79 protein-coding genes and 1 pseudogene are annotated in these 101,141 nt (G+C 69.3%); 23 read left to right on the top strand and 57 right to left on the bottom strand.

What is annotated here, in order from left to right; translation table 11 throughout:
- Nucleotides 1-44: 44 nt before the first annotated feature.
- Both ACT89H_RS27080 and ACT89H_RS27085 read right to left on the bottom strand, forming a co-directional pair.
- Nucleotides 45-353 (bottom strand): hypothetical protein, encoded by a 309-nt coding sequence (locus tag ACT89H_RS27080; RefSeq protein ID WP_445111494.1) that lies wholly within the window; start codon nt 351-353, stop codon nt 45-47.
- Entirely contained in the window at nt 350-592 is a 243-nt protein-coding gene (locus ACT89H_RS27085; RefSeq protein WP_445111495.1) for a hypothetical protein, read from the bottom strand. Before ACT89H_RS27085 ends, ACT89H_RS27080 begins: the two co-directional genes overlap by 4 nt.
- Nucleotides 593-703: 111 nt before the next feature.
- On the opposite strand from ACT89H_RS27085, the gene ligD reads away from it, so the two are divergent.
- The 3 genes from ligD to ACT89H_RS27100 all read left to right on the top strand — a co-directional run bounded on the left by ligD (nt 704) and on the right by ACT89H_RS27100 (nt 3,985).
- On the top strand, nt 704-1,672 hold the full coding sequence (gene ligD, locus ACT89H_RS27090) for a non-homologous end-joining DNA ligase (protein WP_445111496.1): 969 nt from the start codon (nt 704-706) through the stop codon (nt 1,670-1,672).
- A gap of 78 nt (nt 1,673-1,750) precedes the next feature.
- Nucleotides 1,751-2,701, top strand: coding sequence for a D-isomer specific 2-hydroxyacid dehydrogenase family protein (locus tag ACT89H_RS27095; RefSeq protein ID WP_445111497.1), 951 nt, complete (start codon nt 1,751-1,753; stop codon nt 2,699-2,701).
- A gap of 189 nt (nt 2,702-2,890) precedes the next feature.
- Complete coding sequence (locus tag ACT89H_RS27100) at nt 2,891-3,985, top strand: methyltransferase (protein WP_445111498.1); 1,095 nt, start codon at nt 2,891-2,893, stop codon at nt 3,983-3,985.
- A 54-nt stretch (nt 3,986-4,039) separates the two neighbouring features.
- Here the strand turns inward: ACT89H_RS27100 and ACT89H_RS27105 are convergent, their stop codons facing one another.
- Entirely contained in the window at nt 4,040-4,390 is a 351-nt protein-coding gene (locus ACT89H_RS27105) for a hypothetical protein (RefSeq protein ID WP_445111499.1), read from the bottom strand.
- A gap of 244 nt (nt 4,391-4,634) precedes the next feature.
- On the opposite strand from ACT89H_RS27105, the gene ACT89H_RS27110 reads away from it, so the two are divergent.
- The 3 genes from ACT89H_RS27110 (at nt 4,635) to ACT89H_RS27120 (ending at nt 7,051) form a co-directional block, all read left to right on the top strand.
- Entirely contained in the window at nt 4,635-5,339 is a 705-nt protein-coding gene (locus tag ACT89H_RS27110; RefSeq protein ID WP_445111500.1) for an ESX secretion-associated protein EspG, read from the top strand.
- 93 nt (nt 5,340-5,432) lie between these two features.
- Nucleotides 5,433-5,807 carry a hypothetical protein gene (locus ACT89H_RS27115; RefSeq protein WP_445111501.1) on the top strand — a complete coding sequence of 125 codons (375 nt, stop codon included), beginning with the start codon at nt 5,433-5,435 and terminating at the stop codon, nt 5,805-5,807.
- Nucleotides 5,804-7,051 carry a hypothetical protein gene (locus ACT89H_RS27120; protein ID WP_445111502.1) on the top strand — a complete coding sequence of 416 codons (1,248 nt, stop codon included), beginning with the start codon at nt 5,804-5,806 and terminating at the stop codon, nt 7,049-7,051. The genes ACT89H_RS27115 and ACT89H_RS27120 overlap by 4 nt, the downstream gene beginning before the upstream one ends.
- 199 nt (nt 7,052-7,250) lie before the next feature.
- Here ACT89H_RS27120 and proB read toward each other — a convergent pair whose 3' ends face one another.
- From proB to ACT89H_RS27170, 10 genes are all read right to left on the bottom strand, one after another.
- Nucleotides 7,251-8,393, bottom strand: coding sequence for a glutamate 5-kinase (proB, locus tag ACT89H_RS27125; protein WP_445111503.1), 1,143 nt, complete (start codon nt 8,391-8,393; stop codon nt 7,251-7,253).
- A 140-nt stretch (nt 8,394-8,533) separates the two neighbouring features.
- On the bottom strand, nt 8,534-9,988 hold the full coding sequence (gene obgE / locus ACT89H_RS27130; RefSeq protein ID WP_445111504.1) for a GTPase ObgE: 1,455 nt from the start codon (nt 9,986-9,988) through the stop codon (nt 8,534-8,536).
- Nucleotides 9,989-10,109: 121 nt separating this feature from the next.
- Entirely contained in the window at nt 10,110-10,376 is a 267-nt protein-coding gene (gene rpmA / locus ACT89H_RS27135) for a 50S ribosomal protein L27 (RefSeq protein ID WP_445111505.1), read from the bottom strand.
- A 22-nt stretch (nt 10,377-10,398) separates the two neighbouring features.
- A complete protein-coding gene (gene rplU / locus ACT89H_RS27140; RefSeq protein WP_039796660.1) occupies nt 10,399-10,710 on the bottom strand; it encodes a 50S ribosomal protein L21 in 312 nt (103 codons plus the stop codon).
- Between the two features lie 335 nt (nt 10,711-11,045).
- Complete coding sequence (locus ACT89H_RS27145; RefSeq protein WP_445111506.1) at nt 11,046-14,462, bottom strand: translation initiation factor IF-2 N-terminal domain-containing protein; 3,417 nt, start codon at nt 14,460-14,462, stop codon at nt 11,046-11,048.
- 470 nt (nt 14,463-14,932) lie between these two features.
- On the bottom strand, nt 14,933-15,349 hold the full coding sequence (ndk, locus tag ACT89H_RS27150; protein WP_445111507.1) for a nucleoside-diphosphate kinase: 417 nt from the start codon (nt 15,347-15,349) through the stop codon (nt 14,933-14,935).
- A 132-nt stretch (nt 15,350-15,481) separates the two neighbouring features.
- Nucleotides 15,482-15,898 carry a DUF4233 domain-containing protein gene (locus ACT89H_RS27155; RefSeq protein WP_445111508.1) on the bottom strand — a complete coding sequence of 139 codons (417 nt, stop codon included), beginning with the start codon at nt 15,896-15,898 and terminating at the stop codon, nt 15,482-15,484.
- A gap of 103 nt (nt 15,899-16,001) precedes the next feature.
- Nucleotides 16,002-17,387: a bifunctional tetrahydrofolate synthase/dihydrofolate synthase gene (folC, locus tag ACT89H_RS27160; RefSeq protein ID WP_445111568.1), complete on the bottom strand. Its 1,386-nt coding sequence runs from the start codon at nt 17,385-17,387 to the stop codon at nt 16,002-16,004.
- Nucleotides 17,388-17,464: 77 nt separating this feature from the next.
- Complete coding sequence (locus ACT89H_RS27165; protein WP_445111509.1) at nt 17,465-20,143, bottom strand: valine--tRNA ligase; 2,679 nt, start codon at nt 20,141-20,143, stop codon at nt 17,465-17,467.
- 290 nt (nt 20,144-20,433) lie between these two features.
- The gene (locus ACT89H_RS27170) at nt 20,434-21,357 is read right to left on the bottom strand and encodes an NAD(P)/FAD-dependent oxidoreductase (RefSeq protein WP_445111510.1); all 924 of its coding nucleotides are present in this window, start codon (nt 21,355-21,357) and stop codon (nt 20,434-20,436) included.
- 91 nt (nt 21,358-21,448) lie between these two features.
- Here ACT89H_RS27170 and ACT89H_RS27175 point away from each other — a divergent pair, with 91 nt between their 5' ends.
- Together ACT89H_RS27175 and ACT89H_RS27180 are read left to right on the top strand one after the other, a co-directional pair.
- Entirely contained in the window at nt 21,449-22,042 is a 594-nt protein-coding gene (locus tag ACT89H_RS27175) for a helix-turn-helix domain-containing protein (protein ID WP_445111511.1), read from the top strand.
- Between the two features lie 178 nt (nt 22,043-22,220).
- Nucleotides 22,221-22,862 (top strand): AAA family ATPase, encoded by a 642-nt coding sequence (locus tag ACT89H_RS27180; protein WP_445111512.1) that lies wholly within the window; start codon nt 22,221-22,223, stop codon nt 22,860-22,862.
- Nucleotides 22,863-22,884: 22 nt separating this feature from the next.
- On the opposite strand, the gene ACT89H_RS27185 is transcribed toward ACT89H_RS27180, so the two are convergent.
- Nucleotides 22,885-23,829, bottom strand: coding sequence for a YegS/Rv2252/BmrU family lipid kinase (locus ACT89H_RS27185; RefSeq protein WP_445111513.1), 945 nt, complete (start codon nt 23,827-23,829; stop codon nt 22,885-22,887).
- Nucleotides 23,826-25,403 carry an FAD-binding oxidoreductase gene (locus ACT89H_RS27190; protein WP_445111569.1) on the bottom strand — a complete coding sequence of 526 codons (1,578 nt, stop codon included), beginning with the start codon at nt 25,401-25,403 and terminating at the stop codon, nt 23,826-23,828. The genes ACT89H_RS27185 and ACT89H_RS27190 overlap by 4 nt, the downstream gene beginning before the upstream one ends.
- A gap of 180 nt (nt 25,404-25,583) precedes the next feature.
- Here ACT89H_RS27190 and ACT89H_RS27195 point away from each other — a divergent pair, with 180 nt between their 5' ends.
- Both ACT89H_RS27195 and ACT89H_RS27200 read left to right on the top strand, forming a co-directional pair.
- Nucleotides 25,584-26,219, top strand: a complete 636-nt coding sequence (locus ACT89H_RS27195) for a TetR/AcrR family transcriptional regulator (RefSeq protein WP_445111514.1) — start codon at nt 25,584-25,586, stop codon at nt 26,217-26,219.
- Between the two features lie 57 nt (nt 26,220-26,276).
- Nucleotides 26,277-27,818: a glycerol-3-phosphate dehydrogenase/oxidase gene (locus tag ACT89H_RS27200; RefSeq protein WP_445111515.1), complete on the top strand. Its 1,542-nt coding sequence runs from the start codon at nt 26,277-26,279 to the stop codon at nt 27,816-27,818.
- Nucleotides 27,819-27,822: 4 nt separating this feature from the next.
- On the opposite strand, the gene ACT89H_RS27205 is transcribed toward ACT89H_RS27200, so the two are convergent.
- A complete protein-coding gene (locus ACT89H_RS27205) occupies nt 27,823-28,341 on the bottom strand; it encodes a GNAT family N-acetyltransferase (RefSeq protein ID WP_445111516.1) in 519 nt (172 codons plus the stop codon).
- 355 nt (nt 28,342-28,696) lie between these two features.
- Here ACT89H_RS27205 and ACT89H_RS27210 point away from each other — a divergent pair, with 355 nt between their 5' ends.
- The 4 genes from ACT89H_RS27210 to ACT89H_RS27225 all read left to right on the top strand — a co-directional run bounded on the left by ACT89H_RS27210 (nt 28,697) and on the right by ACT89H_RS27225 (nt 33,638).
- The gene (locus ACT89H_RS27210) at nt 28,697-29,950 is read left to right on the top strand and encodes an FHA domain-containing protein (RefSeq protein ID WP_445111517.1); all 1,254 of its coding nucleotides are present in this window, start codon (nt 28,697-28,699) and stop codon (nt 29,948-29,950) included.
- 55 nt (nt 29,951-30,005) lie between these two features.
- Nucleotides 30,006-32,303 (top strand): FdhF/YdeP family oxidoreductase, encoded by a 2,298-nt coding sequence (locus tag ACT89H_RS27215; RefSeq protein ID WP_445111518.1) that lies wholly within the window; start codon nt 30,006-30,008, stop codon nt 32,301-32,303.
- A 121-nt stretch (nt 32,304-32,424) separates the two neighbouring features.
- A complete protein-coding gene (fdhD, locus tag ACT89H_RS27220; RefSeq protein ID WP_445111519.1) occupies nt 32,425-33,264 on the top strand; it encodes a formate dehydrogenase accessory sulfurtransferase FdhD in 840 nt (279 codons plus the stop codon).
- A 95-nt stretch (nt 33,265-33,359) separates the two neighbouring features.
- Nucleotides 33,360-33,638, top strand: a complete 279-nt coding sequence (locus ACT89H_RS27225; protein WP_445111520.1) for a hypothetical protein — start codon at nt 33,360-33,362, stop codon at nt 33,636-33,638.
- 103 nt (nt 33,639-33,741) lie between these two features.
- On the opposite strand, the gene mihF is transcribed toward ACT89H_RS27225, so the two are convergent.
- Entirely contained in the window at nt 33,742-34,056 is a 315-nt protein-coding gene (gene mihF / locus ACT89H_RS27230) for an integration host factor, actinobacterial type (protein WP_039796616.1), read from the bottom strand.
- Nucleotides 34,057-35,046: 990 nt separating this feature from the next.
- Here mihF and ACT89H_RS27235 point away from each other — a divergent pair.
- Both ACT89H_RS27235 and ACT89H_RS27240 read left to right on the top strand, forming a co-directional pair.
- On the top strand, nt 35,047-35,616 hold the full coding sequence (locus tag ACT89H_RS27235) for a carboxymuconolactone decarboxylase family protein (protein ID WP_445111521.1): 570 nt from the start codon (nt 35,047-35,049) through the stop codon (nt 35,614-35,616).
- A 225-nt stretch (nt 35,617-35,841) separates the two neighbouring features.
- Nucleotides 35,842-36,723, top strand: coding sequence for a hypothetical protein (locus tag ACT89H_RS27240; protein WP_445111522.1), 882 nt, complete (start codon nt 35,842-35,844; stop codon nt 36,721-36,723).
- Between the two features lie 63 nt (nt 36,724-36,786).
- Here ACT89H_RS27240 and ACT89H_RS27245 read toward each other — a convergent pair whose 3' ends face one another.
- The 7 genes from ACT89H_RS27245 to ACT89H_RS27275 form a co-directional block, all read right to left on the bottom strand.
- Nucleotides 36,787-37,053 (bottom strand): ribosomal protein L7/L12, encoded by a 267-nt coding sequence (locus ACT89H_RS27245; RefSeq protein ID WP_445111523.1) that lies wholly within the window; start codon nt 37,051-37,053, stop codon nt 36,787-36,789.
- A 28-nt stretch (nt 37,054-37,081) separates the two neighbouring features.
- Nucleotides 37,082-37,492 carry an STAS domain-containing protein gene (locus ACT89H_RS27250; protein ID WP_445111524.1) on the bottom strand — a complete coding sequence of 137 codons (411 nt, stop codon included), beginning with the start codon at nt 37,490-37,492 and terminating at the stop codon, nt 37,082-37,084.
- 156 nt (nt 37,493-37,648) lie between these two features.
- Nucleotides 37,649-38,929, bottom strand: a complete 1,281-nt coding sequence (clpX, locus tag ACT89H_RS27255) for an ATP-dependent Clp protease ATP-binding subunit ClpX (protein ID WP_445111525.1) — start codon at nt 38,927-38,929, stop codon at nt 37,649-37,651.
- A gap of 461 nt (nt 38,930-39,390) precedes the next feature.
- Complete coding sequence (locus ACT89H_RS27260; RefSeq protein WP_039796610.1) at nt 39,391-40,059, bottom strand: ATP-dependent Clp protease proteolytic subunit; 669 nt, start codon at nt 40,057-40,059, stop codon at nt 39,391-39,393.
- 76 nt (nt 40,060-40,135) lie between these two features.
- Nucleotides 40,136-40,717 (bottom strand): ATP-dependent Clp protease proteolytic subunit, encoded by a 582-nt coding sequence (locus ACT89H_RS27265; RefSeq protein ID WP_445111526.1) that lies wholly within the window; start codon nt 40,715-40,717, stop codon nt 40,136-40,138.
- 244 nt (nt 40,718-40,961) lie between these two features.
- Nucleotides 40,962-42,338 carry a trigger factor gene (gene tig / locus ACT89H_RS27270; protein WP_445111527.1) on the bottom strand — a complete coding sequence of 459 codons (1,377 nt, stop codon included), beginning with the start codon at nt 42,336-42,338 and terminating at the stop codon, nt 40,962-40,964.
- A gap of 261 nt (nt 42,339-42,599) precedes the next feature.
- Entirely contained in the window at nt 42,600-43,175 is a 576-nt protein-coding gene (locus tag ACT89H_RS27275) for an FKBP-type peptidyl-prolyl cis-trans isomerase (protein ID WP_445111528.1), read from the bottom strand.
- Nucleotides 43,176-43,382: 207 nt separating this feature from the next.
- Between ACT89H_RS27275 and ACT89H_RS27280 the strand changes: the two genes are divergently transcribed.
- The 3 genes from ACT89H_RS27280 to ACT89H_RS27290 all read left to right on the top strand — a co-directional run bounded on the left by ACT89H_RS27280 (nt 43,383) and on the right by ACT89H_RS27290 (nt 47,892).
- Nucleotides 43,383-45,851, top strand: coding sequence for a phosphoketolase family protein (locus ACT89H_RS27280; RefSeq protein WP_445111529.1), 2,469 nt, complete (start codon nt 43,383-43,385; stop codon nt 45,849-45,851).
- A 975-nt stretch (nt 45,852-46,826) separates the two neighbouring features.
- Nucleotides 46,827-47,201: a hypothetical protein gene (locus tag ACT89H_RS27285; protein ID WP_445111530.1), complete on the top strand. Its 375-nt coding sequence runs from the start codon at nt 46,827-46,829 to the stop codon at nt 47,199-47,201.
- 148 nt (nt 47,202-47,349) lie between these two features.
- Complete coding sequence (locus ACT89H_RS27290) at nt 47,350-47,892, top strand: hypothetical protein (protein WP_445111531.1); 543 nt, start codon at nt 47,350-47,352, stop codon at nt 47,890-47,892.
- 39 nt (nt 47,893-47,931) lie between these two features.
- Here the strand turns inward: ACT89H_RS27290 and ACT89H_RS27295 are convergent, their stop codons facing one another.
- The 4 genes from ACT89H_RS27295 to ACT89H_RS27310 form a co-directional block, all read right to left on the bottom strand.
- Entirely contained in the window at nt 47,932-50,478 is a 2,547-nt protein-coding gene (locus tag ACT89H_RS27295; RefSeq protein ID WP_445111532.1) for an ATP-binding protein, read from the bottom strand.
- A 107-nt stretch (nt 50,479-50,585) separates the two neighbouring features.
- Complete coding sequence (locus ACT89H_RS27300) at nt 50,586-53,111, bottom strand: ATP-binding protein (protein ID WP_445111533.1); 2,526 nt, start codon at nt 53,109-53,111, stop codon at nt 50,586-50,588.
- Between the two features lie 83 nt (nt 53,112-53,194).
- Nucleotides 53,195-53,770, bottom strand: a complete 576-nt coding sequence (locus ACT89H_RS27305; protein ID WP_445111534.1) for a dihydrofolate reductase family protein — start codon at nt 53,768-53,770, stop codon at nt 53,195-53,197.
- A gap of 172 nt (nt 53,771-53,942) precedes the next feature.
- Entirely contained in the window at nt 53,943-54,677 is a 735-nt protein-coding gene (locus tag ACT89H_RS27310) for a MerR family transcriptional regulator (protein ID WP_445111535.1), read from the bottom strand.
- Between the two features lie 166 nt (nt 54,678-54,843).
- Here ACT89H_RS27310 and ACT89H_RS27315 point away from each other — a divergent pair, with 166 nt between their 5' ends.
- Nucleotides 54,844-55,200 carry a DUF1707 SHOCT-like domain-containing protein gene (locus ACT89H_RS27315; RefSeq protein WP_445111536.1) on the top strand — a complete coding sequence of 119 codons (357 nt, stop codon included), beginning with the start codon at nt 54,844-54,846 and terminating at the stop codon, nt 55,198-55,200.
- Nucleotides 55,201-55,207: 7 nt separating this feature from the next.
- Here ACT89H_RS27315 and ACT89H_RS27320 read toward each other — a convergent pair whose 3' ends face one another.
- Nucleotides 55,208-57,454: a serine/threonine-protein kinase gene (locus ACT89H_RS27320; RefSeq protein WP_445111537.1), complete on the bottom strand. Its 2,247-nt coding sequence runs from the start codon at nt 57,452-57,454 to the stop codon at nt 55,208-55,210.
- Between the two features lie 318 nt (nt 57,455-57,772).
- Nucleotides 57,773-59,305, bottom strand: a complete 1,533-nt coding sequence (locus ACT89H_RS27325; RefSeq protein WP_445111538.1) for an amino acid permease — start codon at nt 59,303-59,305, stop codon at nt 57,773-57,775.
- 210 nt (nt 59,306-59,515) lie between these two features.
- Here ACT89H_RS27325 and ACT89H_RS27330 point away from each other — a divergent pair, with 210 nt between their 5' ends.
- On the top strand, nt 59,516-60,580 hold the full coding sequence (locus tag ACT89H_RS27330) for an SPFH domain-containing protein (RefSeq protein ID WP_445111539.1): 1,065 nt from the start codon (nt 59,516-59,518) through the stop codon (nt 60,578-60,580).
- A 34-nt stretch (nt 60,581-60,614) separates the two neighbouring features.
- Here ACT89H_RS27330 and ACT89H_RS27335 read toward each other — a convergent pair whose 3' ends face one another.
- The 18 genes from ACT89H_RS27335 to ACT89H_RS27420 all read right to left on the bottom strand — a co-directional run bounded on the left by ACT89H_RS27335 (nt 60,615) and on the right by ACT89H_RS27420 (nt 88,715).
- The gene (locus tag ACT89H_RS27335; protein ID WP_445111540.1) at nt 60,615-65,555 is read right to left on the bottom strand and encodes an NAD-glutamate dehydrogenase; all 4,941 of its coding nucleotides are present in this window, start codon (nt 65,553-65,555) and stop codon (nt 60,615-60,617) included.
- Nucleotides 65,556-65,723: 168 nt separating this feature from the next.
- Nucleotides 65,724-66,398 (bottom strand): hypothetical protein, encoded by a 675-nt coding sequence (locus ACT89H_RS27340; RefSeq protein ID WP_445111541.1) that lies wholly within the window; start codon nt 66,396-66,398, stop codon nt 65,724-65,726.
- Between the two features lie 7 nt (nt 66,399-66,405).
- Nucleotides 66,406-67,449 carry a hypothetical protein gene (locus ACT89H_RS27345; RefSeq protein ID WP_445111542.1) on the bottom strand — a complete coding sequence of 348 codons (1,044 nt, stop codon included), beginning with the start codon at nt 67,447-67,449 and terminating at the stop codon, nt 66,406-66,408.
- Between the two features lie 78 nt (nt 67,450-67,527).
- Nucleotides 67,528-67,881 (bottom strand): helix-turn-helix domain-containing protein, encoded by a 354-nt coding sequence (locus ACT89H_RS27350; protein WP_445111543.1) that lies wholly within the window; start codon nt 67,879-67,881, stop codon nt 67,528-67,530.
- A gap of 16 nt (nt 67,882-67,897) precedes the next feature.
- Nucleotides 67,898-69,619, bottom strand: a complete 1,722-nt coding sequence (gene eccE, locus ACT89H_RS27355; protein WP_445111544.1) for a type VII secretion protein EccE — start codon at nt 69,617-69,619, stop codon at nt 67,898-67,900.
- A complete protein-coding gene (mycP, locus tag ACT89H_RS27360) occupies nt 69,616-70,974 on the bottom strand; it encodes a type VII secretion-associated serine protease mycosin (protein WP_445111545.1) in 1,359 nt (452 codons plus the stop codon). Before mycP ends, eccE begins: the two co-directional genes overlap by 4 nt.
- Nucleotides 70,974-72,497: a type VII secretion integral membrane protein EccD gene (eccD, locus tag ACT89H_RS27365; protein ID WP_445111546.1), complete on the bottom strand. Its 1,524-nt coding sequence runs from the start codon at nt 72,495-72,497 to the stop codon at nt 70,974-70,976. Before eccD ends, mycP begins: the two co-directional genes overlap by 1 nt.
- Nucleotides 72,494-74,101: a MinD/ParA family ATP-binding protein gene (locus tag ACT89H_RS27370; protein ID WP_445111547.1), complete on the bottom strand. Its 1,608-nt coding sequence runs from the start codon at nt 74,099-74,101 to the stop codon at nt 72,494-72,496. The genes eccD and ACT89H_RS27370 overlap by 4 nt, the downstream gene beginning before the upstream one ends.
- Nucleotides 74,102-74,135: 34 nt before the next feature.
- Nucleotides 74,136-74,966 (bottom strand): ESX secretion-associated protein EspG, encoded by an 831-nt coding sequence (locus ACT89H_RS27375; protein WP_445111548.1) that lies wholly within the window; start codon nt 74,964-74,966, stop codon nt 74,136-74,138.
- Nucleotides 74,967-75,025: 59 nt separating this feature from the next.
- The gene (locus ACT89H_RS27380; RefSeq protein WP_445111549.1) at nt 75,026-76,384 is read right to left on the bottom strand and encodes a PPE domain-containing protein; all 1,359 of its coding nucleotides are present in this window, start codon (nt 76,382-76,384) and stop codon (nt 75,026-75,028) included.
- Between the two features lie 30 nt (nt 76,385-76,414).
- On the bottom strand, nt 76,415-76,726 hold the full coding sequence (locus ACT89H_RS27385) for a PE domain-containing protein (protein WP_445111550.1): 312 nt from the start codon (nt 76,724-76,726) through the stop codon (nt 76,415-76,417).
- Nucleotides 76,727-76,938: 212 nt separating this feature from the next.
- On the bottom strand, nt 76,939-77,244 hold the full coding sequence (locus ACT89H_RS27390) for a hypothetical protein (RefSeq protein WP_445111551.1): 306 nt from the start codon (nt 77,242-77,244) through the stop codon (nt 76,939-76,941).
- 43 nt (nt 77,245-77,287) lie between these two features.
- Nucleotides 77,288-77,596, bottom strand: a complete 309-nt coding sequence (locus tag ACT89H_RS27395; protein ID WP_445111552.1) for a WXG100 family type VII secretion target — start codon at nt 77,594-77,596, stop codon at nt 77,288-77,290.
- Nucleotides 77,597-78,136: 540 nt separating this feature from the next.
- Complete coding sequence (gene eccCa / locus ACT89H_RS27400; protein WP_445111553.1) at nt 78,137-82,141, bottom strand: type VII secretion protein EccCa; 4,005 nt, start codon at nt 82,139-82,141, stop codon at nt 78,137-78,139.
- Nucleotides 82,138-83,694 carry a type VII secretion protein EccB gene (gene eccB / locus ACT89H_RS27405; protein ID WP_445111554.1) on the bottom strand — a complete coding sequence of 519 codons (1,557 nt, stop codon included), beginning with the start codon at nt 83,692-83,694 and terminating at the stop codon, nt 82,138-82,140. Before eccB ends, eccCa begins: the two co-directional genes overlap by 4 nt.
- Nucleotides 83,695-83,785: 91 nt before the next feature.
- Nucleotides 83,786-85,546: a type VII secretion AAA-ATPase EccA gene (gene eccA / locus ACT89H_RS27410; protein ID WP_445111555.1), complete on the bottom strand. Its 1,761-nt coding sequence runs from the start codon at nt 85,544-85,546 to the stop codon at nt 83,786-83,788.
- 517 nt (nt 85,547-86,063) lie between these two features.
- The gene (locus tag ACT89H_RS27415; RefSeq protein ID WP_445111556.1) at nt 86,064-87,743 is read right to left on the bottom strand and encodes a WXG100-like domain-containing protein; all 1,680 of its coding nucleotides are present in this window, start codon (nt 87,741-87,743) and stop codon (nt 86,064-86,066) included.
- 27 nt (nt 87,744-87,770) lie between these two features.
- A complete protein-coding gene (locus ACT89H_RS27420) occupies nt 87,771-88,715 on the bottom strand; it encodes a C40 family peptidase (RefSeq protein ID WP_445111557.1) in 945 nt (314 codons plus the stop codon).
- A 178-nt stretch (nt 88,716-88,893) separates the two neighbouring features.
- Between ACT89H_RS27420 and ACT89H_RS27425 the strand changes: the two genes are divergently transcribed.
- Nucleotides 88,894-90,018 (top strand): hypothetical protein, encoded by a 1,125-nt coding sequence (locus ACT89H_RS27425; protein WP_445111558.1) that lies wholly within the window; start codon nt 88,894-88,896, stop codon nt 90,016-90,018.
- 377 nt (nt 90,019-90,395) lie between these two features.
- Here ACT89H_RS27425 and ACT89H_RS27430 read toward each other — a convergent pair whose 3' ends face one another.
- The 9 genes from ACT89H_RS27430 to ACT89H_RS27470 form a co-directional block, all read right to left on the bottom strand.
- Nucleotides 90,396-92,306 (bottom strand): type VII secretion target, encoded by a 1,911-nt coding sequence (locus ACT89H_RS27430; protein WP_445111559.1) that lies wholly within the window; start codon nt 92,304-92,306, stop codon nt 90,396-90,398.
- A gap of 119 nt (nt 92,307-92,425) precedes the next feature.
- Nucleotides 92,426-94,978 carry a hypothetical protein gene (locus ACT89H_RS27435; RefSeq protein WP_445111560.1) on the bottom strand — a complete coding sequence of 851 codons (2,553 nt, stop codon included), beginning with the start codon at nt 94,976-94,978 and terminating at the stop codon, nt 92,426-92,428.
- Between the two features lie 7 nt (nt 94,979-94,985).
- Complete coding sequence (locus tag ACT89H_RS27440) at nt 94,986-95,306, bottom strand: hypothetical protein (protein WP_445111561.1); 321 nt, start codon at nt 95,304-95,306, stop codon at nt 94,986-94,988.
- A gap of 36 nt (nt 95,307-95,342) precedes the next feature.
- Complete coding sequence (locus ACT89H_RS27445; protein ID WP_445111562.1) at nt 95,343-95,729, bottom strand: hypothetical protein; 387 nt, start codon at nt 95,727-95,729, stop codon at nt 95,343-95,345.
- Nucleotides 95,726-96,451 (bottom strand): hypothetical protein, encoded by a 726-nt coding sequence (locus ACT89H_RS27450; RefSeq protein WP_445111563.1) that lies wholly within the window; start codon nt 96,449-96,451, stop codon nt 95,726-95,728. Before ACT89H_RS27450 ends, ACT89H_RS27445 begins: the two co-directional genes overlap by 4 nt.
- Nucleotides 96,448-96,786 (bottom strand): YbaB/EbfC family nucleoid-associated protein, encoded by a 339-nt coding sequence (locus tag ACT89H_RS27455; RefSeq protein WP_445111564.1) that lies wholly within the window; start codon nt 96,784-96,786, stop codon nt 96,448-96,450. Before ACT89H_RS27455 ends, ACT89H_RS27450 begins: the two co-directional genes overlap by 4 nt.
- A 22-nt stretch (nt 96,787-96,808) precedes the next feature.
- Entirely contained in the window at nt 96,809-98,269 is a 1,461-nt protein-coding gene (locus tag ACT89H_RS27460) for a PPE domain-containing protein (RefSeq protein WP_445111565.1), read from the bottom strand.
- Between the two features lie 45 nt (nt 98,270-98,314).
- Nucleotides 98,315-99,955 carry a hypothetical protein gene (locus ACT89H_RS27465; protein ID WP_445111566.1) on the bottom strand — a complete coding sequence of 547 codons (1,641 nt, stop codon included), beginning with the start codon at nt 99,953-99,955 and terminating at the stop codon, nt 98,315-98,317.
- Nucleotides 99,956-99,966: 11 nt separating this feature from the next.
- The gene (locus ACT89H_RS27470) at nt 99,967-100,473 is read right to left on the bottom strand and encodes a hypothetical protein (RefSeq protein ID WP_445111567.1); all 507 of its coding nucleotides are present in this window, start codon (nt 100,471-100,473) and stop codon (nt 99,967-99,969) included.
- 430 nt (nt 100,474-100,903) lie between these two features.
- Between ACT89H_RS27470 and ACT89H_RS27475 the strand changes: the two are divergent.
- A pseudogene (locus ACT89H_RS27475) lies at nt 100,904-101,141 on the top strand (hypothetical protein); the annotation flags it as partial.

Genomic DNA, 101,141 nt, shown 5'->3' on the forward strand with positions numbered 1-101,141 from the left:
AGCCACAAGGGGGCCGCGAACACGCCGCGCCGCAGGCGCGGCAATTACAAACTGAGCGTCGCCCGCAATCGCGCGTCGAGGGATTCCGTTTCCGCTCGAGTGAGCACGCCGAGGTGTTCGGTGAGCCAGGGCCGGTAGGCGCGGTGCAGTTTCAGGGTGTCGGCCCAGCCGTGCTCGGTGTAGGTGGCCAGCACGTGGCCGGGGTCTTCCTCGCGCACCGGTACGACTTGCAACCAGCGATAGCGCGAAGTGATCACCGCCGAATCGGACACCAGCACCACCGTCATGCGCCGCGGGAAGGGGGTGCCGTCACTGAGAGTCGGGGCGTAGCGCCATACCTCACCGCGTCTCATGCGGCACCGTCGGCGTCGTCATCGTCGGCTGCCTGGGCGAGTGCCACGTCGTCGTAGGCGACGGCCAGCTCCGCTTCCTCGTCGACAGCCAGCGCGGTCAGGCTGTCGTGCACGAGCGTGGTGCGCAGCGCGGCGTTGATCACCGCCGACAGGCTGCGGTTCTGGCGGTCGGCGGCCTCTCTGGCCCACTCCGCCACCTGCGGATCCAGCGTGACGGTCACGCGCGTCGCCTTGCTCATACCCGTATGCATACCAGAGCGGTGCGGCGCCGGTGACCGGTACGGGACGTCGGTCGCGGCGGCCCGCGATCGTGCGCGGATATCCTTCGGCTCGGCCACTACAGTCGACCCGTGGCCAGCAAATCCACCGGGTCGGCGATCGAGCTAGAGGTCGGCGACCACACGCTGCGCGTCTCCAATCCGGACCGCGTCTACTTCCCGGAATCCGGCGCGACCAAGCTCGACGTGGTGCGGTACTACCTGAGCGTCGGTGACGGCATCGTCAACGCGCTGCGCGACCGGCCCTGCATGCTGCACCGGTTTCCCAAGGGACTCGCGGGCGACAAGGTGCATCAGAAGCGGCTTCCCGCGGGCGCGCCGGACTGGATTCCGACTGTGCGGGTGTACTTCCCGCGCTATGGCCGGCACGCCGACGAGCTGTGCGTCGAGAAGCTCGCCGACGTCCTCTGGGCGGTGCAGATGTCGACGATCGAATTCCATCCCTGGAATTCCCGCGCCGCCGACACCGAGCGACCGGACGAGTGGCGCATCGACCTCGACCCGATGCCGGACTGCCCGTGGCCGCGGGTGCAGCGCGTCGCCGCGGTGGTGCACGAGGTGCTCGACGAGATCGGCGCCGTCGGGTGGCCGAAGACCTCCGGTGGCAAGGGCCTGCACGTGTACGTCCGGATCGCGCCGCACTGGGGCTTCCAGGAGGTGCGCCGGGCGGCGCTCGCGTTCGCCCGTGAGGTCGAGCGGCGCGCACCCGATGACGTGACCACCACCTGGTGGCGGCGCGACCGCGACCCGGCGACGCTGTTCGTCGACTACAACCAGAACGCGCGCGATCACACCATCGCCGCCGCCTACTCGGTGCGCGGCGTCCCCGCCGCCACCGTCTCCACACCGGTACGCTGGGACGAGATTCCCGACATCGATCCGCGCGACTTCACCATGTCCTCCGTTCCCGCTCGCTTCGCCGAACTCGGCGACCTGCACGCGGGCATGGATGAGGCGGTGTTCCACCTGGAATCTCTCCTGGAGTGGGCCGAGCGGGACAAGGTGGACGTGGAACTCGACGACGGGCAGAGCGGGGCCTAGCGCCGCGCCCGGCGGTGCTACGGTCGCAACGTCCACCCGCTCGCGCCCACGTCCTACTGCTCCGAAGGAGGTCCATCCATGAACCGGTCGGCAGTAACGATCGCAATCGGCCCCGCCGACCCTCCCCCCTCGCTGGTGGAGAAAGCCGTGGTGGAGGCGGGCGCCGCCATCTCCGATCTGGACGAGGCGCGAGGGCTTGTCTGGGTCGGCGGCCCGGGCGAGTTCCCGGAGCGACTGCCCGCCGGTGTGGAGTGGGTGCAGCTGCCGGCCGCCGGTATCGAGGAATGGTTCGCCGCGGGGGTCATCGCCAGGCATCCCGGTGTGCGGTTCACCTCCGCCGCGGGCGCTTTCGCGGCGAGTGTGGCCGAGCACGCGCTCATGCTGCTGCTCGCGGGCGTCCGCTACCTGCCCGAGCACCTGCGCGCGGCGCGCTGGCGGCAACAGGACTTCTTTCCGCACGTCGATACCCTGCGCGGCAAGACGGTGACGATCGTCGGCGCGGGCGGTATCGGCCGCGCGCTGATCCCGATGCTGGTGCCGCTCGGCGCGCACATCATCGCGGTGAACCGCAGCGGACGGCCGGTCACCGGCCCCGGTATCCCGCCGTCGGTCGAGACGATCTCCGCCGAGCATCTCGGCCGGGTCTGGCCGCACACCGATCACGTCGTGGTCGCCGCGCCCGCCACCCCCGCCACCAGGCATCTCATCGGCGCGGACGAACTCGCGCGGCTCAAGCCGTCCTCCTGGATCGTCAACGTCGCCCGCGGCAGCCTCATCGACACCGACGCGCTGGTGGCCGCGCTGCGCTCCGGCGCGATCGGCGGCGCCGGGCTCGACGTCACCGACCCCGAGCCGCTCCCGGCGGGCCATCCACTCTGGTCGCTGCCGAATGCCATTGTCACCCCGCATGATTCGAATCCGCCCCAGCTGCGCCTGGCGGCGTTCGCCGACCATGTGGAAGCGAACGTAGAGCGATTCATCGCAGGCCGTCAGCTACTGGCACCGGTCGATCCCGCACTCGGCTACTGAGGGATCCGGTTCGCAGCACTATCCGAGCGATTCAGCCGGGCAGCGCGGCCGAGGACTTTCTCGATGACATCGCGAACTCGGCCACTGTCGCGCCACCACCGCCGAGCGCGGAGTAACAGCGCAGCGAATCCGGGCGGACGTACCCTCCAAGCAAGCGCAGAGTGCCCACCTTCGACGGATGGAGTCGCCGTGGCGTCCGACCGACCGAGAATTCCGCCGCTGCCGCTGGTACGGGCCGTCGAGTCGGTGCGCGGCGCCCTGGCCGTCGCGTTCCGCAAGCTGGCGCCGGGACACCTCGCGCTGATGGAGCTGATCGCCGCCGGATGGCTCACGCAGGCCATCCATGCCGCCGCGGCGCTCGGCGTGGCCGACGCACTCGTGGCCGGGCCGCGGTCGGGCGCGGACCTCGCGGCGGCGGTCGGCGCCGACGAGGACGCATTGCGGCGGTTGCTGCGGCTGCTGATCAGCCACGGCATCTTCACCCAGCGGCGCGACGGACGTTACGCGCTGACGCCGATGGCGCGAGCCCTGTGCCGGGATTCGAACGTGTCGTTGCGCGACGCGGCGTTGTTCTTCGGCTCGCCCGGTCACCGCAACCATTGGTCGCACCTGGTCGACGCCGTGCGCACCGGCGAACCGGTCGGCGTGAAACTCGACGGGATGCCGTTCTTCGAATACGTCCGGCACGACCGGGAGCTCGGCGAACTGTTCGACCGCGCGATGTCCAGCCTCGGCACCCTGTCGATGGAGCCGCTGTTCGCCGCCTACGATTTCGGCCGCTACGAGACCCTGGTCGACGTCGGCGGCGGCGAGGGAACGATGCTCACCGAAATCCTGCGCCGCGCGCCGCGATCCCGTGGCATCCTGTTCGATCTGCCCGATGTGGTGGCCGCGGCCCCCGCTCGGCTCGCCGCACTCGGTCTCGCCGATCGCTGCGCGGTGGAGAGCGGATCCTTCTTCCACAGCGTCCCCGCGGGCGGTGACGCCTACATCCTCAAGCACATCCTGCACGACTGGGCCGAACCGGACGCCGGGCGCATCCTGCGTACCGTGCGCGCGGCCATGGAACCACACGCCAGGTTGCTGATCGTCGAGCTCGTCGTCCCCGAACACACCGCACCGCACCCGAGCAAATACATCGACTTGGAAATGCTGGTGAACACGGGCGGGCAAGAACGCACGGAGGCCGAGTACCGTGACTTCCTCGCCACGCACGGATTCACGCTGCTCGAGCGCGTACCGACGGCCTCCCCGGACAACGTGCTCGAGGCCCGGCCGAGCTGACCGTGGAGATCTCGAAAAGCCGTCCCCTGACCGGCATTGCGCCGATCCGCGACGCTACGACGTCGCGGGGACGACGAACGCGAGCGTGGCGATCCCCACGGCGCCGTCGGACACACAGGTGACGCGCATCGGCTTGCCGACCGGTGTCTCTCGCGACTGGAAGCCGCTGTAGTAGCCGAACACCAGCCCGGACCCCGCCGATGGCAAGAAGAAACCGAGGCATTCGGCTTCGAGCACCGACGTCCCTTCACCGCTGTGGCACAAGGCGGCCGCATCGGTGACACCACGGTCGACATAGCAGCCCGCGGGCTCGGCTCCGGCGGGCCCGGAACCGGCCCAGACGAGGCCACCCGCGAGGAACAGCAGCACGGTTCCCGCGCCCACTCGCCGCATCATGGTGTGCACCGCAATCCCTCCTCGGCAGACCTCAGCCCAACCCGGTCGTTGCCGTGCCTTTTGCCTATTTCAGCTTCACTATTTCAGCAGAATCGAAGGAGACGGTCGAGCACGACACCGCCGCGAGACCCCGATTTTCCGAGCCGGACACCGAACGCGTCCGGCGAGGCCCGCGCGGGAGTTCCCCCGTCGGGCGTCGGGACCGCTAGGCTACGAACAGCATTGGCTGGTTCGGTGAGGATGTGATTCGGCCGTGGAATGGACCTTCACTCCGGACGAGTTCGCCCATATCTGGCGCGAGACCGACCTGGATCGCCACCCCTTCCCGCTGCGCATCCTGGAAACGCCGAGAACCGAGCACGACGCCGAGAAGTTGGGCATCGCCCTCGCCGAGCGGCTCCCCCTGGGCTCCGACCCCGATCTGTCGGCATGCCTGCGCATTCTGGCCCGCCCACACACCCGGATCGTGGCGATCGGCGGCACGCACCAGCCGGGTGGCGAACTGCGGCTGCTTGCCGCCGCCATCTACGACCGCGCGGTGCTCGCGGTGCAGGACCCCGGCCCGAGCCCGGATTTCGGTGGCGCAGTGCGCATTTCGATCGGCCACAGCGCCAAACTGGGCCGGCGGATCGCAGCGCTGCTGCCGAAGACCCCCGCGGGCCGCGAACCCGCTCGCGTCGCGCCGGGAGCCGAGGTGCGCGACCAGGAGACCGTGACCATGCGGCAGCGAGCAGCGCCACGGATCCGCAAGTTGCTGCTGGAGCCGCATACCGCGGAGGGGCACATCAGGATCGAACCACGGCTGGACCGGCCGACCCCGCCGCCGCCGGTCCATTACACCTGGATCGATGTGCGCGACGACGGAAGATACCTGATCAAGGCGGGCGACGAAGTGCGCATCGCACCCGCCTCCCCTGAGCAGATCGCCACCCAATTACAAAAGCGCATACCGATATAGCTCACTTTCCTGACCGCTGCCGCCGACTATCGGCGACCCGGCGCTGGGGTTCCGGTTAGTCTGGGGCGGACCGACCGATCTCAGGGGTGAGCGATGACGATCGAGACCAGCCGAGCCGATATCGCACGATTCAAGGAGGCCGCGCAGGCCGGGGCCGTCCAGTTCGACGCAGCGGCGGCTCGGCAGTGCGCCGAGATGTACGAACGGCAGGCCGATCGGCTGATCCACCTACAGCAGAGCCTCGAATCCGCCGCGGAGCTGGGGGGTTTCGGCGGGTTCGTCTCCGCCCAGCAGTTGCAGGCGGGATTCGGCCACAAAGCGCGCGACGCCGCGGCGCTGCTCGACCACTACATCGAGGCGGCCTATCGCATGAAGGAAGCGTTCCTGATCAGCGGAGGACTGTTCGAGGAGGCCGACGCCGCAAGCGCCGCCGCCCTGCGCGCGGTGCGGGCGAGGTTGCCCCGATGACCGGTTGCGACCCCGCCTACATCAACTCGATGGAGCATTTCGAGGCGCTGCGGCACGAGGAGATCTACGCGAAGGCACAGCAGATCGATGCCGCGCAGGTGCTGCAGGCGGCGGCGATCTGGCTCGACGCGGCGGGTGCGCTCAGCACGTCGTTCCCGCTCACCCACGGCGGCGTGGATCGCGTGATGGACGCGGCGGACTGGACGGGCGCCGCCGCCGACGCCGCCCGAACCTGCGCACGCAGCTTCGCGGCGTCGGCCGACGAACTGGCCGCGGTGCTCGGTCACGTGGGCGCGCGGCTCGGCGGGGTCGCCGCGGCCGCCGAGGCGGTGAAACTCGCGGTGGTGCCGCCCGGCGTTTCCGGACCGGTCGGCGCCATCGCGCAACTGCTGGAGGCGGCACACGTCATCGACGCGCAGATGGCGCGGGAAGCGCTGCGTCAGGAGGCCGTGCTCGCGATGAACATGGTCTACAAGCCCGCCTATTCCGCGGCCGGATCCGCCGTGCCCGCGCTGCCCGCACCACCCACGGCCACAGCGCCGCAGCCGGTCTCCCCCGGCGCGCCGCGATACTCGGCGCCCGAGCAGACATCGCCGAACGACCAATGGTCGCCGGACACAACGCGCCCCGCGCCGGAGCCGTCCGCGCCGTCGGACGATTCGGCTCCACCTGCCCCGCCGAAGCCGGACCCGCAGCAGACGCCTTCGGCGCCACCCACCCAGCAGGCTCCGCCGCAGCAAGCGCCGTCGACCGAAACGCCGTCGACCGAAACGCCGACGCCCGCACCGGCGACGCCGTCACCCGAGCCGGTACCGCCGACGCGACAGGCGCCGTCCACGACCACGCCGCCCACTACCCAGCCGCCGAGCCCGCCTCCGGCGCCACAGGTCCCGGAACCGACGCAACCACCGAGTTCATCCGCGCCGCCTCCGCCACCGAGCCCATCGCCCGCACCTCCGGTCCCGGAACCGACGCAACCACCGAGTTCGTCCGCGCCGCCTCCGCCACCGAGCCCATCGCCCGCACCTCCGGTCCCGGAACCACCGCCGAGTTCAGCTGTGCCGCCTCCACCCCAGGTCCCGGAACCCGCGCAACCGCCGAGCCCGCAGCCCGCACCACCTCCCGCTGCCGGCCCATCGGTGCAGATGCCGGACCCGAACGGCCAACCCGGAGTCACCGGGCCGGTGGACGGCAGCCAGCAGCAGATGCCGAGCACCAACCAACCGGGTGTCGTCCCGTCCTGACGGCCCGACACCGGATGCTTCCCGCAACGCCGAAGCGCACTCGTCAGTGATGAGGGTCGGGGGATCCCCGCGGCCGGGAGCGGACGGCACCAGCTGGAGCGTCATGAACCGAGGCAGCATCGGGCCCAGCGGATCGACCGCAGTGCCGATCAGCGGCCGACCACGCCGACGGCCGTCCACATCCTCGGAGCGTGCGTGATCAGACCTTCACGAGGTCGTCGGCGTGGATGACGGGACGTTGCATCGTGTCGGGGAGTTCGGCGGTGGAGCGGCCGAGCATGCCCGCCAGTTCGGTGCTGTCGTATTCGACGACGCCCCGGGCGACGACGCGATTGTCCGGAGCCACCAGGTCCACCACGTCGCCGCCGTAGAAGCGGCCACGCACGCCCACGATCCCGGCCGCGAGCAGCGACCGGCGCCGGTGCGCCACCGCCTGCACCGCGCCGTCATCGATGAGCAGTGTGCCGCGGCTGTCGGCGGCGTGCCGGACCCAGAATTTCCGCGCGGACAATCGCACCGGGCGGGCGGCGAACGCGGTGCCGACCGTGCCGGTGGACAGCGCGATGTCGGCGGACGAGGCGGCGGCCAGCAAGACCGGCACGCCCGCGTCCGCGGCCAGGCGCGCCGCCGACAACTTCGACGCCATGCCGCCGGTACCGAGCGCGCCGCCGCTGCCCGCGATGACGCCGTCCAAGTCGGCACTGCTGCGCACCTCGGGAATCAGCGTCGCCGCGCCCTTGCGCGGGTCGCCGTCGTAGAGGCCGGCCACATCCGACAGCAGCACCAGCGCGTCGGCGCCGATCAGGTGGGCGACCAGCGCGGCGAGCCGGTCGTTGTCGCCGAAGCGAATCTCCTCCGTCGCCACCGTGTCGTTCTCGTTCACCACCGCCACCGCGCCGAGCGAGCGCAGGCGATCCAGGGTGCGCTGCGCGTTGCGGTGGTGCTCGCGACGGGCGAAGTCGTCGGCGCTCAGGAGCACCTGCCCGACCGTGCGGTCGTAGCGGGCGAACGACGTACCCCAGGCGTGCGCGAGGGCCAGCTGCCCCACGCTCGCCGCGGCCTGCTTGGTCGCCAGATCACGCGGACGGCTGGTCAGACCGAGCGGCGCGATGCCTGCGCCGATAGCGCCCGAGGACACCACCACCACATCGGAACCGGCGCGCATCCGCGCCTCCACCGCGTCGGCCAGCCGATCCAGCCGCGTGGTGTCCAGGCCGCCTTTGAGGCTGGTCAGCGCGGACGAACCGATCTTCACCACCACCCGTCGCGCCGCCGCGATCGCCAGCCGCGCCTCGCTCAGGCCCGAGGAATCCGCCTCGGCGCCGATAGACCTCACCCGCATCGCCACCGAACTCCCTGCGCCACAATCGAATCCACGGTGGCCGGGACGCTCGCCCCGGCCCGACCCGGACCGCGAACGATCGAGCCCGCCGACCGTCGCGCCCACCGAGGGCGCACGGCGACTCGACCGTGGTCCACGTCCTACTCCTCGTCTTCCGGTACCAGACCACGTCGCACCCGGGACGCGTGCTTACGCTCGGCCGCGCTGACCCGGTCGGTCTGCTCCAGGCGGATGTCGGTGCCGCGCCCAGTGGGCACCATGTCGATGCCCGCCGATATCTGCGGCTCCCAGTCGAATGTCACGTCGCCGATGGTCACCGGCGCTCCCGGCTCCGCGCCCAGCCGCACCAGCTCGTCTTCCACGCCCAGGCGCGCCAGGCGGTCGGCCAGATATCCGACGGCCTCGTCGTTGTCGAACTGCGTCTGCCGCACCCAGCGCTCCGGCCGGGTACCGCGCACGATGAAACCGCCCGGCTCCTCCGGGTCCGCGCGCACGCTGAATCCGGTGTCGTCCACGGCGATCGGTCGAATGACCGGGCGCTTCGGCGCGGCCCGCGGATGCTCCTCGCGGTACCGGCGCACCAGATCCGCGAGGGCGAAGCTCAACGGACGCAGGCCCGCCCGGCTCACGGCGGAGATCTCGAACACCGGCCAGCCGCGTTCGGTGAACTCCGGGGTCACCATCTCGGCCAGTTCGGCCGCGTCGGGCACATCGATCTTGTTCAAGATCACCACACGGGGGCGGTCGGCCAGATCGCCGAGCCCGGCGTCCGCGCTCAGCGCGGGCTGGTAGGCGGCGAGTTCGGCCTCGAGCGCGTCCACATCGGATACGGGGTCACGGCCCGGCTCCAGCGTGGCACAATCCACCACGTGGGCGAGCACCGCGCAGCGCTCCAGGTGCCGCAGGAAGTCCAGTCCGAGTCCGCGGCCTTCGCTGGCGCCCGGGATCAACCCGGGCACATCGGCGATCGTGAAGGTGGTCTCGCCGCTGGCGACGACGCCGAGGTTGGGTACCAGCGTGGTGAACGGGTAGTCGGCGATCTTCGGCTTGGCCGCCGAGAGCACCGAGACCAGCGAGGACTTCCCCGCGGAAGGAAAGCCGACGAGCCCGACGTCGGCGACCGACTTGAGTTCGAGGACCAGGTCGAGTTCTTCGCCGTCCTCGCCGAGCAGCGCGAAACCCGGCGCTTTGCGGGCCTTCGACGCCAGCGCGGCATTGCCGAGCCCGCCGCGCCCGCCGCGGGCGACGATGAAGCGGTTGCCGGTGCCGACCAGGTCGACGAGCACTTTGCCGTCGTCGTCGAGCACCACGGTGCCGTCGGGCACCTTCAGCACCAGGTCCGCGCCCTGCTTGCCGTCGCGATTGCCGCCCTCACCGGGCTTGCCGTTGCCCGCCTTCGCGTGCGGATGGAAATGGAAGTCCAGCAGGGTGTGCACGTTGGAGTCGACCTCGAGGATGACGTCGCCGCCGTTGCCGCCGTTGCCGCCGTCCGGCCCGCCGAGCGGCTTGAACTTCTCGCGGTGCACCGAGGCGCAGCCGTGGCCGCCCTTGCCCGCACGCACATGCAGTACGACACGGTCGATGAACTTGGACATACGCCGAATCATCCTCCTTCGGGACTGGTCGTACGGAGAGCACTCGTTCGCGAACACGAAAAACGGGCCAGGGTTTCGAGACCCTGACCCGCTCGCGGTATATCCGGAAGTGGTTCGGCGGTCAGGCCTGAACCGGCTCCGGGAGCACGATGTTGATGGTCTTGCGTCCACGCTTGGTGCCGAACTCCACCGCGCCCGCAGCGAGGGCGAACAGGGTGTCGTCACCGCCACGGCCGACGTTCACGCCGGGGTGGAAGTGGGTGCCGCGCTGACGCACCAGGATCTCGCCCGCCTTGACCGTCTGGCCGCCGAAGCGCTTGACGCCGAGTCGCTGGGCGTTGGAATCGCGTCCGTTCCGGGAACTGGACGCACCCTTCTTGTGTGCCATGGCTGGTTCTCCTCGGGATGTCTTACTTGATGCCGGTGACCTTCAGGACCGTCAGCGGCTGACGGTGACCCTGGCGCTTGTGGTAGCCGGTCTTGTTCTTGAACTTGTGGATGCGGATCTTCGGGCCCTTGGTCTGCTCGACCACCTCGGCGGCCACGGAGACCTTGGCCAGCTTGTCGGCATCGGTGGTCAGCTCGGCGCCATCGACGACGAGAACCGGATCCAGCGCCACGGCGGTACCCGGCGCACCCTCGATCTTCTCGACCTTCACCAGGTCACCGACCGCGACCTTGTACTGCTTTCCGCCGGTCTTGACGATCGCGTACGTTGCCATCGGTCGGCTGCCCTTCTTCCTATAGTGCTCGGCACTTGTTCACGCGGCGATTTCTCCGGTCTGATACCACCGGAAATGAAACCGCCACACGACTGGTCTGGTAATCGCCACCGCCTCGGCATCTGGTGGCTCTCGGTATCGAACTGTCGAGAACCGGGCCACGAAGACAAAACATGTTGTCACCGGGCAGCGACTGTCCAAGATTACAGGACGGCCACCGCGACGACCAAACCGGCGTCCAGTCACGCACCGCGGCCATGCCGCCGGTTCGCTGCCGGGACGCCCGTGGCCCCCGCCGGAGGGGACCGGCGGGGGCCACGGGCGTCGACGAGAACTCAGTTCGAGGCGTCCGGCGCACCGGCCGGGCGGCCGACCGCCCGCCTGCGCAGACGGCTGCGCTGCGGCAATTCGACCGGCTCCGGCTGGGAGTAGTCGATCGCGGGCGCGGGCGCCTGATCTCCGGTGGGCAGCACGAACACCGCTCCTGAGCTGTCCGCCGCGGGCGCGGCGGCCGAACGCGCAACCCGCCGGCGACGAACCGGACGGCTCGGACCGGGCTCGGCGGCACCGTTGGCGGCGACACCGTTCTCGGCCGTCGCCACGGTCTCGCCAGTCGAGCCGCGTTCGGCGACGGACTCGGGCTCGGCAACCGGAGCAGACGCCACGACCGGCTCGGGCTCGGCAACCGGAGCAGACGTCACGACCGGCTCGGGCTCGGCAACCGGAGCAGACGTCACGACCGGCTCGGTGTCGGCAGCCGGGGCGGACTCGCCGACGGCGGCGGGCTCCTCCGTCACCACCGGCTCGACCTTCTCGACTTCCTCGATGACCTCGACCACTTCCGCGGGCTCGGTCTCCGGCTCCTCGGCGGGCACCGCCACCGCGGCCGCGACGGTCTCCGCGACGACTCGCTCTTCGGCGGCCTCGGCGGCGACGGCGGGCTCGACCGCATCCTCGACCTGCGGCTCGGCGAAGGTGTCCGTGACCGGCTCCGGCTCCGGCTCCTCGGACTGGTGCGCTGCCATCGCCAGCGCCACCGGATGCGCCCGCTTGACGGCCGCCTCGTCCTCGACGTGTTCGGTCGCGGGACCGGACCCGTTGGCGGGCTGGGGGGCCGCGGCCGCACCCTTGTCCCGGCCACGACGCCTGCGCGAACCACTCTCGCGGGTCCGCGCGGCGGGCTCCTCACCGGAACCGGGCTCCACCGGGTAACTGTGCACGAGGATGCCGCGTCCGTGGCAGTGCTCGCAGGTGGTGGAGAACGCCTCGACCAGACCGGTGCCCAGCTTCTTGCGGGTCATCTGGACCAGGCCCAGCGAGGTGACCTCGGAGACCTGGTGACGGGTGCGGTCCCGGCCCAGTGCCTCGGTCAGGCGGCGCAGCACCAGATCGCGGTTGGACTCGAGCACCATGTCGATGAAGTCGACCACGATCATGCCGCCGATGTCGCGCAGCCGCATCTGGCGCACGATCTCCTCGGCCGCCTCCAGGTTGTTCCTGGTGACCGTCTCCTCGAGATTGCTGCCACCGGCACCGGTGAACTTGCCGGTGTTCACGTCGATCACCGTCATGGCCTCGGTGCGGTCGATCACCAGGGTGCCGCCGGACGGCAGCCACACCTTCCGATCGAGCGCCTTGGCCAGCTGTTCGTCGATCCGGTAGGTCTCGAACACGTCGACGCCGTTGTTCTCGTGCCTGGACACCCTGGCGAGCAGGTCCGGCGCGACGGTGCCGATGTACTTCTCGACGGTGCTCCAGGCCCGGTCGCCCTCGATGACCAGCTTGGAGAAGTCCTCGTTGAACAGGTCGCGGATGACCTTGACCAGCAGGTCGGGCTCTTCGTAGAGCGTCTTGGGCGCGTTGTTGTCCTTGCCGGTCTGCTGCTGGATCGTCCGCCAGGTCGCCTGCAGCCGCTCCACGTCGCGGGCCAGTTCGGTCTCACTGACGCCTTCGGAGGCGGTGCGAATGATCACACCGGCGTCGGCGGGCACGATGTCGCGCAGGATCTCCTTCAGGCGCTTGCGCTCGGTGTCCGGCAGCTTGCGGCTGATCCCGGTGGAGGTGCCACCCGGCACGTACACCAGGAAACGCCCGGCCAGGCTGATCTGCGTGGTCAGTCGGGCACCCTTGTGGCCGACCGGGTCCTTGCTCACCTGGACCAGCACCTGATCACCCGGCTTGAGCGCCTGCTCGATCTTGCGCTCCTTGCCGCCGAGCCCGGCGGCCTCCCAGTTGACCTCACCGGCGTAGAGCACGCCGTTGCGGCCGCGGCCGATGTCGACGAACGCGGCCTCCATGCTGGGCAGGACGTTCTGCACCTTGCCCAGGTAGACGTTGCCCACCATGGACGCGGAGCCGGTGCTCGTCACGAAGTGCTCGACCAGGACGTTGTCCTCGAGCACGGCCACCTGTGTCGCGGTGGGGTGGTCCGGGAAGGACTTCTCGCGCACGACCATCACGCGGTCCACCGCTTCGCGCCGGGCCAGGAACTCCGATTCGGTCAGGATCGGCGGACGACGGCGGCCCGCCTCGCGTCCGTCCCGACGGCGCTGCCGCTTGGCTTCCAGCCGGGTGGAGCCGGTGATGCCCTGGACCTCGTCCAGCGCGACACGGCTGCGGCTCTTGTTGCGCGGCTCGCGCTCGTGCACGACCGTGTTCGGCGGATCGTCGTCGGCGGGTTCGTTCTCGCCCGCCTCACCGGCCACCTTGCGGCGACGGCGGCGACGGCGGCGGCGGCTCGAACCTTCCGGCACGCCGTCCTCGTCTTCGCCCTCGCCCTCGGCGGTCTCCGCGGATTCCGGGGCCCCAGCGGACTCGGCGGACTCGGCGGTCGCGGGAGCCGACTCCTCGTCGGTTTCGGTCTCGGTGTCCTCGCCTTCGCCGTCTCCGTCGGCGTGTTGCTCGCCCCGGCCGCGACCCCGGCCCCTGCGCCCACGGCGCCTGCGCCGCGGCTGGCCTTCGGCATCACCCTGCTGATCGGACGACTCGGGCTCGTCCTCGGTGACCTCGGTCTCCTCCTCGACGGGCTCGGGTGGCTGCTCCTCGGTGCGGCGGGCCTCCCGCTCGGCGCGGCGCCGCCTGCGCGCCTCCTCGGCGGCCGCGGCGTCCGGCGGCAGGAACAGCGGCGCCTGCACGACGGCGGCGGACTCGAACACCGCCGGGGCCACCGGTTCCGGTTCCGGCCGCGCCGAGTGCGTGAACAGCTGCGTGTGGTTGGCCGTGGCGCCGATCGGCGGCTGCGGGGTGAACAGCGTTTCCGGCGCGGAGAAGATGACGCCCGCACCGGCGAAGGGAACGTCGGGGACGGGTGCCGGTTGCTCCACCGGAGGCGCCGCCTGTTCGGCCGCGGGTTGTTCAGCCGCCGGCGCAGGATGTTCAGCCGCCGGCGCAGGATGTTCAGCCGCCGGCGCAGGATGTTCAGCCGCCGGCGCGGGGGGTTCGGCCGCGGGCGCCGCCTGCGTGGGCGCCTCTTCCGGTGACAGCGCGGATACGGGGGCGTCCTCCCGTCCCGCGGCGGGCTGCTCGGCCGCGGCGTCGGCCTCGGCCGTCACCAAGGCGTCGCGCACCGACTCCGCGACGGCCCGGTCGACGTTCGACTGGGCGCTGCGCGCCTCTGCCCCCATCTCGGTCAGCTTGGCCAGGATGCGCTTGCTCGTTACCCCCAGCAGCTTGGCGAGTGCATGAACTCGGATTCGCTCCGGCAATTGTTCGGCATCCTGTGATGTTGTTTCCAGCGGCTCTTGATCGGCCACGAAGTCTCCTCGGGCCCCCGGGCGCGTCCCTCCCGGCGGGAGTGACGCGGCCGACGCGGGGGCGCTGTCCGTTCGACTCGCACCCGGTGGGCGCGAGATCAGGTGGTCTCGCCCCGCGTGCCCGGTTATCTCCTCGGTTGTGCGTCGGTCGGGCTAACTGGTCACGCGGCGCCTGGCTGTATGGCTGAACTCCGCGGCGCGAGCGCTCATCCAGCGTGCCTACACGAACAGCCGACCCGGTGACCAGGCCGTTTGTCCATGGCAGCGATGATCGGCATCGAACCGTGGTGTCATCCGGCTACCCTCGTCACGTTTCGTTCGCGCACCTGCACGAACAGTCGGCGTCGAACGCAGCCGATGCCAGTATCCCACACCGCGCGCCGGGCGTTCGCCATCGGCGCTCCACTCGGTCCGGCCCGCGGCGCGAACGCAGGTGTCGCGGCGGCGCGGGCACGACGATCGAGACCCGGTCAGGCGGGCAGTTCGGGGAACCAGAGGGCGATCTCCCGCTTGGCCGATTCCGGTGAGTCGGAGCCGTGGACCAGGTTCTCCTGGGTCTCCAGAGCGAAGTCTCCGCGAATGCTGCCGGGCACGGCCTTCTCGACCGGGTCGGTGCCGCCCGCGATCTGGCGGAACGCGGTGATGGCGCGGGGGCCTTCCAGGATCGCCGCGACGACCGGGCCCGAGGTGATGAACTCGATCAGGGACCCGAAGAACGGCTTCTCGGCGTGCTCGGCGTAGTGGCCCTTGGCCAGTTCCTCGGACACGTGCTTCAGCTCCAGGGCGGCGATCTTCAGGCCCTTGCGCTCGACCCGTGCCAGCACCTCGCCGACAAGCCCACGGGCCACACCGTCCGGCTTGATGAGTACCAATGTCTGCTCAGTCACGGCGCCCAGCCTATCCGGCATACTTCCCGGTACCGCACCCAGCGGTCGGGCCGACCGGCTTCCCGGAGGCCTCGGCCACGAGACCGCCGCCGGAAAGAGTGCGGGCGTCCCCGGTGGCTCGGCGTCCGGCGGCTACGGCCGCGGGCCGCGCTGGCTCGGCAGCAGCCCCTTCTCCATCCGGCCGCGCACGTCGGCGCGCAGCACCAGGATGAAGCCCCAGACCACGGCGAACACCACGCCGATGACGCCGATGGACAGATGGATGAACGCGCCGAGCAGCACCAGCACCTGCAATCCGAGGTTGAACGGCAGCGCCCAAGACCGCCGCTGCAATCCGGCCCCCAGGAACATCACCACCGCGAGCACCACGAGATAGGTGCCGGACAACCAGGTCACCCCGCCGCCGACGGCAGCGACCACGGGCAACGCGAGCAGCACCACGATCGCCTCGAGCACCAGCGTTCCCGCCATCACCCCGCGGAAGCCCTTCCACGGGTCGGTCGCGGGCGCGGGCACCGACTGTCCGTCTCGTTCGGCCGGTTCGCTCATGCTGTGCCCTCCTCGGCGTCCGCCGTGCTGACCAGGTGTCCGGCGCTCATGCGGTGGTTCTCGGTCCCACCGTGGTCGAGTGGGCCGCCGTCTGCCCTGGGGCTCACGCCGGGTCCTTTCCGAACAGCGCGCGAGCCGCGCCCGCCGTGACCACCGATCCGGTGATGATCACCCCCGCGCCGGACACCATCTCGCCCGCTTCGCCCACCTCTTCGGCGATGGCGATCGCGGTCTCCACCGCGTCGGGCAAGGTGGCGGCGGACACCACGCGCTCGTCGCCGAATCGCTGGACCGCGAGGTCGGCGAGGGTGTCCACGTCCAGCGCACGGGGTGAACCGTTGCTGGTGACGACGATCTCGTCGAATACCGGCTCCAGCGCGGTGAGGATGCCGTCGGCGTCCTTGTCACCGAGCACCGCGACCACGCCGACCAGCTTGCGGAAGTCGAATTCGTCGGTCAACGTCGCGGCCAGCGCCCGCGCGCCCGCCGGGTTGTGCGCGGCGTCGATGAAGATGGTCGGCGCGCTGCGCATCCGCTCCAGCCGCCCGGGACTGGCGGCGCTCGCGAATCCCGCGCGCACGGCGTCGATGTCGAGCCGACGCTGCGCACCCGCGCCGAAGAACGCTTCCACCGCCGCCAGCGCGAGGACCGCGTTGCGCGCTTGATGCTCGCCGTGCAGCGGCAGGAAGATCTCGTCGTACACCCCGCCGAGGCCCTGCAACTCGAGTTGCTGACCGCCCACCGCGATCTGCCGGGCGAGCACGCGGAACTCCGAGCCCTCGCGCGCGACGGCGGCGTCCACCTCGACGGCGCGGCGCAACAGCACCTCCATCGCCTCGGGCTCCTGCTGCGCGATCACCGCGACGTTGTCGCGCGGCACCAGGCTCTCCGGGGCGCGCTTGATGATCCCGGCTTTCTCCCCCGCGATCGAGGCCAGATCGGGACCGAGGTAATCGGTGTGGTCCAGGCCGATCGGCGTGATCACCGCCACCTGCCCGTCGATGACGTTCGTGGCGTCCCAGGTGCCGCCCATTCCGGTCTCGACGACCGCGACATCGACCGGCGCCTCGGCGAAGGCGGCGTAGGCCATGCCGGTGAGCACTTCGAACTTGCTCATCGCGGGGCCACCCGCGGCCGCCGACCGCGTGTCGATCATCTCGACGTACGGCAGCAGTTCGCGGTAGATCTCCACGTACTTCGCCGGGGTGATCGGCGCGTTGTCGACGCTGATCCGCTCGGTGGCCAGCTGCAGATGAGGACTGGTGATCCGGCCGGTGCGCCGGTGCAGCGCAGTGAGCAGCGCGTCGATCATCCTGGTCACCGAGGTCTTGCCGTTGGTGCCCGCGATGTGGATCGCCGGGTAGTTCTGCTGCGGCGAGCCGAGCAGGTCCATCAGCGTGCCGATCCTGGTGAGCGACGGCTCGATCTTGGTCTCCGGCCAGCGCCGGTCGAGTTCCGCCTCGACGAGCGCCAACTCGGCCAGTTCCACCGGCGAGGGGCCGGAGCCGAGTCGCGCTCCGCCGCCACGGCCCTCGTCGTCGCCGTACTGCGGTTCCGGTTCGTGGTTCACTTTCCGCTCATTTCCGCCAGCCGCGCCGCGATGCGCGCCACCTCGTCCGCGGCGATCTGCTGCCTGCCGCGGATCTTCTCGACCACGTGCTCGGGCGCCTTGGCGAGAAACGCCTCGTTGCCGAGCTTGGCCGCGGTGCCCTGGAGCTCCTTCTGCGCGGCGGCCAGATCTTTTTCCAACCTGCGGCGTTCGGCGTCCAGATCGACCGCACCCGAGGTGTCCAGTTCCACGGTGACCGTGCCGGCACTGAGGCGGACCTCCACCGACGCGGTCGCCGCGAAGCCCGCGCCCGGCTCGGTGAGCCGCGCCAGGTTCGCCACCGACGCCGCCTGCTCGCCGAGCCCGGCCTCGTCGACCCCGATCAGCTTGGCCGCGACCTTCTGCTTGTCCGCCAAGCCCTGGTCGCTGCGGAACCGCCGGATCTCCGTGATCAACCGCTGGGTGTCCGAGATGCGTTGCGCTGCTTGCGAGTCCGCGGGCACACCGGAGGCCTGCGGCCACGGCGCGATCACGATCGACTCGCCGCCGGTCAGCGCCTGCCACAACGCCTCGGTGACGAACGGGACCACCGGGTGCAGCAGGCGCAGCACCGCGTCGAGCACGGTGCCGAGCACCAACCGGGTCGCTTCCGCGCGTGCGCCGTCGGCGGCGAACTGCACCTTGGCCAGCTCCAGATACCAGTCGCACAGCTCGTCCCAGGCGAAGTGGTACAGCGCCTCGCACGCCTTGCCGAACTCGTAGGCGTCGAACGCGGCGTCCGCCTCGGCGCGCACCTCGTCCAGCCGGTCCAGGATCCAGCGATCGGCGTCGGTGAGCCGCGCGCGATCGGGCAGATCGCCCACCCGCGCGCCGTTCATCAGCGCGAACTTGGTCGCGTTGAACACCTTCGTCACGAAGCTGCGCGAGGCGAGCACGTGCGGCTCGCCGACGGAGAGGTCACCGCCGGGCTGTGCGCCGCGCGCGAGGGTGAAGCGCGTGGCGTCGGCGCCGAAGGCGTTGATCCAGTCCAGCGGATCGATGCCGTTGCCGCGCGATTTGGACATCTTCTTGCCGAACTGGTCGCGGATCAGGCCGTGCAGGAACACGTCCTTGAACGGCACCTGCCGCTCGCCGCCCTTGCCGGTGGTCAGCACGGCGTCCTCGGCGACGTAGGTGCCGAACATCATCATGCGCGCCACCCAGAAGAACAGGATGTCGTAGCCGGTAACCAGCACGCTGGTGGGATAGAACTGCTCGAGTTCGGCGGTGGCGTGCGGCCAGCCCATGGTGGAGAACGGCCACAGGCCGGAGGAGAACCAGGTGTCGAGCACGTCCGGGTCCTGCACCCACCCCTCGGGCGCCTGCTCGTCGGGCCCGACACACACCACTTCTCCCTCGGGGCCGTACCAGATCGGGATGCGGTGGCCCCACCACAGCTGACGCGAGATGCACCAATCGTGCATGTCGTCGACCCAGTCGAACCAGCGCGGCTCCTGGCTCTTGGGGTGGATCACGGTGTCGCCGTTGCGCACGGCGTCGCCCGCGGCCTTGGCCAGCGACTCGACCTTCACCCACCACTGCATGGACAGGCGCGGCTCGATCGGCTCGCCGGTGCGCTCGGAATGCCCGACGGAGTGCAGGTACGGCCGCTTCTCGGCGACCACCCGGCCCTCCCGCGCGAGCCGCTCGCGCACCTTGACGCGCGCCTCGAAACGGTCCATGCCGTCGAATTCGGTTCCGGTGCCGGTGATCCGGCCGCGCTCGTCCATGATGGTCGGCATCGGCAGCCCGTGCCGCAGACCCATCTCGAAGTCGTTGGGGTCGTGCGCGGGTGTGATCTTCACCGCGCCGGAGCCGAATTCGGGATCGACGTAGTCGTCGGCGATGATCGGGATCTGCCGTCCGGTGATCGGATGCTCCAGGGTGGTGCCGATCAGCGCCCGGTAGCGCGGATCCTCCGGGTGCACGGCCACCGCCGTGTCACCGAGCATGGTCTCCACCCGGGTGGTGGCGACGACGACGTGCGGTTCGGCGTCGTCGAGCGAGCCGTAGCGCAGCGAGACCAGCTCGCCTTCCACGTCCTCGTACTTGACCTCGATGTCGGAGATCGCGGTGCGCAGCTCGGGCGACCAGTTCACCAGCCGCTCGGCGCGATAGATCAGGCCCGCGTCGTAGAGCCGCTTGAACATCGTCTGCACGGCGCGCGACAGGCCCTCGTCCATGGTGAAGCGGTCCCGGCTCCAGTCGACGCCGTCGCCCAGGGCGCGCATCTGCCACTGGATGGCGCCGCCGGATTCCCGCTTCCAGTCCCAGACCTTCTGCACGAACAGTTCGCGGCCGAAGTCTTCCTTCGTCTTGCCGTCCACCGCGAGTTGCTTCTCCACCACGGTCTGGGTGGCGATGCCGGCGTGGTCCATGCCGGGCAGCCAGAGCACCTCGTAACCCTGCATACGCTTACGGCGCGACAGCGTGTCCATCAGAGTGTGGTCGAGCGCGTGGCCCATGTGCAGCGTGCCGGTGACGTTCGGCGGCGGCAGCACGATCGAGTAGGCGGGCTTGCCGCTGCCCGGGTCGGCGGTGAAATAGCCGGCGGCTACCCAGCGCTCGTACATCTCGGCCTCCACCTCGCCGGGGGTCCAGCTTGTGGGGAGGGCATCGGCACGATTACGCGTGTTGTCAGGGGCTGCGCTGGTCACCCCGCGATTCTAGAGCGCGTCGATCCGCCGACTTCGGGTCGGTCGACCGGGCTCGCCACCGCCAGCGGGCGCCGCGCCGGAAATCGGGGGGCGTATCGGCCCGCCGGGGTGCTGCCGACGAATCGCTCGCAGCGGTATTTCGCGACGGAGACAAAGAAAGGCGGAGTCTTCGGTGGATGAGGGACACCGAACACTCCGCCCATGTCAGAAGCTTACCGGCGATCCGAGGCCGAACTCGGAATCCATAAGTAATTCTCAGCTTCCGGCATTTTCTACCCTGGATATTCCCCTTAACGGACGGGCACGGTGGCGTCGGCCATCACCAAATCGCCGTTGATCGCGATCGCGGCGGTCGAGCCCGCCCCCGCCGCGGAAATCACCTGGGCAGCCGGATTGCTCACATTACCGGCGGCCCAGACACCGGGCACGCTGGTGCGCCCGGCGGGGTCGGTCACCACCCAGCCGTTGTCGTCGAAGGCGCAGCCGAGCGCAACCAGCACCTCGTCGTTGGCGCGGAAGGTCGGCGCGACGAACATCGCGGTCCGCCGCACCGCTCGCCCGTCGACCAACTCCACTCCGCGCAGCCGGTCGTCCACCACGAACCGGGTGACCTCGCCTTCGAGCACCCGCACCCCACGCGCGTCCAAGTGCGTGCGGTCACCATCGGACAGCGGCATGGTGTTCGGGAAGAAGACGACATCCTCCGACCACTGCGGCAGCAGCAGCGCCAGGTGCACCGCCCGGGTAATGGCGCCGGGTTCGTGGCCACCGAGCACGCCGATCGGCTGGTCGCGCACCTCGTAGCCGTGACAGTAGGGGCAATGCAGCACGTCGCGGCCCCATCGTTCGCGCACTCCGGGCAGCTGCGGCAGCTCGTCGCGCAGTCCGGTCGCGACCAGCACGCGGCGCGCCCGCAGCGTCGTACCGCCGCGCAGCCGCAGCGCATGCTCCGACTCACCCCGTTCGGCCCCGACGACGACGTCGGAGATCATTTCCGCGCCGTAGCCGGTCACCTCCTCGGCTCCGGCCGCCAGCAACTGCGCAGGGGGCATCCCGTCCCGGGACAGGAACCCGTGCATGTGCTCGGCGGGCGCATTGCGCGGCGCACCGCCTCCGACCACCGCGACTCGCCGCCGTGCCCGCGCCAGGACCAACGCCCCGGACAGTCCCGCCGCACCGGCGCCCACGATCACCACGTCATATGTCTCGCTCATCCGCGATCACCTCCACCGACACCGTGCCGTCTCCATCGGTAAATCGACAACTATCGTTGCTGAATCCGGGAAGAAGCGGTGCACTGGTGACATGTCCACGCCACCGGGCGTCGCCCGAGCCCTCGCCGATATCGGTCCGCGACTCAAAGCGCTACGGACTCGCCGCAACGTCACGCTCAGCGCGCTGGCGGAAAGCACCGGAATCTCCAAGAGCACACTGTCGCGGCTGGAGTCCGGGCAGCGAAAAGCCAGTCTGGAACTGCTGTTGCCGATCGCGATGGCCCACCAGGTGCCGTTGGACGAACTGGTGGCCGCACCGAGAATCGCCGATCCTCGGGTCCAGACGACGGCGCGCAAGCTGAACGGGCTCACCATACTCCCGCTGACCCGGCAGCCGGGGCCACTGCAAGCGTTCAAGATCGTCATCCCGCCCGAGCGCGGCGAACCGGATCCGAAGGTGCACGAGGGTTTCGAGTGGCTCTACGTGCTGTCCGGACGGCTCCGGCTGGTGCTCGGCGAGCACGATCTGGTGCTCGGTCCCGGTGAGGCCGCGGAATTCGACACCCGCCAACCACATTGGTTCGGCAGCGCGGGCCGGGGACCGGTGGAAATCCTGAGCCTTTTCGGCTCCCAAGGCGAACGAATGCATCTTCGCGCGCGGTCGGCGGGCCGGAAACCCGCATGAATCGTCGATGTCCGAAATGTCTGATATTGCCGAAAGGGCGAAAACTCGGGACTCTGGAAGAGTGGAGACCCCAGGCGCACCTTCCCCGACGAATCACCAAGAAAAACCCGGGTTTTCCCGGTTTCCGGACCGGTCTCGGCTGCGGACGCCGGGAGCGGCCGACCCCCCGCCGGAAGCCGTGCCGGAGCACACCGCCGAACCGCGGCTGCCGATCCTGGTCCCGGACGCGCTGCACGATCTACGCGGTCGCGCGTTCGCGGAGATTCGTTACCCCGCCGCGGCGGCGCTGATCGTCGGGGGCGTCCCGGGTGCGGGCAAGAGCACCGCCCTGCGCAAATTCTTCGACGCCGACGCGGCGGCTACCGCACCGTCGCGCAGTCGCGCCGGGGTGCTGGTGCTCGACTCGATTCAGGCGCGCAATCGCTGGCGGCGCACACTCCGGTGGCTGCCCTACCTGCTGTGGCGTCCGGTGGTGCACGTGACGCACTTCCGCGCCGTTCGCACGGCGTTGCGTGAGGTCGACGGCCCGATCGTGATCCACGACTGCGCCACCTTCCAGTGGGCGCGCACCATGATCGCGCGCTGGGCGGCGGAGCGCGAATTGCACCTGCTGCTGCTCGATGTGCCCGCGCCGGTGGCCAAAGCGGGCCAGCACAGCCGCGGACGGCGGACCAACCACATGACTTTCCGGCTGCACGTGCGCGGCTGGCGGCAACTGATGAGCGCGGTGGCGACAGAGCACGCTGCCCGCGGTTCCCGGTCGGTGGTCGTCGTCGACCGCGCGGCCGTCGACCACTTGCGGTGCGTGACCTTCGCCTGACCGGCCCCGAAGCCGGTGCGGGTCAGGGAACCAGGACGGTCAGTGCCGCCGGCACGGCCCGGACCGTGATCGGCAGCGTGCCCGCCGGTTCGCCGTCGGCGGTGGCGGGCGCGCCCGCGGCGGTGAGCGTGACGGCCGCGGCACGGAACTGTGTGACCTCCGGGTGATTCTGGCGTTTCCCCGCCGCCAACGCGGGCAGCAGGCGCAGCATCTCCCGCCGCGACAACGCGCCGACCACAGTCAGGTCGAGCAGTCCGTCGTCCATGATCGCGTCCGGACAGATCAGCATGCCGCCGCCGTAGGTGCGGGTGTTGCCGACCGCGACCATGACCGCCTCGGTCTCCAGCACCGAGCCCGCGCCCGGGTTGGTGAGCCCGTCGGTCACCGCGTCCACCAGCTCGACCCGGTAGGGCACGGTGAAACGCCCGAAGATCTCGGCCAGTGCGGCGACGGTGTAGCGCAACCTGCCTTTCGGCCAGCGCATCGCATTGGCGCGCAGGGTGACTCGCGCGTCGAATCCGGTGCCGGTCACCGTGGCGAACCACATCGGCGCGGCGGGTGACTCGATCCGGCCGAGATCGATCGTCCTGGTCCGCCCACGCAGCACGAGCGCGGCGGCGGCGAGTGGGTCGTCGGCCGGCACACCGAGTGCCCTGGCCAGGTCGTTGCCGGTGCCCGCGGGAATCATGCCGAGCGCGACCCCGGTCTCCGCGAGGGCCGGCAGGGTGACGTTGATCAGGCCGTCGCCGCCGACGCAGACCACGGCATCGGGCGGCGCGCCGCTCGCGATGAGATCCCGTACCTGCCGCACCGTTTCGGCGGCCGAGGGCGCGCACACCTCGGCGACCTCGGCCCCGCCCGCGCGGAGGCGGGCGATCGCGGCGATCGCCGCCGCACCGCTCTTGCCGTGCCCGGACCGCGGGTTGGTCACCACGGTGAGCCGGCGCACCGGCGAATATTCGGTCACGGCACCAGCTTTCCGGGGTTGAGGATGCCGGCCGGGTCGAGTTCGGCCTTCACCGCGCGCAGGACGCGCACGCCGAGGTCGCCCACCTCGTCCGGCAGCCAGGGACGGTGATCGGCGCCGACCGCGTGATGATGCGTGATGGTGCCGCCCGCCGCGACGATGGCGTCGCCCGCTGCCCGCTTCGCGGTGTGCCACTGGGCCAGCGGGTCGTCCGACTGCTTGGCGACGACGGTGAAGTACAGCGACGCCCCGGTCGGGTAGGTATGCGAGATATGGCACATGACCAGCGGCGGCGTCCCCTGCGCACCGAGCGAATCGGTCAGCGCCGCAGTCGCCTTCGCCTTCAGGTTGCTCAGATTCGACCAGGTGGTGGCGGTTTCCAGCGTTTCGCAGAGCACGCCGACATCCAGGAGCGCGTCGCGCAGGTAGGGAGCCGCGAAACGACCGCGCTCCCACTCCCGCGCCGGCGCCTCGCCCAGGGCCGAGCCGCCCGCCGCGGCCAGCAGCGCGCCCGCTTCGGCGCTGCGCGCGGCGACATGCGCGGCACTGCCCTCATAGGTGGTGACGGCCAGGCACCCGGCCACCGGGCTGCCCCCGATATCGCCGGAGCGGGCGAGGTTGATCCCGGTCTCCGCCTCGTCGGACAGCCGGAGCACGGTCGGCGCCGCGCCCGCCTGCGCCACCGCCCGCAACGCGGCGGCGCCGGTCGCGAAATCGGGAAACGACCACGCTTGATAGGCAACGGTTTCCGGGACCGGGTGCACGCGCACGGTGACCTCGGTGAGCACGCCGAGCGTTCCTTCCGATCCGACGAAGAGCTCACGCAGGTCCGGACCCGCCGCCGAAGCGGGAGCTCGTCCGAGGACGAGCGTGCCGGCGGGCGTGGCGATCTTCAGCCGCTGCACCATGTCGTCGAAGCGGCCGTAGCCCGCCGAAGCCTGGCCGGAGGACCGCGTCGCCGCGAAGCCGCCGATGGTGGCGAACTCGAAACTCTGCGGGAAATGCCCGAGCGACAACCTGTGCAGGCCGAGTAGTTCCTCCGCACGCGGGCCGGTCAGTCCCGCGCCCAGCGTCGCGGTGCCGCTGACCGGATCGATCGCGGTGACCTGGTCCAGCCTGCGCAGATCCAGGGCGATCACGGCGTCGAATCGACCGCGCACCGGTTCGACACCGCCGACCACGCTGGTGCCGCCGCCGAAGGGCACCACCGCGATGTCGTTCGCGGCGCAGTAGGCGAGCACGGCGAGCACCTCGTCGTGATCGGCGGGGAAGACGACGGCATCCGGTGCGTCCTGCGGGCCCTCGGCACGGCGGCGCAGCAGATCGGGCGTGCTCTTGCCTCCTGCGTGCCGCAACCGATCGCGGTGGTCGGCCGACACGTTGCCGGAACCGACCACCTCGACCAACCCGGCTCGCCGCGCGGGCGTCAACGCCGAATCGCGCAGTGGCACGTCGCCCTCATCGCGGCGCGCCACCGGGTTGCCGGACACCCCGAACACCTGCGTCAGCAGGCCGCGGATCCGCTCCGAAAGTGGCTGGTGCCCAGCCGGGATGCCCCAGGCATCCCAGACCATACTCGCCGCAGGCCCGCTCACGCCGGTCTTTGCCACGGAAACCGGCTCGCCTGTGGTGTGCTGTTGCGACTCCGCCATGCGTTACATTTTGACACAAATTGTCAAGTAGTAAAGTGGGAACGGAACATCAGCCCTGGTCGACGCCCTGCCGTCGGCCGATCTACTCCCGGTGGTGACAAATTGACCGTTCCGGACGACTCCGCTGAACATCTCTCGGCGACCGACCTGGCGATCCTGGACGCCGCCCGCGCCTGCGTGGAGGAATTCGGTGTGCGCCGCACCACCCTCACCGAGGTGGCGCGGCGAGCGGGCGTCAGCAGACCGACCGTCTATCGCCGCTGGCCGGATACCGGCGCGCTGGTGGCCGAACTGCTGGTCCGCGAGCTGCGTGGGATCGTGGCGGCGTCCATGCCGTCGACGGGCAGCGCGCGCACCAGGCTGGTCGAGGGCGTGGTCGCCGGAGCGGCGACGATCCGGTCGAACCCGTTGTTCGGCAAGATCTTCCGCACCGACACCGACCTGATGCTCACCTACGTCTTCGGCAGGTTGGGGCGCAACCAGCGCGCTCTGATCGAGCTGTTCGCGGCGGGTATCCGCGACGGCCACCGGGACGGCTCCATTCGCGCGGGCGACCCGGACCGGATGGCCACGATGCTGCTGCTGGTCGCCCAGTCCGCGGTGCAGTCGGCGGGCACCGTCGCGCCGCTGCTCGCGGGCGAGCACCTCGACGCCGAACTCCGGCGTGCGATCGACGGGTACCTCGACCACCGCGCCCACGAGACAGCCGAAGACGCCGACCGAAAGCGAACCCGGTGAGCCGTATTCGCGGGCTGCGCGCCGGATCCGAAAGGCATAGTTCCGAAAGGCGTAGTGATGAGCACTGATCGAGAGCCCATCGGAAATTCCGCGTTGAACGCCGCCCGCCGCGCCACGGATCTGTCCCGGCTCGGCGACGGCGCCGAGGTCGACGTCCTGGTGATCGGCGGTGGCGTCACCGGTACCGGCGCGGCACTGGACGCCGCCGCCCGCGGGCTGCGGACCGTGCTGGTGGAACGCCACGACCTGGCGTTCGGCACCAGCCGCTGGAGTTCCAAGCTGGTGCACGGCGGCCTGCGCTATCTGGCGAGCGGCCGGATCGGCATCGCCCACGAGAGCGCGGTGGAACGCGGCATCCTCATGCGCACGACCGCCCCGCATCTGGTGCGCCCGCTGCCCCAAGTGGTACCGCTGCTGCCGAACGTGGGCACGACACGAGCCGCGGTGGTGCGCGCCGGATTCCTGGCGGGTGACCTGTTGCGGCGCGCTGCCGGCACCCCCGCGGCGCTGCTGCCCCGGTCCCGGCACGTCGCCGCCGCGGAGGTGGTGCGGCTCGCACCGACCGTGCGCCGCGCCGACCTGCGCGGCGGACTCCAGGCATGGGATGGGCAGCTGGTCGACGACGCGCGCCTGGTCGTCGCCCTGGCGCGCACCGCGGCCGGCCAGGGCGCACGGGTGCTGACCCGCGTCGAAGCACGTGACGTGACCGGGACTTCGGCGACCCTGCGCGACACGCGGACCGGCGAGACCCTCGAGGTGCGGCCGCGTGCCGTGGTGAACGCCACCGGCGTCTGGGCCGATCAGGTGGATCCCAGCATCCGGCTGCGCCCGAGCCGCGGCACGCACCTGGTGTTCTCCGCCGCGTCCTTCAGCGGCCTGACCGCGGCGCTCACCGTACCGGTGCCCGGCAGCATCGGCCGCTTCGTCTTCGCCTTGCCCGCCGCGCACGGCCGGGTCTACCTGGGGTTGACCGACGAGGACGCGCCGGGCCCGGTTCCCGACGAGCCGAAGGCCACCGACGGCGAGATAGATTTCCTGCTCGACACCATCAACCCCGCCCTGCGGGAGCCGCTGAGCCGCGACGATATTCGCGGCTCCTACGCCGGATTGCGCCCCCTGCTGGAGACCGCCGACGACAGCACCGCCGACATCTCCCGTCGACACGCGGTGCTGCGTTCCCCGAGCGGGATCGTCACCATCGTGGGCGGCAAACTCACCACCTACCGGAAGATGGCCGAGGACGTGATCGACGCCGCCGCCGCGCACGGCGGTCTGGCCGCGGGGCCGTGCCGCACCCGGCGGCTACCACTGGTGGGTGCGGTCTCCGGCGCGGCGCGCGACCGCATCGACGCCCCACCCGTGCTGATCGAACGCTACGGCGGTGAGGCGGCCACCGTCCTGGCCGCGGCGCGCCGCGATCCGGTCCTCGCCGAGCCGGTGGCGCCCGGAATCGACGTACTCGGCGCCGAATTCGCGTTCGCGGTGTCCCACGAGGGCGCGCTCGAGGCCGACGATCTGCTGGATCGGCGCACCCGCATCGGCCTGATCGCCGAAGACCGAGCCGCCGCGGTGCCCGCGGCCGCGCGCGCCGTCGGCTGACAACTCAGTCCATCGACCACGCCGACAGCTCCGCGCGCATGCACGCGCGGGGCCAGCGGTCGAGCCCGTGGGCGTGCTCGGCGGCGCGCAGCGCGATCAGCCCCGGCGTCTCCTCCCCGGCCGCCAGGTACCGGAAGCCGAGCCGCTCGTAGTACGGCCCGTTCCAGGGCACCTCGGTGAAGGTGGTCAACGTCGTCGCGGGCAGGCCCGCGGTGATGGCCCATCGCGCGGCCCGGTCGAGCAAACGCTTGCCGATCCGGCGCCGGGCGTAATCCGGACGCACCGACACCTGCACGATGTGAGCGTTCCCGTCGACCACTCCCGCGACGAGATAACCGATCGGCAGATTGTCGTCGGTCCACACCCAGGCACGCCCCGCCTGCTGGAACTGTCGCAGCGTCGCCGGCGAGAGCGGTTCGTCGTCGGCCACCGCCGTCATCCCGATTTCCGCGAACGGCTCGCCCGCCGCACGTTCGATGTTTTGCAGCACGGGAAGGTCTTCGAGGGTCGCGGGCCGGATCACCCGCCCATTGTGAATCCCCAGCCCTGGCGCGGGCGAGCGAATTTCGGAGATCCGGAGTGTGCACGCGGCGAAGGCCTTTCCGGCAGTTTTGTGATTCATCGCACATCAATTGGACGCTCCGCATGACCGGCCGCTCGCTGCGTAAAGCGCCACAACACGCAGCTCACAGCCCCGGCGAAGAGCGGGAGCAACCGCTCGCGAGAACACTCGTGGCCGAGTGTGATTCGCGCATCCCGCGGCACGGCGAGACGTTCGCGCTGCTCGCTGCGCGGTGCGCGAGGACCCCGGTTCGGTCATCACCGACGCTCTATGCTGGCTTCGGTATGCCGGTAGTGCGCGGGGAAGGAGGGCGCGGGTGCGCAAGAAACCGTCCACCGTGGGTATCGCACCGGGCGACGGACTCGTCGCCCGCTTCGGTGCGGTCGTCGCCTACCTCGGGGCCGAAACGACCTCCACGGACCGAATACTCGGCACTATCGAAGCCGTGGCCGAAGGCGAGCACCCCGGCGCCGCGCTGGCGCAACGCTTGGCCGCCGTGATCTTCGGCAGCACGGTCCACCCGCCGCCGTTCGGCGTGGTGGCGCCGACCTCCGACGGCATGCTGATCCTGTTGCGCGGAGCGGTGACCGCGGAGATCCACGGCGCGGAGGGCACCCGCCGCCTCGACGGCGGGCGCGCGTTCACCTGGGTGGACGAGATCGTGCGCGAACCGGTGCGCCGCATCACGATCGGCGCCGACATCGGCGCGCCGCCGACCGCCCTGCCCCGCACCGACCTGCGCGCGGGCGTGGTTCCCGGTGGCGGCTTCGTGCTGCACGCCGCGGTACGACGCGCCGCGAACACCGCCGGGTCGCGGCCAACCGAGTCGTCCGCGCAGGGCGAGCCGGAGCCGACGGCGGCGGCGGGTTTCGCGGCGATGCCCGAACCGACGGGTGCCGCCGACGCCGTCGTTCGAGCAACGCCCACCGCCCGGCCGACCGCGACGTCCGACGCCCTCCCACCGGCAACGCCCACCGCCCGGCCGACCGCGACGTCCGACGCCCTCCCACCGGCAACGCCCACCGCCCGGCCGATCGACCCGGTCCGCCCCCTTGCCAAACCACGTCCGCCCAGGTCCGTCCCGAATCGACCGCTCGCATGGTCCCAGGTGCAGCCCGCGCACGAACCGGTCGCCCTGCGCAAAGCGCCCGAGAACGGCGCGGCGCGCCCGGCGGCGCTGTCCGGCGACGCCGTCGGTGCGCTGGTCACCGAGGACGGGGCGGCCTACCCATTGGACCGTGCCTACGTCATCGGGCGCGGACCGCAGGTGGACGAATCGGTACGCACCGCCACCGCCGCGCCGATCCTCATCCAGCGCGATCGCCACGTCTCGCGGGTCCACGCCTACGTATCGGTGGACGGCGGCAAGGTGTACATCCGGGACGCCGCCGCCACCTCAGGCACCTTCATCGCCGGTCCTGGCACCGACCAGTGGACCCGGATCAGCACGTCCCCGACCGAGCTCCCACCCGGCTGGCGCGTCCGCATCAGCGAGCGGGTCCTCACCTACCGCAGCGACGAGCAGCACACGGGCACGACGGATATCGCGGGAGCACGCCGCCGTTCGTGACCGCCGACGGGACGGCCCCGCGTCGGTCACACAGACGTGGGAGGACAATGGCGGCATGCACCGAAACGGACGGAACCACGACATCGACGAGTCCGAGCTGACCGTGACCCCGCCCGAAGAGCAGGCCGCGGGCGTCACCGCCGTGGCGGTGGCGTTGAAACGCTCGATCGAGGAGATGGGCGTCGTCCGCACCGCCCGCAGCTTGGCCCGGGTCAACCAGGTGCACGGTTTCGACTGCCCCGGCTGTGCGTGGCCGGAGCCGAGCGGCCATCGCAGGCCCGCCGAGTTCTGCGAGAACGGCGCGAAGGCGGTCGCCGAGGAAGCCACGCTGCGCACGGTGACTCCCGAGTTCTTCGCCACGCACTCGCTTGCCGAGCTGAGCGAGAAGTCCGGCTATTGGCTGGGCAGGCAGGGCAGGCTCACCCACCCGATGGTGCTGCGTCCCGGCGACACCCACTACCGCCCGATCGCCTGGGACGACGCCTACCGTGTGATTGCCGACACGCTACGCGGGCTGACCTCGCCCGACGAGGCGCTGTTCTACACCTCCGGCCGCACCAGCAACGAGACCGCGTTCCTCTATCAGTTGCTGGTGCGCAGCTTCGGCACCAACAACCTGCCCGACTGCTCCAATATGTGCCACGAGTCCTCGGGAACGGCGCTGTCGAATTCGATCGGAATCGGCAAGGGCTCGGTCACCATCGATGACTTCGCCAAGGCCGACCTGATCGTCGTCGCGGGGCAGAATCCGGGCACCAACCATCCCCGGATGCTCAGTGCGCTGGCCGCCGCGAAGGCCGAGGGAGCCAGGATCGTGGCGGTGAATCCGCTGCCGGAGACCGGCCTGCTGGGATTCCGGGACCCGCAGACGATCAAGGGCTTCACCACCGGTGTGCCGATCGCGGACGACTTCCTGCAGATCCGCCTCGGCGGTGACCTGGCGCTGTTCCAGGCGCTGGGCCGGCTGCTGCTGGAAGCGGAGGATCGCGCGCCGGGCACGGTGGTCGACCGGGCGTTCGTCGACGCCCACTGCGCGGGCTACGCCGCGTACGAAAAGCACGTCCGTGCGGTGGATTTCGATACCGTACTGGAAGCGACGGGCCTCACCAGGACCGAGCTCGAGCACACCGCCGAGTTGTTCGCCCGCTCGCGCAATATCATCCTGTGCTGGGCAATGGGCCTGACCCAGCAGGCCCACGCCGTGGCCACCATCGAGGAGGCCACCAACGTACTGCTGTTGCGCGGCATGATCGGCAAGCCGGGCGCGGGCGTGTGCCCAGTGCGCGGCCACTCGAATGTGCAGGGCGACCGCACCATGGGCATCTGGGAGAAGATGCCCGACGACTTCCTCGACGCTCTCGATCGCGAGTTCGGCATCACCAGCCCGCGCGAACACGGCTTCGACACGGTCGCCGCGATCCGCGCCATGCGCGACGGACGGGCGAAGGTGTTCATCGGCATGGGCGGCAACTTCGTCTCCGCCACCCCCGACACAACCGTGACCGAGGCCGCGCTGCGCGACTGCGCGCTCACCGTGCAGGTCTCCACCAAACTCAACCGCAGCCACATCGTGCACGGCCGCACCGCGCTCATCCTGCCCACACTCGGGCGCACCGATCTCGACCTCGCCCCGGACGGCACCAAGAATCAGGTCTCGGTGGAGGACTCGATGTCGATGGTGCACCTGTCCACCGGCCGGTTGAAGCCGGTCAGCGACCACTTGCGCAGTGAAGTCGCCATTGTGTGCGACCTCGCCCAGGCACTGTTCGGCCCCGACCATCCGGTGCCCTGGGCGCGCTTCGCCCGCGACTACGACAGCATCCGTGACGCCATCGCCCGCGTCGTGCCCGGTTGCGCCGATTACAACGCGAAAGTCCGCGGGCGCAACGGTTTCCAGCTGCCACATCCCCCACGTGACGCCCGCGAATTCCACACCGCCACCGGCAAGGCCAACTTCGCCGTCAACGAGCTGACCTGGCTGCCGGTCCCCGAAGGCAGACTGATCCTGCAAACCCTGCGCAGTCACGACCAGTACAACACCACCATCTACGGCTTGGACGATCGCTACCGCGGCATCCACAACGGCCGCAAAGTGGTGTTGGTCCACCCCGAGGACATCACCGCGTTCGGTTTCCGCGACGGCGATCTGGTCGACATCGTCTCCGAGTGGACCGATGGCACCGAACGCCGCGTCCAAGGCTTCCGCCTGGTCTCCTACCCCACACCACGCGGCAATGCCGCGGCCTACTATCCCGAAACCAATCCCCTGGTGCCGCTGGACCACGTCGCCGAGCGGTCGAATACTCCGGTATCCAAGGCGGTCACCGTCCGGTTCGAGGCCGGCACAGCATGAACCGGCCAGCCCGGCGGCGGCGCAGCGGGGCCACGCACGGCCTCGCTGCTGCCGCCGAGATCCACCGCACGAGCGACACGGCCGGCAGACAGGGCGCCGCTCGTGCCGAAGGGACCACCGCATGAGCCGCGTCACCGCCCGTCGCCGGATGCGGCGGATCTCACCCAGCGGGGAGATCCAACGTCCGGACACCCTGGCGGTCGAAGAACCACTCGAGATCCGCATCGGCGGGCAATCGCTGACGGTCACCATGCGCACCCCCGGCAACGACATCGACCTGGTGCACGGATTCCTGCTGAGCGAAGACATCATCCGCTCCGCCGAGGATATCGTGGCGGCCCGCTACTGCGCGGGCACCGACGACCAGGGCCGCAACACCTACAACGTCCTCGACATCACCCTGCGCACCCCCGTCGCGGTGCCGACCCGTTCCTTCCTCACCACCGGAGCCTGCGGACTGTGCGGAAAGACCGCCCTGGACGAAGTTCGTACCCGGACGCGGTTCCCGCTGACTACCGGCGGCCCGGTGGTGGAGGCCCGGGTACTGGCCGCGATGCCCGGTATGCTGCGTGACCGCCAATCGGTGTTCGAAGCCACCGGCGGCTTGCATGCCGCGGGCCTGTTCACCGCTGACGGGGAAGCATTGGCGGTGCGTGAGGACATCGGCAGGCACAACGCGGTGGACAAGGTGATCGGCTGGGCACTGCGTGAATCCCGAGTACCCGCCCATGAGCTGGTGCTGATCGTCAGCGGGCGCGCCTCGTTCGAACTGGTGCAGAAGGCCGTCATGGCCGGGATCCCGCTGCTCGGCGCGGTCTCCGCGCCGAGTTCGCTGGCGGTCGACCTCGCCGCCGACGCCGGACTCAGTCTGGTCGGCTTCCTGCGCGGCGACACCATGAACGTCTACACCGTCCCGGAGCGGATTCGCACCGAGCACGGCGCCGATTCGTTGTTGGCCTGACTCAGCCCGCGCCGGACGCCGTTCTACCGTGACTGCGCGGGGCGGATTCGGCGAGAGACGCAGCAGCCGATGCGGTCTTCCTGGCGCTGACGGCGATGACGATCGTTGCGCCTGCGATGAACCGAACCTCGGTCGCCCGGATCGCGGGCGTCGGCCGGCTCGCCTTCGATGCGTCGCATTTTCGGTACTACGTTCTGCACAAGCCGACCGAGCGGGGTGCCGGGGAGTTTCAGCCCGGTCCGATCGCGGCATTCTGCTCGTATCGGCGGAGCGATCTGCCTGTTCCTGCCGCCGCGCGGCGGAGTTGCCGCTGTCGGATCCGCGACCGGCGGCGCTATATTTCCCCGCGCCGACGTCCGCTCGCGTGGCACTGATCGGCGAACCCGGCAGTCGAGTCCGGGACGCCCGTGGGGGATCACCACGGGCGTGATCCGGTGGATACGCGGCTGACGCCGCGTCTTCCGAATTCCCCGCCCGTCAGTCCTTCAACGCTTCGAGCAGTGCCGCGCGCTGACGCGCACCGAGCCCGCCGATCCGGCGATCCTCCGGGATCTCCGCCTGGTCCATCAGCTTCGCCGCCTTCACCGGCCCGACACCGGGCAGCGCCTTGATCACCGCGGCCACCTTGGTCTTCTTGACCAGCTCGTCGGAGTCCGCCTTCTTCAGCAGATCCGCGACCGAAACCTTGCCCGCCTTCACCTTGCCGATCAGTTCGGAGCGTGCCTTGCGGACCGCGGCCGCCTTGGCCAAGGCCTCGGTGCGCTGCTCTGCGGTCATGGTAGGCAGTGCCATGTCTCCTCCGCTTCCACTCGTCACTCGAACATCTGGTTGACCGGACCGAGTAAACAGCACGGCACCGGGCGCGCAAGGTCGACACACCGGGCGCGAACAGCGGAAATGGCGATGAATTTCCCCGGTCCCCGCCGTCGGAACAGGTGCGCGCCCGACGTCTGACGGGCGAAATGGACGAAAGGACCATCACGTCCTGGAGGTGTTCAGCGGCCGTCGCCACGAGGTAACGCGGGACGCGTCTTTTCCGACAGAATCAACAAATACTGGGCGCGGGTCTGGTTCAACGGCGAACCAGGGGGATCAACGGCGATCCCCCGGGCCCGCTCGGTTTACACCGGGCGCAGCCTTCACCCCCGACAACAGAAAATATCGCGGTTCGCGCGGCCCGTGACAGCATGACGACATGGGGACGTCCGCGGGAAACGCCTGCGTCCGCGATTCTGCGGCGGTGGGCGGGGCAGGCGATCATGTCGCGCTCGGCCGAAACCAGGCCACCAGATCGCCGCCCAGGCGGAGACCTCGTTCCGGCGGTATCGGCTATGGGCCAGGAGGCTCGGCGTCGGCCCGCGCGATCGCCGCGGGTGCGAACCTCACCGCCGCGTCGGCCGACGCGAATTCGCCAACTCTTCGCACTTCAGCGCCGCTTTTCGCATACTGTTCGGCAGGTCGGCCGGCGCACCGCTCGCCACCGGAGTGCGGATAGCCGTGCTGGACGACGCGGAGAGATCGAATCGCGCACGCGAACGCGCTAGGCTAAAAATTAGAACATGTTTCGCTTCCGGGGAGACACGATGGCCATCATCCGGACGTGATGGAGTGCGACGAGGATGGCCGGATCACCGGTATGCGCGCTTACTGGAGCCAGGACGATATACGGGGTCGAGCGCGCGGCGGCCGGGTGCGCTACGTCACATCGCGGCCGCATCACATCCCGGCACGGTCTCTCGTCCGAGAAGTAGGAACCACATCCGCTGATCGAAGGAGATCGACATGGGCGCCACCCGTATCGCCGCCGTCACCCCGCAGCAGGCGGGGCCGATGACCAAACTGCTGTACCGGCTGGCCAAGCGCCGCTTCCGCGAAGTGCCGGAGCCCTTCGCCGTCACCGCCAACCATCCGAAACTGCTGCGGGCCAGCGTGGTCCACGAGACCATGGCCGGCAAGGCGAGCACCACCCTGCCCGCTGTCATCCGCGACATCGCGGTCTATCGCACGGCGTGGACGATCGGCTGTTCCTGGTGCGTCGACTTCGGCACCATGCTCATGCGCCTGGGCGAGCTGGACGTGGCACGGCTGGAACACATCGCCGACTACGCGACCTCGCCGCTGTACTCCGACGACGAGCGCGCCGCCATCGCCTACGCCGACGCGATGACCGCCACGCCCACCACGGTCACCGACGAACAGGTCGCCGACCTGGAGCGCCGCTTCGGCCGAGCGGGCGTGGTGGAACTCAGCTACCAGATCGCGCTGGAAAATTCACGGTCCCGGTTCAATTCGGCGCTGGGCATCACCGCGCAGGGTTTCAGCACCGATTCGTGCCGGGTGCCCTGGGCGTGAAAATGGCCGCGGCGCTGCGGAAATAGTCCGGGCCGACCTGGCAGATCAGCGCCGCGTTCACCCAGGGCTGTCGCTACGGCCCGGAATGCACTAAGAATAAGGAGTGTTGACGTCGCCTGGCCGTGCCGCGGCCGGCGAGCTACCTTCGCGAGTTTCGGTGCGGGGTAGGCCGTGTCGGCGTCTTCGGTTTCTCGAGTTCCCCTCCGCCCGACCGTTTGGAGCCGCATGCTCGACGAACAGACCCCGGACGACGACGTCGCCCGGCTGGCCAGACGAGTCGAGAAGGCCCGCGGCCGCCTCGCCTACCAGTTCGACCCGGCGCTGACCGGCGCCCTGTCGGAAGAGGAACTGTTCGCCGAACGCGAACTGGCCGAACGGATTCGGACCCAGGACCGCGAACAGCGCTGGAAGCATGCCGAGGCGAACGCCGCGGCCTCCGACCGGGCGCGGCACACCGCGGAGGCGATCGAGAAGGCCGAGATCAGGGACCTGCTGCTGGCGCGCAAGGCGATTGCCGCGCAGCGGCGCGCGTCCAGCCCGCACGCCAGGCTGGCGTCGCTGTACCGGCACCGTTCCTGGTCGCTCGGCGCGCTGGCCGGCGTCGTCGCCGCCGGAATGCTGTGGTCGGCGGTCAACGTCCAGCACAACATCGCGCCGGGCGGACCGGACGACCCGCTGTACTGGTTCAGCTACCTGCTCGAGGCGATGATCAGTGTGTCGCTGATCATCATCATGATCGGCACGAACAAGGTCACCGAGTGGGGCGTGCTGGACAACCGCAGCCAAGTGGCGGCGGCCGAAATGGCCTTGCTCGCGCTCACCGTGGGACTGAACACCTACCCGTACGTGAGCGCCGGGCGGTGGTTCGACGCCGCCGTGCACGGGGTCGCACCGGTGATGATCGGCGTCGCCCTGCTCATCCACGACGCCGCTAGCGCGCGATACGGACGCGCGATCGGCTACGCCACCGAACAGGTACGCAGCCTGCCCGACCCGACCGGGCACGACCCTGTGCCGGAACGCTCGGCGGCGGACAGCCGGTCCAGCGCGGACGCCGACTTCCCGATGGATCTGCACATCCCCGTGGTTCAGGGCGCACACAGCTAGGGCTGTCGACAGCGGCAGCACCAGAGCTGTCGAGCCGAGCCTTGTGCCCACACGCCCCGGTGGTCAGTACGGGTACCGGCGTTCGACCGCGTCCTTGGCCTCGCGGAGCCCGCACCCGGTGAGTTCGCGATACCGCTTGATCGCGTGAATCTTCTTGCCTTGCATCAGCAGTGCGTCGATCTCGGCCATTCCGTCACCGCGCGGAACCGACGGCACGGCTCGCGGCGGTGCGGCCGAGGCCGGCGCCTCGATGCCCAAATGGGTCATGATCAGATCGAGCTTGGCATGCAGGGCGTCGACCTTGCGCTCCAAGCGCTGGTTGGCGAACATGCTCCCGATGGTATCGACCCGGGGCCCGTCAGGCCGCGTCGAGCACGGCGTCGGCGAGACTCGACACGGTCTCGAAGCGCGCCCGATCCCCGGCCAGCTGTAGCAGCCGGTCCACACACCGCGGCCCGGTGACCAGGCGCATCCTGCGGCCGGTCTGAGTCAGTATGGACCGCGCGTCGACCAGGATCTGCAACCCGGCAGCACCGAAGAACGTGACCTTGGACAGATCGACGACCGTCAAGGGCGCCGCCGTGCCCAGCGAGCCGATCAGCCTGCGGCGAAACACTTCGGCCGTGTAGTGATCGACCTCGCCCGCGAGCGCGCACAGCGTGACCGAGTCGCTCGGAACGGTGACGGAGATTTTGAGCCGCTCGGCGGGGTGATCGGCATTGCGAGCAGCGGGGAGAACGTACGTGGGGTTGGCCAAGCCTGCCGACATGAGGACCTCGGTCCAGTCGCTCGCGAGCAATGCCCGGAAACGGGCTTGCTCGCGGATGATGATGCGCTCCGAAGAAACCCGAAGAAACGCCGGAACTAGGCTGTTTACTCAACCCTCACGAAGAAATACCCCAGGCGACGAGTCGCCACACCCGAATTACGCCGACTTCTCCCGGCGCTCGGTCCGCTGCGCCTTGCGCGGCACGATGGTGGGCAGGACGTTGTCGTTGACCGTGTCCGCGTCGACGACCACCTTGGCGACGTCGTCGCGGCTGGGAATGTCGTACATCGCGGGCTGCAGGACTTCTTCCATGATCGCCCGCAGGCCACGCGCGCCGGTGCCGCGCAGAATCGCCTGGTCGGCGACCGCCTCCAGCGCGTCGTCGGTGAACTCGAGATCGACCCCGTCCATCTCGAACAGCCGGACATACTGCTTGACCAGCGCGTTCTTCGGTTCGGAGAGAATCTTGACCAGCGATTCCTTGTCCAGGTTGGTCACCGAGGCGACCACGGGCAGGCGGCCGATGAACTCGGGGATCAAGCCGAACTTGATCAGATCCTCCGGCATGACCTCCGCGAAGTGATCGGTGGTGTCGATCTCGGCTTTGGACCGCACCTCGGCGCCGAAACCGATGCCGCGGTGGCCGGTGCGGTCGGAAATGATCTTTTCCAGACCTGCGAAGGCGCCCGCCACGATGAACAGCACATTGGTGGTGTCGATCTGGATGAACTCCTGGTGCGGGTGCTTGCGGCCGCCCTGCGGCGGCACGCTCGCCTGGGTGCCCTCCAGGATCTTCAGCAGGGCCTGCTGCACGCCCTCACCCGACACGTCCCGGGTGATCGACGGGTTCTCGCTCTTGCGGGCGATCTTGTCGACCTCGTCGATGTAGATGATGCCGGTCTCGGCGCGCTTGACGTCGTAGTCGGCGGCCTGGATCAGTTTCAGCAGGATGTTCTCGACGTCCTCGCCGACATATCCGGCCTCGGTCAGCGCGGTGGCGTCGGCGATGGCGAACGGAACGTTCAGCATCTTCGCCAAGGTCTGGGCCAGGTAGGTCTTGCCGCAGCCGGTGGGACCCAGCATGAGGATGTTGGACTTGGCCAGCTCGACGGTCTCGCCGCGGCTGTCGCGCGCCTTGTCACCGGCCTGGATGCGCTTGTAGTGGTTGTAGACGGCCACCGCCAGCGTGCGCTTGGCGGTGTCCTGGCCGATGACGTAGTTCTCCAGGAAATCCCGGATCTCGGCGGGCTTGGGCAGCTCATCGAGCTTGACCTCGCTGGACTCGGCGAGTTCCTCCTCGATGATCTCGTTGCAGAGATCGATGCACTCGTCGCAGATGTACACCCCTGGTCCCGCAATGAGCTTCTTGACCTGCTTCTGGCTCTTTCCGCAGAACGAGCACTTCAGCAGATCGCCGCCATCTCCGATGCGCGCCATCTCGTGGGTCCCTACTTCCTTGTCCGCGTGCAACCGTCCGTCCAGGTTGCCAGCTGTCCACCACTTTCGCAGCCGCACACACATCGGCTGATTTCGTGGCCGGTGGGCAGTGCCGTCAACCGGGAGCAAAGGTCCCTAGGTTGACCGTACCCGGTGTTCGGGACGGAGGTCGACAACTCGCGCATGTTTCTCGCGCGGGTTGTGCGAGTCGTCACGACGCCGAAAGCCCGGGCGGCCGCCGGACCGGCATTCGACACCTCCGCACCGCCCGGCGCGCCGCCCCGTCGGTTCGAACACATCTCGAACCACGGCGGTGCGCGGGCGGTCCGGCCGGGCGGTATGGCCCATTGCGTACTTCCCGGCCGGAATTCCCTGTCCTAAAGCGCTTTCGAGCGAACGGCCGCCGGGTTCGGCACGTCGCCCCGTCGTCGTCGGCTCGGCCGGAAACGACGATTCGCGCCTTATTTCTGCGCGCTGAGTTTCCGGTAGTCGAACACCGTGTCGATGATCCCGTACTCCTTGGCCTCCTCGGCCGTCAGGATCTTGTCGCGGTCGGTGTCCTTGCGGATGGTGTCGGCGTCCTTGCCGGTGTGCCGCGCGAGCGTGGTCTCCATCAGACGGCGCATGCGCTCGATCTCGGCGGCCTGGATCTCCAGATCCGACACCTGGCCCTGGATGCCACCCTCCAGCGAGGGCTGGTGGATCAGCACGCGGGCGTTGGGCAGGCAGGCGCGCTTGCCGGGGGTGCCCGCGGCCAGCAGTACGGCGGCGGCCGAGGCGGCCTGGCCCAGGCAGACCGTGGCGACGTCGGCGCGCACGTACTGCATGGTGTCGTAGATGGCCATCAGCGAGGTGAACGAGCCACCCGGCGAGTTGATGTACATGGTGATGTCGCGGTCGGGGTCCAACGACTCCAGCACCAGCAGCTGCGCCATGATGTCGTTCGCCGAGGCGTCGTCCACCTGCACGCCGAGGAAGATGATGCGCTCCTCGAACAGCTTGTTGTACGGGTTGGACTCCTTGACGCCGAAGCTCGAGTGCTCGATGAACGACGGCAGGATGTAGCGAGCCTGCGGGCTCTGCGGCGCCATGCCGGACAGGCCGGCGCGCGGGTCGATCGAATTGGCCATCTTCGTCTCCAAAGTCGGTGCGGCGGCCGGACGTTCGAGGTGTCCGGGGGCCTGTGGGTGATCCGGTGCGTTACTTCTAGGCGCCGTTGGCCTGATTCGCGTGGCTGATCACGCGGTCGATGAAGCCGTACTCCAGGGCTTCGGCCGCGGTGAACCAGCGGTCGCGGTCGGCGTCGGCGGTGACCTGCTCGACCGACTTGCCGGTGTGCAGCGCCTGGAGCTCGTTCAGCTCACGCTTGGTGTGCGCGAACTGCTCGGCCATGATCGCGATGTCGGCCGCGGAGCCGCCGATCCCCGCGGAGGGCTGGTGCATCATGATGCGCGCGTGCGGCAGCGCGTAGCGCTTGCCCTTGGTGCCCGCGGTGAGCAGGAACTGCCCCATCGACGCGGCCAGGCCCATGCCGTAGGTGGCGATGTCGCACTCGACGAGCTGCATCGTGTCGTAGATGGCCATACCGGCGGTCACCGAACCGCCCGGCGAGTTGATATAGAGCGCGATGTCCTGGGTGGGATCCTCGGCCGACAGCAACAGCAGCTGCGCGCACAACTTGTTCGCGATGTCGTCGTCGACCTGGGTGCCGAGGAAGATGATGCGCGCACGCAGCAGGCGCTCGTACACCGAATCACTGAGGTTGAGACCAGCAGTCGCGGTTGTCATGACCCCTGCCTGGTTGATTGTCACGGATACCTGCCTTCTCTCGCCGGCTCGTTGCGGATTGCCACATAGCCATCACTGCCATCACTGGTTGGATAGGCCGCACCCGCTCGGACATGGCTATCCAACTTGCCGTCACAAACATTAACGAAGCAGGGCGGCACCGAACTCCCGGTACCGCCCTTTCTTCGCTCACAGCGCAATCAGCGCACCTCGCGGGCGTCGATCACGCCGACACTCCATGGAATTATTCGGCGTCCGCCGGGGCCGTTTCAGCGGCCGTCTCCTCGTCGGCGGAATCGGCCGGAGCGCCGAACATTTCGGCGGTGTCCACCGAGTTGCCCGCGGAGTCGGTGACGGTCACTTGGCCGACCACGCCCGCCAGCGCCTTGCCGCGCCGCACGTCCGCGAAGATCGCGCCGAGCTGGCCCGCCTGCTGCACCTGCTGGATGAACTGCTCCGGCGACAGACCGTAGCGCTGCGACTGGAACAGGATCCGCTCGGTGAGCTCATCCTGGCCGACCTGGGTGCCCTCCGCCTCGGCGATCGCGTCCAGCAGCAGCTGGGTCTTGACCGACTTCTCGGCGGCCTGCTTGGTGTCGGCGTCGAACTCCTCGCGGGTGCTGCCCTGCGCCTCGAGCGCCTCGGCGAACTTGTCCTCGTCGTGATCGAAGCCGTGCACCGCGTCGTGGGTCACCGCGTCGATCTCGGCCTTCACCACAGCCTCCGGCAGCGGCACCTCGACCTGCTCGAGCAGGGTGTCCAGCACCTTGTCGCGGATCTCGCCGGCCTGCTGCACCTTCTTGACCCGCTCGACGCGGCCGCGCAGATCGTCCTTCAGCTCCTCCAGCGTGTCGAATTCGCTGGCCAGCTGGGCGAACTCGTCGTCGGCCTCGGGCAGCTCACGCTCCTTGACGCTCTGCACCGTCACGGTGATGACCGCCTCCTTGCCCGCGTGCTCGCCCGCGACCAGCGTCGAGGTGAACTCCTTCGACTCGCCCGCCGACAATCCGACCAGCGCCTCGTCCAGGCCCTCGATGAGCTGACCGGAGCCGACCTCGTGGGACAGACCGGTGGTGGCGGCCTCGGGAACCTCCTGGCCGTCCACGGTCGCCGAGAGATCGATGGAGACGAAGTCGCCGTCCTGGACCGGACGCTCCACCCCGGTCAGGGTGCCGAAGCGCTGGCGCAGCGACTGCAACTGCTCCTCGATGTCCTCGTCGCCGACGGTGACCGCGTCGACGGTGACCGCGATGCTCGCGTAATCCGGCAGCGTGATCTCCGGACGCACGTCGACCTCGGCGGTGAAGGCCAGCTCCTGGCCGTCCTCGATCTTGGTGATCTCGATCTCGGGCTGGCCGATGACCTTCACCTCGGAGGTGGTGACCGCCTCGCTGTAGCGACCGGGCAGCGCGTCGTTGACGACCTGCTCCAGGATCGCGCCACGGCCGAGGCGGGCTTCGAGCAGCTTCGCGGGCGCCTTACCGGGACGGAAGCCGGGGATACGGACCTGCTTGGCCAGTGCCTTGTACGCGCGATCGAAATCCGGCTTCAACTCCTCGAAGGGCACCTCGACGTTGATCCGGACCCGGGTCGGGCTCAGCTGCTCGACGGTGCTCTTCACGGACATGCTCCTTGTTCGTTGTTCGTACTGGTTGACGTTCGTTGTGTGGTGCACCGCCCCCGGCATTCCGGGATCGGAACAGCGGGCGAGGCACCCCTACGCCGGCTGCCGTACTCCCCACCGGCACCGGTCCGAACCGGAGTCCCGGCCTCGGCCGAGACGACGAGGGGTGCGGCGTACGCCACGCATCCCGACCAGGTTAGTTGACCGGCCGAGCGGGCCTGCATCCGGCGGTGCCCGGCACGGGCCGCGAACGGCGGGCTACTTCCCCACCGAGACCGCATCGGTGACGAAGACCAGCGTCTCGTACGGGGCGATGCCACGCCCGCCCGCGCCGTAGCCCAGCTCCGGCGGCACGATCAACAACCGGCGCGTGCCCTCCTTGACGCCGACCAGTCCCTCGTCCCAGCCGGGGATGACCTGGCCCGCGCCGAGGGTGAGCTGGAACGGCTTGCCCCGCTGGAAAGAGCTGTCCAGCGTCTTCCGGTCCGACCAGGTCACCAGCGCGTAGTTCATGGTCAGCTGCTGACCGGGCGCCGCGCCGGGCCCGCTGCCCTCCTTCAGATCCTTGACGATCAGTTGCTTGGGCGGGTCGCAGTTGTCCGGGATGGTGATCGTCGGCGCGGCGCCGAAATCACCGGTGACGCGAATGTCGTCGGCCGTGCACTCGCGGCCCTTGCTCGGCGTGGCCGGGTGCTGCGCGGAAGGCCCGGCTGCCACGGTGGTCCGCGTCGTGGACACCGCCGTCGCGGACTCGTCGTCCGAGCCGCAAGCCGCCAGCGCGATGGTCGTCGCGGCGAGGGCGCCGATACCGATGATCCTTCCGAGAATGTGCATGCCGCGGACCCTAGACCACGAACGGGCGCCGGGTGCGACGAGCTTCCCGCGACACGCTCGAGCCGCCGCGCAGCGCCGCTGCCGCTAGGCTGGCGGTGAATTCTCCATCCGGCGTTGTCGATTCCGGTCGGCAACCAGCACAGTACCGGGACGCCGCGGCAGACCGTTGCGCCGTCCCCGATGCCCCAGCGTGAGGAGAGTCGGCACATGACCCATATGGCAAGTGCGGGTGGCGATACTTCGGCGGACAATGTCGACAGCACCGGCGGCCGGACCGTCGCACCGCGTCCCTACCGGCTGGCGGACGTGCCGGGACCACTGGGGAGCGACGAGCTGGCGTCGATCGACGCGTGGTGGCGGGCGGCGAACTATCTCGCGGTCGGCCAGATCTATCTGACGGCGAATCCCCTGCTGCGCGAACCGCTGCGCGCCGAGCACATCAAACCCAGGCTGCTCGGCCATTTCGGCACCGTGCCCGGCCTGAATCTCGTCTGGGTACACGCCAATCGCGCGATCCGGCAACGCGGCCTGAACGCCGTCTTCGTCGCAGGCCCCGGGCACGGCGGTCCCGGCCCGAACGCGTGCGGCTGGCTGGAGGGTACCTACTCCGAGGTCTACAGCCATATCTCGCAGGACGCCGCGGGCATGGGTGCGCTGTTTCGCCAGTTCTCCTTTCCCGGCGGGGTGCCGAGTCACTGCGCACCGGAGACGCCCGGTTCCTTCCACGAGGGCGGCGAACTCGGTTATTCGCTGCTGCACGCGTTCGGCGCCGCCTTGGACAATCCCGATCTCACCGTGTTCTGCGTGGTCGGCGACGGCGAGGCGGAAACCGGGCCGCTGGCCACGAGCTGGCATGCGAACAAGTTCCTCAATCCGGCGCGCGACGGCGCGGTGCTGCCGATCCTGGCGCTGAACGAGTACAAGATCGCCAATCCGACCATCCTGGCGCGCATCCCGGAACCGGAACTGCTGTCGCTGCTGCGCGGATACGGCTACGAGCCGACCGTCGTCGCGGGCACCGATCCCGCGGCCGTCCACCAGGCGATGGCCGCGGCGGTGGATACGAGTATGGAGCGTATCGGCCGGATCCAGCGCGCCGCACGCGACGGCACCGATGGGGCACGGCCCAGCTGGCCGATGATCGTGCTGCGCACACCCAAGGGGTGGACCTGTCCGCCGATGGTGGACGGCGACCAGGTGGAGGGCACCTTCCGCGCGCATCAGGTGCCGTTGCCCGGTGCGCGCACGGATGCGGACCACCGCGCGGTGCTGGAGCAGTGGCTGCGGTCCTACCGGCCGGAGGAACTGTTCGACGACAGCGGCACGCCGGTGCCGGAGCTGACCGCTCAGGTCCCCGCCGGCGATCGGCGGATGAGCGCCAACCCGGTCGCCAACGGCGGTACGCTGCTGCGCGATCTGCGCCTGCCGGACTGGCGCGACTTCGGCGTCGAGGTCCCCGCGCCGGGCGCGACCCGGCACGAGGCCACCCGGGTGCTCGGTGGCTGGCTGCGCGAGGTCACCAGGCGCAACCCGGACAACTTCCTCACGTTCGCGCCGGACGAACTCGCCAGCAACCGCTTGCAGGACATTCTGGAGGTCACCGGCCGCAACTGGCAGGCGGAGATCGACCGCCGCGACCAGAAACTGGACCGCAGCGGCCGGGTGATCGAGGTGCTGTCCGAACACATGTGCCAGGGACTGCTGGAGGGCTATCTGCTGACCGGCAGGCACGGCGTGTTCACCTGCTACGAGGCGTTCATCCACATTGTGGACGCGATGTTCAATCAGCACGCCAAATGGCTCGACGCCAGTTCCGCAGTGCCGTGGCGGCGTCCGATCCCCAGCCTGAACTACCTGCTGTCCTCACACGTGTGGCGCCAGGACCACAACGGCTTCACCCACCAGGACCCCGGGTTCCTGGACGTGGTGCTGAACAAGAAGGCCTCGATCGTGCGGGTGTATCTGCCGCCGGACGCCAACACGTTGCTGTCCACCTACGACCACTGTCTGCGCTCACGCCATTACGTCAACGTGGTGGTCGCGGGCAAGCAGCCACAGGCCGACTGGTTGTCGGTGACCGAGGCCGCCGAGCACTGCGCGCGCGGAATCGGCATCTGGCCGTGGGCCGGCAACGGCGACGAGGTGGGCACCATGCCGGACGTGGTACTCGCCTGCGCGGGCGACGTACCGACGCTGGAGACCCTGGCCGCGGCCGCGATCCTGCGCGAGCGTCTGCCCGACCTGCGGGTCCGGGTCGTGAACGTGGTCGACCTGATGAGGTTGCAGCCGCAGGAGGAGCATCCGCACGGCCTGCCCGACAGCGAGTTCGACACCCTGTTCACCCGGGACCGGCCGGTGATCTTCGCCTTCCACGGCTATCCGTGGCTGATCCACCGGCTGACCTACCGGCGCACCAACCACGGCGAACTGCACGTCCGCGGTTACCGGGAGCAGGGCACCACGACCACGCCGTTCGACATGGTGATGCTCAACGACCTGGACCGCTATCACCTGGTGATGGACGTGATCGATCGGGTGCCGAGCCTGCGCGAGCGGGCCGCGGGACTGCGGCAGGAGATGGTCGACGCGCGGTGGACGGCCCGCGCGTGGACCCGGGAACACGGCGAGGACATCCCTGAGGTCGCCGACTGGAGCTGGCCCTACCAGCGCGCTTGAACCCGCGCGGTCAGCCCCCCCCCGCGTCACCTGGCGCCGGCCACCGCCCGGTGTCCGCGATGATCTGCCGGAAACATCGCCGGCAGCGGCGCGGCGGGCACGGACTCGCCCGCCCGCACCGACACCGTTCGCGCGGTCTGTTTGTCGTGCCCGGCACTGATGATGTCATCCGGGTCCGGCACGATGCCCCGTCGTCCAGGAACGCATTGACGTGCGACTTGGCGGACAGCAGCGCGCAGATGTTGCCGCCGAGCACGAAATAGGGGGCTGGGTGGTGCGTTCGATCCTCTCCACGCTGTCACCGCGACGTTCCCGCGACGTTTCGAAAGTCGATCCGGCCGCGCGAGTACCGACCTCCGGATCCGCCTGGTACGCCAATTCTCGCACTTCGCGGCAGATCGCCCGCTGCCATTCGGGCAGCGCGTCGAGGAAGGTGCCGACACGCGGGTCGGCCACATAGGACGTGGCTCGATCCACGCACAGCGGAGCTTCCGCGAGGCCCGCATTCGGGCGGCGGCAAGTGCGATCGACCGCAGGACATCACCACTGGTCGCGACGCCGACCCGCGCGGGAAACCCCGCGACCTTCCCATTCCCGAGAAAGCACTCGACAAAATATCGACCCGTCGATTAATGTAACGTTATCCAACGGCACGATAAATAGGGGACGGCCGGTCGGACCACACCGGACCGATCTCCGATCCCGAGGTGGCGAGATGAACGGACCCGAACGATGACCGGCATCACGCCGCACCAGCGACGGACGCAGACCTGGCTCGTCCGCCCGCCGATCGTGAGTGCGATAGCGGCCACGCCGGAAACCCCGGCCACGGACGACACGTCCGCGGCGAATGCGCGCCCCGATCCCTTCCCCGCCCCCACCTCGCGCGGCAACCCCGACCATCGACGTTCGCCGCACCGCCGCCGCTCGAACCATGTCGCCGGGCACGGCTCGAATTCCGAACGGAGACTCAGGATGACCGCCACCACCTATTCCGCCGCACGGCGACTGCTCGCCGGTACCGCGATCGTCGGTCTGCTCGCCGCGGGCGCCGCGGGCATCGCGGGCGCCGAGCCGCGCTCGGGCCCCTCGGACCCGCGTAACGGCACCGGCGACACCACCGGCTGGCACCACATCGATCCGATGGGCTACAACCACCGCGACGGCGACCCGCTCCGCGCGGACGAGCACGACGACGCCATCCGCGACTACCACCAGCGCCAGACTCGCCCCGCACCGGCCGACACCCCTACGGGCGACACTTCGGTCAGCCCAAGCTGGTCGCGGGTCGCCCGTCCGGACGGCAGCGGTTACACCGTCTGCCGCCCGCAGGCCCGCTGGTGCCAGTGATCGCCGGACCGGCTCACCCACTCGCACCACAACCTTCCGTGACGTCCTCCTGGACTGACCGTACCGCTGCCTAGCGGCTCATCACTTGAAGCATCACCAATCCCGGAAATCCACTCCGGCCGGGATAGCGCACGAAAGAGAAACGCATATGTTTACGATCAATGGGCTTCGCCGGACGACCGCGTGTAACGACAAGCGCGGCACGGCACGGACGCTCACCCTGCTGGCGGCGGCAGCGGTGGCGGCGGGCGGCCTGAGCCTCGGCGCGGGCACCGCCGAGGCTCAGGGCGCTGCCTGCCTCTGGGCCGGTGGCGCCTACGGCCAGGGCACCACCGTCGTCGCGGGCGGCTGGAGCTTCAGCTGCGGCACCGATACGGTCGGCGCGCCCTACTGGCACCGCGGCAACGCCGTACGACAGGCCAGCACCGTGCCCAACCCGGGCGCGTACACCCGCCCCGCGGGCCTGTTCAGTCCCGGCGCCCGCCAGTACGGCACGGAGTACAACGACTACTGCGTCGGAAGCCAGCTGATCGAAGGTTCCGAGGACGTCTACCAGGTGGTCTCGGACGGACGCGGCTCCGTGTGGTGGAAGGCCGCGGGATCGATCGACCAGTGGGCCTTCGACCCCGGCACCGGGCCGCGGCACTCCTCGCGGTCGTCGAGCCTGTGCTACGACGGCTCCCTGACCTGACCGGCCTTCCTACCGGCGCGCCCGTGACCGCCGCCGCGGTTACGGGCGCGTTCGCGCGGGCCTTCGCTCCGATTCCAGCCGCAGCCGCTCCTCGAGGTCATCCGGTACATGCCGGCTGATGTCGGCCCTGGTGAGCGCCATGAGCTTCCTGCGGACGGTCGCCACCTGGGCATCGACCGTCCGGATCGAACTGCCCCTGCGCGCGGCGATGGCGCTGTTGGCCCAGCCCGCGGCGGCCAGCACGGCGACCTCACGTTCCGCGGGCGTCAACTCGTTCCAACGCGAAGCCGCCGATCTTGCCTGCGATCGCGGCGCAGGCAGCAGGCGATCGGCAGGCAACCGGCCCAGCAGCAGCAATTGCAGTTCGTCGCGTTCCGGACGAAGGCGGGCGCCGCGCCGGCGGGCCGCCTCGTGCGCCTCGGCGCCGATGACCGCGGTGACGGCGGCGACGGCCTGGGCGGTGCCCTTGGCCACCAGGGGCACCCGGTCGGCGACGATGCCCATGCAGCGGTGCAGGGTCGCGATTCCGCCCTGCACATGGGCGACCTCGGTGGCGGCGGCGATCGCTTCGGCGCTGTCGGTGTCCCCCGCTTCGATCCGGGCGGACAGCAGGTAGGTCAGCGCCATCATCAGGAAATGCGCGACCCAGCCCGCCGTCCAGGTGTCACCCATGGCCAGCAGGCGCTCCAAGGTGGACTGCCCGAGCCTGACCGCCTCCCGCGGATCGCCGTGCCGGGACACCGCGATCATCCAGGCCAGCTCGGCCCAACAGGTCGCCCAGCCCGCGTCGGAATCGACAGCCCGGTCCAGATGTGCGCGCGCGGCCCCGAGCGCGACGTCCGCGTCACCCAGGTTCGCGTAGGTGAGCGCTTCGAACAGTTCGCCGCGCTGCTGTCCGGACCGGTCGCCCAGGGCGGCGAATTTCCTGCGCGCCCTGGCCAGCACGTCCACCGCCCGGATGTCGAGGTGGATCAACAGCAGTTCGATCCCCCAGGTGAACTCCACCGCTGCGGGCAGGCCGACGTCGGTCGCCGTCGTCTCGCGCCAGCCGCGCCGCAACCGCGCATCGGACAGACACTCCGCGGCGCATTCGTCCAGTAGCTGTGCGGTGTAGGCGTGCCTGCCCTGCCAGATGGCGATCCATCCCACCAGCGCGGTCGCATTGATCCGCAGCGGGGTCGGCGCCGGCTCGACGTGCGCGGTGACTTCCAGCGCCTGTTCGGTCAGGCTGGTGATGGCGCGGTTGGACCCGGTGATGAACGGCACGCGCAACCCCATCAGCGTCGCGGCGGTCTCCAGCCCGACCACGGCCTCCTCCGGATCGGCGAGACTGGTCTCGACCGCGATGAGGATGTTGTCCCATGCCGCCCGCGCCCAGGCGATCCACTCCTGCTCCCGCGGGCCGTACCAGGTGGCCGGACCCGCGGCGACGCGGTCGCGATAATGCCGCCGATGCCGGGCGAGCAGCCGCGCCTCGTCCAGGTGGTCGCCGCGGGCGGACAGCCGGTCGCGCACGAACACCCGGACGCTTTCCAGCAGGTAGTAGCGCACCGCCGAAGCGGTGATGCGGGCCGACAGCAGCGAGCGTTCGACCAGGCGCTCGAGCAGCCCGCCGATTCGCTCCGCGGGCAGCGTCGCATCCGCGCACACCGCCACGATCGCGTCCAGGTCGGCCCCGCCGCACGGCGTCTCGTCGTTCTCGGCGTCGCAACCGGTGGCGAATACCGACAGGCGGTCCAGCAGCAGCTGCTCGGACGCGGTGCACAGGCCGTAGGACCAGGCGATCACGTCACGGACGCTGCGGTGCCGTTCACCGACCCCGCCCCGGACCCCGTGCGTCCACTGCAGGCGGCGATCGTCGGTGTCGCCGGACAACTCACGCAACACGATCGCGGGTGGCCGGTGCCGCAGCCGGGCGGCGGCCAGTCGGATGAACAACGGGTTGTTGTCGACGTGCCCGCAGATTCGGGTGGCGATGGCGAGCTGGCCGGGATCCTCCGGAATCGGCCGCCCGGTGCGCTCGGCTCGCCGCCGGAACAGTTCGAGGGCGTGCCCGCTGGACAGCGGGGGCACGGGCACCAAATGCTCGTCGATCCAGCCGATCGGCTCGCGGCTGGTCGCGACGATGGTCAAGCCGGGGGCGGCCTGTAGCAGCCCGAGGATGAGCGGGCCGACGCCGGCCAGCACGTGTTCGCAGTTGTCCAGCACCAGAACGGTCCGGTGCGCCGCGCCGTCGGCGGGTCCGTCGGCGAAGATCTCCACCAGGCCGTCCCACGCGGAACGACCGACGATGCCGTTCTTCGCGACGGACAGCAGCACCTCCTCCGCGACCGCCCCGGTCTCCGCGCCTGGCATGAGCCGGGCCAGGCGCGTCCAGTACACCGGATGCCGCGCCGCGCCGCGATAGCGCCGCACGGCTTCGACGGCCAGCGTCGTCTTGCCGATGCCGCCCGGCCCGACCAGGGTGATCAAACGGGCGCTGGACGCGCTCAGCAGGGCCTGTATCCGCCGCAGTTCGGCATGCCTGCCCACGAACTCACCAGGCGCGGCGGGGCCGTTGTCTCCAGCGCTGTTCACCTCCGACATGCCGACGCACCTACCGATCCGGACAATCACCGCTCGAGCAGCCTAATTGGTGCGGCCGGGGGGACAGGCTCGCACGCGTCCGGCCCGGGCGCCAGGGATGCGGTCGTCTACCGATCTCGGCTCCCCCCGCGACGGCGACGGCTGGGCCGCCGCTCGGATTCGTAGCGCACCCGATCGGCGAGCTCGTCGGGAATGTGGTCCGCGATGTCGGCACGCGAGGCGATCATGAGCTTCTGCCGGATAGCGGCGACCTGCGCGTCGACCGTGCGGATGGAGCTGCGCCGACGCCCGGCGATGGCACTGTTGGCCCAGCCCGCCGCAGCGAAAACGGCGACATCGCGTTCGGCTTCCGACAGCTCGTTCCAGCGCGAAGCCGGCCGCCGCGACACCGGCCGGGAGCCGGCCGAACGCTCCGGCCGCCGGGAGCCCGGCCCCGGATCCGCGGTGGGACACCGCAGCGCGTCCAGTTCCGGGCGCAGCCGCGTGCTGCGCTCGGCGGCGGCATAGGCCCGGTCGCCGAGCACGGCGCGGGCGATCTGCGCCGCGCCGCGGATCTCGGCGGCGATCAGCGGAACCCGGTCGACGGAGATGCCCATCGAACGCTGCCGCGTCTTGAAACTGCCCACCAGATAGGCGATTTCGGTCGCGGTGTCGGTGCCCGCGGCGCGCTCACGGCCCTCGGCGCGCTCCGCGACGAGGACCTGGGCCAGCGCGACGATGTGCGCGCCCACTGCCCAGCTCGCCGTCCAGGTATCCTGCTCGCCGCGGTACCGCGTGAGCACGCCACGGGTCAGCGTCACCGCCTCGGCGGCGGACCCGTGCTTGGCCAGCGCCACCGCGCGCGCGATCTCGGCCCAGGCTCGCGACAACGTCGAGCCGGACGACACCGACCGCGCGAGGAACCGCGCGGTGTGCTCGAGCGCCTCCCGCCGGTCTCCGACGAGGGCGGCACAGAACACCACGAACACGTCGCTGCGCTCGGCGCCGATGCGATCGCCCTGTCCGGCGAACTTACGGCGGGCCCGGGTGAGGACGGAGATCGCGCGCCGGTCGCCGCGCACCAGCATCAGTTCGAGTCCCCACAGCCACTCGACCGGCGCGGGCAGCCCGGAATCCGTGTCGATGTATCGCGGGTCCGCCCCCGATGGCGGGGCGGCGCGGTCGGCGAGCAGCTGCGGGATGTGATCGGTCCGCCCCTGCCACAGCGAGATCCAGCCGAGCAGAGCGGTGGCCAGGTCGGCGAGCCCGGAGGGGCCGAGGCCGCTGCCCCGGGCGGCCGCCAGTGCGCGTTCGGTCAACCGGGTCAGCGCGCCCGCGCCGGACTTGACGTACGGCACCTTCATCGAGAGCAGGACGGTGGCGATCTCCAGGGCGACCACGGCCTCCGCCGGGTCCGCCAATCCCGACTCGATGCCGAGCACGATGTCGTTCCACGCCGAGCGCGCCCACGCCAGCCAGGCCTGATCCTGCGGGCCGAGCCACATGGCCTGTCCGGCGACCACCTTGTCCCGGAAATAGCGACGGTGCCGCGCGGCGAGCCGGTCGAGCTCGGCGCGGCCGCGGCGGCACAGCCGCTCCCGGGCGAATACCCGGACGCTTCCCACCAGATACCAGCTGACCGTGGTGGCGGTGAGGTGCACCGAGACCAGCGACTGTTCGCTGAGCCGCTCCAGCAGGTGCTCGATCGCATCGGCCGGCAGGGCATCGTCGGCGCACACGGCGATCGCCGCGTCGAGCTCGATGCCCCCGCGCAGCGACTCGTCGTCGGTCTCGTACCCCGCGGCGAAGACCGACAGCCGCTCCAGCAGCAACTGCTCGGAGGCGTCGCACAGCGCGAACGACCACTCGATCACGTCGTAGACGCCGCGGTGGCGCCGCTCGGCGCCCAGCGCCCCGTGGGTCCACTGCAACCGTTTATCGTTCGCGTCGCCGGTGAGTTCGTGCAGCACCATCATCGGGGGCTGGTGCCGCAGGCGCGCGGCGGCCAGGCGGATGAACAGCGGGTTGTGGTCGACCCGGCGGCAGATCCGCGCGGCGACGGCCAGCGCCTCGCACTCGTCCGGGATCGCCCGTCCGACGAGTTCGGCGCGCCGGCGGAACAATTCGAGCGACTGCCGCGGCGACAGCGGCGGCACGGACACGATGTACTCGTCGGCCCAGCCGATCGGTTCGCGGCTGGTGGCAAGGATGGTGAGTCCCGGTACGGCCTCCAGCAACTCGGCGATCATCGCGGCGACCGCGCCGAGCAGATGCTCGCAGCTGTCCAGTACCAGGACGGCGCGCTCGGTGGCCCGCTCTCCGCTGGTGAAGGTCCGCACCAGCGCGGTGCGGGTCGGCGGCGAACCGAGGTCGGCGCGCACGGCCGACTGCATCACGTCCTGCGCGGTGGCGGTGCTGTCGGCCTCCAGCCCCGCCAGCCGCGCCCAGTACACCGGCCTACCCCGGGCGTGGACGCCGCGGCGTAGCGCTTGCGCGGCTAATCGAGTCTTGCCGATCCCACCCGGGCCGACCAGGGTGATCAGGCGGGCGCCGCCGTCCAGCAGCGCGCCCAGCCGCTCCAATTCCGTTTCCCGGCCGATGAATTCACTGGCGGATGCATGTAGCACGTCGCCACGTGCCTGAACCACGGACATGAAACGAAAGTTAGCCGACGACGTGGCAACGCGCTCGACAATCAGAGGTTGCGCCGGTGTGGCCGCCGACCGGTGCGCGCTCCCTACCCGGCGTGGGCCATCTGCTGGTAGTGCATCTGGACCACCGCGCTGTCGAAGGTCATCACGTCCACCAGGTGCAACCCGGACCCCACCGCGGGCGTCGGGAACAGCGGAATCCCGCCACCGAGCAGGATGGGGTGCACGAACAACCGGTACTCGTCGATCAGGTCGTGCTTCATGAACGCCGACGCCGTCTCCGGACCCCCGAACAGGACCATGTCGCACCCCGGCTGCGCGCGCAGCGCCGTGATCTCCGCGACGAGGTCCTCCCTGACCACGCGGGTGTTCCAGCCCGCGCCGGCCATGGTGCGCGAGAAGACCAGTTTCGGCGTCTGCTTCCAGCACCGCGCGAAATCCACGTAGAACTCCGAGATCGCCGGATCCGCGTCGGCGGCCGGCCAGAACGACGCCATGATCTCGTAGGTCTTGCGGCCGTAGAGGAACAGATCGGCCGAGCGCAGTTCGTCCAGGAACGACTCGCACAGTTCCTCGTCCACCACCGGCCAATGGACTTCCTGATCCGGCCCTTCCACGAAGCCGTCGAGCGACATCTGCATCCACAGTGTCACGCTTCCCATGTGCCCACACCCATCTGCCTGCCCTTGTGCGACGTTCAGATTGTCGGGGAAAGCGACGTTTCGGCGCATCGGTAGGTTGCCCGCGGACATACGTAGGTAGGGAAACCCCGGTGGCTCGGCGCCGCGATCGCGCGCCGGACGAGGCCAATATACCGGTGGTAGGCCGGGCCGGTCAGGCCTCCGGCAGCGCCTCGGCCAGCTCGGCGTCCTGGTCGAGATACCGTGCGACGAGCCGGTTCACGAGATCTGCGGTGGTCTCCGCCGGGACGGCCCTGGTCGCCGCCAGCCGCTGCGCGAGTTCGGCGACCTGCGCCGGGCCACGATCGGAGTCCTGGAACGATGCCCACGCGGTTCGCCGGAACAGGTCCACGTAGCGTCGGGCGATCCGCTCCGCGTCGGAGCGCAGCTTCTCCAGCTCGCCGAGGACCTCGTCGGCCGGGATGCCCGCGGCCGCCATCTGGTCGAGGCTGTGCGTCAGACGGCGGTCGGCGATCCGATAGGTCGCGGCGTCGACGGGCTCGTACAGGCCGGCGGCGACGACCCGGGCCAGACCGTTGGGCACATCGCGATAGCGCTCGGCCAGTTCGGTCGCCGCGATCGTGTCGGCGGCGTCGCCGGCGGGTGTCTCGGTAGCGCCGGGCTCGGCTACACCGAGAATGTCCCCCAGGTCGTCACCGCGGTCCCAGGCGTTGAGCAATTCCTTGATGCCGTTGAGCTTGATCCCGCGATCGAGCAACCGGCTGATGGTACGCACCCGGTTGAGGTGGTCGGCGCCGTAGAACCCGGTACGCCCCTTGACCTGCGGGGGTGGCAGCACCCCGCGCTCGTGGTAAACGCGCAGGCTGCGCACGGTCGTACCGGCCTCCCGCGCCAGCTCGTCGATCGTGTACTCCACACCCGCAGTCATACCTCAAGGAAACCACATCGCAACACATGGCGACCGCCGGTGCGCGGCCGTTGCCGGGCGACCGACCGATCTCTGGCGACCAACCAGCAAACATCGTCCGCCAGCCCTTCCCGTCGCTGGAAATCCATCCGGAGCCACGTCCGGCCACCGCGCCTATCCTTCCGGCATGGGTGAATCCGCGGGTACTCCGACCAGTCTCGCCGACCGCGAGCGCGCGCTGCGCGAGCTGACCCACCACCTGGGCACCGGCCGACTGACCCTGGCCGAGTTCGACGAACTCAGCGCGGCCGTCGCGGCCGCGACCAGCAAGAGTCAGCTGGCCGAACTGTTCGCCGACCTGCCGGGCAGCACACCGCTGCTGGCCGAGATCACGCCGGTCGGCCCGCTGCCGCGCCTGATCGTGCCCGCCGGGGCGGCCGTGGTCTTCTCGGTGGTGCTCGCGGTGACCACGGGCAACTGGCTGTGGCTGCTGGTGATTCTCACCGCACCAGCGCTTTTCGTGCTCACCGCGCGCACCACCTGAGACCGGGTCACCACCTCGATTTCGGCCGCACGTGGTTGGCGAGGTCGACCAAGCGGTAGCGGTGCAGCCGGTGCGGGGCGATCCGGGCCAGCGCCCGCAGGCTCGACTCCAGCCCGCGTTGCAGCCCCAGCGGGGTGAACGGGAAACCCAGGAGGGTCGCCTCCGCAGTGGCGCTCTGGCCCCCCGCGCGCACCCACTCCAGCGCCGCGCCGACCACGATCACCTGCAACTGCAGCGCCCGCGGCTCGTCCGGCGCGGCGTCCAGCCGCGCCGCCGCCTCGAGCAGGTCGGCCTCGGTGGTCTCCGGGATCGGTTGCGAAACCAGCAGCAGACACCCCGTCATGCGCGCCACGTTCTGATACCGCGACGCCTGCGGCACCTGGTCCAGCACCTCCACGGCTTCCAGCAGGCCGCCGTCGGCGGCGAGTCTGCGGGCCAGGCCGAACGCGGCGCTCACCACGCCGTGATTGGTCCGCCACACCGTGCGGTAGTACTCCTCGGCAAGCCGATGCCAATGGTCGCCCGCGGCCGCCCCGAGCTGCTGGAGGGTGAGTTCGGCGGTGGCCGCCAGCGCCAGCGCGGGGGCGATCTCGCCGGGCAGCATGCCGTGCACCAGGTCGAAGTACTCGTAGGCGCGCTCGTACTGCCCGTCCAGCAGGGCGGCGACGGCCGAGTACCACTCGATGCGCCAGTCGGTGCCGTAGTCGGGCCGCAGATCGGCGAGCCGGTCGCAGGCGGGCACCACCTCACCCAGGTCCAGGTGCGCGCGCACCGCGGTGAGCGTGCCCTCCAGTTCGAACGTCTCCGGTTCCGGGATGGTCCCGGCGACGATCCGATCGGCGGTGCGGCGCAGCGCGTCCAGGGCGTGCCCCGGATCGCCGTGCAGCAGCGTGGACAGCAGGTCGGCGCTGGGGTCCTCGCTGTCGATCAGCGGCACCGGCAGGGCGGCGACGACGCTCGGCGCGTCCAGCGCGGGCAGGCGGTGGCGCCCGTCGGTCATGCCGTCGGTCTGGCCGATCAACGTCTCGATACCGAAATCCCCTCGCATCGCACCGAATTCCAGCGATGCCTGCGGATGCTCCTTACCGGTGTCGTAGGCGAGCACCATCCGCAGTACGCCTGCGAGCTGGCCGTACATCGCGTAGGCGGTCGGGAAGCGACGCCGCGGATCGGGATCGGTCGCACGGCACAGCAGCCGGTGCAACGCCGGATAGTCGCGCAGCACCGGCTGATCGTCCGGGGAGGGGATGCCGGGCAGCTGGTGTCCGTCGGCGTTCTTGGGCATGTCCAGCACCAGCGCGGCCAGCGTCCGCCCCACGGTGTAGATGTCCGATGCGACCGTCGGGCCGGTGTCGGTGATCTCGGGCGCCTGATAGCCCGGGGTGCCGTAGATACTGCCGTAGGACTCCATCGCGGCCACCGCGCCGAGGTCGATCAGCTTGACTTCGTCCTCGCTGACCATGATGTTGTCCGGCTTGAGATCGTTGTAGGCCAGGCCGAACGAGTGCAGGTAGTCCAGCGCGGGCAGGATCTCCATCATGAAGGCGATCGCCTCGGACGCCGGAATGCGTTCCGGCGCACGCAGATCCAGCATCTTCTTCAGCGAGCGGCCGCCGACGTACTCCATGACGATATAGCCGTCGGCCACATCACGCCCGGAACGATGCTTGACGAAGTTGTGGATCTTGACGATGCCGGGATAGGCGACCTCGGAGAGGAATTGGCGTTCGGCGAGGGCGACCACGTGCGCCTCGAAGTCCAGCGGATTCTGCAACCCCTTCAGCACCACCCAGCGGTCGCTCACATTGCGATCGATCGCCAGGTAGATCCATCCGAGCCCGCCGTGGGCCAGGCAGCCCTGGACTTCGTACTGGTCGGCGACCATTTCCCCCGGCTGGAGCACAGGCCGGAAGTTGAACGGCGAGGCGCATCGTCCGCACTCGCCCTCGACGGAGCCGGGCCCCGCGGCGCCGGTGCGGCCGACCGGCTGCTGGCATTTCCAGCAGAACCGTTTGTGCTCCGGCACTTCCGGGTTCTGCATCACCGCGGTGCGCGGATCGAGTGGACTCACCTTGGGCATGGACACCAGGCCGCCGCCCAATCTGCGCCCGCTCGGCCGCGAGCGCGCGCTGCGCCCGGAACCCGGGTCGGACTCGAGTGCGCCGAGCAGCAGCTCGGCGGTCCCGATGGTGTGCTCGTCGCCGCCGTCCCGGCCGGCCCGTTCGACGGCGCCGGGAACCGAGTCGACGGCCACGGCACGTGGTTTCTCGACGTACCGTGGTGTCGACCACGGATTGGGTAGTCGCGGTGCCACTTCGGTCCTGAGCAGGTGCCGAGTTGCCCAGGGGTGGGAAGTTCGCCGGGGCACGTCGAGGCCGCGCATGCGCCGATTCGCCCACGGGTGCGCAAGTGGACGGTCGGATGCGCTGGGGTGCTCCGGCATACGAACCTCTCAGACCCGCCGTGTGATCGCGGTTTCATTCTGGTCCGCCGCCTGTCGATGCGCGCTGGTGTCGTTCCCATCATTGGGAATAGATCCGCCCCGGACGAACGGTCCGGGGCGGATACTGCCTCACTCCTCGTCGGGCTTGTGGAGGATCACCACCGGATCACCCGATTCGCGGCGCGGCCGCTCGGCCAGGACCGGGAACTGACCGGTGATGCCCTGGCGGATCTCCGCGATCCGCAGCACTCGCTTGCGCGCGAGGAACCAGCCACCCACGAGCGCGGGAACCATGATGACGGCCATCGCGATCACCGCACCGCGCTGCACGTGGTCGTCGCTGAAGGCCATCAGCAACACCACGGTGGCCAGGAACGCCAGCGTCGCGAAGCTGGTGTACGGCGCGCCGACCAGCCGGAACGACGGCCGCTGCGCACGGCCGGTGCGCGACCAGCGCCACAGCTGCAGCTGGCAGACCACGATCGCGGTCCACGCGAAGATGGTGCCCAGCGCCGACATGTTCAGCACGATCTCGAAGGCCTGCTCCGGCACCACCGCGTTCAGGCCGACGCCGATGAGCGCGACCGCGCCGGTGGCGAGGATGCCGACGTAGGGCACACCGCCGCTGGACATCCGCGCCGCGATGGTGGGCGCGCTGCCGTTCATCGACATCGAGCGCAGGATGCGGCCGGTCGAGTAGAGACCCGCGTTCAGACTGGAGAACGCCGCGGTCAGCACGACAAGGTTCATCACCGAGCCCGCACCCTCCACGCCGAGCCGCGAGAAGAAGGTGACGAAGGGGCTCTCGCCGTTCTTGAACGCGGTGTAGGGCAGCAGCAGCGCGAGCAGGACCAGCGAACCGACGTAGAACAGCCCGATCCGGGCGATCACGGAGTTGATCGCGCGCGGCATGATCTTCTCCGGGTGCTCCGCCTCACCGGCCGCGGTGCCGACGAGTTCCACCGCGGCGTAGGCGAAGACGACACCGGTGGTGACCAGCACCAGCGGGAGCAGCCCGGTGGGGAACAACCCGCCGTGGCCGGAGATGACGCTCGGGCCGGTGACCTGGCCGTCGATCTCGAAGCGGCCCGCGAGGAACACCGTGCCGACGATCAGGAAGGTGACCAGCGCGACCACCTTGATCAGCGCGGCCCAGAACTCGAGCTCGCCGAACCACTTCACCGAGACGAGGTTGATGCCGACCACGATCGCGAGCGACACCAGGGCGATCGTCCACTGCGGTATCGCCTGGAACGCTCCCCAGTAATGGACATACGTGGCGATGGCGGTGATGTCTACGATCCCGGTCATGCACCAGTGGAAGAAGTACATCCACCCGACCGCGAAGGCCAGTTTCTCGCCGTAGAACTCGCGGGCGTAGGAGACGAACGATCCCGAGGAGGGGCGATGCAGCACCAGCTCACCGAGCGCCCGCAGGATGAAGAACACGAACACGCCGCAGATGGCGTATACGAGGAACAGGCCGGGACCCGCACTGGCCAGCCGACCACCCGCACCGAGGAACAGGCCGGTGCCGATCGCCCCACCGATCGCGATCATCTGCAGCTGCCGCGGGCGCAGCGACTTGTGGTAGCCCGAGTCCTCGTCTTCGAGCGCGGCAGCCTGCGCGGGCGCATCCGCGGGTGGTCGAATTGTGGTCATGGCGATGGCCTTTCAGGTGACGGCGATCATAACTTCGCTCAATGTACCGTTAGCTAGCGGTGCGTTCAATAGCGATTCGCGGTTTGTAACATCCCGGACATCTAAGACCGTGACAAAACGGTGTCTGAGCAGCGACGACCGCCTTTCTTCCATTGATCGTGCCACCGATTATCGGTACGCTACTTTAGACAATGCGGATGAGGAGCGCAGATGGCCTGGTTCGAGCGGGAATTCATCGCGGTCCCCGAGGACCGCAAGAACCAACTGGTCTACAAGTGGCCGGACGTCAACATCCGCCGCTACAGCCGCGCGTTGGTCGATGCCGACCAGATCGCCCTCTTCCTGAAGTCCGGGCGGGTGGTGGGTGCGATGGGCCCGGGGCGCCACCGCATCGACGCCGACGAGTTACCGGTGCTCGGCGCGCTCGTCGACACCCTGACCGGCGGCAATTTCTACCGCGCCGAACTGTATTTCGTCTCCACCAGGGAGTTTCCCGGGATTCGTTTCGGGGGGCGGCTCGACGACATCCTCGACCCGGTCAGCGAGCAGGTGGTGACGCTGCGCGTCTTCGGCGAATTCGCCCTGACCGTCCGGGATCCGGCCGAACTGCTCACCGCGCTCGCGGGCACCGCCGATCTCACCGACCAGGACCGGGTATCGAACTGGTGCGCCGACCTGCTGCTCAAATCCATGAGGATGGCGGTGACCCGAGGGGTCGCGGGCGGCGACTGGCCGGTGCTGGGACTCTCGGCGCAGCTGCAACCCATCGAGCACGCGGTGCTGCACCAGACCAACACCGCGCTCTACGAATACGGATTGCGCATCCCGCGGATGGGTAACTTCGACATCAGCCTGGCGCCGGAGGACGCCGACCGGCTGAAGCGACTGGCCAAGGACGTCAAGTACATCAATCTCACCGGCGATTTCCAGCGCTACGCCGCGGGCGAGCTCGCGCTGGGCGCGAGTCAAGGGTTCGCGCGCGGGCACCAGCACGGCGTCGAAGGCGGATTCCTCGGCGCGGCATTGAGCCTGAACGCGATCGGCCATCACGTCGCCAACCAATCCCCCGCGCCGCAGCTGCCCGCCGACGCGCCGCAGACCGCCCAGACGCACTGCGCCGCTTGCCGGTCCGCGAATCCGGCGAGCGCGAAGTTCTGCATGAATTGCGGAGCGCGTCTCGCCCCGCAACCGCGGCACTGCCCGAACTGCGGCTCGGAAACGACGTCCGGCGCCAAGTTCTGTGGCAACTGCGGAACGCCGATGCCCGGAGGCTGACGCCGAGCGCCTGCCTCCGGGCATCGGGTGCAGATCAGCCCGCGACCGTCGCTGCGACGGTCGACTCACCGCCGCTGACCATGCCGCGCACCTGCCGCGCCGCCACCGACAGCGCCGCGAGATCGTGCGTCTCGGCGGCGAAGATCTGCGCCAGCGATGCGCCGGCACGGGCCAGCCGCGACCGGTTGGTCGACTCCCAGTACGCGATCTTCTCCTCGGTGCTGTCCTGCGGTTCGGTCGCGGTCAGCACGTCGCGGGTCAGCGACCGCAGCGAGTCGTAGAGATCCTCGCGGACCGCCAGCCGGGCCAGCGCCCGCCAGCGCCCGCCGCGCTCCAGCTTGCCCACCGCGGTCACCAGCCGTTCGATCTGGAAGTGCTCGTTGAGCGCGTAGTACAGCTGCGCGACCTCGGCGGGCTCGCGATCGGCGATATCGGCCAGGTCGATGACGTCCAGCAGCGGGAAGCGGTGGATCAACCCGAACGCCTCCTCGGCCAGTTCCCGCGGCGCGCCGCGGGTGATGGACCCCCGCGAACGCTCGGCGAGGTCGTCGCCGAGGTAGCCGGTCAGCCACCCGGGCACCTGGCCGGAGAGGGCGCGCACGCCCTCGCGGTACCTGGCGATGTCCGCGCCGATCGCGATCGGCTGCGGCCGGTTGGACAGCAGCCAGCGCGCGGCCCGATCCAGGGTGCGCTTGGTCTCCCGTTCCAGTTCGTTGCGCGCCGCCGTGGACATCGGGGTCTGCCTGATCCGCTCCCACAGCGCGTGCAGATCGAAGATCTCCACCGCCGCCCGGTACGCGCGCACCGCGTCGTCGGTGGTTGCCCCGGCCTCTTCGGCGAGGCGGAAGGCGTAGGTGATGCCGCCGTAGTCCACCATCTCGTTGATCACGACAGTGGCCACGATCTCGCGCCGCAGCGGGTGCCTGCCGATCGCCGCGCCGAACCGCTCCCGCAGCGGCGCGGGGAAGTAGGCGGGCAACACCGACGCGAAGGCCGCGCTGTCGAGCAGATCACCGGCCAGCAGGTCGGCCTTGAGCGAAAGTTTGACGTGCGCCATGAGGTTCGCCAGTTCGGGCGAGGTGAGCCCGGTCCCGGCGGCGGCGCGGCGGGCCAGTTCCGCCTCGGTCGGCAGCGCTTCGAGTTCGCGGTCCAGACCGCGGCGCTGCTCGAGGTCGTTGATCAGCCTGGCGTGCACCCCGGACATGCCCGCCGCGTCGGCCCGCGACATCCCGAGCCGGAAGTTCTGTGAGATGTTGTCCCGCAGCACCAGTTCGGAGACCTCGTCGGTCATCGAGGCCAGCAGCGGGTTGCGCTCGTCGACGGCGAGCTCACCGCTGGAGACGACGGCGTCGAGCAGGATCTTGATATTGACCTCGTGGTCGGAGCAGTCCACACCCGCCGAGTTGTCCAGCGCGTCGGTGTTCATCCGCCCGCCGTTGCGGCAGAACTCGATCCGCCCGAGGGCCGTGGCGCCGAGATTACCGCCCTCCCCGATCACCTTCACCCGCAACTGATCCCCGTTGACCCGAACCGCGTCGTTGGACTTGTCGCCCACCTCCGCGTTGGTCTCGGTACTCGCCTTGATGTAGGTGCCGATACCGCCGTTCCACAACAGATCCACCGGAGCCAGGAGAATGGCTTTGATCATCTCCGGCGGCGACAGGGTGGTGACACTCGCGGGCAGGTCGAGCGCCGCGCGGACCTCGGGCGTCATCGGGATCGCCTTGGCGGAGCGATCGTAGACCCCGCCGCCGGGGCTGATCAGTGACGTGTCGTAATCCGCCCACGACGACCTCGGCAACGCGAACAACCGCTGCCGCTCCCGATACGAACGCACCGCATCCGGATCAGGATCCAAGAAGATATGCCGGTGGTCGAACGCAGCCACCAAACGAATGTGCCCCGACAACAACATACCGTTGCCGAACACATCACCACTCATATCACCAACACCCACGACCGTGAAGTCCTGAACCTGCGTGTCGATCTCCATCTCCCGGAAATGCCGCTTGACACTCTCCCACGCACCCTTGGCGGTAATACCCATCGCCTTATGGTCATACCCCGCCGAACCACCCGACGCGAACCCATCACCCAACCAAAAACCGTAACTCCCCGCCACATCATTCGCGATATCGGAAAACGTCGCCGTGCCCTTATCCGCCGCCACCACCAGATACGTGTCATCCCCATCCCGACGCACCACCCGCGCCGGCGGAAGAACCTCACCGGTCGCGCGATCGACATTGTCGGTGATATCCAGCAGGCCGGAGATGAACGTGCGGTAGCAGGCGACGCCTTCCGCGCCGAAGGCCTGCCGGTCCGCCGCAGGATCGCCGGTGGGCGCGGGTGGCTGCTTGACCACGAAACCGCCCTTCGCGCCGACCGGCACGATCACCGCATTCTTCACCGCCTGCGCCTTGACCAGGCCGAGAACCTCCGTGCGGAAATCCTCCAACCGATCCGACCACCGCAAACCACCACGCGCCACCGAACCGAAACGCAAATGCACACCCTCCACCCGCGGCGAATACACGAAAATCTCGAACTGCGGCTTCGGCTTCGGCAGTTCAGCGATCGCGTGCGGATTCAGCTTGACCGAGAGGTAGTCCAGCGCGGCTGCGGCCTCGTCGCGCCGGTAGTAGTTGGTGCGCAGGGTCGCCTCGATCAGGCCGAACAGCGCGCGCAGGATGCGGTCGGTGTCCAGGCTGACCACCGCGTCGATCTCGGCCTGCACCCGCTCGGCGATCTCCGCGGCCCGGCCCGCGGCCTGCGCCTCGACGCGGTCCGGGTCGAAGTACGCCGCGAACAACTCGATGCACGACCGCGCCGTCGCCGGATGGGTCAGCAGCACGCGGGTGATGTTTCCGAAGGTGTAGGCGAACCCGGCTTGCTGCAAGTACTTCGCGTAGGCCCGCAGCAGGGCAACCTCACGCCAGTGCAAGCCGGCGCGCAGGACCAGTTCGTTGAGGCCGTCGACTTCGACGCGGCCGAACCACATCGCGCTCACGGCATCCGGGAAACGGCGCCGCACACTGGTTTCCGGCAGCGACGCGGCATCCACGGAGTGCGCCAGCTGCGCGGGCGGCTCGGCGGCGAGCGCTTCCCGCAGCGGCGCCGCGGTCACCCGCAGCCCGAAGTCGTAGATCCAGCGGTCCGGCCGGTCCGCGAGCACGACGCGATAGGGCCGCTCGTCGACCACCTCCACACCGAGGCTGTGCAGTACCGGCAGCACCCGGCTCAACGAGACGCCCTCGCCCGCGACGTAGAGCGTGAATCGCCATTCCGGCGCGGCGCAGTCGCCCTGGCGGTAGAGATCGGTGTCGATCTCGCCGTCCGCCAGCCGCTCGAGGCGGCGCAGATCGGTGAGCCCGTGGCCGGGCCCGTGCTCCTGCTGGTAGCTGGTGGGGAACGCCGCCGCGTAGTCGGTGGCCAGCGCCTGCGGCACGTCCGACGCGCCCGCGGCCTCGGCGACCAGCCGGTCACCCCAGGTCCAGGTCGTCGCCAGTAGCAGCTCCTGGATCCGCTCGCGATTGTCCTCGGAGATGTCGGCGGCATCGGCGCCCGGCTTGCGGTGCACGGTGAAATAGATGACGGCCAGCTCCGATTCGGTGGCCCGCGCCGAGTACGCGATCTGTTCGGCGTCGAACCGCTCGCGCAGGATCTCGCTCATGCGCACCCGGACCTCGGTGGAGTAGCGGTCGCGCGGCAGGTAGACCAGGCAGTAGATGGTGTCGCTGCGCGAATCACGCCGGATGAACAGCCGCACCTGCCGCCGCAGGCCCAGATTCATGACCGCCGACACGGTTTCGAACAGCCTGCGCGCGTCGGTGGAGAACAGCTCGACCCGCGGGAACGACTGCATCATCTCCAGCATGGCCTGCCCGGAGAATGAATCGAGGCCGAAGCCCGCCCATTCGATGACCTGCAGCACGCGCCGGGAGATGACGGGGATGTCGAGGATGTTCTCGTGCAGGCCCGCGACGGTGAAGGTGCCGACGAAGACGTGTTCGCCCTTGACCATCTCGACGGTATCGTCCCGCCCCGCCCGCCCGCTCGGGTCACTGGCGCCGTAATCGGCCACGCTGATGAAATACAGGTCGCGGGAACCCGGTAGCAGCGAGTCGATCGAGCCGTTGGCCATCCGCAGCACCGTGCGCTTCGCGCCGACCACGGGCACGCTGACGTCCGCGGTGGCGCCGTTGCCGAGGATGCCGAGCCCGGTGCCGGGCAGCTGCCACGGTTCGAAGGGAGCGTCAGCGCTCGGCGCGGAGCGACGGAAGTCGTAGTAGCCGTAGCCCAGCGGGGTGAAGTGCCCGTCCGACAGCCAGCGCAGCAGCCCGGCGGTCTGCGGGATCTCCGCGTCGCCTGCCCATCGCGCCGACTGATCGAGCTGGTCGGCAACGGTATCGAGCACCTCGACCATGGTCGGCGTGTCGTCGGCGACGCGACGCAGGTCGGCCAGCAGCGGCGGCAGGGCTTGCTCGATCCGGTCCACCAGTTCGTCGGACAGGCCCGCGCCCAGCTGCACGTGGATCCACGACTCGCGCAGTGTCCGCCCGTCGGCCGCGCCCGCCGATTCGGCCACGCCGTCGCGGGGCGCGATGGACAGCACCCGGCCGTCGGCGTCGCGCGCGACGTCGAACACCGGATGCACAACCTCGGTGACCGTGGCGCCCACGCGGCGCAGCGCGGCGGTCACCGAGTCGACCAGCAGCGGCATGTCGTCGTTGACGATCTGGATCGCGGCGCCGACTCCGGCGCTGTCGTCCGGCCGGTAGACGCGGGTGGTCGCCGAACCGGGCGCGCGCGTGGCCGCCAGCTCCAGATGCTGACGGAAGATCCGCTCGGCCCGATCCGTGATCGCCGACGTCGAGGATCCCGGCTGGATCCACCGGAAGTAGGCCGCTTCCAGGTCGGTCGGATCATCGCGGAACCGCTTCGGTGAAATCGTCTGCTGGGTGGTTGCCACCATCGATCCGTTGCCTTCCCGAGAACTGCGCTCGCACGTAATTCGTACTCTAAACAATGTACCGTTATCTAACGGTACGATAGACAGTGTAACAAAGTTTCCGCCTGGCGGACACGAGTTCGGAGGGCCAGATCAGGTATTTCCCGGCTCGGCGGGCAAGGCGCTGCTACGTCAGCGGACCAGGCCCGCACGCGACAGGAAGGTCTGCGCGCCCGTTCGACCGGCGAAGTTGGCTGTCTCCAACCGGAAGCCGGTCCGGGTGTCCGCGTACCAGACGGTTGCCGAGGGTCCGATCGCCGCGTAGACAGGACCGTCGACCAGCGCCGTCCCGCCCGCGCCGCGCCATCGAGAGATGCTCTCGGCCAAGCGATCCCGCGGTAGGAGTTCGGCATAGAAGGTCAGGTCCCGGCCGCCCGCGATGTTGCCGAACAACATCGGGTCGGTGGCGGCGATGACGCACGTGTCCCGCTGCCCGCCGGAATCCAGCGGTTGACAGGTCGCCGCCGTGCGCAGCAGATCCGGCATGGCCTGGACCGGCGCGCTCCCCTGGGTAAGCGACGGCAGCGATGGCGAACAGGACCGCAGTCCCCAGACGACGGCCACGACCATCAGCAGCGCGAGCACGCCGACCGCCTGCCACTGCCGGCGTGGATATGTCTTGGCCACAAACCTTTTCGCCTCGCCGCCGGCCTTCTCGGCGACTTCGGCGGCCTGGACGGGCAGCTTCTCCGCGGCGGATGTCATCGTGTCCACGGCCGCGCGCAGCGGCGCTCCGCAATGCGCACACCGGGAATCGGCACCGGTGTTGCGATGCGAGCAGTAGCGGCAGACCAGTTCGGACGGCACGGACACCTCAGTGCCCCGTGATGACGATGGACGAGATGGCGGTGGTGTTGATCGACGGATCGCCCTTGGACTCCAGCACGGTCAGCACGATCTTCGAGGCAGTCACCGCGGGCTCGATCTTGGTCACCACCAGCGTCCGCTGATCGAGGGTCGGCTGCGTGTAGACGGTCTTGTTGCCGTCGTCGAACTGGTAGGAAACCCGGCTGACGGTACGGTATTTCGCCCATTGATCGGTGCCGTCCGCACCGATGTGATCCCAGCCGGGCACGATGCCGATCGAGTCGATCTGATAAGTCTTGCCCAGATTGACGGTGATGACCTGACCGTCGACCTTGTAGGCGCGCACGCACGACCACGCCTTGCCCGTCTGACCACCGAAAGCGTCCATCGCCGAGGTGCTGCCGGGCGGGCATTTCGAGTCCGCGGACTTCGGCTGGATGATCGAACTCGCCGGCGGCGCGGCCGAGGTCGGTGCGACGGAGGTCGGCGGCGGCGTGACCACCAGGACTTGGTTGTTCGCCGTGTTCTCCTCGCCGCCGGTGGTGATCAGCAACAGCACCAACAGCACGGCGAGCACCGCGGCGACGATCAGCGCGACTTTGGGTTTGCGCAGGTGGGTGAGCGCGTCCCTGGCGATCCGCTGCGTGGGGGCGAGCCGGTTGGCCGTCGCGGCGGACGCGCGTTCCGGTTCCGGCTCCGGCTCGGACGGCGCGTTCGTTCGCGCGGCGGCCGAGGAGTAGTCGTTCGCGAAATCCATCGCCGGGCTGGAATCCTGCGCCTGCCCGTTCAGCAGCGCGAGAATCCGTTCGCTCGCCTTCGGACCGTCACCGGTGCGACGCCGCGGCGCGACCTCGCGCGGCTCGGAGTCGAGATCCGGTAACCCGATCGACGCGACGCTGTGCTCCGGGCCGCCGTCCGGCTCGAGGCTGCCGAAGCCGGCGCTGTCACCGGACGGCGCGGCGGAGGACCCGAACGAAGGATCGGCGAGCAGAGTGTCGAGGACCGCACCTCGATGACGGAGAAAGACGTCTCCCGGGTCCTCGACGGGCATGATCCGGATCGTATCCGGCCGCGGCCGCCCGCCGAGACCGGCGCTATTCCCGCTGGAGAGAACAGCTTTCCGGCCGGATCAGCGCTTCTTCTCCTCGGTCACGAAATACTCCGGCGGCACGTCGAAGACGCGAGCCAGCGCGATCACCAAGTCCAGGCGCGGGATCGCGTCGCCGTGGATCAGCCGGTACAGGCCGGACTGCGACACCGGCACGTCCGGGTAGGCCAGTTCCAAATGCTGCGCCAGCGAGTAGAGCGTCAGCGACCGCGTCGATCCGTCCTCGGTCGAGACGACGGATTCCGCGATCAGCTCCGACAACCGGCTGGAAAAGATCGCCGCGGCGGCCTGTCTCGGGGTTAGCGCGTCCCCGACGTCCTGATGAGGGAGTTCGCCGCCATCGGAATGGGTGTCCGCTACCACGGTGATAGACATTAACCGACCACTCCCATCAGCTCACGCGACGGCCACCGGGTTGCGCAGGTGCAACCACGGGTCCGGATGCCCCCACGGGATGCGCGGGCGGGCCGTCGACAGTATCGAAATATCGGGTTTCGCCTCTCGGCTCGATGAGCTCGACCCGCACCGTGCGCATCGGAATGCTCACGTCCACCGCGGTCGCGCTGACCTGGTTGATCGCGAGATCGACCGCACGCCTGCGCGGACCGCCGGGCTCGCTGATGGTGACCGTCGTGTGCGCGCTGGACGCGCGCGGCGGCAGATGATCGAAGACCGCGATGGTGGCGGGGGGCTCCACCTCCGTGGTGTCCGCCGCGGTGTGCCCATCGCCCGGATCGGCCATGCGCATGGAACGCGGGTCGCCGACCGCGGTGACCAGTTGACGCCAGCTGTCCGGCCGCGCCGAATGAATCTCCACGTCCGCGCCGACCACCATCGCGCGCAGGATGATCTGCTGGGCGACGGGCAGCTTGGCATGGACGTCGATGCTGCGCCTGCGCGGATTGAACCGGGCCGGGTCGAACAGCGGCAGCGCCAGCGTGTGGCGCGGCTGACCGCTGATCGCGCCGAGGATCTGGCCGTTCGGGCCGATCGCGATGACCAGCTCGGCAGCGAGATCCTCGGGCGCGATGTCGGCGCCGGACTCGAAGCCGCGCAAGGCGCGGATGGAGACTCCGGTCGGCAACGACGCCAGCAGGGCCGTCGACTGGTCGCCACCCACCAGCCGCAAATAGTCCGGCGGTTGGCTGGTGACAGCCGGACCGATGAACCGGACCAGGGCGCGAGGCCCCTCGATGTCGGAGGTCAGGCTCACCACCAGGGTGGTGCGGCCGCGGTTCCAGGTCCAGCAGTCGTCCAGGCCCACCCCGCCGAGCCGCGACCAGTCGATCAGGAAGCTGGTCACACACCGGCCGGGCACCGACGTCTCCAGATTGCTCCAGGTTTCCCGCAGGTCGGACAGTTCGATTCCCGCGTGCAGCAGTCGCGTCGCGTCCCGCAAGGCGGCGGCGGGCAGTGCGTGCGCCGCGATACCTCGCTCGCGCAGGCGACCCGCGATCCGATGGGTGGCGCTGGCCAGTGCTTTCGGGGCGACCACCGCGCACGGCCCGCGCTTGCTCAGCGCCGCCAGGTTGCGTTCCTGATCCAGCCGGACCACCAGCCAGGTCAGCCGGTCCCCGACCACGGGGTGGGAACCGATCAGCTGGTCATAGAGCATGCTGTAGCTACCGCTGGAGCGGACCCGCTGACCGGTCGTGACAATGTCGATGTCGACCGAGATGCCGAACTGGTCCAGCATCGGAAGCAGCAACTCGACCGGGATGGTGTCCTCGGTGTAGAGGGTTCGCTCGGCGATCACGGTGGGCAGATCGAGGTTGGGCGCGAGCTGGATCATCGCGATCAGCGTGTCTCCCGCCTCGTTGACGCCGCACACGCCCGCGGCGACCGGTACGTCCCGAATCTTCGCCGACTGTGTGCGTTCGCGCGCCCGCGCGGTCCGGCCGGTGCGGTAAGCAGTCCAGTCCAGCAGCCAGCGCATTCCGGTGCGCCCGTTCACCCGGACGGTCACCGTCGTCACCAGGACCGTGACCACCACCGCGCTCACCCACCACGGTGTCTTCGCCGACAGCCCGACCAACAGGGGACTGCCGATGACGACGAAGGCGGCGAACGGACCACGCTCGACGCCGGCGACCCGCACGCTCGGAAAACTCACCGGCGCCTCCGCATCGCGGAACTCAGGTGGCTTCCCGCCAGCCCGAGCAGCACGGCAGCCAGGATGACGACGGTCGCGGTGACGGCGGGACGCGGATCCTTGGCGCGCGGCGGAGGAGGAATCGGCAGTTCCGAGGACCGGAACAGTCCCGCGGGTTGCTGCGGCGGTGTGCGATAGCTCAGGGCGGCCGGCGGGTCGATCATCCCCGCGCCCACCATGTTGTCGATGCCGCGCGCCGGAGCGTGCGCGCCGACTTGCAGCCGGGAGGCGATGTCGCGCGGAGTCTCGTTGGGGAACCGCGAACGCAACAGCGCGGCCACGCCGCTGACATAGGCCGCGGCGAACGACGCGCCGCCGACCGGAACCAGCTTGTCCGGTTCACCGACGCCGTTGATCAGACCGCCTCCGCTCGGGCCGAGCGATTCGATGCCGGTGCCCGGTGCGGCGACCGAAACCCACGGTCCGGTGAGCGAATCCGGCATCGGAGCGCCGGTCGCGGTGGTGAATCCCACCGTGAGCACGTCGGCGCCGAACCACCCCGGCGTGGAGATCGTCTTCACGTCGCGCCAGTTGCGCGGGTCGGCGGGGCGCGTCGGGTCGATGTCCGGGTTCTGCGCGCAATTGGCGCCGCCCCCGGCGTTGCCCGCGCCGGCCACGATGAGCGCGCCGCGCACATGAACGGCATAGCCGATGGCCGCCGAGAGCATGGACTGGTCCATCTGCGCGTCCACCGGCATGCAGATCGGCAGCGACACGGTGATCACACCGGCGCCTTGGTTCGCGGCGCGAGTGATCGCCCTGGCCAGGGTCCGGATCTCGGCGGCGGTCCGTTGACTCGGGTCGGAGCTCGGGCGTTCGGGACTGAACGCGCCCGAGCGGGTGCGGAGCGAGATGATCCGCGCGTCCGGCGCCACACCGGCGAATCCGTCCGTGGGATCCGCTGCGGCGCCGATGATTCCGGCGACCAGCGTGCCGTGCGCATCACAGTCGGACAGTCCGTCGCCGCCCGCGGCGAGGTAGTCACCACCGCCGACCAGGTTGGGCAGACGCGGGTGGGGCTGCACCCCCGTATCGATGACGGCGACAGTCACTCCGGCGCCGCTGCTCAGCGCTTTGGCGCGGCGCAGATCCAGTGCCAGCTCCGCCGGCGGAGTACGACTGAGGTCGCTGTCGGGCAGCACGCCCGCGGCCAGGCAGCCCTTCTGCTGCTTCATCGGCTCCTCGGGGCCCGGCGGGTCGTCCGCGGGCGGCGAGCCGACCACGACCTGCGGTGGCTCCAGCGCGACAGCGGGGCCCGCGGTGATCGCCAGCGTCACCCCGGCCAGAACCGCGACCGCGGCACTGCCGACCCTCATCAGATTCCTCGCATAGCGGTGTAGACGCCCATGGTCCAGAAGGCGATCACCGGGACCACCAGGATCAGCGCGTATTCCACCAAGTCGATGACACGGCGGGTGACCGGGGACAACCGCTTGCCCGGAAGCCGCAGCGCGGCGACACACGCGGCGCACGCCGCCAACACCACCACGAGCCCGACCACGAGACGCGCGACCGGGGTCTGGTAGGCGCCCACCTCGACGAAGCCGATCCCGCACACGGTGACCACGGACCCGGCGATCAGCGCGATCGCCTGGACTCGGTCGGGGTGCCAGCGCGCGCGCATCGCCAGCAGGCCGCCGATCGCTGTCCCCATGACGATCTCGCGGACGCCACCGGGGCTGACCGCGGCCGAGATCACCGCCGAGAACGCGAGCACCGTGGACATCGCGGCGATCAGCCCGCGCAGGCTGGTCACCGCGAGCCGCGCGCGGCCCTCGATACCGGCCTCGTCGGCAATGCGCTGCCGTTCGCCGACCGCGGTGTGCTCGTCCCCTTCGCGCACCGTCTCCGCGTCGAAGATGTCGGTCAGCGTCGTCGGCGAGACCTCGTTACCCGGATCGGGCAGATCCGGCGGCCGGATGCGCGCGATGACCACGGCCACCCGCGGCGCCATGGTCAGCAGCACGATCCCGCCGAACACCACGCCGCCCGCCACCTGCCCGATGGACAGATCCAGATAGGTCAACGGCAAGGCCGCGGCGGTCAGCGCGACGCCGAGCACCGTCACCGCCATCAACGTAGCGATGCCCATCCTGCTCAACCGCATCATGGTGGCGGCGGCCACCGCTGCGACCACCGCTCCGGCCGCCAGATTGGCCGCGGCGAACGGGCCCGGCCGGCCGTAGGCGGGCGGCACCAGCATCGCCCCGCCCGCGAACAGTAGCGGTGTCGCCGCCAGCGTCAAGCCGAGGGTGATCATCGCCGGAGCGGTGCGCCTGCGCGACAGCGCGGCGCCCGCCCAGCACAGCCCGCCGAGCAGCAAGGCGGGCACGCCGCACCACAGCGTCGAACCGGTCATGGTCCACGACCACGCCAGCATGGCAGCCACCGCCGACGCACCGATTCCGAGCACGGCCAGACCGACGATCGCGGCGGTGTTCGCGTCGAACTCGGCGAACTCGCGCTCGTTGATCAGTGCCAGGGCGTCGGTGATGTCTTCGACCACGGGTGTGAACACCTCCGCCGACTCGACCACCGACAGCATCAGCACCGTGCCGTCGGTGACGTCGTGGTCGGCCAGGCTGCGCCAGCGCGGGATCGGCGGCTCGCCCGGGCGGGCCAGGCTCCACTGGCCTTGCGGCGGAGTGAAATCGACGTTCTCGTCGTCGATCGCCGAGGCGAGCACGACCAGCAGGTCGTCGATGAAGGTCTCGATGGTGAACTTGGTCGGCACCACCACATCGACCTGATAGGTGGAGACCATCACGGCGATGCGAGCGCGTGCGACCTCCGCCGACGGCTGTGTCCCGGCAGGCGCGGGCGCGACGGCGGTACTCATCGCCATCCTCCGCGGTCACCGGAGTTCTCGGCGCCGCTGGAGAGGTATCCAGGGAATCCATCGGCCAGCCAGGCGGCCAGTTCCTCGAACGCGAGCACGGTCTCCTTCTCCAACAGCCGCAGGTCTATCTCGCCGCCCTCGGCCAGATGCGCGTCGTAGGGCAGTACACAGGTAGGGCGCTGCGCGGTCTCGAACAACTTCTCGATCGCGTCCACGTCCACGGTCGGCTTCAGCGGCTGATGATGCACGATGCCGACGATCGACTTCGCGATCAGATGTTGCAGGCCATGGGAACTCAGCCAGTTCAAGGTGGCCACCGCGCCCGTGACGCCGCCGACGGTGGCCGGAGTGACGACCACGACGGCGTCGCTGGTCTGCAGCACCGTCGCCGTCACCGAATCCAGTACCCCCGTCCCGCAGTCGACCACCAGCAGATTGAAGTGCTTGCGCAGGACTTCCACGGCGGTGCTGTACTCCCGGCCGGACAACGCCTCGGTGGCCTCGGTGCTCCACGGCGAGGCGATCACCGCGAGGTCCGAGGAGTTGATCGAGGTGAACGACTGCACCGCGGAGAACGCGTCGAGATTCTGTGACTGCGCCAGATCGCGCAGGGTCAAGCCGTACGGGTGCCGGCAGGTGCGGGTCGAGAGGTCGCCGAAGTCCGGGTTCGCGTCGATCGCGACGACCCGGTCCGGGCGCAGGCCTGCGAAGGTCGAGCCGAGCGTCGCCGCGGTGGTGGTGCGGCCGACGCCGCCCTTCACGCTGATCACCGCGATCTGATAGGTCGTGGTGAGCTGGCGCCGGATTCGCGACTTGCGGTCCTCGGCGCGCTGCTCCGCGGGCGAAAGCCCGAGATTGAAGCCGACCTTGTTCAGGGCGCCGCGCACACCGGAGTTGGAGCGCAGTTGCGCCCGCTTCGCGGCGGAGATGTCGGCGAGCAGTTCGATCGAGCTGAGCGCGGCGGGCAGCACTTCGATGCGCGGCGTCGGCTCGTAGGCGGTGTGGTCGACGCGGTCGGGGACCCAGGGAGTCGCCGATCCGGACGACCACTCCTGATTCGCGGACGTCGCGTCGGTACGCGCGATCGCTCCAGACGGCGTGGCGGCGGACGGGCCGGCCACGAACTGCTCTGCGGACCGCTGCTGTACCGAATGATGCTGCGTCGCCCGCGGTGCGGACGCCGGCGATTCTGCCGAATATTCAGGCGGGGGCGTGCTCGCCTGCGGCGCAGGCACATTCACTCGGGTCTGGGGCGTGTCCGTCTGCGGCGCAGGCACATTCGGTTGGGCCGGGAACGTGTTCGGATACGCTGTGTTCCTATTCGCCTGCGCAGGCGGCACGCTCGCGCCGGCGGCCGGCGGCGTCACGACGGCCTGCGGGGAACGAGGATCGGGGTCCGCTGCCGACGCCTGCGACTCGCGCGACGGGCCGCTCACCGGGTCTACATGGGTGAACTCGTCGGCGTCCTGGCGGATTTCGGGCGCGGGGCCCGGCGCGACGGCCGCGTCGGACAGCTCGTTCGTCGGTGCGAAGTACGCGTCGTAACCGCCGCGAGCGCGCGCGGACTCGGCCGCATGACCGTTGATGCTCGGTGCTCGGTTCATTTCCGTCGTCCTCTCGACAAACTCGGCTCGACGTTCAATTCACTCTGCTGGTGTCGAACCAACTTCGACCGGGCAACAGCTCGACCAGAGCCCCGATACCCGACCGCAAGGCCGCGTCATCGCCCGGCGCGTATCTCGCCCACTGCTGTCCGTCCATCGCGACGCTCGGCGTCACGATCATTCGCCCCGACCGGGTATCCACCACGTTCACGCTGGATACCGGCTGCGCCGAGCTGCCGTCGTGGTGCTCGATGAGCACCACCTCCGCCCGTCGGACCACCTCGTCCGGGACCCGGCTCAGCACCGCGGCGGTATGCGGTTGCGCACCGAGCTCCTCCATGGCACGGCGCGCTTCGTCCCGATCGTCGGGAATCTCGCCGAATTCCTCGACCCTCGCGGCGACCGGCTCGAACCGCAGCACCGGCGCCGGACCCAGCGCGGCCGCGACGGCAGCCGACAAGGTGTCGAGCCGGCGGTCGGCCTGGAACACCGCCTGGATGACGACGTGGTCGTCGGAGCGCACCGCGAGCACGTGGGTCTCGCCCGCGCGCACCAGCGACATCCGCAGCATTCCTTTCGGCTCGCCATCCAAGCCGGTGTCCAGGATCCGTACCGCCATTTCCACGTCCGGCCGGTAGAGACACCGCAGCCAATGCTCGACGACCGGGTGCACCCGCCCGCCCTCGAGCACGCCCACTTCGGTGAGCTGCGCGGCGACTACGGCATACACCCGATCCCGATCCTCGATGCGGTAGATATTCGGCAGCAGCGCCAATACCGGCGGATAGGAGTCGATGCCGACGAGATGCTGTAGCAACAGGGCGGCGTCGACATTCAGGTCGATTACGACCGGATCGTCTTCCACACCTTCCCCGAATGCATCGTGATCAGCTCCCTCGACTGGATATTCGACCTCGGCGCGCATCACCGGGGAGGTTCTGCGGAGGCGAGCACGGCTTCGTCCTCGTTTCGCTCGAGGACACCGAGCGCCGGTACCGGTTCGGGCGTCGGCTCGTCTCGGCCATCGCGGTCCTCGTACTCGATCACGCCGATGACAGGGGGTTGCTCGAGCACCGGAACATCCTGAGGCTCGCCCGGTATGAATACCTTCGACGGCTTCTTCTCGTCGTCGCGGCGTCGTCGCATCCGTGCCTTGGGCGCGACCGCACCGCGGGGCGGGCCCTTTCGAGCGATCGGCCCGGACGCCGCTTGTTGCGGCACGGCGCCGAACGCCCGCCCAGCTCCTGGATTCCAGTTGGCGGGCATCCGGAACCCGGTCGAAGCGCCCGGCATCGATCCGAGGCCGCCACGGGCCATATTCAGCGCGACGAGACTTCCGGCCCCACCACTCAATGCCGCCAACGTCGGCGAGTTCTGCGACGTGCCATGGAACCAGGACTGGTCCGTGGCTGCGTCACCTGTGCCGTACATGCCCGAATCACCCAGCTGGCCATCCGGATTCGCGTTCGGCGCCAATTGCTCGGGATCGGTGGCGGGTTTCGCCGGATCCGTCGGCTGCGTCGGATCCGCCGACTGCGTCGGATCCGTCGGCTGCGTCGGATCCGTCGGCCGCGCCGGATCGGTCGAGGTCTGATCACCGACCGATTCCGAGCCACTGTCCGATCCAGTCATCCCTTCGCCCGTCGATGACGTGGACGATGTATACGTTCGGATAGGAACGTCATCGGTGTGGCTGGTCGGGCCGTCGTAGGGCACGGACTCCGTTTGGGGGCCCGGTGGCACACCCGTCACGATGGGCGGAGCCTCGACCGGTGCCGGCAGCGCGGCCAGTGTGGGCACCAGCGTCGCGGCGTAACCGGCCATCACCCCGAGAGCAGCCCCTCTGAGCACCCACAACTCGGCCTCGGCTTCCGCGAGCGCCGCACCGCTCAGGGGGCCGAAGCCGCCGCCGAGCGCGATACCCTCCTGTACCCGAACCTGGGCAGCCTTGGCTGCGACCACCGCCATAGCGGCCTTCGCCGTGTCGCAGATGTCAGCGGCTCGGTCGAGCAGCTCGCCGGTCGCCCCGGCCACCGCGGCCTGCTCACGCAACCATGCCGCATGTTTCCGGAACGCCGCCTGCGCCTGGTCGGAGGTAAGCGCTTGGAACGTCCCACCCATCTGCAGCATGGAGCTGTCGGTGTCGGCCGCGGCGGCATTCAATTGCGTGGCCATGGCCCGATAGGCGTTCGCGGTCGCCCGCGTCGTGGCGGTACCGTCACCCGCGAGCAGCGGGGCGGTGATTCCCTCCGGTCCCAACGCGCCGAGTACGACAGCAAGCATCTTGTCAGCTTTCGCTCGGGCTATCCGCGTCTAGAACGCGGTTGCTCTGCTGAGCACATGGGTACCGCCGCTCAGGTCGCCGGCAACGAAGGCGGCACCCACCTCCGGTAGCGCGACCGCACCATCGCTTCGCATGACGACTCCGTTGGCCGTGGTGGGGAAGAATAATCCCGCGTGCGCGAGACATGCGGCGGGAATGAGTTTGCTCACGTCATCGAGACCCGGTGGAAACGGGACGGCTTCGGGAACAGCAGCAGCAAGCATCGACATCAGATTCTCCGTGCTGACGCCGAGTTGGGAAGCGATAACCGGGAGATGATCCGGATCAACGGCGAGGTGCATGGCAGTCTCCTAACGACCGGTAACCACTCTTGGCGAGTAGTACATCGACATCGAGCGGTGCAATCAGAACGTTAGACTATTCCCACAATTGGGGATATTAAGTGACATGCGATCGCCCTCGACGAAGTCCACGGAACGAACTCGTCGAGGGCGACGGCGAGTATCGATCGGTCCTGCCTCGGGCGCTCGGTAGCGACCGAACGACGTCGTCGCTACAGCCCGATCTGCGAGAACCGCATGGCCTGACCGGTGTCGACGACACGGAACTGACCGTCGATGCCGGACACCGCCTTGGTGGCCGACTTCAGCTGCGTCAGCGCCTCGTTGTACTGGTCGATCTGCTGCTTGACGCGAGTCTGCAAGTCACCGTTGGAGGTACCGGCGTCACCTTGGAAGTTCTCTGCGAGCAGCTTGGCCAGCGTGTCGCGCTCACCCGCGTCGACCATCATGTTGCTCAGCACCTGGTCGGTGCGGATGACCAGGCCCTCGACGGCGTCGTAATCGTTCTTCAAAGCCATTTTCCGAAACCTTTCCCAATTGTTTTCTGCTGCACAACCGGCATCAGAAATTGAGGTTGTATTTGTTGACCTGTGACGCGTTCTCCTGGTCATGGCTGTCGAAGGTCGCACCGGCGGTATTCAGCGCGTCGACGATTTCCATGAAAGTGGCGTGGAGCTTCGAGCCCTTGTCGAGCGCTCCCTGCATCGCCGCCTGGATGGCGTTTCCGGTCGCGCCCTGGACCGCGGGCGCGTACTCCGTCTTGATGCCCTCGAGAAGACCCATGTGGTTCTTGAAGGTATCGGCGTGCGTGAAGAACTTCTTTGCGGCGGCGTTGATCTCGGACGGGTCGCCGGTGTAGCCGATGGGCATATCTGTTCCTATCCTATAAGGCGTTTACCTTGCCTCGGACGGATTCGCCGAGGACGTTGACGACGTGTGCGCCGGGGATCGACGATGCCGCGACTCGGGCCATCGACGTCCCCGACCACACCGATTGCAGGGGTTCTCCAGTACCGGCACCTCCTGAGTTTCTCGGAGAAGGAATACCGCTACCGGGTAGAAAATTAATTTCCCGGCGTTCCGGTGGCGTCCCCTCCACGGCGCGATGACACCTCACGCCCAGCCCGTGCGTACGCCCGCCGTACTCCGCACTGTTGTTCAGCGGCATCCGGCGTGCGATTGCCCGGCCCGGCGACCAGGCCGCCGACATCCGGGTACCGGCGGCGCGGCCGGTGATGGACCCGAGCATCCGCCTGGGCTCGGTCGCGCCCTCCCGCACATCCGGCGGCGCGATGCCGAGGTCCGGGAGTGCCATGGCGAGACTCCAATCGAGCGTGACTACCAGCTCGGATCGAGCGGCTGCTAAGGAAAACGGTAATTTATTCCCAACCTTGGGATGGCGGCCCGAAGTCACACGTGCTGGGGCACCCAGGCCACCTGAACGAGGTCGCGGCGAGAACTCATGGGCTCCACGAATATTCCGCGGCCCGGCGGCTGCTTGCCGGCTCGCACGTCACTGATCAGCACGCCGTCGAGCTTCGAGCCGTCCATGATCAGACCCGACGAATTGAGGTTCTTCATCTGGCCGATCACATTGTCGTACAGGGCCGTGTCCGCCTGGGCGATATTGCGGGCCGCGATGACGTGTAAACCGGTGTCTCGACCGTCGACCAGGATGTCCTTCAGTGGCTCCAGCGGGTTCATCGCGCCGCGCTGCGCGATCATGTGATAGTCGTCGATCACGACGAAGACTTCCGGCCCCGACCACCAGGACCGGTCCGCGAGCTGCCGGGTGGTCACGTTGTCCGGTGGGCGCCGCGAGCGCATCTTCTCCACCAACGCAGGTAGTGCCTCCCGCACATCCCGCTCACTGGTGACGTGCCCGATGAGCATCTCCTGCGGCACCGTCTCCAAATGCCTGCGCCGATAGTCGATCAGCAGCACGCGCGCCTGGGACGGGTCGTACTGGCGTCGAATGGATTCCAGTAGCGCGGCCAGGGTGGTGGACTTGCCCGATCCCGTCGAGCCCAGCACGATGAAGTGGGTCGACATACTGAAATCGATCGTTGCGGGACTGAGATCGGACTCCCGGACGCCGAACGGGACGATCAGGCGCTGAGCGAGCGTCTGCGGCACCGGCCATCCCGCGCGAACCTCGTCGATGCCGATGTGCGGCGGCAACAGTTTCACCTGCGGCGCGCGCCGGCCGGGAAAACGCTGCGCGATGTCGGCGGCCCCGGCGGCAAGGCCCTCGGCCGCCGAATCCGCCTCGCCCACCCCGTCGATGCGTGGCAACGCCGTGAGCATGTGCAGGCCGTCGGTCGAGATGCAGCGACCGGGCCGATCGGCGGGGATCGCCGCGACCACGGCGCGGTGGACATTGAAGGTGGTGTCGGCCAGGTCGCCCAAACGCATTTCGATGCGCGTCTGCATCAAGTCCTTGATCGCGGGGCGGATGGCGATCCAGCGCGAACTGCTCACCACCAGGTGGATGCCATAGTTCAGACCTTGCAAGGCAAGGGATTCCATTACCGGGGTGTATTCGTCGTAGTACGGGCCGTTGGTGCCGAATCCGACATCCCACCCGTCGATGACCAGGAAGACGTCGCCGTAGGGATCGCGGTCGTGCCAGGGCGGCGCGCTCGGACCTTCGCGCAGGGTACGGAACTTCCGGATGGAATCGATCCCGAATTCGGTGAACATCGACTGCCTGCTCTCGAGCAGGTTCGTGACCAACGCGATCGTACGGCGGATACGGTCGCCGTCCCGCGCCGCGGCGACCGATCCCACATGCGGCAGGTTCGCCAACGCCGCCAACCCGCCACCGGAGAAGTCCAGGCAGTAGAACTGCACCTGTTCCGGGGTGTGGGTCAGCGCGGCGGAGATGACGAACGTCTGCAGCGCGGTCGATTTGCCCGACTGCGTGCCGCCGACGATGGCCATGTGCCCACCCGCGCCGGACACGTCGACCGACCAGACGTCCTGACGCTGCTGCCGCGGTTTGTCGACCAGCGCCAACGGCATCTGCAAAGCGCCTTGCGGCACCGCGCGGATCATCCGCTCCAGTGTCGGCGGCGCGCCCAGCGGCGGCAGCCACATCTTGTGCGCGGGCCGGCCGTGCCGGGCCAGCTGCTGCAACACCGTTTCCATCACCGTGACCGATTCGCCGTCAGCGGCCTCGGGCGCCTCCTGGACAACCACCGGCTCGACCACGGCGGGCCGGGTGTCGGCGATATGGCCCGCGGTGAAGCGCTGCGGCGGCCGGTACCCGCCACCGGGCCGGCGCGCGCGCTGGGCGGAGGACGCGGACACCTGCGCGGGGGCCGAGTACTTCGCGCCCACGTACGCGGCCTGGAAACGCTGGAGGTCACCGGAGCCGACCCGCAGATAACCCGAACCGGGCTTCTTCGGCAGGTGGTAGGCGTCCGCGGTGCCGATCGCGTCGCGCGAGTCACTGGTCTGGTTGGTGCGCAACGCGATTCGGTAGGAGAGATGCGCTTCCAACTCGCCCATCCGGTTGGCGGGCACCTTCTGCGACGCGAGCAACAGGTGGATGCGCAGTGATCGACCCAACCGGCCGATGGCCACGAAGAGTTTCGAGAAGTTCGGATGCTGCTCGAGCAGTTCGGCGAACTCGTCGAGGATGATCAGCAGGGTTGGCAGCGGTCGCAGGTCCGCGCCCTGCTCCCGGGCACGCTCGTAGTCGGCGACGCTGGCGAAATTGCCCGCGTCACGCAAAATCCGCTGCCGCCGCGCCATCTCACCGTTGATGACGTCTTCCATACGGGTGACGAGGTCGGCTTCTTCCTCCATGTTCGTCACGATGGCCGTCACATGCGACAGCCGGTCGAAACCGAGGAAGGTCGCGCCACCTTTGAAGTCGACGAGCAGCAGGTTCAGGACATCCGGCGAATGTGTCGTCACCGCCGAAAGCACCAGAGTGCGCAGGAATTCCGACTTACCCGATCCGGTGGCGCCGATGCACATGCCGTGCGGGCCCATGCCTTCCTCGGCCGATTCCTTGATGTCGAGATGGACGACACCACCGGCCGGGTCATGACCGAACGGGATGTTCAGCCGTGCCCGGTCCTGGTCACGACGGCGGATCCACGCTTGCTCGACCCGGAGGGCGCCCGGATCGTCGATGCCGACCATCTCCTCCCAGGACGTGCCACCGCTGGCCTGCTCGGCGGCCACCGCCTCCACCACCGTAGACAACCGGTACGGCGAAAGGCTGCGCGCCATGGCCGTGATCGCCGCAGTGGACAGCGAATCGGCGACCCCCACGCGACGCAGTCCGCGCGGGGTCACCTCGTTCAGCGACCGGTCTTCGGTGACGGTGAAGCGCAGCGCCCGCGGCAGATTCTGCTCCGCGGGCCCCAGCCGCAGCCAGGTGCAACCGTCGATGCCCGAGATGTCACGGTCGCTGGCCTGCCCTCCGACGTCCACGATCAGCAGGAAGTGGGTGCGATCCAGGGTGGGCTGCGAATTCGCCGAGAAGGGACCGCGATTGAGTCCGGCGAGCACCTTGGTGCGCAGCTCGGCCACGGTGTGGTAAACCATCCGGCTCGAGCCGATCGCGTCGGTGTCGCTCGGATGCTGAGTGTGCGGCAACCATTTCAGCCAGGACCATTCCGGCGCGTCCGGATCGGACAGCACCGCGGCGACCGCCACCTGGTCCGGTCCGTGCAGCACCGCCACCTCGGCGATCATCGCGCGGATCAACCCCGCCACCAGGTGCGGGTCACCGTCGATACCGACTTGCGGCGCCGACAGCAGATTGATCGCGACCGGCATGCCACCGACGGTGGAATAGGCCTTGGCGAAGCGGGTCAGTTCGACAACGCCGACCGGGTCGAGATCGGACGTGGGCGCGGCTTCCGGGACGATCACGCGGACTTGATTGGCGATGCGTCCGCGGCCGACGCGCACGCGCAGGAACTGCGGACTGGCGACCTGTACCTCCCACATCCGCTTGCCGCCGATCAGCCGGGCGATCTCATCGGGACCGGGATGGGTGTAGCGCAGGAAGGCATGGAGTTCGGCTTCCGCCGCGTGCACCGTCTTGCGGTTGTCGGTGATGCTGCGCAGGTAGTCCTTGCGTTCCTCGTTCAGGCTCGCTGCGCCGCCGGAGTTGCCTCCGAGCGCGCCGCCCATCATGCCGAACATCGACACCAGCATCATGGCCGGGAACATCAGCATCATCGGGTTCACGGCTGCGCCCCCGCGGAACATCATGACCATCATCCCGCACATGGCCGCCACCATGACCACGGGCATGATCATCCGCAGTCGCGACGGCGGGACCGGCTTGGGCAGCTCGGTCGGCGGTTGCAGCCGCAACTCGGTCACAGCGGGCGCTTTGGGGCCGCGCACCATGCGGGCGGGCCGGACGAATCGGCGACTGCTGGTCACTGCGTACCCCCGAGCCCGGCGACGACTTTGTTGTTCGGAATGCCGTCGTGCTGGATGCGAGCTTCCTTCTGGGACAGAGCGGGACCGACTGCGAACAGCGATATGATGCTCCACGGCGCGGGGACCGGCGCTCGCAACGCGAGCGCGAGCAACGTGGGGTCGGTGCCGCCGGCGCTGTTCGGCTCGGTGATGATGCCGTAGCGAACGCCGCTGTCGGAAACCCAGTAGAGCGATTCCCGCAACGGCGATCCCGGTTCGGTGCCGGTCACCTGCACGAAACGGCCGGTGTCCCTGGGCAGATAGGCCGCGTCGGCGGTGGTGCCGCGGGAGGCGGCGGAGGTCACCAGGTCCACAGCGCGGCCCTGTTCGTCCTTCGTGAGCGGCAATTGCCTGCCCACCAGGAGCTCGGTGGCCGAGTTCGGATCGTTTCCGGACCGCGACCAGTGCAAGCAGGTCACGCTGGACCGCTCGGGATCGACCAGGCGAATCGGGCGGGCCGGGTAGGTCGCGGTGCCCGGCCACTGTCCGGGACGCAGGTTCGCCGCGATCACGTCCGGTCCGACGGTACGGGTGGACACCGCGCCTTGCGAGTCCGCGTTGCGGACCATCGCCGCCAGCACGGAGCTGACCCGCACCAGCCCCGACTGCGAGACGAGATAGTACGAAACGCCTTGATCCGGCGCCGATACGGTGAGGATCGACCCGACCGGTGTGGTGAATCCGTTGTTCAGCGTGATCGACTCGCCCTTGCCGGGGACGTCGGGCACCCGCAGCGGCGGGGCCTCGGGAATGGCGTTGACCAAGCCCTTGGACGCCGCCATGACCGGAGCGGTCGAATCTATACCCAGCGCCATGGCCACCGCGGTGTTCGCGAGGTCGATCGCGGCGCGCACCACGCCTTTCTCCGCGTCGCCGTATACCAGCCAGGTGGTGGTGTCGTCGCGCAGCAGACGGGCCTCACCGTCGGCCAATACGCGGTTGGCGTCGCCGTCCACGGTGAGCGGACCGCCGATCGCGGTCGTCCGCACCGCGGATCGGCTCACCGTCGGCAGACCTGTCGCCGGGTTCACCGGTGCCGCCGCGCCGGTTCGCGCCATGTCGCATACCGTCCACGACGAATCGCGCCGGCCCGTGTCGACCATGCTGCCGGGCGCTCCGGGAATGCCGACCCACGGTCCGCGCGGGTATTTCGACAGCTCGTCCCTGGAGACCTGCACCGGATTATCGGGAGAACCGACGATCAGCCGGGCCGAGGTGAGATTGAGCGCCGGGAACAGCCGGTTGTTCACGCGCACGAACAGCGCCCCGGTGTCCTTTTCCGCCACGATGTTCGAGTCCCCGACCTTCTTGGCGGGTTTGAAGAACGCCAGCACCGCTGCGCCCGCGATGATCACGCACGCGAGCGCGATGCCGATGGACAACGCGGTCGAGCGGCCGCGCTGCGGGTCATCGACCATCGACGCGTCCCGACGGACCAGCGCGTGCTCGATCCGGCGCAGCAGAAAACGCCAGCCGGAGATCTGGTGTTTGGTCACAACCCGGAAGCGCGCCACCGGTTCTCGTTCCTTCCGCCACCCTGCCGCCACACCGTAACCAGCGGTTACGGCAGGAATACGACCGCTGTCCCCAGTGTCAGCGGATGCCTCACACCCGCGTGCTCGGCGCCAAACCCTCCAGCGCCGCGGTGACGTCGAACGCGTCGATCGTCATGAGCTCCTCGTCGGTCATCGCGGCGATATCGGCGTTCTCCCTGGTGAAGCGATAGTCGCGTTCAGCTTCGGCGGCCTCGACCACGTTGCGCACAAAACGGCCGTTACCGGCCAGATCGATGAGCCGCCTGCCGTTCTCGGTCTGCCCCGCCAACTCCTCGCACCGCACGCGCAGCACCTCGCGGGCCCGCTCGGACAGGATCGAATCCTTCTTCCGCGCGATGTGCTCCGCGATCCGCACCAACTCGTCGGCGCCATAGCTGGCGAAACGAATGCGCTTGGTGAAACGGGAAGCCAAGCCGTCGTTGGAGGCCAGGAACCGATCGATCTGATCCTCGTATCCGGCGATGATCACCACGAGTTTGTCGCGGTCGTTCTCCATCCGGGCCAGCAGCGTGTCGACCGCTTCCTTGCCGAACGCGTCGCCGCCGGAAAGACCTTCCTGGATCAGCGTGTACGCCTCGTCGATGAACAGCACGCCGCCGAGCGCCGAGTCGATCAGCGCGTTGGTCTTGGGCGCCGTGTGGCCCAGATGGGTGCCGACCATGTCGTTGCGGGACACCTCGATGACATCCGCGTTCTCCACGACGCCCAGGCCCGCGAAGATCTTGGCGATCACGCGGGCGATGGTCGTCTTACCGGTGCCGGGCGGACCGGAGAAGATCAGGTGCTGCGACTTGGAATCCACCGCGAGCCCGCGCTGGGCGCGCACCTGGTCCATCAGCACGCCGGACTTGAGCCGGTCGACCTGCTCCTTGACCGAGTCCATGCCGATCTGCGCCCGCAGCAGATCCGAGGCCTCCGCGAGGAGGCTCTCGCGTTCCGCACGCGCCGCGCTGGCGGCCGCCTCGCGCGGATCGTCGCCCGTCTTCGGGTCCCACTTGTCGGTCCGCGAGGCGATGAGTTCCGCTGTGGCGACCTCGAATCGGTACGACTTGTCTCGCACCGCGCGCTGCCACTCCTCGCGTTCCGGCCACAGTGCCGAGCCCTGCAGGCCCTGGAGGATCTTGTCGGCGGCGTCGTGATCACCGTTGTGCCGCATCAGCATCCCGAGCAGGAAGTGCGCGTCGGCCCAGATGTAGGACAGATTGCCCGAGGAGCTGTCCTCCACGATGCGCTGCGCGCGCGGCACGGCCTCGCCGAAGCGACCCAGATGCGCCAGCGACTGAGCGGTCATCAACTCCGCGGCGATGTCCAGCAGGCCGTCGTCGAGTACCGGCCGCGCGGTGCGCAGCGCGAGCACCTCCGGCCATTGCTTGGTCCGGAAATACAGCGACATGCGCACGAAATCGGAGACGTCGTCGCGCGGAACCTCGTCGAGGATCGCCGCCGCCTCTTGCCATTCACCGCCTTCGGCATACGAGCACGCCTGCGCGATGGCGATCTGATCGCGGTCGGCCATCGCGACGCGCAGGCCGTACATCCCGATCTCGACCTGGCACCACAGGGCACGATCGACCAGACCCGCCCGTTGTTGATCGCGGTAGAGGTTGTGCACCGAGCGATAGGCGCCATAGATCACCTCAGCGGTGACCTCCCCCGCCATGGCGCGCCCGAGCCAGGCATCGCACATATCCGGGTCGAGGTCGGTGGCGGCCCGAAACGCCGCCGCCGCGTGCTGTTCGTTGCGCACGCCACCGGCGACCAACCCAAGATTCTGAACACCCGTGTAGAACGCGTCCTCGGCCGCTGACACTCGGACTTCCCTTCCGCCGATCTAGCCTGCTCGAACGATAGATTCCGGCGGTCACGCCCAGGGCTCGCATCCTTCCCACAACTGGGAAGAGGCCGCACAGCCCCAGGTGGCCCGGTTATGCCGGTATTTAACGTGCCGTCGGTGAACGGTATGTCTCCAGGGCCGGGCAGCCACTCACCTGCGAACGACCCCACTCGGCGGCGGCTGGCCCGCCGAGATCCAGCTCCCTAGCCACCGCACGGCAGGCCAGGGCGCCGAACATATTTCTTGCCGCTGTCTAAGTGCACACTGTTGAACGTTCCGACAGAACCTGATACTATCTGAACACAGATCGTCAGTCCCTCATCCTGACGATCTGAACCCGATAAGCAACGGCCGGTGGCACCGGCAGGCCACCGGCCGTTGTCGGGATACAACCTCCACAGCGGTGGCACGACGCGTCTACGTCTACCATTGCCGCCGATTCGACTCCGCAACTCATTCCCGCGAATGGGAATGGGTTTTTTCTCGTGCCTGCTCAGCGGCGCCGACCCGGCAGGTCCGCGGGATCGGGCCCCGGAGCGGTCACCTGCGCGGGCGCCGGAGTCGCGTCGGCGAGCCGGACACTCGAGGCGCTATCCGCTTCGGACTCCTTCTCCCGGACCACACGCAGCGGCGGCCGCGCGGATGGAGCGTGCACGACGGATGGAACGTCCCGGGTACGGCGGGTCTTGGTCCACGGGGTGACCGCGGGCCGAGGGACTTTCGGAGTGGCCTTTGCCGGGCGTTCGGGCTGCTGCGGTGCGGGATTCGCCGGGCCCGGCTGCGGTACGGCACGCCCCCAGGGAGTGGACGCCGCGCCGGAGGCCTGCTGAGCGGCAGGCGAAACGCTCGGCGTATTCCCCATGACCGGGCTCCCGACCGCAGGACTGTCTCCTACGGATAGCTGATGGGCGGATCCCACCGCAGCGGATGCCCAGCCGGGTCCGTGGGCATCGGAACCGGGCACCGGGCGCTCCGGAACCTCGGACCCGGCATCGGGAGCGGCGACCGTTCCGGCATCCGCTCCGGCGTGCACGGATACCGCGGGCGAGATCGGGAGCGCGGCAGGCAGCCGCGCCGCGTCGAGCTCAGCGCCGTTCGGTGCCGCGCCGGGTAACGGAGATACCTTCGCGGACTCCGACGCCGGATCACAAGGCTCCACCTCAGCCGGCGTCGCCGACCCGGCTCCGGGATACAGCGGCCCACCCGTGCGGCCTTCGGTTCCGTTTCGGCCCGCCGGCCGCTCCCCATCGCCGATCGCGTTCGTGGCCTCGCGCATCGCGACGGGGACGAGCGCGTCGGCGGTGCGGTGTCCGTCGGGGCTGACGGCCCCCGCCGATGGGGTCGGAGCTGAACGCGACTCCGGCAGCTCACTGCGCCTGAACGGGGTTTCCGCCACCGCCGGGGCGGGACCATGCGGTGTCGTGGTATTCGTCGCGGTGGGCTCCCCCGCGTCGACCGGCGTCGATGTCGTGAAGTCGAGTGTCGCGACGTTCTCGGCGAACGTCGCCGCGTGCCGCATGATGTCGTCGGCGTGATCGTCGAGCACCTTCGCGAAATGTTGTACCGCGTCGGGGTCTATATACAGCGGAGTGGGTCGCCCCGACGACGGGACGTCGAGGGCGTTACGGGTGGCGTCGTACACGATCCCCTCGACCATGTCGTCGATGGCCTGCTCGAGCGGTTCGATGGCTTTGCCGATGACTTCGGCGACGATATAGCCGACCAGGTACTGCACCATCTCCTCGCACAGCCGGCGCGCCGCGGCCACGACCAGTGGCGCGGACGGAGCCAGCGGCGGTGTCGCCATGATCGACAGATACGACGCGGCCAGCGCGGTGAGTTCGGCCAGCACGGCGACTTTCACCCCGGTGATCACCGTTGCCGCCACCTCGAGGACCCGCCCTACGAGCTCGCACGCGCTGTCGAGTTGCCGCATGTGGGTAGTGCTCATGCCCGCCCAGGTGGCCACCAGCTGCTGGTAGGACTCACCCGAGTAGAAAGCGCCCATCTGGTTCATCACCCCGGTCGCCGAGTCGTGCGTGTCCCGCACTTGCTGGGCGAACGTGCGCACATGCCCGCCGAGTGCCCGCACATCATCCTCGTTGATATCCGGATAGGGGATGCCACAGATGTCGAGGAATAGCGCGACCTCACTGGGAATGGTTATGGCCACGCTGTGCTCTTCTCCGCGGTCACCGGCTCACAGCACCCGCACGACGACGGCTTCGCTGGGCATACGTGACCATTTCACCGTCGAACCCGAGTACGGCGCCTCGATGACCATGCCGTTACCGGCGGCCAGCTGCACGTGCTCGGGCCCTCTCGTGCTGAACGAGCCGGCGGGGAACACCAGGTCACCGGGACGCACGTCCTCTGGATGGACCCGGACCCCGCTGTAGATCTGCTCGTAGGTGGTGCGCGGCAACACCACTTCGCCGTGGCTGGCTTGGGCGATGGCGTATTGCGTGAGGCCCGAGCAGTCGAATCCGCCGCCGCTCGGACCACCCGCGCCGCCGCCACCCCAGACATACGGCGTGCCGAGCCAGTTGCTGGCGGCAAGCACCGCGTTGCCGCCGGTCGTCCCGTCGGAGCGCACCGTGCCGCTACGGCGCAGCCGGGACGAGGACCTGGATCGGGAGCGCGTCCGTCGCCGCCTGGATGTGGCGCCGGGCCTTGCCTGCCGGATGGCCGGCGTCGCGGGCGGCATGATCTGTGCGGCCTGCTGCCGCGCGGCGGCGACATCGGCATCGACCTGCTTGGTGGCGTTCGAGATGGTGGTCTGCGCGGCGTCCAGCAGCGCGGGACCGCTGAAACGGGTGTCACCCACCGCGGCGATCGCCTGGATCCGGCTGTGGAGGTCGGCGATCTGGTTGGTCAGACGCCCGCGACCGTTGACCGTTCCGTCACCGGACTCACCCACGGCCTTGCGCACGATGCTGTCCTTGTCCGCGTGCGACTCCGCGATCGACAGCTGCATACTCTGCGCCTCGCCGTACCGCCGCGCGACCGCACCGGAATGGGCACCGAGGTCGGCGGCAAGCGCTTGGGTCGTGGTCGCCGCCTGGCCGGCGGGCCGGCCGTCGCCATACAACGCGAGCAGCGATCGGAGCACCCCGTCCAGGTCGTCCGTCAGTGCCGGTGCCATTCGACCGACTCGTCATCGCTCATCACCGACCGCCTCTCACACGCTTCCGAATATTGTGTCGCCCGAACCGAGTCGGTCGTATTCCCATTCCTGGGGTGAGTAATCGAACTATGAACTACTTCCCATAATCGGGAAGCCGGGACAATGAGTGGGACTTCTGAGAGGCGGTGGCGACGGTATGGCGACAACGGCGGCGGAAACCAAAGCCGCGAAAACGAGTGCGCCGACCTCCGCTCCGCTCGCGAGCGTAGCTTCCGAGGTCAAGCATTTCTGGTTGGTCGACCTGCATTGCCCGCCCGGCGCCTCGGAAGGGCTGCGCGCGTTCATCGCATTGGCGGACACCGCTATTCAGACCGCGGTCGATCTGCTCGGCCGTGGCATGAGCACACCGCCGCCGAAAGTCGACGACCTGCTGCAGCCGGACTTCTACAAAACTCTCGGCAAAGGCAAGGCGGACGAGGAATACCGTAAGACCATCGACAAAGTCGAGGCCAGGCAGCTGAAACTGCTGCAGATGGACGACCAGGTGGTCAAGACTTCCGTCACGGTGGCCGCCGAACAGGTTCAGGCCCTGCGGTCCATCAAGCACATCGTGGCCGACCTCAAAACCAAGCTCGAGGCCGCCGGCACCGGCAAACTCAAGCCGGCGCAAGAGCTTCCACTGCTCGAGGCGGTCGCCGCCGCGATGGAGGCGGTCTACGACAAGGTCACCGCGATCGCCGAACTCAACGACGACATGGCCAACGGCGGCAAGAACGGCGGCGGCAGCGGGAGTTCCACCGGCGGCCCGACCAGCGGGGGAAACTCCTCCGGCGGCAGCGGCAGCGGCAGCGGTGGCGGTGGCGACGGCGGACTGTCGTCGCTGTTGCCGATGCTCGCGATGCTGCCGATGGCGGCGATGCCGTTGATCTCCCAGATACCCGAGATGTTGCACAAGGCCGAAGCGGACAAGGCGAAGAAGGCCGAGGAGAACCCCAAGAACGGCGCACCAGGGCAGCCGGGTCAGACGCCGCCCGGCAACCAACCCGCGGCCGCGCCGCCGCAAGGCGATCCGAGCGCGCAACCGGCCGGCGCGCAACCGGCCACCGCACCGCCCGGCGGCGTCACCGCGGCCCCGGCGGCGAATACCGCGCCACCCGCCGAACCGGGCGGGGCTCCGGCCCCCGCCGCCTCGCCCGGCGTCATCCCGGCTCGGCGGACCAGGGACGGGTCCGCACCCGATCGACCGGGCAGTGAGACCACGCAGGAAGCGGTGGCCGAGGCCGAACGGGATCAGGCAGACGCCTCCGTCGTCGACGCATAGTCGAGCGATCGTCGGGCCGCCGTCGCGGTATCGCGCGCCCGTGGTCGAGTCGCGCTCCCGGCGTCCCGGTTGTCCTCCCGGCAGGAGCCGGGCTCGCACCGTGCGACGGAGTCCCAGCGGGAATCACTGTGGGCCAAGCGGATTCGCACAGCCATGGTCTCGGGCCGCATCGTCACCATGGGCAGGGCGGCGCAGCAGGCCGCAGCACACTCGGTGCTGGGGGCCGCCCCTTATGTCCTGCGGGCGCACTACCGCGTTTCGGTCAGTGACGCACGGTTTCCGGGCAGGCACGCGCCGTCATCCGAGTTCGCGGCGCGGCGGACTCGACCCACCGCACCACGCCCGGACCACCCGAACCCCCTGGACGGGTGCGGCTTTCACGACCTCTCCGGAGGCGCCACCGACGGCGGCGTCGACGGCGCGACCACGACGGTGGGCGGTGGTCCTCCCGCGACCTCCGGCGCGCTGACCGCCGGTGCCGTCGCGGATGGGGTGGCCCGCCCGGGCGGAACGGCGGTCGACACGGGCGCGGGTGTCGATACGAACTGTGGGTGCAGCACGATCTGCTCGTGCGCGTAGATGGCGTCGCGCAGGGTCTGCCTGCTGGGCTCGTTCGCCAGTAGTAGCGCCAGCTCGTTGCAGCGGCGCTCGAAAACCATACTGCGCAGCGGGGAAACCCCGGCGTCCAGCCGCAGCTGCCCGATCTCCACCCGGCCCACATCGACCCGCTGTCCGAGCATCGAGGCAGCCAGCAGATCGTCGGCGTCGCGCAGCTCGTCCCACAGCTCGCGCGGCACCGGCCTCCCGGCTCGCAGTTCGGCGAGTATCCGCTCCCGCACCCCGCGGGCGGCGGCGGCTTCAGCGGGCGCCGGTCCGGCACGTCCGACCTGCTCGTGTGCGTCCACCGCCAGTTCCACGCAGCGCGATCGCACGCGCGCGTCGGATACCGACGAAACCTGCTCCAGGCCCGCGATCGAACCGGCCACACCGAGCCGGTCGGCCGTGTCGGGAGTGAACTGGCGCAGGTCAACGTCGTAGGACGGAGCGACGAGCCCCGCCATCGCCGCGTCGCCGAAGCGGTTGCGCAAGCCCGGATCGATCGGTCCGGACGACACCAGGGCCGACAGCCTCGCGTTCGCCTTCGCGCCCCAGGCCACGCCGAACTCGGCCAGCACCCGAGCCGGATCCGTGACCCCTTCCCACGGCGAGCCCGCGCCGTCGTCGGCGGCGAGCAGTTCGTCCCAGTTCCACGGTGTGGAGACCTCGCGCGGCAGGAACAATCCGGCGGGCAGCCACCCGCGCCCTTCGTTGGACGTGATGAAGACACCCGTTCCGCCGGGACCGCGCATCACCGAGACGGCCCAGGCCATGCCCACCGGCGTGTCGATGGCGGCGAGCACGCTGCCGAGCAGCGTCTTGGCCAGCACCAGATCGTCGTTCACCTGGCTGCCCACCACGTACGCGGGCTCGGCCTCCTTGTCCTTCGCCGAGGCGACGGCGGCCGCGAACGGGCTCGCGACCGGCACCGGCACGGGCGGCAGGTCCGCCTGGCCGGTCGCGCCGCTGGGCGGCTGCGTCGCACCCCGGTCGTCCGGGGCCGGGTTGAGCGGACCGACCCCGGCGGGCGGCATGCCCGCCGTCGTCGGCGCGGTCACGCCGTTGCTCGACGGGCTCCCGGCTGTGGTCGTCCCCGTCGCGTTCGGCGTCCCGGTTCCGTTGGCGCCCACCGCATCCGTTGGTGCGGCGGCTGCGCCAGGCACGCCGGTGCCGGTCGGGGACACCTCGGCGGGTCTGCCCTGCGCAGTGCCGAGCGGGTCGGTCTGGGTCGCGGCGGGGGTGGCCGAAGTGGGAGCGGCCGTCACCGGGTTGTCAGCGGGCGCGGAACCAAGCGTCGGCTCGGTCGGTGTCGCGGCGCGGTCGGTACCGAACGGATCGATCGGGTTTCCGACGGGCGTCGTCGGGGACGGCCTATCGGTCAGGCCCGCCACCTGCCGGATGTGCTGAGCGAACTCGTCGTCGGATTGCTCGTAGGCGTCCGCGGACGCACGCAACGAGTCGGCGGTGCGGTCGTGTTCGCCGGCCAGCGCCTCGCCCGCGCGCTGCCGCGCGTCGTAGTACCGTTGCAGGGCTTCGTAGACCGGATAGGCGATCTTGCCGTAGGTGGGCAGGAAATTCGCGAGCCACACCGTCGGCGGCTTGGCCCACTCCCTCGTGTCGCGGGCCACCCGGTCGTGTTGGTCGGCCAGCTGACGCAAAACCGCAGGGTCGATTTCCATGCTGTTCGGCATGCTCGATCAGATCCTTTCCCACCACACGTCCCCTTATTGTCGATCCTTCCCAGACCTGGGGAGCCTGCCCGCGGTACCGCACAGCGGACCTTTCCTCGACCGCGGCATCCGGCTCCTGGTCATCGGCCCGGTCCAGCCGTGATGGTCGGGCGGCGAGGCGGAGCGGAAGCGGGGGCCGGAGCCGGTGCGACGAAAGCGGGGTGACCCACGATCTGCGCGTGCGCGTACATCGCGTCGCGCAGACTCTGCCGCGTCGACGGCTCCGCCAGCAGCAGCACCAGTTCATCGCAACGCCGCTCGAAAACCATGGCACGCAGCGCGCTCATCTCCGACGCGTACCGCCCGTCGGCGTGGTCGGTGCGCAACTCGCCCAGCGCGACCCTGGACACATCGGCACGCCGGGACAACATCGCCGCGGTGAGCAGGTCGTCGGCATCCCGGAGTTCCTCCCACCACTCCGGCCGCACGTCACGGCGCTGCCGCAGCGCACCGAGGATCCGCTCTCGGGCCGCGGGCGCGCCCAGCGCTGCCGGGGAACCGAGACCGGCCCGGTGGACCCGAATGTGCGCTTCCGAGGCCAATTCCCGGCAACGCACCCCGATCTCCGACTCCGGGGTGGTCGCGGCCCGCCGCACCAGCGCCGGGGCCGCGACCAGTTCCAGGCGGTCGGCCAGACCGGGCCTCGGGGCGCTGAAGTCCATCGCCGACGAGGCGGCCACTTCGCCTTCGATCGGCACCTCACCCAACTGCCGTCGCAGCTCGGGATCGACTTCCGCCGAGGAGACGACGGCGGTCAGCCGAGCACCCGACTTGCGTCCCCACGCGATCCCGAACTCGGCCAGCACACGCGCGGGATCGGCGATGCCCTCCCACGCGCCCTCGGTAACCTCCCACACCCACGGCGTGGACATCGCACGGGGCAGATACAACCCGGCGGGTATCCAGCCGCGTCCCTCGTTCGAGGTGACGAACGCGGTGATTCCGCTCGGGTGGCGCAGCACCGAAACCGCCCACCCGAGCCCGGGAACCGCGTCGCCGCCTGCGGCCAGGACGCCGCTGAGCAGCGTGCGGGCCAGCACCACATCGCCGTCCACTCGCTCGCCCAGCACGAACGCGGGTGCGGCGGCCGATGTCATCGCCGCGCCGATGACATCGCGCATCGATTCGGCACCGTCGTCGGCCGTGTCCTCGCCCGCGTTCGCGTGTGGCCCGGTCCGCTCCGGCGGCTGAGCCTTGCCCGCGGCACCCGCACCGGGAGGTGGCCCCGCACTCGCCGCGGTGACCTTGGGCAAGGCGGCTGGTCCGCGGGATTCGCTCGGCGCGACCGCGGTCTGCTTCGCCTGCGGCTGCGGCGGTTGCGATCCTGCCTGTGCCGCTGGAGCCGAGAACGCAGGCCCGGAGGGACCGACGGAACCGGCCGGGGCTGCCGACGCCGCCGGTGCCGGCGATGCGAGATAGCCGGGCGCCACCACGGGCGGAGGAAGGACGAAGGGCGGTGACGCCGCCGGGTCGGCAGCGGACACGGAGGATGCGGGGACCGGTTGCTCGCGGGCGGCGGCGTCGTGCGGCTCCGACGCCGACACGGTGGCGGAGCGGTCATGGGTACCGGCCTCCGCGCCGACCGAGGCATTCGGATCCCTCCCGTGCGCGTCCCGCGCAGCCGAACCGGGTACACCGCGATCGTCGCCGTCCGCCGGTAGATCCCGATGGGAAGCCATCGGCTCGGTGTCCGTGATCTGCCCACGAGGCGGGATACTCGCGGTGGGTAGGCCGGGCCCGCCATCGGAGACCCCACCGGGCATATGGCTCACCGGAACGGTCGTCGTCCCGTCGGTGGTGTATCGGTCGGGGACCCGGCTCGTCGACGAAGGATCGACCGAAGTGTCCTCCCCCGTAACGAGATTCCGCTGTCGCCCGAGCTCGTCACCGGGCAACCACGGGTCGGCCGTGTCGTGGGCGACCGGGTGGTCGCCCGCGTTCTCCGGGAACACCCCTACCGGCGAATCGTCCTTCGGCCGATTCGGTCGCGGCGGGCCGCCGTGCCGGGACTCGCCGGAGTGATCCGTCGCGGGCCGGTGCTGTCGGTTGTCGGCCCCGCTGTGGTCGTCCGCGTTGTGGTGGCTGGGCCCCCACGGCCCCGGCTGCCCCAACGCGTCGGCGATCACGCCCAGACCGGGCAGGCCCTGCGGGCCGATCGAAGCGAGCGCGGCCCGGACGACATCGTCCACGGCTTCCCTTGCCTCGGTGATCATTCCGGGGATCCGGCTCCGGATCGCTCGGGCGTCGGCTTCGTCCTCCTCCGCGGCGGCCGCGCGTGTGGTCGCGTCGACCCTCGAAGTCGTTTCCTCGACGATGTCCAGAATCTTGTTGCGAGTGCGATATACCAGGTCGGAGAAGTCCCGGAAGGTGTCGGCAGCGGCTTCCAGTGCGTCGGCGAATGCCTGCGGGTTCATCCGCTGGCGCAGCATGTCGTCCTTGACCGGCTGCAGACCCGCACTGGAGCGAACCCGATCGTCGAACTCTCGTCGTCTGCTGTCGGCGTCGAGCAGATCCAACGCCCCCGCACCGTCGCGCGCGAGGCGTTCCAGCGCGCTCCAGTCCCCCGGGGAGATCACCGGCCAGTTGTCGCCGACGATGGCGTCCCAGTACGGACTATCGCGCTCCGGTTCCATCAGCGAATCAGACGAACTCGGTACGACGACGCACCGCGGCCGCGCCTGCGTGATCGGCGTCGCCGAGGGTGGACGCCACTTGGCTGGTGACGGCTGTCGTCGCATCCGCGCGGCGGCCGTTGGCCCGGATCGCGCGCTCGAAAGCTGCCTCGATCCACTGCGTTTGCGCCACCAGGCGCCGGTCGATCTCCGATTCCGGTCGCCGTGGAGCGACGAAACCACCGCTGATCTGCTGGACTCGGCCACCGACCGTGGTGATCGCGGTCCGGAACCGCTGCGCGGCGGCGACCACCTCGTGCGGCTCGTCGGTATCGAACTTGTCGGTCATCTCGCTGTCCTGTCTCGGCGTGCGGGCGGTCGGCACTTAGATGTCGCGTCGGAATTCGGCTTCCTCCATCGCCCGATACGACGCCTCGGTCGGGAGGTCGAACGAGTCGATGGTGTAGGAGCGGGTGCCCTTGAATTCCATCTCCGCCCGCAGCCCGACGCGCGACTTGGCGTGCGCCAGTCGTGCGAGCTTGACGATCTGGGACGCCAGCCACTCGTCGCCGTTGTCGCGGGCGTCATCGGTGAGGTACAAGCCGATGATCTCGCCGTCCCGGTCGCAGCCGACGCCGACGGTGTGGTCCGGGTTGAACACTTCGTAGGTCAGGTTCCGCCAGTCGGGCGCAGCGATTTCCCGCGCGCCGTCGTCGATGTCGCCGTCGTCGATGTCGTCGTCGTCCATATCGATCGAATGCATGTCGGTCATCGGCTGCTCTCCGAGAATCGTTCACCGGGTTGGGGATTGATCAGGTAGTCGGCGTCGTCAACCATGGATTCCAGGCGCGCCGCCAACGCCGACCAGGCGGCGTCCTCGATGCGCAGCACGTGACGCAACTGCCAGAACCGGGCACCGAGATACAGTTCACCGGATCCGTCCGGGCCCACGTCCAGGTGGTCGGGACCTTCGGTGGCCGGATTCAACGTCACCGCCGTCACCGGCGGGCGGGTGTCGTCGACGTTGACCAGCGTCGCGCCGCCGCCCGGAATGAAGCTCTGCCGCAGCCTGGCGCTACTGCCGATCGCGACATCGGCGCTGTTGGTCGTGATGGTGATCTCCGGATTCAACAGCAGTTGCAGCACCCAGGAGCGCGCCACCTGTTCGGGACGGTCGGCGTTGATCGCGATCGTGAGGGTTGCGGCCAAGTCGACCACCAGAACCGCATCCGTGCTCGTGACCCCGACGATGACCAGACGGCGGGCGGTGCCGACCGGGTACGGCAGGTCGTCGGCCGCGAGGGACACCACGTCCGCACCGACCCCGCCTCCGGTCGCGGGATGCGCGCAGACGGTTCCGGTGGCCACGTCGATCGTATAGGCGGCGATCGTCTCCGCGATGCCGTCCGCCACCCCGGCCAGCCGGACCAGCCCCTCGTCGTGCAGCCATCGCACCGTGTCCGCGACGGTGACGTCCGGGGCGGGCTCGGTCATCCGGCGTGCCCCGAAGCGGTGGCGACCGACTCGGTGACGTCGATAGGTGTCGCCATGACGCTTTGGTACTGCCGCGCCGCGTCGGCGGTGCTCTCCCGGATGGCTGCCATGACCTCGGTGACCAACTCCGGGCAGGTCAACCGCGCGGCGGTACCCGGCGCGAGGTAGAGATCGGTCAGCCTGCCCATGGCATCGACCTCCGGGATGACCGCGCCGCTGGGTGACGGCCGCCGGGCGCGAATGTTGTCGATCTTCTCCCGCATTTCCGCGATCCGGTGGCGCAGATCGCGGGCGGCGTCCAAGGCCGCCTGTACGTCCGGATGGATGGAGCTCATGTCTCCACCTCGCTGTGCTCACTCATGCGTTACCTCTGGATTGGGTGGGGGTCTGGTTGCCCGGGGAAGGCGTCGGCGGGGTGACGGTCGGAGCGATGGTCGGCCGTTCGCCGATCACCGCTTCGGTGTGCGGTGTGTCGTCCACGTACATCAAGCGATCCGGATGCCACGCCACCACCCGGTTGCGATCGTTACCGCCACCCGAATTTCCCATACCCGGCGCCATCGGCATGTAGGGCATCATCGGCGATCCGCCGCGCGCGGCGGCCGTACTCGGCGCCGAGGACGTGCCCAGAGGTTCGATCACCGATGTCCGCGGCATGCCCGAACCGAGGCTTGCCGCAGCGGCCAGCGGCAATGCGCTCGCCTGGACGGTTTCCGGTTCGACATCCGGTATGCCCAGGCCGGGGCTGCCCACGGGCATCCCGCTCGGACTGCCCGCACCGAGTCCGCTGGGAATACCGAGGTCGTCGTAGCCGTAGTCGTCGAGGCCGTAGTCGTCGTAGGCCTCCGACGGATCCGACTGGCCGAGCCGGCTCTGCGTCGTGCCGGCCGAGGCCATCGCACTCATCAGAGCTGGCAGCATCTGCGTCAACGCGCTGGTGTCGCCGCTACCACTGCTCGTGCCCGCGCCGGCGCCTTCGCTCGTGCCGACCTTCGAGCCGACCTCGGTGGAGTAGCCGGTGATCGTCTCTGCCGAACGAGCGTTCTGTTCGTTGAATTTCGCCAGGGCGGCCTGGATGCCCAGTTCGTTCTTGGATCGCATCGCCGCGATGAGCTCTTTGCGCGCGGCGATGATCTCCTCTGGCGTGGGATGTTTCGCTTTCGCGGTCCGGAATGCGTCACTGTAGGTGTCGATTCCGTCGGCCAGCAGTCCTAGACCGGTACCGAGCTGGTCCAGCCACCCGCGGCGCACGCCGAGTTCCGCCGCCGCCGCGGCACCGACCGGCTCCCAGTGCTGCATCGACTTCGTCGCCGAGTCCACGCCATCGACGACCGCGAGATGCGGCCCTCCGGCGAACGTGCGCAACGCGTCCGCGAAACCCTTCGCCGCACTCGGGCCCGGGCCCGAGTGCAATTGCTGAGCGAACGTCAGCGGGTCGACGGCGCCACCCGCGGCCGGGAACCTCAGGACAGGCGGGCGGCGCCGGCCGATTTCCTGTACTTCGCCGACGGGATTGGCGAGGAGTTCACCGCCGCCGCCGTTGATGGTCCGCGCGCCGTCGTCGTCGGCCGCGCTGTAATCGGCGGCCGCCGCACCGATGTTGTACGCCGTGCGCTGGATATCGGTGAGAACACCGGCCATTCCGTTGAGCAGAGACGCGGCCTGCGCGTTGAGCTGCGGCACCGCCGCGGCCGAAATCGGGTCAGCTCCCGCGGGCACCACCCATCCGCCGGGTATCGCCGCCCCGGTATCGCGCGCCACGTGGGCGAGTCTCGACGCCGCAGCGACGAGTTCTTGCGTATCCACGTTCAACGCCATCGCGACCTCCTCTCCTCATCTGCCGCTGTCACCCTGCTCGCGCGATCAGCCCGCGGGTGCCGCGGCAACCGGCATTGCCGCGGCCGCGGACTGATCGGCCGAGCCCGGCGTCATCGGGGTCGCGCCCTCGTCCGCCGGCGCGGTCATCTCGATGCCCTTCGGGTGCATGAACCCGACGAAATTGCCGAATTCTCCCGCCTTGTCGGACATGTCCGCCGTAGTGCACGGTTTCAGCTCGCCGTCGACGACGGCTTCCAGCGTGCCCGCACCGTCCTCGGATCCGAACACGACAAGGACAGCGGTGCGCTTCTCCCATACGGCGACGTCCCCGGTCATCAGCTGGAAAGGATCGACGGGAGTGCCGATCTGCTTCTTGTCCGACCACTTCGCCGTCGTCTTCTCGTACGCTTTTTGCGCATCGGTGCCGCTGTGGTTGCCGAATGCCGCGTCCAACACTTGGGCGACCATCGCGGACACCTTCTGCGTGCGTCCGTCCGGGAAGGTGTAGACCACGCTGCCGTCCGCTCCCGGCGTCCGGCCGGGCACCACGGTGGGCTGGGTGGACGTCGTTCCCGTGGGCGCTCCGGTTTGCTGCTGGGTCGCCGGGGCCGTCGTGGACGGCTGCGCAGCCGCGGGCTGTGCCGGGACCGGCGGCGCGGCCGGGGGCGGGGCGACCGCATCGAGCTCGTCGTCGTAGCGGCGCGGATCCAGTTCCGCGCGACGGTTGTTCAGGTCCTGGTCGGCCATGTTTCGCAGCATCGCCTGCTGCATCATCATCGGCAGCATGGAGCTCATCGGATCCATCCCAGAGCCCATCGGCGACGGGGCCGGCGGCGGCGGGCTCGGCGTGGCAGGTGTCATCGTGCCCGCATCGACCCCGCCGGGATCGATGCCGCCGGGCGTCCGACTGTTCAGGCCGGAGCTGTCCGTGCCGGTGCCGTTCAGATCGGTCGGCGTGAGGCTGCTGTCGTTCGTCGGGTCGTCCAAGCTGTCCAGACCGGTGGGGAAAGCACTGTTGTCCACGGCCGGCGGGATCGTCTGATCGGTGGTACCAGGGGTCGTCGGCCAGTTCGACGTGCCGAGGTTCGGTGGATACGAAGACGGATCTTTCGAGGCCGACTCCAGCTTCTTGATTCTGTCGGTCAACTCCTTGATCATCGAAGCCTGGCTGTCGATGTCCTTCGCCACTCCGTCCTGGCCTTTGGCGACTTTCTCGATCTCCGCGGCCAGGGTGTCATTGGCCGCAGCGACCCAAGTCCAGATGTGGTCATCGATGCGTATCCCCTCGGCAGGAGGGGTAGGCGCCATCGCCACGATTTTTTCATCAATGACCTTATTGGTCACATCCTGCCCAGCACTCGACCACTTTCCGGAGTCGCGAACCGATTTCACGAGATCAACGACCTTGTCGCGCAGATCGGAATACGAGCGTTGCAGACCGATCGCAACCTCCGCGTAGTTCGTGAAGCTGCCGACCGAGCCGTGCGGGGCGACCTGCGGCACGTCCGGCGGCTTCGGCGGATCGTCCTTGGAGTCCTTACCGAGAGTCTTGTAGATCCCGTCGGTGTTTTTCCACAGATCTTTGAAGCAAGACTCGGTGAAAACCGAGAACACCCATTCAGGAGGATAATTTCCCGACGCGATCGCTTTCCGATCGGGCATCAGCATTGAGTGCATCTCCGCCATAGGACTGCTCCTCAGCTGCTGAACACTGTTGATTCATTGAGAATCTTGGTCGGCAGCGTCGCCGGATAGGACTTCGGCTGCGACTGTGATTTACCCGGCCCTCCTTGGTCCCGAAAGCTCGAAAGACCGGCCGCCACGCCGGCACCGGTCAGCCAACCACGGGCTGCTCTGCCCGACACGGCCCTCATAGTAGCGACACGCGGGCGGAACGCACCCGAAAGCGCCCGCGCGGCCAGATTTCGTCCACCCATCGTCGCGAACGCACCCCGCACGGCACCACCGGCCCCGCCTCCCAAGAGTGCGAAGGCAGCGGATTCAGCGCCTCGACTAGCTGCGTCACCCCAGTGGCCGGTCGAGATTCCGTCCCAGAGCGTCTCCGCCGCGAAAGAGCCCACCATGGCGCCTAACGTGGTGCCGACCACCGGAACAAGCGAGAAGACCGCGCCACCGGCAACGGTCCCGGCTGTGGTCACCGCGAACTTGGCGACACTCGACCATGGAATACCGAAGAAGCCCATGAGATCACCTCCCGGATGCTAGGCGGAGCGCCGGTGCACGGCGGTCGGCTGGTCGTCACTCGTGTCCATTGCGGCCGACACCACCTGGGTCAGAGGCTCGCAAGGCTCGTGCCTCACCACGGCAAAGTCCGCCTTTCGATCGAACTCCCCATCGTCGACCGGAGCGGCGTACGCGGTGATCGACCATGAGTAAGACCTACTTTCGACGTCTTCATTGTCGAGGCTTCCCAACTACGGGAAGCAGCGCGCTGGCAGAACCGGGAGACCGATCCGAATCCGTCTACACTGACATGCGCGAATTGTCCAGGCTGCCAGATGAGTTCACAGCGACTCGTGCGGATGGGTTGGATGAACGTCTGCGACCCACCGCTCGAACCCAGCGTTCGGGCATCCTCCACCTGCCGATGGCACTGACAACCGGGGGACGATCATGACCTCTGCTGAAATCTGGCCCGCCGGGGTCGAGGTGGCAGCGCAAGAGCCGGAGACGGCGGAAGATCAGCAGACCGCCCCTGCGACGCCATGGTCGAGCAGGCCGGATCAGCAGCGGTCACGGCCGGGCGCGGCCGTACCGGGACAACCGAACGTTTCCCCTCCGCCGGGGCAAGCAGGCGCTCCGGCACCCGGCCAATCCGCCGGCGCCGGGCAATGGAATTCGTCCAATTCGG

It is taken from the genome of Nocardia aegles, assembly GCF_052545135.1.

Bases quoted from the DNA above. Each gene is read 5' to 3' on its own strand.
- ACT89H_RS27080 (WP_445111494.1), bottom strand. From the start codon at position 353: ATGAGACGCGGTGAGGTATGGCGCTACGCCCCGACTCTCAGTGACGGC.
- ACT89H_RS27085 (WP_445111495.1), bottom strand. From the start codon at position 592: ATGAGCAAGGCGACGCGCGTGACCGTCACGCTGGATCCGCAGGTGGCG.
- ACT89H_RS27095 (WP_445111497.1), top strand. From the start codon at position 1,751: ATGAACCGGTCGGCAGTAACGATCGCAATCGGCCCCGCCGACCCTCCC.
- ACT89H_RS27115 (WP_445111501.1), top strand. From the start codon at position 5,433: ATGACGATCGAGACCAGCCGAGCCGATATCGCACGATTCAAGGAGGCC.
- ACT89H_RS27120 (WP_445111502.1), top strand. From the start codon at position 5,804: ATGACCGGTTGCGACCCCGCCTACATCAACTCGATGGAGCATTTCGAG.
- proB (WP_445111503.1), bottom strand. From the start codon at position 8,393: ATGCGGGTGAGGTCTATCGGCGCCGAGGCGGATTCCTCGGGCCTGAGC.
- obgE (WP_445111504.1), bottom strand. From the start codon at position 9,988: ATGTCCAAGTTCATCGACCGTGTCGTACTGCATGTGCGTGCGGGCAAG.
- rpmA (WP_445111505.1), bottom strand. From the start codon at position 10,376: ATGGCACACAAGAAGGGTGCGTCCAGTTCCCGGAACGGACGCGATTCC.
- rplU (WP_039796660.1), bottom strand. From the start codon at position 10,710: ATGGCAACGTACGCGATCGTCAAGACCGGCGGAAAGCAGTACAAGGTC.
- ACT89H_RS27155 (WP_445111508.1), bottom strand. From the start codon at position 15,898: ATGAGCGAACCGGCCGAACGAGACGGACAGTCGGTGCCCGCGCCCGCG.
- ACT89H_RS27170 (WP_445111510.1), bottom strand. From the start codon at position 21,357: ATGAGCGAGACATATGACGTGGTGATCGTGGGCGCCGGTGCGGCGGGA.
- ACT89H_RS27175 (WP_445111511.1), top strand. From the start codon at position 21,449: ATGTCCACGCCACCGGGCGTCGCCCGAGCCCTCGCCGATATCGGTCCG.
- ACT89H_RS27190 (WP_445111569.1), bottom strand. From the start codon at position 25,403: ATGGTCTGGGATGCCTGGGGCATCCCGGCTGGGCACCAGCCACTTTCG.
- ACT89H_RS27200 (WP_445111515.1), top strand. From the start codon at position 26,277: ATGAGCACTGATCGAGAGCCCATCGGAAATTCCGCGTTGAACGCCGCC.
- ACT89H_RS27215 (WP_445111518.1), top strand. From the start codon at position 30,006: ATGCACCGAAACGGACGGAACCACGACATCGACGAGTCCGAGCTGACC.
- fdhD (WP_445111519.1), top strand. From the start codon at position 32,425: ATGAGCCGCGTCACCGCCCGTCGCCGGATGCGGCGGATCTCACCCAGC.
- ACT89H_RS27225 (WP_445111520.1), top strand. From the start codon at position 33,360: ATGACGATCGTTGCGCCTGCGATGAACCGAACCTCGGTCGCCCGGATC.
- mihF (WP_039796616.1), bottom strand. From the start codon at position 34,056: ATGGCACTGCCTACCATGACCGCAGAGCAGCGCACCGAGGCCTTGGCC.
- ACT89H_RS27235 (WP_445111521.1), top strand. From the start codon at position 35,047: ATGGGCGCCACCCGTATCGCCGCCGTCACCCCGCAGCAGGCGGGGCCG.
- ACT89H_RS27240 (WP_445111522.1), top strand. From the start codon at position 35,842: ATGCTCGACGAACAGACCCCGGACGACGACGTCGCCCGGCTGGCCAGA.
- ACT89H_RS27245 (WP_445111523.1), bottom strand. From the start codon at position 37,053: ATGTTCGCCAACCAGCGCTTGGAGCGCAAGGTCGACGCCCTGCATGCC.
- ACT89H_RS27250 (WP_445111524.1), bottom strand. From the start codon at position 37,492: ATGTCGGCAGGCTTGGCCAACCCCACGTACGTTCTCCCCGCTGCTCGC.
- clpX (WP_445111525.1), bottom strand. From the start codon at position 38,929: ATGGCGCGCATCGGAGATGGCGGCGATCTGCTGAAGTGCTCGTTCTGC.
- ACT89H_RS27260 (WP_039796610.1), bottom strand. From the start codon at position 40,059: ATGGCCAATTCGATCGACCCGCGCGCCGGCCTGTCCGGCATGGCGCCG.
- ACT89H_RS27265 (WP_445111526.1), bottom strand. From the start codon at position 40,717: ATGACAACCGCGACTGCTGGTCTCAACCTCAGTGATTCGGTGTACGAG.
- ACT89H_RS27275 (WP_445111528.1), bottom strand. From the start codon at position 43,175: ATGCACATTCTCGGAAGGATCATCGGTATCGGCGCCCTCGCCGCGACG.
- ACT89H_RS27280 (WP_445111529.1), top strand. From the start codon at position 43,383: ATGACCCATATGGCAAGTGCGGGTGGCGATACTTCGGCGGACAATGTC.
- ACT89H_RS27285 (WP_445111530.1), top strand. From the start codon at position 46,827: ATGACCGCCACCACCTATTCCGCCGCACGGCGACTGCTCGCCGGTACC.
- ACT89H_RS27290 (WP_445111531.1), top strand. From the start codon at position 47,350: ATGTTTACGATCAATGGGCTTCGCCGGACGACCGCGTGTAACGACAAG.
- ACT89H_RS27295 (WP_445111532.1), bottom strand. From the start codon at position 50,478: ATGTCGGAGGTGAACAGCGCTGGAGACAACGGCCCCGCCGCGCCTGGT.
- ACT89H_RS27300 (WP_445111533.1), bottom strand. From the start codon at position 53,111: ATGTCCGTGGTTCAGGCACGTGGCGACGTGCTACATGCATCCGCCAGT.
- ACT89H_RS27305 (WP_445111534.1), bottom strand. From the start codon at position 53,770: ATGGGAAGCGTGACACTGTGGATGCAGATGTCGCTCGACGGCTTCGTG.
- ACT89H_RS27310 (WP_445111535.1), bottom strand. From the start codon at position 54,677: ATGACTGCGGGTGTGGAGTACACGATCGACGAGCTGGCGCGGGAGGCC.
- ACT89H_RS27315 (WP_445111536.1), top strand. From the start codon at position 54,844: ATGGGTGAATCCGCGGGTACTCCGACCAGTCTCGCCGACCGCGAGCGC.
- ACT89H_RS27325 (WP_445111538.1), bottom strand. From the start codon at position 59,305: ATGACCACAATTCGACCACCCGCGGATGCGCCCGCGCAGGCTGCCGCG.
- ACT89H_RS27330 (WP_445111539.1), top strand. From the start codon at position 59,516: ATGGCCTGGTTCGAGCGGGAATTCATCGCGGTCCCCGAGGACCGCAAG.
- ACT89H_RS27335 (WP_445111540.1), bottom strand. From the start codon at position 65,555: ATGGTGGCAACCACCCAGCAGACGATTTCACCGAAGCGGTTCCGCGAT.
- ACT89H_RS27345 (WP_445111542.1), bottom strand. From the start codon at position 67,449: ATGCCCGTCGAGGACCCGGGAGACGTCTTTCTCCGTCATCGAGGTGCG.
- ACT89H_RS27350 (WP_445111543.1), bottom strand. From the start codon at position 67,881: ATGTCTATCACCGTGGTAGCGGACACCCATTCCGATGGCGGCGAACTC.
- mycP (WP_445111545.1), bottom strand. From the start codon at position 70,974: ATGAGGGTCGGCAGTGCCGCGGTCGCGGTTCTGGCCGGGGTGACGCTG.
- eccD (WP_445111546.1), bottom strand. From the start codon at position 72,497: ATGAGTACCGCCGTCGCGCCCGCGCCTGCCGGGACACAGCCGTCGGCG.
- ACT89H_RS27370 (WP_445111547.1), bottom strand. From the start codon at position 74,101: ATGAACCGAGCACCGAGCATCAACGGTCATGCGGCCGAGTCCGCGCGC.
- ACT89H_RS27380 (WP_445111549.1), bottom strand. From the start codon at position 76,384: ATGCTTGCTGTCGTACTCGGCGCGTTGGGACCGGAGGGAATCACCGCC.
- ACT89H_RS27385 (WP_445111550.1), bottom strand. From the start codon at position 76,726: ATGCACCTCGCCGTTGATCCGGATCATCTCCCGGTTATCGCTTCCCAA.
- ACT89H_RS27390 (WP_445111551.1), bottom strand. From the start codon at position 77,244: ATGGCTTTGAAGAACGATTACGACGCCGTCGAGGGCCTGGTCATCCGC.
- ACT89H_RS27395 (WP_445111552.1), bottom strand. From the start codon at position 77,596: ATGCCCATCGGCTACACCGGCGACCCGTCCGAGATCAACGCCGCCGCA.
- ACT89H_RS27420 (WP_445111557.1), bottom strand. From the start codon at position 88,715: ATGGCACCGGCACTGACGGACGACCTGGACGGGGTGCTCCGATCGCTG.
- ACT89H_RS27425 (WP_445111558.1), top strand. From the start codon at position 88,894: ATGGCGACAACGGCGGCGGAAACCAAAGCCGCGAAAACGAGTGCGCCG.
- ACT89H_RS27430 (WP_445111559.1), bottom strand. From the start codon at position 92,306: ATGCCGAACAGCATGGAAATCGACCCTGCGGTTTTGCGTCAGCTGGCC.
- ACT89H_RS27435 (WP_445111560.1), bottom strand. From the start codon at position 94,978: ATGGAACCGGAGCGCGATAGTCCGTACTGGGACGCCATCGTCGGCGAC.
- ACT89H_RS27440 (WP_445111561.1), bottom strand. From the start codon at position 95,306: ATGACCGACAAGTTCGATACCGACGAGCCGCACGAGGTGGTCGCCGCC.
- ACT89H_RS27445 (WP_445111562.1), bottom strand. From the start codon at position 95,729: ATGACCGACATGCATTCGATCGATATGGACGACGACGACATCGACGAC.
- ACT89H_RS27450 (WP_445111563.1), bottom strand. From the start codon at position 96,451: ATGACCGAGCCCGCCCCGGACGTCACCGTCGCGGACACGGTGCGATGG.
- ACT89H_RS27455 (WP_445111564.1), bottom strand. From the start codon at position 96,786: ATGAGCTCCATCCATCCGGACGTACAGGCGGCCTTGGACGCCGCCCGC.
- ACT89H_RS27460 (WP_445111565.1), bottom strand. From the start codon at position 98,269: ATGGCGTTGAACGTGGATACGCAAGAACTCGTCGCTGCGGCGTCGAGA.
- ACT89H_RS27465 (WP_445111566.1), bottom strand. From the start codon at position 99,955: ATGGCGGAGATGCACTCAATGCTGATGCCCGATCGGAAAGCGATCGCG.
- ACT89H_RS27470 (WP_445111567.1), bottom strand. From the start codon at position 100,473: ATGGGCTTCTTCGGTATTCCATGGTCGAGTGTCGCCAAGTTCGCGGTG.